Source organism: Spiribacter pallidus (assembly GCF_040838495.1).
Classification (GTDB): domain Bacteria; phylum Pseudomonadota; class Gammaproteobacteria; order Nitrococcales; family Nitrococcaceae; genus Spiribacter; species Spiribacter pallidus.
Map to the genome: position 1 here is coordinate 114988 of NZ_JBAKFM010000003.1, position 113508 is coordinate 228495.

Annotated in this window: 106 protein-coding genes (2 of these 106 cut by a window edge); 32 read left to right on the top strand and 74 right to left on the bottom strand. The window is 65.3% G+C overall.

The window, feature by feature from the left end; translation table 11 throughout:
* The 3 genes in view from recB to metC are tightly spaced (at most 10 nt apart) and all read right to left on the bottom strand, a layout consistent with a single transcriptional unit that may run on beyond the window.
* Positions 1-1669 carry the start of an exodeoxyribonuclease V subunit beta gene (gene recB, locus V6X73_RS06970; RefSeq protein ID WP_367959223.1) on the bottom strand. Its footprint begins 1952 nt before the window's first position, so only the first 1669 of its 3621 coding nucleotides appear in the window; it begins with the start codon at positions 1667-1669; its stop codon lies beyond the left edge, outside the window.
* On the bottom strand, positions 1666-5232 hold the full coding sequence (gene recC, locus V6X73_RS06975) for an exodeoxyribonuclease V subunit gamma (protein WP_367959222.1): 3567 nt from the start codon (positions 5230-5232) through the stop codon (positions 1666-1668). The genes recB and recC overlap by 4 nt, the downstream gene beginning before the upstream one ends.
* A 10-nt stretch (positions 5233-5242) precedes the next feature.
* Positions 5243-6439 (bottom strand): cystathionine beta-lyase, encoded by a 1197-nt coding sequence (gene metC / locus V6X73_RS06980; protein WP_367959221.1) that lies wholly within the window; start codon positions 6437-6439, stop codon positions 5243-5245.
* Positions 6440-6550: 111 nt separating this feature from the next.
* Between metC and V6X73_RS06985 the strand changes: the two genes are divergently transcribed.
* Complete coding sequence (locus tag V6X73_RS06985) at positions 6551-6973, top strand: organic hydroperoxide resistance protein (RefSeq protein ID WP_367959220.1); 423 nt, start codon at positions 6551-6553, stop codon at positions 6971-6973.
* A gap of 56 nt (positions 6974-7029) precedes the next feature.
* Here the strand turns inward: V6X73_RS06985 and V6X73_RS06990 are convergent, their stop codons facing one another.
* On the bottom strand, positions 7030-8220 hold the full coding sequence (locus V6X73_RS06990; RefSeq protein WP_367959219.1) for an MFS transporter: 1191 nt from the start codon (positions 8218-8220) through the stop codon (positions 7030-7032).
* An 11-nt stretch (positions 8221-8231) separates the two neighbouring features.
* Entirely contained in the window at positions 8232-8750 is a 519-nt protein-coding gene (locus V6X73_RS06995) for a DUF4864 domain-containing protein (RefSeq protein ID WP_367959218.1), read from the bottom strand.
* Positions 8751-8852: 102 nt separating this feature from the next.
* Between V6X73_RS06995 and V6X73_RS07000 the strand changes: the two genes are divergently transcribed.
* On the top strand, positions 8853-9311 hold the full coding sequence (locus V6X73_RS07000; RefSeq protein WP_367959217.1) for an SRPBCC family protein: 459 nt from the start codon (positions 8853-8855) through the stop codon (positions 9309-9311).
* Between the two features lie 15 nt (positions 9312-9326).
* Positions 9327-9782 carry a PAS domain-containing protein gene (locus V6X73_RS07005; protein ID WP_367959216.1) on the top strand — a complete coding sequence of 152 codons (456 nt, stop codon included), beginning with the start codon at positions 9327-9329 and terminating at the stop codon, positions 9780-9782.
* A 7-nt stretch (positions 9783-9789) separates the two neighbouring features.
* Here the strand turns inward: V6X73_RS07005 and V6X73_RS07010 are convergent, their stop codons facing one another.
* The 5 genes from V6X73_RS07010 to V6X73_RS07030 form a co-directional block, all read right to left on the bottom strand.
* Entirely contained in the window at positions 9790-11067 is a 1278-nt protein-coding gene (locus tag V6X73_RS07010) for a hypothetical protein (RefSeq protein ID WP_367959215.1), read from the bottom strand.
* A 12-nt stretch (positions 11068-11079) separates the two neighbouring features.
* Positions 11080-12264, bottom strand: a complete 1185-nt coding sequence (locus V6X73_RS07015) for a M16 family metallopeptidase (protein WP_367991083.1) — start codon at positions 12262-12264, stop codon at positions 11080-11082.
* A gap of 77 nt (positions 12265-12341) precedes the next feature.
* Positions 12342-13598 carry a M16 family metallopeptidase gene (locus V6X73_RS07020; protein WP_407826435.1) on the bottom strand — a complete coding sequence of 419 codons (1257 nt, stop codon included), beginning with the start codon at positions 13596-13598 and terminating at the stop codon, positions 12342-12344.
* 222 nt (positions 13599-13820) lie between these two features.
* Positions 13821-15110: a PQQ-dependent sugar dehydrogenase gene (locus tag V6X73_RS07025; RefSeq protein WP_367959211.1), complete on the bottom strand. Its 1290-nt coding sequence runs from the start codon at positions 15108-15110 to the stop codon at positions 13821-13823.
* 133 nt (positions 15111-15243) lie between these two features.
* On the bottom strand, positions 15244-15696 hold the full coding sequence (locus tag V6X73_RS07030) for a c-type cytochrome (protein ID WP_367959210.1): 453 nt from the start codon (positions 15694-15696) through the stop codon (positions 15244-15246).
* 282 nt (positions 15697-15978) lie between these two features.
* On the opposite strand from V6X73_RS07030, the gene pqqA reads away from it, so the two are divergent.
* From pqqA to pqqE, 5 genes are read left to right on the top strand one after another with little or no spacing between them, the layout of a single operon-like run.
* Positions 15979-16053, top strand: a complete 75-nt coding sequence (gene pqqA, locus V6X73_RS07035; protein ID WP_367959337.1) for a pyrroloquinoline quinone precursor peptide PqqA — start codon at positions 15979-15981, stop codon at positions 16051-16053.
* A gap of 39 nt (positions 16054-16092) precedes the next feature.
* A complete protein-coding gene (gene pqqB / locus V6X73_RS07040; protein WP_367959209.1) occupies positions 16093-17007 on the top strand; it encodes a pyrroloquinoline quinone biosynthesis protein PqqB in 915 nt (304 codons plus the stop codon).
* On the top strand, positions 16985-17734 hold the full coding sequence (pqqC, locus tag V6X73_RS07045) for a pyrroloquinoline-quinone synthase PqqC (RefSeq protein ID WP_367959207.1): 750 nt from the start codon (positions 16985-16987) through the stop codon (positions 17732-17734). The genes pqqB and pqqC overlap by 23 nt, the downstream gene beginning before the upstream one ends.
* Positions 17731-18012: a pyrroloquinoline quinone biosynthesis peptide chaperone PqqD gene (gene pqqD, locus V6X73_RS07050; protein WP_367959206.1), complete on the top strand. Its 282-nt coding sequence runs from the start codon at positions 17731-17733 to the stop codon at positions 18010-18012. Before pqqC ends, pqqD begins: the two co-directional genes overlap by 4 nt.
* On the top strand, positions 18005-19138 hold the full coding sequence (gene pqqE / locus V6X73_RS07055) for a pyrroloquinoline quinone biosynthesis protein PqqE (protein ID WP_367959205.1): 1134 nt from the start codon (positions 18005-18007) through the stop codon (positions 19136-19138). Before pqqD ends, pqqE begins: the two co-directional genes overlap by 8 nt.
* An 8-nt stretch (positions 19139-19146) precedes the next feature.
* Here pqqE and V6X73_RS07060 read toward each other — a convergent pair whose 3' ends face one another.
* From V6X73_RS07060 to V6X73_RS07070, 3 genes are all read right to left on the bottom strand, one after another.
* Entirely contained in the window at positions 19147-20952 is a 1806-nt protein-coding gene (locus V6X73_RS07060; protein ID WP_367959204.1) for a S9 family peptidase, read from the bottom strand.
* Between the two features lie 63 nt (positions 20953-21015).
* On the bottom strand, positions 21016-21531 hold the full coding sequence (locus V6X73_RS07065) for an OsmC family protein (protein WP_367959203.1): 516 nt from the start codon (positions 21529-21531) through the stop codon (positions 21016-21018).
* A gap of 31 nt (positions 21532-21562) precedes the next feature.
* The gene (locus V6X73_RS07070; protein WP_367991085.1) at positions 21563-23476 is read right to left on the bottom strand and encodes a sigma-54-dependent Fis family transcriptional regulator; all 1914 of its coding nucleotides are present in this window, start codon (positions 23474-23476) and stop codon (positions 21563-21565) included.
* Between the two features lie 382 nt (positions 23477-23858).
* Here V6X73_RS07070 and V6X73_RS07075 point away from each other — a divergent pair, with 382 nt between their 5' ends.
* Complete coding sequence (locus V6X73_RS07075) at positions 23859-24494, top strand: hypothetical protein (protein WP_367959201.1); 636 nt, start codon at positions 23859-23861, stop codon at positions 24492-24494.
* Here V6X73_RS07075 and V6X73_RS07080 read toward each other — a convergent pair.
* The 26 genes from V6X73_RS07080 to rpmH form a co-directional block, all read right to left on the bottom strand.
* Entirely contained in the window at positions 24457-25119 is a 663-nt protein-coding gene (locus tag V6X73_RS07080) for a hypothetical protein (protein ID WP_367981305.1), read from the bottom strand. The two genes, V6X73_RS07075 and V6X73_RS07080, sit on opposite strands and share 38 nt — an antisense overlap.
* 64 nt (positions 25120-25183) lie before the next feature.
* Positions 25184-26011 carry an ABC transporter permease gene (locus tag V6X73_RS07085; RefSeq protein WP_367959199.1) on the bottom strand — a complete coding sequence of 276 codons (828 nt, stop codon included), beginning with the start codon at positions 26009-26011 and terminating at the stop codon, positions 25184-25186.
* A gap of 13 nt (positions 26012-26024) precedes the next feature.
* Positions 26025-26975, bottom strand: a complete 951-nt coding sequence (locus tag V6X73_RS07090; RefSeq protein WP_367959198.1) for an ABC transporter ATP-binding protein — start codon at positions 26973-26975, stop codon at positions 26025-26027.
* A gap of 8 nt (positions 26976-26983) precedes the next feature.
* Entirely contained in the window at positions 26984-27871 is an 888-nt protein-coding gene (locus V6X73_RS07095; protein ID WP_367959197.1) for a substrate-binding periplasmic protein, read from the bottom strand.
* A 95-nt stretch (positions 27872-27966) separates the two neighbouring features.
* Positions 27967-29640, bottom strand: coding sequence for a PQQ-dependent dehydrogenase, methanol/ethanol family (locus tag V6X73_RS07100; RefSeq protein WP_367959196.1), 1674 nt, complete (start codon positions 29638-29640; stop codon positions 27967-27969).
* A gap of 83 nt (positions 29641-29723) precedes the next feature.
* The gene (locus tag V6X73_RS07105) at positions 29724-30290 is read right to left on the bottom strand and encodes a QcrA and Rieske domain-containing protein (protein WP_367959195.1); all 567 of its coding nucleotides are present in this window, start codon (positions 30288-30290) and stop codon (positions 29724-29726) included.
* Between the two features lie 352 nt (positions 30291-30642).
* Positions 30643-32475, bottom strand: coding sequence for a glutamine--fructose-6-phosphate transaminase (isomerizing) (gene glmS / locus V6X73_RS07110; RefSeq protein ID WP_367959193.1), 1833 nt, complete (start codon positions 32473-32475; stop codon positions 30643-30645).
* A 5-nt stretch (positions 32476-32480) separates the two neighbouring features.
* On the bottom strand, positions 32481-33866 hold the full coding sequence (glmU, locus tag V6X73_RS07115) for a bifunctional UDP-N-acetylglucosamine diphosphorylase/glucosamine-1-phosphate N-acetyltransferase GlmU (RefSeq protein WP_367959192.1): 1386 nt from the start codon (positions 33864-33866) through the stop codon (positions 32481-32483).
* Between the two features lie 38 nt (positions 33867-33904).
* Positions 33905-34333: a F0F1 ATP synthase subunit epsilon gene (locus tag V6X73_RS07120; RefSeq protein WP_367959190.1), complete on the bottom strand. Its 429-nt coding sequence runs from the start codon at positions 34331-34333 to the stop codon at positions 33905-33907.
* A 12-nt stretch (positions 34334-34345) separates the two neighbouring features.
* A complete protein-coding gene (gene atpD / locus V6X73_RS07125; RefSeq protein ID WP_367959188.1) occupies positions 34346-35722 on the bottom strand; it encodes a F0F1 ATP synthase subunit beta in 1377 nt (458 codons plus the stop codon).
* Positions 35723-35776: 54 nt separating this feature from the next.
* Positions 35777-36649: a F0F1 ATP synthase subunit gamma gene (gene atpG / locus V6X73_RS07130; protein WP_367959187.1), complete on the bottom strand. Its 873-nt coding sequence runs from the start codon at positions 36647-36649 to the stop codon at positions 35777-35779.
* An 18-nt stretch (positions 36650-36667) separates the two neighbouring features.
* Entirely contained in the window at positions 36668-38209 is a 1542-nt protein-coding gene (gene atpA, locus V6X73_RS07135; protein ID WP_367959186.1) for a F0F1 ATP synthase subunit alpha, read from the bottom strand.
* A gap of 13 nt (positions 38210-38222) precedes the next feature.
* Complete coding sequence (locus V6X73_RS07140) at positions 38223-38759, bottom strand: F0F1 ATP synthase subunit delta (protein ID WP_367959185.1); 537 nt, start codon at positions 38757-38759, stop codon at positions 38223-38225.
* Between the two features lie 7 nt (positions 38760-38766).
* Positions 38767-39237: a F0F1 ATP synthase subunit B gene (locus V6X73_RS07145; RefSeq protein WP_367959183.1), complete on the bottom strand. Its 471-nt coding sequence runs from the start codon at positions 39235-39237 to the stop codon at positions 38767-38769.
* 53 nt (positions 39238-39290) lie between these two features.
* Complete coding sequence (gene atpE / locus V6X73_RS07150) at positions 39291-39554, bottom strand: F0F1 ATP synthase subunit C (protein ID WP_367959182.1); 264 nt, start codon at positions 39552-39554, stop codon at positions 39291-39293.
* A 66-nt stretch (positions 39555-39620) separates the two neighbouring features.
* A complete protein-coding gene (gene atpB / locus V6X73_RS07155; protein ID WP_367959181.1) occupies positions 39621-40388 on the bottom strand; it encodes a F0F1 ATP synthase subunit A in 768 nt (255 codons plus the stop codon).
* A 31-nt stretch (positions 40389-40419) separates the two neighbouring features.
* Positions 40420-40785 carry an ATP synthase subunit I gene (locus V6X73_RS07160; protein ID WP_367959180.1) on the bottom strand — a complete coding sequence of 122 codons (366 nt, stop codon included), beginning with the start codon at positions 40783-40785 and terminating at the stop codon, positions 40420-40422.
* 58 nt (positions 40786-40843) lie between these two features.
* Entirely contained in the window at positions 40844-41704 is an 861-nt protein-coding gene (locus V6X73_RS07165; RefSeq protein WP_367959179.1) for a ParB/RepB/Spo0J family partition protein, read from the bottom strand.
* Positions 41701-42498 carry a ParA family protein gene (locus V6X73_RS07170; RefSeq protein ID WP_367959178.1) on the bottom strand — a complete coding sequence of 266 codons (798 nt, stop codon included), beginning with the start codon at positions 42496-42498 and terminating at the stop codon, positions 41701-41703. The genes V6X73_RS07165 and V6X73_RS07170 overlap by 4 nt, the downstream gene beginning before the upstream one ends.
* A 4-nt stretch (positions 42499-42502) precedes the next feature.
* On the bottom strand, positions 42503-43132 hold the full coding sequence (gene rsmG, locus V6X73_RS07175) for a 16S rRNA (guanine(527)-N(7))-methyltransferase RsmG (RefSeq protein WP_367973159.1): 630 nt from the start codon (positions 43130-43132) through the stop codon (positions 42503-42505).
* 14 nt (positions 43133-43146) lie between these two features.
* A complete protein-coding gene (gene mnmG / locus V6X73_RS07180; protein ID WP_367959176.1) occupies positions 43147-45033 on the bottom strand; it encodes a tRNA uridine-5-carboxymethylaminomethyl(34) synthesis enzyme MnmG in 1887 nt (628 codons plus the stop codon).
* Positions 45034-45042: 9 nt separating this feature from the next.
* Positions 45043-46374, bottom strand: coding sequence for a tRNA uridine-5-carboxymethylaminomethyl(34) synthesis GTPase MnmE (gene mnmE, locus V6X73_RS07185; RefSeq protein WP_367959175.1), 1332 nt, complete (start codon positions 46372-46374; stop codon positions 45043-45045).
* Entirely contained in the window at positions 46367-48043 is a 1677-nt protein-coding gene (yidC, locus tag V6X73_RS07190) for a membrane protein insertase YidC (RefSeq protein ID WP_407826434.1), read from the bottom strand. Before yidC ends, mnmE begins: the two co-directional genes overlap by 8 nt.
* Complete coding sequence (gene yidD, locus V6X73_RS07195; RefSeq protein ID WP_367959174.1) at positions 48040-48276, bottom strand: membrane protein insertion efficiency factor YidD; 237 nt, start codon at positions 48274-48276, stop codon at positions 48040-48042. Before yidD ends, yidC begins: the two co-directional genes overlap by 4 nt.
* On the bottom strand, positions 48261-48635 hold the full coding sequence (rnpA, locus tag V6X73_RS07200; protein ID WP_367981306.1) for a ribonuclease P protein component: 375 nt from the start codon (positions 48633-48635) through the stop codon (positions 48261-48263). Before rnpA ends, yidD begins: the two co-directional genes overlap by 16 nt.
* Before the next feature lie 8 nt (positions 48636-48643).
* On the bottom strand, positions 48644-48778 hold the full coding sequence (rpmH, locus tag V6X73_RS07205) for a 50S ribosomal protein L34 (protein WP_109678309.1): 135 nt from the start codon (positions 48776-48778) through the stop codon (positions 48644-48646).
* A 214-nt stretch (positions 48779-48992) separates the two neighbouring features.
* Between rpmH and dnaA the strand changes: the two genes are divergently transcribed.
* The 4 genes from dnaA to gyrB all read left to right on the top strand — a co-directional run bounded on the left by dnaA (position 48993) and on the right by gyrB (position 55227).
* A complete protein-coding gene (gene dnaA, locus V6X73_RS07210; protein WP_367959173.1) occupies positions 48993-50336 on the top strand; it encodes a chromosomal replication initiator protein DnaA in 1344 nt (447 codons plus the stop codon).
* 219 nt (positions 50337-50555) lie between these two features.
* Positions 50556-51656 carry a DNA polymerase III subunit beta gene (gene dnaN / locus V6X73_RS07215; RefSeq protein ID WP_367959171.1) on the top strand — a complete coding sequence of 367 codons (1101 nt, stop codon included), beginning with the start codon at positions 50556-50558 and terminating at the stop codon, positions 51654-51656.
* 3 nt (positions 51657-51659) lie between these two features.
* Positions 51660-52745: a DNA replication/repair protein RecF gene (gene recF / locus V6X73_RS07220; protein WP_367959169.1), complete on the top strand. Its 1086-nt coding sequence runs from the start codon at positions 51660-51662 to the stop codon at positions 52743-52745.
* 64 nt (positions 52746-52809) lie between these two features.
* A complete protein-coding gene (gene gyrB, locus V6X73_RS07225) occupies positions 52810-55227 on the top strand; it encodes a DNA topoisomerase (ATP-hydrolyzing) subunit B (protein ID WP_367991087.1) in 2418 nt (805 codons plus the stop codon).
* A gap of 5 nt (positions 55228-55232) precedes the next feature.
* Here gyrB and V6X73_RS07230 read toward each other — a convergent pair whose 3' ends face one another.
* The 4 genes from V6X73_RS07230 to glyQ are packed head-to-tail and all read right to left on the bottom strand — an operon-like array spanning position 55233 to position 59553.
* Positions 55233-55994 (bottom strand): lysophospholipid acyltransferase family protein, encoded by a 762-nt coding sequence (locus tag V6X73_RS07230; protein WP_367959166.1) that lies wholly within the window; start codon positions 55992-55994, stop codon positions 55233-55235.
* A complete protein-coding gene (gmhB, locus tag V6X73_RS07235) occupies positions 55991-56554 on the bottom strand; it encodes a D-glycero-beta-D-manno-heptose 1,7-bisphosphate 7-phosphatase (protein WP_367959164.1) in 564 nt (187 codons plus the stop codon). Before gmhB ends, V6X73_RS07230 begins: the two co-directional genes overlap by 4 nt.
* A gap of 3 nt (positions 56555-56557) precedes the next feature.
* Positions 56558-58648, bottom strand: a complete 2091-nt coding sequence (gene glyS, locus V6X73_RS07240; protein ID WP_367959163.1) for a glycine--tRNA ligase subunit beta — start codon at positions 58646-58648, stop codon at positions 56558-56560.
* A complete protein-coding gene (gene glyQ / locus V6X73_RS07245; protein ID WP_367959162.1) occupies positions 58645-59553 on the bottom strand; it encodes a glycine--tRNA ligase subunit alpha in 909 nt (302 codons plus the stop codon). The genes glyS and glyQ overlap by 4 nt, the downstream gene beginning before the upstream one ends.
* Positions 59554-59814: 261 nt before the next feature.
* On the opposite strand from glyQ, the gene glnA reads away from it, so the two are divergent.
* The 4 genes from glnA to V6X73_RS07265 all read left to right on the top strand — a co-directional run bounded on the left by glnA (position 59815) and on the right by V6X73_RS07265 (position 64382).
* Positions 59815-61230 (top strand): glutamate--ammonia ligase, encoded by a 1416-nt coding sequence (glnA, locus tag V6X73_RS07250; RefSeq protein ID WP_367959161.1) that lies wholly within the window; start codon positions 59815-59817, stop codon positions 61228-61230.
* 225 nt (positions 61231-61455) lie between these two features.
* A complete protein-coding gene (gene glnL, locus V6X73_RS07255; protein ID WP_407826433.1) occupies positions 61456-62517 on the top strand; it encodes a nitrogen regulation protein NR(II) in 1062 nt (353 codons plus the stop codon).
* On the top strand, positions 62510-63907 hold the full coding sequence (gene ntrC / locus V6X73_RS07260) for a nitrogen regulation protein NR(I) (RefSeq protein ID WP_367959159.1): 1398 nt from the start codon (positions 62510-62512) through the stop codon (positions 63905-63907). The genes glnL and ntrC overlap by 8 nt, the downstream gene beginning before the upstream one ends.
* 7 nt (positions 63908-63914) lie before the next feature.
* Positions 63915-64382 (top strand): tRNA (cytidine(34)-2'-O)-methyltransferase, encoded by a 468-nt coding sequence (locus V6X73_RS07265; RefSeq protein WP_367959158.1) that lies wholly within the window; start codon positions 63915-63917, stop codon positions 64380-64382.
* 5 nt (positions 64383-64387) lie between these two features.
* On the opposite strand, the gene V6X73_RS07270 is transcribed toward V6X73_RS07265, so the two are convergent.
* Genes V6X73_RS07270 through V6X73_RS07280 form a run of 3 tightly spaced genes read right to left on the bottom strand, consistent with a single transcriptional unit; the run spans position 64388 to position 66366 of the window.
* Positions 64388-65395 (bottom strand): NAD(P)H-dependent glycerol-3-phosphate dehydrogenase, encoded by a 1008-nt coding sequence (locus tag V6X73_RS07270; RefSeq protein ID WP_367959156.1) that lies wholly within the window; start codon positions 65393-65395, stop codon positions 64388-64390.
* Positions 65376-65906, bottom strand: coding sequence for a protein-export chaperone SecB (secB, locus tag V6X73_RS07275; RefSeq protein ID WP_367959155.1), 531 nt, complete (start codon positions 65904-65906; stop codon positions 65376-65378). The genes V6X73_RS07270 and secB overlap by 20 nt, the downstream gene beginning before the upstream one ends.
* Positions 65907-65937: 31 nt before the next feature.
* A complete protein-coding gene (locus V6X73_RS07280) occupies positions 65938-66366 on the bottom strand; it encodes a rhodanese-like domain-containing protein (RefSeq protein WP_367959154.1) in 429 nt (142 codons plus the stop codon).
* A 61-nt stretch (positions 66367-66427) separates the two neighbouring features.
* On the opposite strand from V6X73_RS07280, the gene V6X73_RS07285 reads away from it, so the two are divergent.
* Positions 66428-67579, top strand: coding sequence for a murein hydrolase activator EnvC family protein (locus tag V6X73_RS07285; RefSeq protein ID WP_367959153.1), 1152 nt, complete (start codon positions 66428-66430; stop codon positions 67577-67579).
* Between the two features lie 11 nt (positions 67580-67590).
* On the top strand, positions 67591-68883 hold the full coding sequence (locus V6X73_RS07290) for a S41 family peptidase (RefSeq protein WP_367959152.1): 1293 nt from the start codon (positions 67591-67593) through the stop codon (positions 68881-68883).
* Positions 68884-68897: 14 nt separating this feature from the next.
* Here the strand turns inward: V6X73_RS07290 and ubiB are convergent, their stop codons facing one another.
* The 11 genes from ubiB to lptM all read right to left on the bottom strand — a co-directional run bounded on the left by ubiB (position 68898) and on the right by lptM (position 78062).
* Positions 68898-70562, bottom strand: coding sequence for a ubiquinone biosynthesis regulatory protein kinase UbiB (ubiB, locus tag V6X73_RS07295; protein ID WP_367959151.1), 1665 nt, complete (start codon positions 70560-70562; stop codon positions 68898-68900).
* Positions 70559-71170 (bottom strand): ubiquinone biosynthesis accessory factor UbiJ, encoded by a 612-nt coding sequence (locus V6X73_RS07300; RefSeq protein ID WP_367959150.1) that lies wholly within the window; start codon positions 71168-71170, stop codon positions 70559-70561. Before V6X73_RS07300 ends, ubiB begins: the two co-directional genes overlap by 4 nt.
* A complete protein-coding gene (ubiE, locus tag V6X73_RS07305) occupies positions 71160-71918 on the bottom strand; it encodes a bifunctional demethylmenaquinone methyltransferase/2-methoxy-6-polyprenyl-1,4-benzoquinol methylase UbiE (protein ID WP_367959149.1) in 759 nt (252 codons plus the stop codon). The genes V6X73_RS07300 and ubiE overlap by 11 nt, the downstream gene beginning before the upstream one ends.
* Positions 71915-72307 (bottom strand): gamma-butyrobetaine hydroxylase-like domain-containing protein, encoded by a 393-nt coding sequence (locus tag V6X73_RS07310; protein WP_367959148.1) that lies wholly within the window; start codon positions 72305-72307, stop codon positions 71915-71917. The genes ubiE and V6X73_RS07310 overlap by 4 nt, the downstream gene beginning before the upstream one ends.
* Before the next feature lie 8 nt (positions 72308-72315).
* Positions 72316-73638, bottom strand: coding sequence for an ATP-dependent protease ATPase subunit HslU (hslU, locus tag V6X73_RS07315; protein ID WP_367959146.1), 1323 nt, complete (start codon positions 73636-73638; stop codon positions 72316-72318).
* Complete coding sequence (gene hslV, locus V6X73_RS07320) at positions 73635-74186, bottom strand: ATP-dependent protease subunit HslV (protein WP_367959145.1); 552 nt, start codon at positions 74184-74186, stop codon at positions 73635-73637. Before hslV ends, hslU begins: the two co-directional genes overlap by 4 nt.
* 70 nt (positions 74187-74256) lie before the next feature.
* Positions 74257-75168 carry a tyrosine recombinase XerC gene (xerC, locus tag V6X73_RS07325; RefSeq protein ID WP_367959144.1) on the bottom strand — a complete coding sequence of 304 codons (912 nt, stop codon included), beginning with the start codon at positions 75166-75168 and terminating at the stop codon, positions 74257-74259.
* Positions 75165-75875, bottom strand: coding sequence for a DUF484 family protein (locus V6X73_RS07330; RefSeq protein WP_367959143.1), 711 nt, complete (start codon positions 75873-75875; stop codon positions 75165-75167). The genes xerC and V6X73_RS07330 overlap by 4 nt, the downstream gene beginning before the upstream one ends.
* Positions 75872-76711 (bottom strand): diaminopimelate epimerase, encoded by an 840-nt coding sequence (gene dapF, locus V6X73_RS07335; RefSeq protein WP_367959142.1) that lies wholly within the window; start codon positions 76709-76711, stop codon positions 75872-75874. Before dapF ends, V6X73_RS07330 begins: the two co-directional genes overlap by 4 nt.
* Positions 76711-77952, bottom strand: a complete 1242-nt coding sequence (gene lysA / locus V6X73_RS07340; protein ID WP_367959141.1) for a diaminopimelate decarboxylase — start codon at positions 77950-77952, stop codon at positions 76711-76713. Before lysA ends, dapF begins: the two co-directional genes overlap by 1 nt.
* Positions 77949-78062, bottom strand: coding sequence for an LPS translocon maturation chaperone LptM (lptM, locus tag V6X73_RS07345; RefSeq protein ID WP_367959140.1), 114 nt, complete (start codon positions 78060-78062; stop codon positions 77949-77951). Before lptM ends, lysA begins: the two co-directional genes overlap by 4 nt.
* A 106-nt stretch (positions 78063-78168) precedes the next feature.
* Here lptM and V6X73_RS07350 point away from each other — a divergent pair, with 106 nt between their 5' ends.
* Positions 78169-78840, top strand: a complete 672-nt coding sequence (locus V6X73_RS07350) for an alpha/beta hydrolase (RefSeq protein ID WP_367959139.1) — start codon at positions 78169-78171, stop codon at positions 78838-78840.
* On the opposite strand, the gene argH is transcribed toward V6X73_RS07350, so the two are convergent.
* Positions 78837-80231 (bottom strand): argininosuccinate lyase, encoded by a 1395-nt coding sequence (gene argH / locus V6X73_RS07355; RefSeq protein WP_367959138.1) that lies wholly within the window; start codon positions 80229-80231, stop codon positions 78837-78839. The two genes, V6X73_RS07350 and argH, sit on opposite strands and share 4 nt — an antisense overlap.
* Before the next feature lie 167 nt (positions 80232-80398).
* Between argH and V6X73_RS07360 the strand changes: the two genes are divergently transcribed.
* From V6X73_RS07360 to V6X73_RS07380, 5 genes are all read left to right on the top strand, one after another.
* The gene (locus V6X73_RS07360) at positions 80399-81133 is read left to right on the top strand and encodes a LytR/AlgR family response regulator transcription factor (protein WP_367959137.1); all 735 of its coding nucleotides are present in this window, start codon (positions 80399-80401) and stop codon (positions 81131-81133) included.
* Between the two features lie 83 nt (positions 81134-81216).
* Positions 81217-82140: a hydroxymethylbilane synthase gene (gene hemC, locus V6X73_RS07365; RefSeq protein WP_367959136.1), complete on the top strand. Its 924-nt coding sequence runs from the start codon at positions 81217-81219 to the stop codon at positions 82138-82140.
* Entirely contained in the window at positions 82137-82892 is a 756-nt protein-coding gene (locus V6X73_RS07370) for a uroporphyrinogen-III synthase (RefSeq protein WP_367959135.1), read from the top strand. Before hemC ends, V6X73_RS07370 begins: the two co-directional genes overlap by 4 nt.
* Positions 82885-84066, top strand: coding sequence for a uroporphyrinogen-III C-methyltransferase (locus V6X73_RS07375; protein ID WP_367959134.1), 1182 nt, complete (start codon positions 82885-82887; stop codon positions 84064-84066). Before V6X73_RS07370 ends, V6X73_RS07375 begins: the two co-directional genes overlap by 8 nt.
* Entirely contained in the window at positions 84066-85286 is a 1221-nt protein-coding gene (locus V6X73_RS07380; RefSeq protein ID WP_367959133.1) for a heme biosynthesis HemY N-terminal domain-containing protein, read from the top strand. Before V6X73_RS07375 ends, V6X73_RS07380 begins: the two co-directional genes overlap by 1 nt.
* On the opposite strand, the gene V6X73_RS07385 is transcribed toward V6X73_RS07380, so the two are convergent.
* The 11 genes from V6X73_RS07385 to V6X73_RS07435 all read right to left on the bottom strand — a co-directional run bounded on the left by V6X73_RS07385 (position 85266) and on the right by V6X73_RS07435 (position 105299).
* On the bottom strand, positions 85266-86243 hold the full coding sequence (locus V6X73_RS07385) for a quinone oxidoreductase family protein (protein WP_367959132.1): 978 nt from the start codon (positions 86241-86243) through the stop codon (positions 85266-85268). The two genes, V6X73_RS07380 and V6X73_RS07385, sit on opposite strands and share 21 nt — an antisense overlap.
* Positions 86240-88531, bottom strand: coding sequence for an NADP-dependent malic enzyme (locus V6X73_RS07390; protein ID WP_367959131.1), 2292 nt, complete (start codon positions 88529-88531; stop codon positions 86240-86242). Before V6X73_RS07390 ends, V6X73_RS07385 begins: the two co-directional genes overlap by 4 nt.
* A gap of 17 nt (positions 88532-88548) precedes the next feature.
* Positions 88549-89340, bottom strand: coding sequence for an alpha/beta fold hydrolase (locus V6X73_RS07395; RefSeq protein ID WP_367959130.1), 792 nt, complete (start codon positions 89338-89340; stop codon positions 88549-88551).
* Positions 89337-94148, bottom strand: a complete 4812-nt coding sequence (locus V6X73_RS07400; protein ID WP_367959128.1) for an NAD-glutamate dehydrogenase — start codon at positions 94146-94148, stop codon at positions 89337-89339. Before V6X73_RS07400 ends, V6X73_RS07395 begins: the two co-directional genes overlap by 4 nt.
* Positions 94145-95170, bottom strand: a complete 1026-nt coding sequence (locus V6X73_RS07405; protein ID WP_367959127.1) for a 3-oxoacyl-ACP synthase III family protein — start codon at positions 95168-95170, stop codon at positions 94145-94147. The genes V6X73_RS07400 and V6X73_RS07405 overlap by 4 nt, the downstream gene beginning before the upstream one ends.
* Positions 95171-95176: 6 nt before the next feature.
* Positions 95177-96976: a dihydrolipoyl dehydrogenase gene (gene lpdA, locus V6X73_RS07410; protein WP_367959126.1), complete on the bottom strand. Its 1800-nt coding sequence runs from the start codon at positions 96974-96976 to the stop codon at positions 95177-95179.
* A 20-nt stretch (positions 96977-96996) separates the two neighbouring features.
* Positions 96997-98400: a dihydrolipoyllysine-residue acetyltransferase gene (locus V6X73_RS07415; protein WP_367959125.1), complete on the bottom strand. Its 1404-nt coding sequence runs from the start codon at positions 98398-98400 to the stop codon at positions 96997-96999.
* A gap of 27 nt (positions 98401-98427) precedes the next feature.
* Positions 98428-101097, bottom strand: a complete 2670-nt coding sequence (gene aceE / locus V6X73_RS07420; protein WP_367959334.1) for a pyruvate dehydrogenase (acetyl-transferring), homodimeric type — start codon at positions 101095-101097, stop codon at positions 98428-98430.
* Between the two features lie 254 nt (positions 101098-101351).
* Positions 101352-102257 carry an oxygen-dependent coproporphyrinogen oxidase gene (gene hemF, locus V6X73_RS07425; RefSeq protein WP_367959124.1) on the bottom strand — a complete coding sequence of 302 codons (906 nt, stop codon included), beginning with the start codon at positions 102255-102257 and terminating at the stop codon, positions 101352-101354.
* Positions 102244-102942 (bottom strand): biotin--[acetyl-CoA-carboxylase] ligase, encoded by a 699-nt coding sequence (locus V6X73_RS07430; protein WP_367959123.1) that lies wholly within the window; start codon positions 102940-102942, stop codon positions 102244-102246. The genes hemF and V6X73_RS07430 overlap by 14 nt, the downstream gene beginning before the upstream one ends.
* A complete protein-coding gene (locus V6X73_RS07435) occupies positions 102939-105299 on the bottom strand; it encodes a tetratricopeptide repeat protein (RefSeq protein ID WP_367981324.1) in 2361 nt (786 codons plus the stop codon). Before V6X73_RS07435 ends, V6X73_RS07430 begins: the two co-directional genes overlap by 4 nt.
* An 86-nt stretch (positions 105300-105385) precedes the next feature.
* Between V6X73_RS07435 and V6X73_RS07440 the strand changes: the two genes are divergently transcribed.
* Genes V6X73_RS07440 through V6X73_RS07450 form a run of 3 tightly spaced genes read left to right on the top strand, consistent with a single transcriptional unit; the run spans position 105386 to position 107062 of the window.
* The gene (locus tag V6X73_RS07440) at positions 105386-105820 is read left to right on the top strand and encodes a molybdenum cofactor biosynthesis protein MoaE (RefSeq protein ID WP_367959121.1); all 435 of its coding nucleotides are present in this window, start codon (positions 105386-105388) and stop codon (positions 105818-105820) included.
* Between the two features lie 4 nt (positions 105821-105824).
* Entirely contained in the window at positions 105825-106850 is a 1026-nt protein-coding gene (moaA, locus tag V6X73_RS07445; protein ID WP_367959120.1) for a GTP 3',8-cyclase MoaA, read from the top strand.
* A 5-nt stretch (positions 106851-106855) separates the two neighbouring features.
* Entirely contained in the window at positions 106856-107062 is a 207-nt protein-coding gene (locus V6X73_RS07450) for a DUF6494 family protein (protein WP_367959119.1), read from the top strand.
* A 17-nt stretch (positions 107063-107079) separates the two neighbouring features.
* On the opposite strand, the gene moeA is transcribed toward V6X73_RS07450, so the two are convergent.
* The 5 genes from moeA to V6X73_RS07475 are packed head-to-tail and all read right to left on the bottom strand — an operon-like array spanning position 107080 to position 111110.
* Positions 107080-108333 carry a molybdopterin molybdotransferase MoeA gene (gene moeA / locus V6X73_RS07455; protein ID WP_367959117.1) on the bottom strand — a complete coding sequence of 418 codons (1254 nt, stop codon included), beginning with the start codon at positions 108331-108333 and terminating at the stop codon, positions 107080-107082.
* A gap of 5 nt (positions 108334-108338) precedes the next feature.
* Positions 108339-108932 (bottom strand): molybdenum cofactor guanylyltransferase MobA, encoded by a 594-nt coding sequence (gene mobA / locus V6X73_RS07460; RefSeq protein ID WP_367959116.1) that lies wholly within the window; start codon positions 108930-108932, stop codon positions 108339-108341.
* Positions 108933-108935: 3 nt separating this feature from the next.
* The gene (locus V6X73_RS07465) at positions 108936-109214 is read right to left on the bottom strand and encodes a MoaD/ThiS family protein (protein WP_367959115.1); all 279 of its coding nucleotides are present in this window, start codon (positions 109212-109214) and stop codon (positions 108936-108938) included.
* 4 nt (positions 109215-109218) lie between these two features.
* The gene (yqeC, locus tag V6X73_RS07470; protein ID WP_367959114.1) at positions 109219-109992 is read right to left on the bottom strand and encodes a selenium cofactor biosynthesis protein YqeC; all 774 of its coding nucleotides are present in this window, start codon (positions 109990-109992) and stop codon (positions 109219-109221) included.
* Positions 109989-111110 (bottom strand): WD40/YVTN/BNR-like repeat-containing protein, encoded by a 1122-nt coding sequence (locus tag V6X73_RS07475; RefSeq protein ID WP_367959113.1) that lies wholly within the window; start codon positions 111108-111110, stop codon positions 109989-109991. The genes yqeC and V6X73_RS07475 overlap by 4 nt, the downstream gene beginning before the upstream one ends.
* An 85-nt stretch (positions 111111-111195) precedes the next feature.
* Between V6X73_RS07475 and V6X73_RS07480 the strand changes: the two genes are divergently transcribed.
* The 4 genes in view from V6X73_RS07480 to V6X73_RS07495 are tightly spaced (each overlapping or abutting the next) and all read left to right on the top strand, a layout consistent with a single transcriptional unit that may run on beyond the window.
* Positions 111196-111684: a DUF6505 family protein gene (locus V6X73_RS07480; RefSeq protein ID WP_367959112.1), complete on the top strand. Its 489-nt coding sequence runs from the start codon at positions 111196-111198 to the stop codon at positions 111682-111684.
* A complete protein-coding gene (locus tag V6X73_RS07485) occupies positions 111681-112175 on the top strand; it encodes a DUF3305 domain-containing protein (protein WP_367959111.1) in 495 nt (164 codons plus the stop codon). The genes V6X73_RS07480 and V6X73_RS07485 overlap by 4 nt, the downstream gene beginning before the upstream one ends.
* Positions 112165-112770 carry a DUF3306 domain-containing protein gene (locus V6X73_RS07490; RefSeq protein ID WP_367959110.1) on the top strand — a complete coding sequence of 202 codons (606 nt, stop codon included), beginning with the start codon at positions 112165-112167 and terminating at the stop codon, positions 112768-112770. The genes V6X73_RS07485 and V6X73_RS07490 overlap by 11 nt, the downstream gene beginning before the upstream one ends.
* A protein-coding gene (locus tag V6X73_RS07495) for a 4Fe-4S binding protein (protein ID WP_367959109.1) crosses the window boundary here: on the top strand, positions 112763-113508 show its beginning. Its footprint extends 922 nt past the window's final position; only the first 746 of its 1668 coding nucleotides appear in the window; it begins with the start codon at positions 112763-112765; the stop codon falls past the right edge of the window. Before V6X73_RS07490 ends, V6X73_RS07495 begins: the two co-directional genes overlap by 8 nt.

Sequence of the window (113508 nt, forward strand, 5' to 3'; positions counted from 1 at the left end):
GACTGGCACAGGCGGCGGCCATGGCATCGCGGTCGCGGCCCTTGGCGGGCGCTTTGTCGTCATCGGGCTCGGGCAGGGTCCAGAGGGTGAGCGCCGGGGCGCTGCCCGGCGGTTGCCCCGCATCGTGTCCCGGGGACGGAGCAATCAGCGCGTCGTCCCGACCGGCGGCGAGGGCCGGTTCGAAGGGCAGGGGATTGGCATCGCCGCGCCGAAAGCGAAAGGCGCCGGGCCCGTCCGGCCGCTCCTCGGCGATGGCGAACAGCGCGTTGACCGCCTCGACCATGCCGGTGACCGCCCGGTAGTTGGTGCGCAGGGTATGGCGCCGTTCGCCGCAGGCCGACCGGGCCTTGAGATAGGTGTGGATGTCGGCGCCCCGAAAGGCATAGATCGACTGCTTGGGATCGCCGATCATCACCACGGCGGTCTCGGGCCGGTTGGCGGCGATATCGTAGATCCGGTCGAAGAGCCGGTACTGCAGCGGGTCGGTATCCTGGAACTCGTCGATAAGCACCGTGGGATAGCGCTCGCGGATCATCGCGGCAAGCGCCTCGCCCCCCTCACCGGCGAGCCCGGCGTCGAGCTCGCCGAGCAGATCATCGAAGCCAAGCTCGTTGGCCCGCTGCCGGTCGGCTTCGAATCGCTGCCGTATCCAGTCGCCGGCATGGGCGAAAAACGCCAGGCGGCCATCGTCCGGTGGCCGGGCAAGGGCCGCCTTGAGCTCGGGCAGCGCCAGGATAAGCTGGGTCCGGGGCGGCTCGCCGGTCCGCCAGGCCCCGGCCAGGCCTTCGACGGTGAGGCGCTCCCAACCCTTGCCCAGATCCAGGGGATAGGGCTCGGGCGCGGTCGCCCAGGCCTCGAGCTTTTTCAGCCAGCCTTCGACGTTAGCCGGTTTCAGCGATTGGCGATCGATCTGGTTGGCCTCATCGGCGGCCCGAAAGGCCTCGCGGAATTCGGCGATCCACGCCACCCAGGGTTGCGCGGTGAGGCTTTCCAGCCACGCCGCCCGTCGGCGACGGCCGGCGGCCACCGCGGCGGCCGGCGGCAGGGGCGTATCCGGTCGCTCGCCGCCACCAAGCAGCGGCCGGATGGATTGGTAAAGCGCGTCGGGGTCGGCACACCAATCGATGACCACCGCCGCCTCCGCCGGCGCCAGCGAGGCCAGATGGCAACGCCAGTAATCCCGCACCGCTTGCATCTGACGGGGGCGCAGATCACTGACCAGGTGCTGCTCGAAGAGACTGTCGCTGGCAAAGGCATGCTCGCGCAGCATGCGATGGGCCCAGCCGTGGATGGTAAAAATGGCCGCCTCGTCCATCCACTCGGCCGCCCGGGTCAGGCGACGGGCACAATAGGGCCATTCCGCCGGGTCGAAGGCATCGCGCAGGCGCTGAAGAAAATCGCCGGCATCGGCATCCGCCGACGGGTCGTCGCCAAAAAAACCGGCGGCGGCGGTGAGCTGGGCGCGGATGCGATCCCGAAGCTCCTCGGTGGCGGCGTGGGTGAAGGTCACCACCAGGATCTGCGGCGGCAGCAATGGATGGCAGCCATGGCCAAGGACCTGTCGCAGGTAGAGCCGGGTGATGGCGGTGGTCTTGCCGGTCCCGGCGCTCGCCTCGATCAGCTGGCTGCCCGCGAGGGGGAATGTCAGCGGGTCGAGCGCCTGGCTCATGGCGACGCCTCGTCCGCCACCCGGGCGGCGTCGAGCAGGGGTCGATAGATGGCCTCGGCCAGCGCTGCAAAATCGCTGTCGGCCAAAAGCGCGGCGTAGTCGGGGTAGAGTCGCGCCACGTAGGGGCTTTTCTCGACCTCGCCGTGCATCTGCCGGTTACCCTCATAGGTGGTCTGCGCGGCGGTGGTGGTCGGGCTTTTGGCATGGGCGAGGGCCGTGCGAGGGGGCAACGCCACGGGCCGGCACCGGCCTTCCTGCCAGAGCGCCACCACCCGGGCCAGCCACCGGCGCGCGGTGTCACAGGCCACCGGGTCGATCACCGCATCCTGGTCGCGGCCGATCACCCGGGTGGTCACCTCGCCAACCACAGCGTTGGCCAGCAGATGCACCAGCCACGGCGCCACCAACCGATCGTAACGAAGCCCGTTTTTTTTCATCTCGCTGGGCTCAAAACCAACGATCAGCGCCGCGTGGTCGTCATCCGCCGGATGCCGCAGCGCCGGCAGGGTATCCATCAGCCGCAGGCCGAGATCAAGCTCGACCCGGCCGGGCGCACTCGCCCTTGGCCAACGCCGGCAGACCGCCGCATAGCGCTCGGCCATGGCGGCCACGTCGCCGACAAGCGCCTGGGCCTGCCAGGCGCCGGGCCCCTCCCCGGGGATATCCCCGGCCCGTGCCATCGCTTCCAGCGCGGGCTGCAGATCCACCGGCTGGGTGGCCGGGTCGGGGGTTGCGGTGAGGGCCTCGATCAATTGCCGGCCGACACGCCAGCGCATCAGCCCGTCCAGGGCCAGGGCTTCCTCGTCCTCGGCGGCATCCAGCCGCTGACTGAATGACACCCCCAGCCGGTCGCGAAAAAAATCCCGGGTGGGGTCGCGCAAAAAGGTCTGCAGCATGGCCAGGTCAACCACGGTCTCGAGGCCGTCCACCGGCGCCGGTTCGGGCAGCGGCTGTGGGGCAAAGGCCGAACCGGGGTCGGCCCCGCCGGCCTGCGCCGGGTCGCGCCACTCACCGGCAAAGGTATAAAGCCCATCCACCCCCGAGGTCGCGGTGCCGGGCTCGAAGTACTGCCGCGAGAAAGGCTGCAGGGGATGGGTCTGGGTGAGGGCATCGAGCAGTGACTGATCCGGCGGGCCGGCGCCCTCGGCCAGCCGCCAGCCGGCTTCGAGATGATCCCGCAGCTGGCCGACCAGCACCGAGGCCGGCCGGGGCGTGTTGTCATTGACGCTGCGCCCCACCCACGAGCAGTAGAAATAGCGCCGGGCCGAGAGCAGGGCCTCGAGAAACAGATAGCGGTCGTCCTCGCGGCGCGAGCGATCGCCGGGCCGGTAGTCGGCGGCCATCAAATCGAAATCCGCCGCCGGACGGGCCCGGGGATAGTCGCCATCGTTCATGCCCAGCAGGGCGACCAAGCGAAAGGGCACGGCGCGCATGGGCATCAGGGTGGCGAAGGCCACCGAGCCGGCCAGAAAACGCTGCGATACCCCTCCCTGCTCGAGTTGCCCGGTCCAGCAATCCGCCACCACACTCGCCGGCAAGGGCTCGTCAAAGCCCGCGGCGGCCATCTCGTCACGCCAGTCCCGCAGCGCCGATTCAAGATCCAGCAGCGCGGCCTGCTCGTCGCTGTCCGCGGGCTCGAACAAGGCCGCCAGCCAGTCCTGCCATAAGGCCACCCACGCATCGGCGTCGCGGGGGGTTTGTTGTTGTCCCCAGATCTCACCGAGCCACCGGACAAGCCCCTCGAGCTGGCCCACCAGCGCGGCCTCGAGCCCCCCGGTCTCGGCAAACGGGGCGATATCCTGCCACGGCGCCCGGGTCTCGCCGGTGGCATAGCCAAGCAGCATGCGCTCCAAGCCGTGGGCCCAGGTGTGGCGGGGGTGGTCGCCGGCGGGCAGGCCCAGGGCCTGGCGATGGGCGCTGTCCAGTCCCCAGCGGACATTGACCGCCTCGAGCCAGCGATGGAGCCGGGGCAGATCAGCGGCATCGATGCCGAAGCGCCGACGCAAAGCCGGGACCTCGAGCAAATCGAGCACCTGGCTGACGCCAAGACGGGATTCGCTCAACCGCAGCAGCTGCTCGACGGCCTGGACGATGGGGTCGGTCTGCCGCGGACCCTGATCGGCGATGTCAAAGGGGATGTGGCGCGGGTCATCCCGGCCATAGCGGCCAAAGACCGCCTGGATATGCGGTGCATAGGCCTCGATATCGGGGACCATGACCAGACAGTTGCCCGGGTGGAGGTCGTCATCCGACTCCATCAGCGCGAGCAGCCGGTCATGCAGCACCTCCACCTCGCGCTGGGGGCTGTGGGTTGAGTGAAAGCGTATCGAGGTGTCCCGCGCCGGATCCACGCCGGGCCATTGCGCGCGGGTCTCTGGCAGGGTGCGCAGCGAGAGGATGTCATCCTGGAGCTGCTCGAGCAGCGTCTCGCCGCCCGGGGCGCGGAAGATATCCGCCGGCTCGCCCATGGCTTCGAGCACCGCGGTATCCGCGTCCCGCGAGCGGATCCGGTCCTGGTTGGTGAGCAGGCCGATGAAATCCCGCCCCTGCCGACCCCAGGCCGCCAGCAGCGGATGGCCGTGGGGGTGGAGATCGGCCGGATCCGGGGGGCGGCTCGCCGCGGGCCGTCGCGGGTGGCGGCCGGCTGCCCCGGGGATTAACGCCCGATCCTCGATGATATCAGCCCAGTAATACTGGCAGGGGTTGTGGACACACAAAAGGACCTGGGTCCAGCGGGCGATGGCCCCCAGCACCTCGAGCGCCTGACGGGGCAGGGACGAGAGGCCGAAGACAAAGACCCGGGCTGGCAGTCCCGCCGGCCGGGACCCATCCGGCCAGTCCCGCACCGCCTCGAGAAAGGCCGCATGGGCGGCGGCCCGGCCGTGGCCGATCGGCGCCCGGGCCCAGTCGACATCCTGCTGCAGATCCTCGAGCACCGCCCGCCACAGCGCGGCCTGCCAGCGATCGGCGCCGAGGGGCCTTGGCTCGCCCAGCGCATCCATCCAGACATCCTCGCCGGCGGCCCAGGCGGCCAGCCAGTCGGCGCGATAGACCTGGTACTGGTCATAGAGATCGGCGAGACGCTGGCAGAGCTGCAGACGCCGACGCATGCCCTCGTCGGCGCGCAGAAACCGGGCGAGCGGGGCGAAGGCCGGGTCGTCGAGGGTTTGGGGCAGCACCCGCATCAACCGCCAGACAAGGCGTGGCTTGTCCACCGGCGAGGCCTCGGGCACGGCATCGGCGCCCAGCACCGCACGATAGGCCCACCAGGTAAACCGCGCCGGGAGCACCGTCTCCAACCCGGCACAGATGCCCAGGCCACCGCCAAAGAGCGCCGCCGGATCATCCGCCGATCCCGGCTGGCCGGCCAGCGAGAAGGTCAGCCACTGGGCCATGCCGTTGCTCTGGGTGATCACGGTGTCCCGGCCAAGGGGTGGCGGCGGGTAGCGCTGCATCCAGCGCACCACTAGGTCGCGCAGATCCTCGGCTCGGTTGCCGTGGATCACCAGAAAACCGGGGTGGAACCCGGGTTGATCGGTCAGCGCATTGGCGTGGTGGTCCATACGCCCAGGGTTAGCCGTCGCTGCGACGGATTTTGTCGTTGCAGGCCCGATCCAGCGCCTGATCGAGATCGGCGATCAGATCATCCGCCTCCTCCAGGCCGATACTCAGGCGCACCAGTGCACCGCGATCATCCCAGCCATCGACGCTGCGATTGGCCCGTACGTCACAGGGCAGGGCGAGGCTTTCGAACCCGCCCCAGGAAGCCCCCCGGCCAAAGAGCTTGAGGCCATCCACGAAGGCCGTCACCCGCGTCGAAGCGGCGGCCGTGAGCTCGAGGGTGAAAAGCCCGGCGGCCCCGTCAAACCGCTGTTGCCACAGGGCATGGTCGGGGCTGGAGGGCAGCGCCGGGTAATGCACCGCCGCCACCTCGGGCCGCTGCTCAAGCCACGCCGCCACCGCCCGTGCGCGTTGGGCGTGGGCCGGGTAGCGGATGTGCAGGGTGCGGGCGCCACGAAGGACCAGGGCACAGTCGTCGGCGGATACCGCCAGGCCCAGCAGGACACTGGTCTCGTGGAGGGTCTCGTAAGCCGCCGCCGTGGCGGTCACCGAGCCCATCAGCACATCCGAATGCCCCCCCAGATACTTGGTGCCGGCGACGATGGACAGATCGGCTCCGTCCTCGAGCGGGCGATAGCAATAGCCTGAGGCCCAGGTGTTGTCGCAGGCCACCCAGATATCGCCATGGGCACGGGCGGTGCGCACCACCGCGGCGATGTCCTGCAGCTCCATGGTCACCGAGCCGGGGGTTTCGGTGTAGATCATGCGGGTCTCGGGCCGGATCATCGCCGCCAGATCCGGCTCGCGGGGGCTGTAGAAGTCGTAGGCGATGCCGCGCTGGCCCAGAAAGCGGTTGAGCATCTGCCGAACCGGCGAGTAGACGGTATCCACCACCAGCACATGATCACCGGGGCGGAGCAACCCCAGGAACACCGCGGCAATGGCCTCGAGCCCGGAGCTGTAGAGCTTGGTGCCGTGGCCGGCCTCGAGCTCGGTGATCAGCCCCTCCAGGGCAAAGGCGGTGGGGGTGCCCCGGACCCCGTAGGTAAAGGACTGGGCGCTTTCGGTCCCCGGGCGAATGGCCGCCTGCATCTCGGCCATGGAGGCAAAATCCACCGTCGAGGCGCGCACTACCGGCGGATTCACCGGTCGGCGGCCGTCGCTGTAATCCGGCCTTGCGGCATGAACCAGGCGGGTCCCTCGCTTCACGGTCGCTCTCCGTTTTTTGTGACTGCCCTGCCGGCGTCATCATGGCAGCGCTGATGACAGCCGACCATACCTGTATGGTGAGATGCTCACTCATCAACACCGAGGTCTGTCATGGAAGTGATGTACACCACAACGGGGACCGCCACCGGCGGTCGCGATGGTCACGCGTCGATTGCCGACGGCAACCTGGATGTCAAGCTCACCGCGCCCAAAGAGCTGGGCGGGCCAGGGGGCGATGGCACCAACCCCGAACAGCTTTTCGCCTGTGGCTACTCGGCCTGCTTTCTGGGGGCCATGCAGTTTGCCGGCGGCCAGGCCGGCATCAGCGTCCCCGCCGAGACATCGGTCACCGCGACGGTATCACTGGGAAAGCGCGACGATGGCAACGGCTTTACCATCGCCGTTAAGCTGCAGGTCGCGCTGCCGGGCGTCGATCGCGCCGATGCCGAGGCGTTGGTGGAAAAGGCCCATGTGGTCTGCCCCTACTCCTATGCCACCCAGGGCAATATCGAGGTGACCACCGAGTTGGCCTAGCCCCGGGCGGGATGCGGCCGGGTCGGTGGCCCGGCCCGCGCCGCGGCCGCGACCCATCATCCGGGCGTCGACGCCTGCGTCGTCCGCTGCCGGGGCGCCCACCATCCGGCGTAGGCAAGCACTGCGAGGGCGGCCAGCAGCAGAAACGGCAGCACACTCAGGTTGAGCACCGCCCAGCCCACCGCCTCGAGCAGGGCGCTGGCGCTCAGCGCCGTCAACGAGACGATGCCAAACACCAGAAAATCATTGAGCGCCTGGGTGCGGCCCTTTTCTACCTCATCATGGACCCGCGTGAGCAGCGTCGTCCCGCCGATGAACATAAAATTCCACCCCACCCCCAGACAGACCAGCGCCGCCCAGTAGTGCCAGACCCCGTTGCCGGTGAGGTTGATGGCCACACAACCGAGCATCATTGCCACGCCGGCCTGGATCACGCTGACCACCCCCAATCGACGGATAAGCTCGCCGGTAAAAAACGAGGGCAGAAACATCGCCACCACGTGCCACTGAATGACGAAGGCGGTTTCGCTGAACGGGTGGGCATGGCCGGCCATCGCCAAGGGGGTGGCCACCATGATGATGTTCATCACCCCGTAGCCCACCGCCGCGGTGAGCACGGCCACGATAAAGCCCGGTTGCCGGGCAATCCGCGCCATGGACCGCCCCCCGTCGCCGGCCTGCGGCCGCGGTGGCCGGGGGATGCGCAACGCCGCCACCACCGCAATCGCCAGCAGATAGAACGCGCCGAGTACCAGATAGCTGCCGGCAAAGGCCGCCTCGAACCACCCCGAGGTCCAGCTGCCCAGGTTGGGTCCCATAAAGCCGGCGATAATGCCGCCGGCAAGCACCCACGAAATCGCCCGGCCCTTGTTGCCCTCGCCGGCCACATCGGCGGCGGCAAAGCGGAAGAACTGGCCGATGCCATTGAAGATGCCCAGCAGCACCGAGGCGAGGGCAAACAGCGCGAAAAGCCCCTGGAGGATGCTCGTCACCGCCAGGCCCACCCCCAAAAGCGCAAAGGCCAGCCCGGCCAGAAAGACAGGGCGTCGACCCAGCCGTTGCATCAGCAAAGAAGCCGGCACGGTGGTCGCGGTCATCGCGGCGAACTGCAACGCCAGCGGCAGCGTGCCCCAGGCCGGGTTGTCGGCAAGGGCCACCCCGACCAGCGCCGAGGTGGCAATCAAAAGCGAGCTGCCGGTCATCAAGATGGCCTGGCAGATCGCCAGCAAAGCGACATTGCGGGTCATGCCCGTCGCCGTCACGCCCGGTGCCCACCGAATCGTCGCGAGAGCTGCTCGCCGGTGCGTTGTGCCGGGCTGACCTGGGTGGTCATCCACACCGCGCCGGCATCGGTACTCACCCGCCGCAGCTGCCAGCGAAAGCGATAAAATCCACCATCCTGCGACACCACCTGGACCGCGAACACCGCGGCGGCATCGCCGATGCTCAGCCGCTGGATCTGGTGGCGGCGATGCTTGAGCAGCATGTTGTAACCCGGCCCCCGGATCATGCGGGTAAACCGCGCCAGCGGGCCGGTGATCGCCCGGTTACGGGGATGGGCAAAGGCCCAGACCTGGCGGATGCCACTGTTGATCGACGGTGTGTCGTTGGTCTGCAGGGCTTCGAGCTGGATGACGATGACCTCGCGGGCGGTGCGCTCGGGGTTGGGCTGCAGCAGTTCGGCCTTGGCGGCGACGCCGGCGGCGAAAAGCAGGCTCAGGCACAGGACAAGGGAACGGGGCCAGCGCCCCCGGGCGGAAAATCGGTTGGTCAACATAAGCGCGCTCCGGCGGGACGCGGCAGACGATTTCAGAACGCCCCGATCACAGGTAAGGTGATCCAAACGCGCCCTTTATGTCCAGTTTCGGGGGGAAAGCGGATGATCCAGACAACCTCGCGGGTGATCATCGACCGGCCACCGGAGGCGATCTTTGCGTTTGTCGTGGATGGCTTTCTCGACAACTATCCGCGTTGGTCGCCCGAGGTCAAAACCCTGCGCCCGCTGAGCGAGGGGCCGCTTGCCCCGGGCTGGAAGGCACGCCAGGTCCGCGTCGACCAGGGCCGACGCACCGCGACGGACTTTGTCGTCACCGAGCTGCAGCGCCCGCAGAAGGTGGCCTTTCGCGGGGTCACCGACCCCTACGGCATTGAATTCCGCCTCGATCCGCAGTCCGATACCCGCACCGAGCTGATCTTCAGCTTTGAGCTGGGTCAACTGGGCATGGCTTTTCGCCCCTTCGAAAAACTCATCAGGCATGCTGTCCAGGGCGGTGTCGAGCGGGTGACGCGCAATCTTAAAACCCTCGTCGAGCGCGAAACCCGCCCGGCCAACGACTAACAGGGGGAGACCGGCATGGATTTCAGTCCCGAAAAAGACCCTTGCATCATCCCGAGTGTGCTCACGCAGATCCTTGATACCTGCGTGAATGGCATCACGCTCTCGGATCCGGACCAGCCCGATAATCCCATCGTCTTTGCCAACCAGGTCTTCACCGAAATGACCGGCTTTCGACAGGAAGAGATCATCGGCCGCAACTGCCGATTCCTGCACCGGGACGATCGGGACCAGGAGGGTCTGGAGGCGATCCGCCAGGCGCTGGCCGACGAATCCGGCACCGAGGTGACCCTGCGCAACTACCGCAAAAACGGCGAGCTTTTCTACAATCAGCTCACCATCCAGCCGCTGCGCGATGAGCAGGGCAAGCTCATCTACTACCTGGGGGTGCAATACGATGTCACCTCGCTGATGCAGGCCCGGGACGAAGCCAAGCGCATGGCCCAACTCCTGGACCGCGGCGACGAGGACTAGGGCCGGACTAGCCCGCCGGATGCAGCCAGAAAAGCGCGCTGGCGAGCATCAGCATGGTCAACGCAAAGGGGGCGTTCCAGCGCAGGATCTCGCCGGCGCGCAGGCCATAGCTGCCCTGCATGGCGAGGTTGAGCCCGGACAGCGGGCTGGCCGCCACGCCGATCCCCCAGGCAGCGAGAAATACACTGGCAAGCAGATCCGGATCGGGCGCGAGGGGCTCGACAATGGCCGCGGCCGCCGCCACGCCGATCACCGGATGGATGCCCACCACCGCCGCGCCCACCAGCACCAGCAGCAGTAACGAGGCCTGCGGCGCGCCAAATCCGGCAAAAGGCAGTGCCGGCTCGTAGGCATTCACCAAGCTGGCAAGCCCCGCCGCAGTCACCCCGGCAGAGAGGAAGAGCACCAGCTCGGCGCGCATCGCGGGCAACCCCTCGCGGACATGGCGACTGAGGGCAAGCCCCGGCGAATGGCGCCTGACAAACAGGGTCAGCGCCGTCACCGTGGGCGCCAACAAAGCGATCAGCCCCAGAATCGAGACCGTCGGCCACACCGCATGGGCGGCGAGAATCATCACCGCCAGCAGCGCCGGCAGCCACAGGGCGGCCGGGTTCATCGGATAGCCCACGAAATCCGCCGTCCCCCCGCGCCGGGCCTGTAACAAGACAAGGACAAGCGCCATCACCGCGAGCGCGCCACCGTAGCCCACCAACACCGGCAACCGGGCGCCCGGGGCATAGGTGAGCGCGGCGGCCATGGCGGCAAAAAAGGGCGACCAGAATGCCGCCGCCGAAAACCCCTTGACCAGGACCTCGTACTGCCGGCGCGAGAGCCGCTCATCCCGGGCCATGCGCCTTGCCATGATAAAGACCGTCGAGAGGTTCACTACCGCGCCAAAAAGATGCACCCCGAGCAGTGTCCGCCACAGGCTCTGCCCGCCCCGGGGCGCGGTCTCGGCATCACCGGCCGGTGCGGTGATCAATCGCAGAAAGCTGACCGCCGCCAGCATGGCAAGCAGCGCGGCGTTGCCCGAAATGGCATGCCGCCAGTCCACGGCGATACCCTGGGCCGCCGGCACCGCCAGACCGGCCACGCCGATGGCCATCAACACCAGACTCTGAATGCGGGTGCGGCGAGGGACGGAGCGCCACAGCAAAAACCCCGCCAGCCAGGCGGCCAGCCCGGCATAGAGCAGGGGCACTGCCCCGGCCAGTGTCGAGAGAACGGTCAGCCCCATGGCCACGGCAAGGGCCAGGCCGGCGATCGAGCGGGATAGTTGAGACACAGCGGAGCGGGGTTATTCGACGCGACTGATCGCCAACTCGGGCCCGACCAGGACAGTTGCCATCAAATCCGGATCGAGGTGGCGTCGCATTGCTGCCCTGACTTCTTCGCCATCCAGTTGCTGTAGCTTTTCGCTAAAACGCTGGACATCGTCCAGAGCAAGCCCGTGGAAGCCGATCGTTGCGATTCGCTCAAGCAAGTCCCGATTACTCGCCAACTGCAGCGGCAGGCTGCCCAACAGGTTCTCTCGTGCCAGCTCGAGCGCATTCGTATCCGCACCTTGGTCGAGTAACTCGCGAAGGCTTGCCCGCAGGACCGACAGTGCCTCACTGAGCGCCTCATTGCGGACATGTGTTTTCATCTGGAAACGACCACCGGCGGCGCCAGCCGTGAGCTTGCAGGCGCTGCTGTAGGACAGCCCGCGCTCACGGCGCATGCGGCGGGCAAGGATCGAGGTCAGGCCGCCGCCACCGAGGATGTGGCAGCCGAGATGGAGCGCCGGGTGATCCTCATGGCCGTAGGGCAATGAAACCCCGCCGATCGAGACATGGGTTTGCTCGGCCTCAAAGGGAAGCCGCGAAACAAGCCGTCCGGACGGTGGGTTGACGGGCGTCAACGCCGACGCACGTTCTCCGACGGGTAGCCCGGCCACGAGCTGCTCGGCAGTACGCTCGGCCTGCGCTCTGGACAGGTCGCCCACAAGCGTCACGGTTGTGTTGGCGCCGACGTAGTAACGGCCATGAAACGACCGCAAGCGCTGCGGATCAATCGCCTGCAGGCTAGCCGATTCACCACCGGGCGAAGTGGCGTAGGGGTGATCCCCGAAGATCGCTTCTGTGAAGCCTTTCTCGATTTTCTCCATCGGCGCTGTGGATTCTTGAGCGAGTCCGGCGATCATGCGCTGCCGAATGCGATCGACCGAATCAGATGGAAAAACCGCACCACCAATGCACTCGCCGATGGTCTGAAAGACGGGGCCGAGGTGCGTCTGATGACTCAAGCACCGAATATTGACATCGGCGGTATCCCGGCCGCAGCGCATTTCAACGCGTGCGCCATGCTGCTCGAGCGCTTGTGAGATCTCACCGGCCGTCTGCTCAGCGGTTCCCTCGAGTAGGAGATTACTCGTCATGCGGGCAAGCCCTGGCAGGGTGTTGTCGCGAGCGCTGCCGGCGTTGAAAGCGATACGTGAATCCACAGTCGGCAAGCCACGACGGGCGACGAAAAAGACCCGGGCACCATTGTCGGTGCACCAATGCTGTATCGAGAGCTCCATCAAACAGCCTTAACGTCAGATTCGATCGGGCTGAGAATGCCGACCACCGAGTTCTCGGACTTTAGGTAACGCTCTGCGACGGCCTGTAGCCGCCCCTGAGTAATGGATTGGAGCTTGTGCTCGAACTCTGAGAACAGCGCCCAGCCGGCGCCAATCGCCTCGAGTTGGCCAATCTGCATCGCCTGATTGAAAACATCATCCGCGCTGAAAAAGTGATCGGCAACGAGCTGACTTCTGGCTCGCCGCAGTTCGTTCTCAGATACTGGCTCCGCGGACAGTCGCGCGATCTGTGACCGCAAGGATTGCTCAAGCGTCTCGGTTTGAGTGTTCGGGCAGACCGCGTGGCAAGTGAATTCCGCATCCAGTCGCGTCATACCGTTGTAGGATGCGTCGATGACCGTTGCCTGCCGGCTGCCACGGACCAGCGCATCGGTCAGGCGCCCTCCCTCGCCCCCGTCCAGAATGGCAGCGAGCATCATCAGTGCATACGCATCATCCTCGGTTTCGGCCGTGGCGAAAGAAGGCACCCGATAGCCAATCCGCAGGTGCGTCAGTCGGCTCTGGGCGTCCCGATAAACAAGACGCCGCTCCCCGGGTGGCACTAGCGCGCGTGGATCACAGGGTCGAGCCGCTTGCGGCCCCTGCAGGATCCCGAAGTGTGCTTCTGCCAATTCGAAAACCTCACTCGGATCGACCGCGCCGGCCACCACGAGATTGGCATTGGCGGGGGCGTACCATTGCTGGTACCAACATCTGAGGTCATCTTCGTCGATGGCCTTGATATCGTCCGCCCATCCGATGATGGGATGGGCGTAGGCGGTGCCTGCCTCGGCCACCGAAGCGTAGCGCTCCAGAAACCGGCCCTCGGGCCGGTCATCCGTGCGAAGCCGACGCTCTTCCAGGACCACCTCACGCTCGGTTTCCAAGGCTTCAGCGCGAATATCGAGGTTGGCCATCCGATCGGCCTCAAGCTCAAAAGCGACCGGCAGACGATCGGCAGCGAGGATCTCGAAATAGGCCGTGAAATCCCGCCCGGTGAAGGCGTTTTCGCGGCTGCCCTGTCGGGATACGATTTCCGAGAAAGCCCCCTCCGGATAGCGCGCTGTGCCTTTGAACATCATATGTTCAAGCAGGTGGGAGATGCCCGTGAGGCCGCGCTGCTCGTAGCTTGAACCGACCCGATACCAGATTTGGGACACCGCGATCGGCGCCCGGCGATCGGGCTTGACGAACACGCGCAGTCCGTTGTCCAACACCGCACTTTCAATGGTTTCGGTTGACGGCACAATGGTCGTTGACATGGCCTCTCCCGCGGCGAGGTAAGCTTCGATCTACTCACAGCCTAGCAGCCGTGAATGCCATGGCCAGCATGCAGCTGCCGTGGATGCCAGTCTCTATCCCGCGGGACATTTGAAAAAAGATAGTGGTCAGGGACCGAAAGGATGGGCCGCGCCCTGAGACGCGGCCCGGTTGCCACCCTAACTTCCAGGCGTCATCTTGTAGATGACACCCCCATCGATGGCCGTGTAGAGACTGCCATCCGGGCCCTGTTCGAGCGCGCGGAAACGTCCGGATTCCATCGGAAGGGTCATTTCGGTGACGTCGACGACCTCGGTGCCATCATCGTTGAACTCGATAATGTCGATCCGCTGGCCGATCGGCGTCCCACCGAAGCCGATCCCCATGATGCCAACCGCCATGGCGCCGTCCCAGTTGCCCCACTGATCGCCGCGCAGGAACACAGCAGGGCATGTGCCCTGTGACCAGCCGTTGTTGGACCAAGCCGGCTCCATGGCATCCGGATAGGTCTGCAGATCGGTCATCGGCATGAAGGCCGCGCGCTCGAACCGATTCATGCCCTCGTTCTGATTGGGCATGTAGCCGCAGTATCCATCGGGACAATCACCGCGCCCGGCCATATTATCCCGCGGATCCCAGCCTGCGTTACCGCCGTTTTCCAGAACGGTGATCTCGTCCGAATGCCACGGACCATGTTCGGCTGTCACAACCGAACCTGTCGCCGGATTGAACGCAATACCCTGGACATTGCGGTGACCGTAGGTAAACGTCCGCTTATCAAAACCCGCCGGTGGGGCGTTGTCTGGATGGGCGTTACCGTCGGTGTCGATGCGCAGGACCTTCGATCCCATCAACTCCGGGCTTTGCGGGATCTCGGGGTTGTGATTGTCACCCGTGGTCAGCCAGAGCGCTCCCTCGGGTCCGAATCGCACGCGGCCGCCGTTGTGGGCCCCTGGCCCACCAAACGGATGATCCGAGGCAGCCATTTTGTACGGGACGTCATCAACGATGTCGGTGCGATCGGAAACCTCCGAGAAGTCCTCGCTGAGTCTGAACCGCATCAGCCGGTTGGTATGCGGGTCCGACATGCTGGATGTCGAATACACATAGATCCGCCGGTTGTCATCGAAATCCGGATCAAAAGCCACGCCCATCATCCCGGCCTGCCCTTCGCAGAAAAGGTCGGTGCCGTTGGAGGCGTAGCCGTCAGTATCACCCACGCCATAGAGCTTGTTGATCTCGCCATCAGGCATCCGCACTGACAGCCCTTTGCATTTTTCGGTGAAAAGCATCGTGCCGTCACCGAGAAATGCCATATCCCAGGGATTCTCCAGTCCCTCAACGACAACCTCTGCCTGCAGATTCGTCGTGTTCATCCCGGTTTCTGCCATCGCCGGGGCTGTGAAAGCGACGGACACGGCCATGAACGAGAGGGCGTTCCTAAGCATGAGATTTTTAGTGGTTTTCATCAGTCTCTCCTCTTGAATTAAATGGCGAAACGGTTTTACTGCACACCTCCTTTATCGACCCTGCGTCGAAAATTTGCTCCATACGCCGCTCTCCCAACCGGGCTTAACCCGGAATACAAGGGCGCTTGTCCGATTACTCTTCAAACGTCGTTGATATGTAGGCAGCCAGGCTTGCGATGTCTTGATCAGACAAATCCTTGGCGTTTTGAATCATCAACACGGAATTCGGGCCAACCATCTCGCCGGCTCGATAGGTTTGGAGCTTGCTAGCCAGATAGGCAGCATCCTGGCCTGCCAACTTGGGGTAGCTGGCAACACCCTGTGCTTTTTTGCCATGGCAGGCGCTGCAGTTGTTCTTGAAAAGCTGTGCCGCTGAAGCGAGGTCAATGTCATCACTCCCGCCGCTCTGCGCTGCGGCCGAAAGTGGCACGCAAACGATGGCCAGCCCCAAAGCCAGGCCGAAAGACTTAATGGTCAACGTTGTCTCCTCCACGAGGCCTTCCGGCCATGTTGTTATGCCCGCCTTCAGACGGTCGGGAAGAGTCTTGCCCGAATCCGCTACGCCGCGCAAGGGGTTTTTACTCACACCGCTATACCGTCTCACGAGACAGGATGAGCGGCTCGATAATCAAACCGCTCGGCCGACGATCACCGCGCCCGGGGCATCGATTGCGCCGCCCGACATTGTGTGTCATAACCGTGACGGCGTTCGGCTGTCCGGGGGCATCACGGTGTCATTTCGGAACAAAGCCTGGCCGCATAAAGTGTGCATGCGCGTTGGTATGGGCCTTGCATACCCACAAGCGACCGACAAGGTCGACCGGTGCCGGGGAAACCCGGCGACATGTCATGACAGGAGGAAGAGATAATGGAGTGGAACAAGCCTGAGTATCAGGAAATGCGTCTGGGTTTTGAAATCAACCTCTACGTAACAGCTCGATAAGACCCTGCGGGGGCGGACGCCTGCCCCCGCTTTCCTACCATGCACATACGCGTTCTTGGTTCCGCCGCCGGTGGCGGATTCCCGCAGTGGAACTGTGACTCGCCCCGTTGCCGCGCTGCGCGCAACGGCCGGCTCATCAGAGAACGCCGGTCACAGTCATCGATTGCGGTCTCACAAAACGGCCAGGAATGGCTGTTGGTCAATGCATCACCCGATATCCGCCAACAGATCCTGGACAACGCGGTACTGCACCCGCGCGGCGCGGTGCGAAGCTCGAGCATTGCAGCGATCGCGCTCATGGACAGCCAGATTGACCATGTCACAGGTCTGCTGATGATGCGCGAGAGCGACCAACCTCTCGCCATCTATTGCACCGAGCGGACTGAAGAAGACCTGCGCAGCGGGTTTCCGATCTTCGAGATGCTCGAGCACTATTGCGGCGTCCGCATCTCGCACCTGCCTCTGGATGGCGCCGCGGTCGAGCCCCCGGAAACACCTGGCATTCGTATCCTGCCGGTCCCGCTCACCAGCAAGGCACCCCCCTACTCGAGCCACCGGCTGGATCCACGTCCTGGAGACAATCTGGGGTTTGTCATCGATAGCCCCGATACCGGAAAACGGGCCTTTTATGCCCCGGGGCTGGGTGAAGTCGACGATCGTCTGAAGGCGTGGATGGCGAGTGCGAACATCATCATGGTGGACGGAACGACCTGGACCGATGACGAGATGGCCCAGGTCGTCGGCGGGAAAAAGACCTCACGCGAGATGGGCCATCTACCGCTGACCGGCGAAGGCGGCATGCTGGATGTGCTCGCCGACTACCCGCTCGCTCGCCGAATCCTCGTCCACATCAACAACACCAACCCTGTGCTCGACCCCGAATCCGCCGAGCGGGCTCGGCTTGAAGCGCTGGGTATCGAGGTATCCCACGATGGCATGGACATCCGCTTCTGAACCGATAACGACTGCGCTGTCGGCCGATGAGTTCAAGCGTCGGTTACGGGCAATGGAGCGGTATTACCATCTCCATCATCCTTTCCAGCAGATGATGGCCCGTGGCGAGCTCAATCGCGAACAGCTGCAGGGTTGGGTTATCAATCGTTTCTACTACCAGGCCAGCATCCCGCGCAAGGACGCTGCCTTGCTCGCTAACTGCCCCGATCCGGCGGTTCGCCGCGAATGGGTGCAGAGAATCATCGATCACGATGGGCGCGGCGATGACCCCGGCGGTATCGAGGCATGGCTACGGCTGGGAGAGGCGGTCGGCGTGTCGCGTGAGCGACTGCTCTCGCTCGATGAGGTCCTTCCCGGTGTGCGTTTTGCCGTGGACGGGTATATCAACTTTGCCCGCCAGCGACCCTGGGAAGAGGCGGTGTGTTCCTCTCTGACAGAGCTCTTCGCTCCTGAGGCGCACCGATCCCGCCTTTCCACGTGGCCACAGCACTATCCATGGGTGGACAATGAGGGGCTCGCCTATTTTCGGAATCGTCTGGGTCAGGCTCGGCGAGACGTCGAGCACGGCTTGTCGCTGACCCTGGCACATTTCCGCAGTGCCGAGGCTCAGCAGCGGGCGCTGGAGACGCTTGGTTTCAAGCTGGATGTGCTCTGGTCAATGCTCGATGCCATGTATCTGGCGTTTATCGTGGAGATGCCGCCCTATCAGGCGGTTGAAGATCAATGAACGGCGATGCGCGAATCTGGCTCAGTGCCGGTATGCGCCTTCAATGGGAGGCTGCGCAATCGGCTTACGTCATGCTCTATCCTGAGGGGATGATCAAGCTGAACGGACCGGCCGGCGAGATCCTGTCGCGCTGCGACGGCCGCACTGTGGATGGGTTGATCGCTGATTTGCAGCAGGCCTTTCCGAGCGCCGATCTGACAGCGGATGTGATCACTTTTCTGGAAGAGGCGAACACCAAAGGGTGGCTGAGGACAAAAGAAGGGGACGACGATGGCTAGTGTAGAAAGCCAGGTGGGGCCCGCCGCCAACGCGACGCCCATCCCACTTTGGCTGCTGGCTGAAGTGACTTATCGCTGCCCGCTGCAGTGCGCCTACTGTTCGAATCCCATTGCGTTTGCACGCTATCGCAATGAGCTTGAAACCGATGAGTGGCTCTCTGTCCTGGACCAGGCACGCGCCATGGGGGCTGTACAGCTCGGTATCTCTGGCGGGGAGCCGCTGCTTCGCAAAGACCTCGAGACAATCGTCAAACACGCGCGGGAACTTGGCTTCTACAGCAACCTGCTCACATCAGGAGTAGGTCTGGATGAAACCCGCCTTGGTGAGCTGAAACGGGCCGGCCTTGATCACATCCAGATCAGCTTCCAGGCCGATAGCAGCGGACCATCGGATGAGATCGCCGGCGGTCACCACTTCTCGACAAAAGAACGGATGGCGCAGGCAATCAAGGCGCATGACTACCCCATGGTTTTCAACGTCGTCATGCACCGCCGCAACCTGGATCGTGTTGATAGCATTCTGCAGCTAGCCTGGGACCTTGGCGCCGATTACGTCGAATTGGCGAATACTCAGTATCACGGCTGGGCCTATCACAACCGTGCGGCACTCATGCCGACACGCGAGCAAATACGACGCGCCGAGGCGATCACACAACACTGGCGTGAGAAAGTCGGCAACCGCATGCAGATTTATTTTGTCGGTTCCGATTACTACGACGAGACCGCCAAACCCTGCATGAATGGCTGGGGCACGACGTTTCTCGGCATCGCCCCGGATGGTCGGGCCATGCCTTGCCATGGAGCAGCAGAGTTGCCGATTGAGCTTCCATCTGTCCGTGAAGAGCGCCTACAGGCGATCTGGGAGGACTCGCATGCGTTCAACGTCTTCCGCGGTCACGACTGGCAGCCAGAGCCGTGCCGTAGCTGCGAGTTACTGCATAGTTGCCATGGAGGATGCCGATGCCAGGCCTTGCTGCTCGCCGGGGACGCATGGGCGACCGACCCGGTCTGTCCAAAGTCGCCTCTTCATGAGCGGGTCGTCCGTGAAGTCGAAGCAGCCGATGAGCGCAAGAATGAGTTCCCTTTGGTGATGCGCACTGTCAAAAACAGCCGCTCACTGTCGTAACAGAACGTCTATCGCCTGAGCATCCCCAGGACGAATGCCAGTTCGCTGCTCGCCGCGGACCGGACGTTGGCCGCATTGCGCAGGCCGTGCCCCTCACCCGGATAGACGTGGAGCTCGGCATGGCCACCATTGGCGATCATCGCATCGGCCATCGCGGTTGCCTGACTAACGGGAACGATCCGGTCAGCGTCACCCTGGATCAGCAGGACCGGCGTTGTGATCTCATCGGCATTCAGCGCCGGCGAACGATGGGCATACAAAGACGCATGCGCCACTGGGTCGCCGACCAGAAAGTCAAGGTAACCCCGTTCAAACCGATGGGTGAGGGTGGCCAACCGGGCCAGATCCGTCACGGCCCACCGACACAATCCCCCTCGGAACCGGCCGGTCTGACGCAATGCATTCAACACGGTTAACCCGCCGGCGCTATTCCCGGCGATAAACATCTGCCCGGGATCGCACAAACCCTCGGCCGCAACCGCATCTGCCATGCAGATACAGTCATCACGATCGGTAATGCCCCAGTTGCCACGCAGACGTTCCCGGTAGTGACGACCATGCCCGCTGCTGCCGCCATAATTGACCTCCAACACCGCAACACCGTGCCCGGTCCAGAACTGAACCTCTGGATTCCACGCCGGACTGCGCATGGCCGTCGGTCCGCCGTGTGCCCGGAGCAAAAGCGGCGGCCGCCCAGCCTCCGGACCACTGACACCCGGACAGTGGGGGCGGTAGAGGTAGCCATGAACCGCACCCTGCGCACCTTGCGCGACCATCTTCTCCGGGCGCGAGACACTGTCCGGATCCGGGCTGGTCTCCAGGCAGACGATTCGTTCGACCTGACCGGACGCCATATCGAGTCGACAGATCGCAGGCGGTGTGTCTTCTCGGCTGCCGAGATACCAGACATCACCACCGCCCGTCTGAAGCTGCGTGATATCCACCTCGGCAACGCCCATGTCCCGAACGACACCGGATGGGTGGATGCTCACCGCAGCACAACGGCCCGAGTCCACTTGTACAGCGACGGTGATGTCATCGGCGATGCCGACGTGATGCCCATGCGCCAGCTGCCATGGCGGCCGGCCGATATCGGCGGCAATGTCTATCACTCGTCTGCCTGACCGACCGGCCAGACGATAAAGTTGCCACCAGCCGGCCCGATCATCGAGGTAATACAACGATCCGTCGGCGCCCCACCGTGGTTCGATGACCGAAGACTGACCATCGGTCAATGCCTCGCAGGTGCCGCTTTCAACATCGAGGCACCAAAGACGCGAGCGGGTCCAGGGCATCTCGTTGGCAGCCCACGAAATCCAGGCAACCCAACGACCATCCGGACTGAACCGGGGACTGGCAGAAAAGGGAACGGGCTCGATAAACGGCTGAACAACCTCACCGGATTGAAGATCCAACAAGACAAGCCGCGTCAGATCTTCACCCGGGGCCTCCTGCAAAAAGACCAGGCGGCCGGTCGGCGGGTGGACATCGCAATCTGCGTGGCGGCAGTCCGATACCGTGTGCAAAGGTACCGACTTACCCTGGGATGTCAGCGCCCACACGCCCTGGTCCTCATCCTGTATGAAAATCCAGGGATACGCGCCGGTGCCGGGCCAGATCGCCCGCCCCCCATACCCGTGCATCCGGCACCGCGGCGCGACGCCGTTGGGCGACCACGCGTCAGTCAGGTCACGATCAGCGACACGCAGACGCGTCGAGTCGTCACCCGGGTCATGTTCCGACCAGGCCAGGCGAGAGCCATCCGGCGTCACCGCGAAGCCGGTCAACCGCTTTTGACCCGCGAGCGCTTCCACGCTGACCGTGCCGGGCCAATCTCCCCATGGAAGGACGCGGCGGTTCACGACAAACTTGGCGGATCAGCCGATCGAGCGGACAAACTCAACCGATTGGTGGGGCGGCGACGCCAGTGTTTGATGGATCACACAATAGCGTTCGGTCAACTCGACCAGTTTACTGAGCTTGGCATCATCCGCGTCACTATCAAGTTCAAAGCGAAGATGAACGTCGCGTAACCCCACGGGCACTTCCGGATCCAGGGCGAGGGTGCCGCGCGCATCCCAATGGCCTTCGACGATGACGCGACTCTGCCGCAGCTCGATGCCCATCGCCGTTGCGACGCTCTTGAGGGTCACACCGGCGCAGGCGGCGAGCGCTTGGAGTAGCATGTCCGCGGAACAGGCATGGGACCCATCCCCGCCTGCCGCGGGATGGAGACCGGCCACCAAGTCCCCCGACCAGGTCTGAAGCGTGCACGCGATCTCCTCATCGGCCAATTGCGCCTCAGCTCTTGCAGCGATCAGCGCCGTGTCGGGCTTGTCCCGGTAGCGTTCTTTGAGGGGTTGCTGGCATGCACGCAGTGCTTGCGCGTCCATGATCGGCGTCCTTTTTGATGGGTTGGATGGATCAGTGCTCGGTATCGATTCCGTATTTCTTTAGTTTCCGGTACAGAGTGTTACGACTCACGCCCAGCCGCTCAGCGGTTTTTGTGATATTCCACCGGTGCTGTTCAAGCTCTCTGAGAAGCGTGTCCCGCTCAGCGGCTTCCAGTGGACTATCGGCGCGCCCCGGGTCACTTAGCGCTGGATCAGGAAGGTCGCCTTGAGAAACACTGCTTGATCTCGCGGCGGCGGCTGGCATCTCTCCCCCGACGATTACCCCCGGCAGATCTCCAACTCGAATGACGCCATCATCAGACAGCGCAATGGCTGTTCTCAGGCAGTTGCGAAGTTGCCTGACGTTACCGGGCCAGGGGTAGTCAAGCAGTCGCTGGTATGCAGCCTCATCGATTGCGACGTCCTCATCACCGCCGGTTTCCGCGGCGAGGGCAGCAGTAATGACGCGATCTTTGTCGCTGCGCTCACGCAGCGGCGGCAGTTCGAGTGTGATGGCATTGAGCCGGTAGTAAAGATCTTCTCGAAAGAGCCCTTCCTCGACCAATTGCAGCAGATTACGGTGAGTGGCGCTGATGACGTTTAGCTCGACCGGCACCGGTTCCTCACTACCGAGTGGCATGACCTCTTTTTGCTCCAGCACCCGGAGGAACCGGGTCTGTAGTTCTGGCGGCATATCACCGATCTCATCCAGAAACAACGTGCCGCCACTCGATTCAAGCACTTTGCCCCGCATACCTTCGCGCTTTGCGCCAGTAAAAGCACCATGGCGGTACCCGAAAAGCTCGCTTTCAATCAGCGACTCTGGGATGGCGGCACAATTGACGGCGACGAAAGGACGCTTATGACGTGCACTGGCATTGTGCATCGCCCTCGCGAGAACTTCCTTGCCGGTACCCGTTTCTCCGCACAAAACGATCGGGACATTTCGGTCCACTACCCGGCGGGCACACTGCACGATCTTTGCGACCTGCTCGTCGCCGTTGTTGGCCATCGCTTCCAGCGACAATTCTCCTGCATCGCCGCACTCGCCACCCACGGATTGGTCACCCGCCCGCTGCACTTTAGTTTTGGAAGCCGGTTTGAGCAGGGGCTTTTGCAATGCCCCAAAAAGCGTTTCACCCGAGCGCGCATCGCGAAGCCGCATCGGCGTATCGCCTTGCGTCGATGCGTGCGCATGGATGGAGGACGCTGTGATGCCCAGCAGTTTTTCGAGGGGTTCGTTGACCACTGAGTCGGCCGTCCGAATACCGAACAGCTCACGTGCCCGATTATTGAACGCGATTGTTTGACCATCTCGATCGATCGCCACCATTCCTGCGCCCGGCGAATCGATCAGAGACACCCGCTCGTGAAATCGAATCACAAACGCATTGGTGTGACGATCCAGAAAGTAGAGGTTTTCGATAACCCGAGCGGACTGTTGAACCAGCGCGATGGTATGGTGCTGGATTTCGCGGGTGTTGTTTGCCTGCGCAGAAGAAATATCCAGCACAGCCACCAAACGACCCTGCGGATCGCAGATGGGCGCGGCAGAGCAGGACAGCTCCGTATTACGACTGAGAAAATGCTCATCGCGATGGATAGTGACCGGCCGGCCTTCCACGATGCAGGTGCCGATACCATTCGTGCCAACGGTTGATTCGCTCCAGTCCGCACCAAGCCAGAGTCCAACTCGTTCGAACTGCTCGGCCAATCCGGGGTCACCCAGCCGATGCAGGATATAGCCATTGGCGTCAGTCAACAGGACCGAGTAACCCGATTGCGCAATCTGCCTGTAGAGGCCCCGCATCTCAGCCTCGGCGATGTGGTAGAGCTCGCCAAGCTGTTCGCGGCGATGGCGCAGTTTTGCCTGATCGAGGACAATTTCAATCCCGGGGATCCCGGGGTCGAGGGAGTAATTGACCAGAGAACGCTTCCACGACATCGCGACGCGGACCTCCTCTGGCCGGATAATCCGGGTCGGGGAGTAGGCACTCCACCGCCGGACAGACTCCTCCACCCGCTTGGAGTGAATATAATGGTCACTCTGCAACTCGCTCCCCTCCAAACGCAATCGACGATGGATTCCGACGACTACTTAACACTTATAATAGTCCCACCCTTCATGCACTCTTGGTAGATGTCAAGCTTCTGGAATTGGACCAGGCTCTTGCCTGAGACAGTGTGTCATTCTCTCAGAACGTCCATGGACGATAATCACTGGCATGGCACTTGCACCGGAGTGAGGCTGGTGTAACGGAATTCTACGAGCGAGCGGTAGGAAGATGCATGGTCGGTTAGAAGACAGACGCTTTTTGTATGGGGCCGTGACCGTTGCGGTTGGCCTGAGTATCGGGGTGTGGATCACCGCCGAGGTCGTTGGGAGTCCCTCCGAGCTCGCTTGGATTCTCGCCGAGTGGGAGGCCGCAGTGGGCCACTTTTCGATCAGCCTGTCCCGGCTTGTCGAGGCAGTGTTGATCATGCTGGGCTTTGGGATACCGCTGTCGATTACCTCTCGGCGGCTGCCAGGCTTAGAAGCCACGATCACACCCATAATGCTGACCCTGCTGGCAGTGCCCTGGGTGCTTCTGGCCGCTGCCGTGAACATGATGATTCACCTGCGACTTGAAGCCGACCAGATGGTATTGATGGCTGCGGTTGGAGGCGGGGCCTGGCTGGTCGGTTCACTGGCTCCGCGGCAGCAGAGCCGATCGGAACGACGCGCACGGGCAAGGTATGCGCTTCGGACCATCATTCTAATGTTGATCGTCGCTGAGATGGTTTCACTTAGCCAAGGCCTGGGCAGTCAACTTCGGTTCTACACCCTTTATTGGAGCCCCGCTCTTCTGGTGCTCTACGGTGGGCTTGCCGCTGCGCTTGTAGCGTTCACCATCGCGATCGGACGATTGGGTACGCCTTGGGTGATCAAGGGCTTGGAACGATTCGCCGGACCTCACGGTTAATCGTTGTCCGCCCCTTCCACGTCGCGAACGCCAGCGTCTCAGCAGATAGCCCTACCACTGTGCTGACCTGCCGGTCACCCGCAAGCCATCGTGCAACCGGCCTAAGCGAGAGAATCGCACCCACATCACCGCGCTGCAGGGCATCCCGCGCCTCTTTGGCATCGAACAAAAAACGCTGCTCATAACCCTGATCACGGATCCATCGCGCCGCCTGGCCGCGATCAATGCCCCAGAACGGGAGGTAAAGGCCCGTCGGCCCGGCGCGCGGATCACCGGCAATGGCCCAATCTGCCGTGCGATAGGGCACCAGCTCCATGAGTGTCCGCGTCTCCTCGGATGTGACAATGCCGCCAACGACCAGCTGACAAGCAGACGGACGCATGCCCCAGTCGCTCGGATCGATAGTGTCGCCCCAGCCGGGCTGAGGATTCCACTGCACCGAGACGTCTATCTCGGCGGCAATCGACCGAACGAGCTCGGCTTCGCTGCCCTGATACTGATCGGTCCCGGATTCGGGCTTCAAAAGCGGGGGCAGCGACGGTGGCACACAGACGCTCAAAGCACCACCCTCGCGAACCTGGGCCAGGGAAGACTCGGGTGGCAGTTCGCGGACCACAAGCAGCATGATAACTCCGGCCATGATGAGCAGGCCGGACCGGCCGATGCGGCGGAATAGCCGTTGAACCGGTTCAGCGGCGGAACGCATGGTAGGCCAGGGCAATCGGGATGAGCACAAAAGCCGACAAGACCGCTCGGGCCGTGACTGGATCGAATTGGCGATAACCCAGCATCGCCCACCGGAGCTCGTCAATGGCGTAGGTCACCGGGTTGGCATGAACCAGGAAGACCAACCAGGCCGGGAAACTTTGCAGCGCTTGTTCCATCGACAAAGAGGGATCCAACGGAAAGATCGAACTCGCCAGGAAAAACGCAGGCAAGATCAGCGTATTGGCGAACACTCCAAACCCTTGAAAACTGCTCATCCGTGAGGCGAGCAGCAGACCAATGGCGGTAAAGGCCAACGCGACGGCCACCATGGGAAGTAGCGCCGCAAACATACTTGTATACGAAACCGGCACATTCGCCGCCGGGAGCAGGATCATCACCAGAAGGCCCTGCGCCATGGCAATTGTCGTACCACCGGCGAGCTTGCCAAAGAAAATCGCGCTCCGCGGTGTGGGCGAAGCAAACACCTCCCGCGAAAAACCGAATTCCCGATCCCATATGAGCGAAACCGCCGACTGGATGGCCGGGTACATCAAGTTCAATACCACAACGGCCGGCAGGATGAACTGAATGTAGGTAAAGGGAACCATAAAGGTGGTTTCGCGCAGGCCCGTCCGAAAATAAGGGGTCAAACCAATGCCGAAGATCATCACCCATAGAACCGGCCGACTGAACGCACCCACGATTTGCCCGCTGTCCCGGAGCATGCGCACGACTTCCCGCAGCCATACTGCGTGGGTTGTCGCTGCGAAATCATGTGTGTAGCGCAGAAGAGGTTTCAGTGCTGTCATTTCGCTGATGCCTTCAGCGCGACAGGTTGGCCGTGCGGTCGCGCAGTTCGCGACCCGTGAGATTAATAAAGACATCCTCGAGGCTGGGGTCAACGACCTCGAGACCATCCACCATACGCCATTGATGTTCGTCGGCGACCAACTCCCGAAGCAATGAATCCGGATCTTCCGCTTCAATCTGTATTACGGAATCCCGTTGCTTGCATTTTCCCGGAAAGCGATCGCTCAAGGCCTGCCGGAAGGCATCGTCGCCGATCTGCAGATTAATCAGTTTGCCACCGATACCCTGACGCAGCCTTGCGGGATGATCCAGGGCCTGAAGCCTGCCCTGATCGATGATAGCAACCCAGTCCGCCCCCTCCGCTTCGCTGATCTGGTGCGTGGTGAGCAAAAGCGTCACACCATGATCCTTTTGCAGACGCTCGAGATATTCCCAGATACGCCGGCGACTCTGGACATCGAGACCTGTGGTCGGCTCGTCCAGGACAACCAACGTGGGTTCATGGAGCATGGCACGGCCAATTTCCAATCGGCGTTTCATACCGCGGGACAGATCGCTGACCGGGGCGTTCGCCCATTGCTCCAGCTCGACAAGCGCCAAAACCTTCCAGGCGCGCCTCCGCCGCTCCTGGCGTGGGACCTGATAAATCCTGGCGTGGAAGATCAAGTTTTCGAATACGGTCAGCCGATCATCGAGGCTGGCCTCCTGAAAGACCAGGCCGAGAGATCGACGCACCGCCCGGGGCGCGCGCCGCACATCGAGGCCGGCCACCGACACATTGCCACCGCTCGGCCGCAACAAGGTGCACAAGGCGTGCACAAGCGTGGTCTTGCCAGCGCCGTTTGGACCGAGCAGTGCGAAGAAGCTTCCTTTTGGCACAGAAAAGCTGACGCCGCGCAGTGCCTCAACGCTGCTGTAGCTGTGTCGCAGGTCCGAGACCTCGATGACGGCGGCACTATCCATACAATTTTTCAGTCATCGTCGCCGAAATCATCATCCGGAAGGACCGCATCGGCAGCCGCTGGCTGAAAAGCGGCGGTGGAAAGACCGCTCTCGGTAATGATCTCCGCCATCCGACCGGTCTCGATCATGCGGGATATCGCCTGATCGAACTTTTGCCGGAGGGTTGGGCGATCGCTGCGCAGACCAGCGAACACGTACCACTCCATGTTTGGCAGGCTCGTGACCGGATGAGCCGACAGCCCCTCGGATTCCGGGTCGGGGATCTGCGCGTATAGCGGCGGCGCGTACACGACCGCGTGGTCCACCTCACCGTCCTTCAGGGCCGACACAATCGCATCGGATGATTGATACCTTTTCACGGTGACGCTGTCCGGACGGGTGGTCATGAGGAGCAGGTAGGGAACACCCCGGCCTTGCAGGGCGAGCACATCGTCCGGGGAAAGATCAGTGAGGCTCTCGACGGACGGGTCACGTGACACCAGCTGAAAGCCGGTCCGGAAGAATGGCTGACTGGCGAGCATCTCTTCGTCAGCCGGATAGTCGAAAGCCGCTGTCGTGCTCCCCGGCAGACCCATGAACGCATCGCACTGCGTGGCCAGTCTGACAAGGAACTCTTTGCGAGTGGCGACCATCTGGTAACCGCTTCGGTCCTCTTCTTCGCGGGTAATGACAAAACTCGCGGGTCTGCCGACATTCAAAGCGATTTCCTCGGCAATGGCCTGCTGTGCCCGCCAGGTGGGATCACGCTTGTCGATGCAGAATCGCAAATCAGGGCCCGTCTGGAGCCGGCTGTTGGGGAAGGGATACTGATCAGGGTAGTCTTTGGCGCCAGCAGGCACCGAAACGGCGAAGAAAAAGACGGCAACCAGGACCGCCCTCATGGTGGTGCTGTTCATCGCGACACCTCGTCTCAGATCACCAGCAACCAGGCTGGAAAAATAGCGGCGCCCCGGAGGACGCCGCGCCAATCGGGTAACCTTTGGCCCCCGACTTAGCTTTCGCTGAGCTTGAACACCCAGAGCGTACCGCCCATTGGGATGTTGTTGGTGAGCTCGGCCACCGGGCCGGCCCAAAGCGGGATGGCACCGCCAAAGCCGGACCAGACCGCGACGTACTGTTCCCCGTCGACGGAGTAGGACACCGGCGTGCCGACAACACCCGAGTTGGTGGTCATGCTCCAGAGCTCCTCGCCATTCTCGGCGTCAAAGGCCATGAATTTGCGCTCATCGAGGTTACCCGAGAAAACAACGCCACCGCCTGTGGTGAGCACACCACTCCAGACCGGCGCCGTGAACTCCTGCGACCAGGCGGTTTCTCCGGTTGCCGGGTCAATTGCCTGAAGCATGCCGACATGATCGTTGCCGGGCACCTGATACATCTCGAACTCAGCTCCGACGTAGGGAGCGCCCGCACTATACTCGACCTGAGCACCGCGGATTTTCATGCACCACTCGTTAGTAGGCACATACATCAAGCCGGTGTTGGGATCGTAAGCAGACGGATTCCAGTTTTTCGCACCGAGGAATGCCGGGCAAGCATCAACGGTCTTGCCGATGGCTGGACGATTAGCAGCCTCAACGATCGGCCGTCCGTCAGAACCCACTTCTTTGAAGATGTTGGTCTCGGCATACGGCCAGGCATTGACAAAGCTCACCTCACCCTCATTACGAGCCAGACGATACAGCCAGCCATTACGCTGGGGCGAGGCGATCGAGGGCTGACCGTCGATGTCGATGAGCATGGGCTCATTCGTGCCATCGTAATCCCAAGCATCGCTTGGGCTGTACTGATAAGCGTCTGTAATCTCGCCGTTGTCCGGGTCGATGGCAATGACCGAGACCGAGTGGTGGAGGTCATGCTCTTCGCCACGGGCGGGATCGATCCAGGGCGACGGGTTACCCGTTCCCCAGTACAGGGTGTGTGTGTCCTGGTCATAGGTGCCGGTCAGCCAGGGTGCCGCACCACCTGTCTCGTGGGTATCACCCGGCCAGCTGCCGTCGTCTACCGCGGTATGGGCCTTCCAGACCTCGGCGCCTGTCTCAGCCTCGTAGGCACCGACATAGCCACGCACGCCGTACTCACCGCCGTGGACGCCTACGATGATCTTGTCATCAACAACCAGCGGCGCGGACGAGATGGCATAGCGTTTTTTATAGTTATCAACCGTAATATCCCACTTGATCTTGCCCGACTCGGCGTCGAACGCGATCAGGTGCGCGTCCAGCGTGCCCATGTAAACCGTATCACCATGCACGGCCACGCCCCGGTTGACCACGTCACAGCACACCGCAACGTCATCGGGAAGCTGCCGTTCGTAATCCCAGATCAGTTCACCCGTCGCCGCGTCCATCGCGTAGAGCTTGTTGTAAGCAGCGGTGACGAACATCATGCCGTCGTTGACGATGGGCGCTGCTTCATGGCCCTGGTTAACTCCGGAAGAAATCGTCCAGGCAACTTCCAGATCCGCAACGTTCTCCGTGTTGATCTGATCGAGCGGGCTATAACCCCATCCCTCGTAGTTGCCCCGCCAATGGAGCCAATTACTGGCTTCTGGGGATTTGAGCCGGTCTGACGTAACCGTCGAGTAACTGTCAGTGGCATGAGCGCTGCTCAAACCCACAGCAAAAGCCGTCGCTGTCAACAGCATTACGCTTTTCTTCATCATCACTGCTATCTCCTCCTAGGTACCAACACCCCGCTCATCGGGGTCGGTTATTTCCGGTGTATCGATCACCGATTTTCGAATGATCAGGGCCCGACCTTCCCAGTGAAACCGCCGGTTGCAACCAACTGGCCTCCATCGATGGTGACAGGCAGCGTGGGCAGCCCGCGTTCAGCAGGCCCGGCAACCCGCTCTCCCCCCGCTCGGGGCTCGAAAATGCTGCCATGACAGGTGCACGCCAGCTTGCCTTCAGCGGTTCCGAAGGTGCCCACATCCGAGACAAAACACCCCTGATGCGAGCAGATCGCGGATACGGCGACAATGTCTCCGGCGGCCATGTCTTCGATGTCCGCCTCCATTTCGTCCATGGGTACCCGAACTACCGTCACGACATTCTCGCGGGCCTCTCGAACCTGACCGTCAGGGGACTGAGGCTTTGCCAGGACTGGCTCGAGAAGCTGTAGGCCACTCGGATCGATGGGAAGCCCCGCGTTATCGCCCTTGAAGTAAACCAGGACGTCCCCGGCGGACGCTGTGGCGGCTGCCTTGACCTGTTCGATTCTTGCGCCGAACGCCGCGCCGACGCATCCGCCAATACCCGCGCCGAGTAACATCCGGCGCTGTTTGTCAACATTTCCATCGTGTTTTGCCATGCCGGATAGAACCTCCAAAGCATTAATCGACGAAGCAATGTTACTTCGCACTTGGTGATCACGTAGCGCTTTCCAGCACCGTCACAAGTGTTTTAGCAAATCGCATGCCAACTATTGCAAAGCGTTGTTTTAAAAACTTTTAGGGCGGGTTATCCGGATCGGCAAGGTGGTCGCGGCTCAAACCCTGCGACGAGCCAAGCCGTTGGTGTGACACATTTTGTTCCGTAATGACGCACCCGCCGTTGGCGCAATGGCAGCGTTTGGACTGAACCGCGCAGTGGTCGGACAAACACCCCTGCATGGTCGGGTCGACATCAACTCGCGGTCTTTATGCGGGGGCGAGTTGAGGCTGCTATTCCACAGTCACCGACTTGGCCAGATTCCGCGGCTGGTCCACATCGGTGCCCTTGAGCACCGCCACATGATAGGCGAGCAGCTGTAACGGGATGGTGTAGAGAAGCGGTGCGGTGACCTCGTGGACCGCCGGGAGGGTCATCACCTGGCAATCGGCGGTGGCGGCCGGGGCCGAGGCCTCGTCGGCGAAGACCAGCAGCCGCCCGCCGCGGGCCTGTACCTCCTGGAGGTTGGATTTGAGCTTTTCTACCAAATCATCGTTGGGCGCGACGGTGATGACCGGCATGTCGGCATCCACCAGGGCCAGCGGGCCGTGTTTGAGTTCGCCGGCGGGGTAGGCCTCGGCGTGGATATAGGAGATCTCCTTTAGCTTGAGCGCCCCCTCCATAGCGATGGGGTACTGGGACCCACGCCCCAGAAAGAGGCTGTGGTGCTTGTCCACGAACTGCTCGGCCAGGCCCTCGATCCGGGGTTCGAGCCCCACCACGGCGTCGATCTGCCGGGGCAGCTGGCGCAACGCCCCCACCAGGGTGGCTTCTTCGCTGCCGGCGAGCCCCTTGCTGCGGGCGGCGGCCAGCACGGTGAGCAGCAGGGCGGTCAACTGGGTAGTGAACGCCTTGGTGGAGGCCACCCCGATCTCGGGCCCGGCCCGAGTCATCATCACCAGGTCGGATTCGCGGACCAGTGAGCTTTCCGGGACGTTGCAGATGGCCAGGGTCGCCTTGTACCCCAGGCCCTTGGCCTCCCGCAGGGCGGCCAGGGTATCGGCGGTCTCGCCGGACTGCGAGAGTGTGAGGAAAAGCGTATCCGGTGGCACCACATGGGGACGGTAGCGGTACTCGCTGGCCACCTCGACCTCGCAGGGCAGCCCGGCGATGGACTCGAACCAGTAACGGGCCACAAGCCCGGCGTGATAGCTGGTGCCACAGGCGACGATCTGCACCCGCCGGGCGGCGCCGAGCAGCTCGGCGGCCTGTGGTCCCAGCGCCTGCGGCAGCACGTGGCCATCGCTGATGCGGCCCTCGAGTGTTTCGGCCACGGCACGGGATTGTTCGTGGATTTCCTTGGCCATGAAGTGCCGATAGCCACCACGCTCGGCGGCATCTGCAGTAAGCGACGAGGTCTTGACCGGCCGCTCGACCGCCCCGCCCTGGGCATCGAGGATTTGCAGGCGGTCGCGGCGAATATCGGCGATATCCCCTTCCTCGAGGTAGACGAAATCGCGGGTCACCGGCAACAGGGCCGCCACATCCGAGGCGATGAAATGCTCACCGATGCCGATACCCACCACCAGCGGGCTGCCTCGACGGGCGGCGATCAGGCGGCCCGGCTCGTGGCGGCTGATCACGCCCAGCGCGAACGCCCCCTCGAGTCGGGCGGTGACCGCCTTCACGGCGGATAGAAGATCATCACCAGCGGCAAGGCGGTCGTGGATGGCCACCACCACCACTTCGGTGTCCGTTTCGGAGGCGAAGGGATAACCGGCGGCGGTCAGCTCACCCCTCAGGGCTTCGTGGTTTTCGATGATGCCGTTGTGGACAATCGCCACATCGTCACTTGCCATATGCGGGTGGGCATTGGCCTCGGTGGGCGCGCCATGGGTGGCCCAGCGGGTGTGGGCGATGCCAAGCGAGCCGTAAATGGGCTGGCGGGACTGGGCGGTGGCCAGCGCCTCGACCTTGCCCACGGCACGATGACGCTGCAGCCGGGCATCGGCATCCAGCACGGCCAGGCCGGCGGAGTCATAGCCGCGGTATTCCAGACGGCGCAGGCCCTCGAGCAGGATGGGGGAGACCTCGCGCTCGGCCACCGCTGCGACAATTCCGCACATAACGCTCAGTCTCCGCTTTGCTGGCCGGCGTCGTCCGGCCGCCAGCCCTTGATCTGTCGGGGTCGGGTGGCATCAACGGCCAGGCTGTCGGCGGCCACATCATCGCGCAGGGTGGTGCCCGCGCCGATGGTGACATCGTCGCCGACCTCGATGGGTGCCACCAGGGCGGTGTTCGAGCCGATGAAGACCCGATCACCGATTCGGGTGAGATGCTTGTCGCGGCCGTCATAGTTGCAGGTGATGGTGCCGGCGCCGACGTTCACCCCCTCGCCGATATCGGCATCACCCAGATACGAGAGATGGTTGAGCTTGCTGCCGGTGGCCACCGCCACGTTTTTGGTCTCGACGAAATTCCCCACCCGCACAGCGTCTCCGAGAACGCTGCGGGGACGCAACCGGGCAAACGGACCAATGCGCGCTCCGGTACCGATGTCGCTGGCCTCGATCTCGCAGTGGCCCAGGATCCGGGTACCGGCGCCGATTCGGGTATCCCGCAACCGGGTGAAGGGGCCGATCTCCACGCCGTCTCCCAGCACCACCTCGCCTTCGATGATGACATCGACATCGATGCGGCAGTCCCGACCCGCCGTCAGGCGGCCGCGTAGGTCGAACCGCGCCGGGTCGGCCAGGGCCACGCCGTCGTCGCGCATCAATCGCTGGGCCGAGCGCCGCTGGCAGGCCCGCTCGACGGCGGCGAGCTGAACCTGGTCGTTGACGCCCTGGACCTCCCAGGGATCGGCGGCCCGCACCCCGTGGACGGCGACGCCATCGGCCCGGGCCATGGCAATGCAGTCGGTCAGATAAAGCTCGCCCTGGGCATTACCGGCATCCAGACGGGCCAGCCAGCCGCGCAGTCGGCCGGCGGGCAGGCAGAGGATGCCGGTGTTGATTTCGGTCACCTGGCGCTGCTCGGCGGTGGCATCCTTGTCCTCGACAATGCCGGCGACGGCGCCGTCGGTGTCGCGCAGGATGCGGCCATAACCGCTGGGGTCGTCGAGCACCACGCTCAAAAGGGCGGCCTCGCGGCCGGCGGCGTCCACCAGGTCGCGCAGCGTGTCGGGTTGGATCAGCGGCACATCGCCGCAGAGCACCAGCACCTGATGGTCATCGGCAATCGCCGGCATGGCCTGGGCGACCGCGTGACCGGTGCCAAGCTGCTCGGCCTGATGGGCCCAGTGCAGGTCGTTCTCGTCAAATTGGGCCTGGACCTGATCGCCACCATGACCGTGGACGACATGAATGGCCGCCGGTTCGAGGGCCCGGGCCGCGGCCAGGACATGGCCGATCATGGGCTCGCCGGCCACGGGGTGCAGGACCTTGGGTGTTGCGGAGCGCATGCGCTTGCCCTCGCCGGCGGCAAGGACAACGACCGATAGCAGTGGTTTGGGCATGTCGGCTCCTCAAGCAGCTCCGGGCTGCCCGGCCGGGGTCAGCCCTTGTTGGCGGTCTTGCGCAGTTTCTGGATGGTGCGCAGCTGGGCGGCGGCCTCCACCAGCTCGGCCTGGGCCCGGGCGTAGTCGATTTCGCTGGTCTGGTTGGCCAGCGCCTGCTCGGCCCGACGCTGGGCCTCCTTGGCGGCGGCCTCGTCAATGTCCCGGGCCCGGGTGGCGGCATCCGCCAGGATGGTCACCACATGGGGCTGAACCTCCATGGTGCCGCCCGAGACATAATAATGCTGTTCCTCGTCAAACTCATCGCGCACCGTCACCTCGCCGGGCTGGAGCTGGACCAGCATGGGCAGGTGGCGCGGGTAGATGCCCACCTCGCCCTCGGTGGCCCGGGCGAGGATGTAGGAGGCCGTACCCGAGTAGATGGACTCCTCCGCGCTGACGATGTCGATATGCATGGTCATGGCCATAGGGGCGCTACCTTAGAGGTTACGGGCCTTTTCGACGGCTTCGTCGATCGAGCCCACCATGTAGAAGGCCTGCTCGGGCAGGTCGTCATGCTCACCATCCACAATGGCCCGGAAGCCACGGATGGTCTCCTTGAGCGAGACGTACTTGCCCGGCGATCCGGTGAAGACCTCGGCGACGAAGAACGGCTGCGAGAGGAATCGCTGGATCTTGCGCGCCCGGGTCACCGTCTGCTTGTCCTCTTCGGAGAGCTCGTCCATGCCCAGAATGGCGATAATATCCTGCAGCTCCTTGTAACGCTGCAATACCTGCTGGACGTCCTGGGCGGTGTCGTAATGCTCCTGGCCCACCACCTGCGGGTCGAGCTGACGGGAGGTGGAGTCAAGCGGGTCCACCGCGGGGTAGATGCCCAGCTCGGCGATGGAGCGGGCCAGCACCACAGTGGCGTCCAGATGGGCGAAGGTGGTGGCCGGCGACGGGTCGGTAAGGTCGTCGGCGGGCACGTAGACCGCCTGGATGGAGGTGATCGAACCCTTGCTGGTGGAGGTGATGCGCTCCTGCAGGACGCCCATCTCCTCGGCGAGGGTCGGCTGATAGCCCACTGCCGACGGCATGCGGCCGAGCAGCGCCGAGACCTCGACACCGGCAAGGGTGTAACGGTAGATGTTGTCGATGAACATCAGCACGTCACGGCCCTCGTCGCGAAAGTACTCGGCCATGGTCAGCCCGGTGAGGGCGACGCGCAGGCGGTTGCCCGGTGGCTCGTTCATCTGGCCGTAGACCAGCGCCACCTTATCGAGGACGTCCGACTCCTTCATCTCGTGGTAGAAGTCGTTCCCCTCACGGGTCCGCTCACCGACACCGGCGAACACCGAGTAGCCGGAATGCTCGATGGCGATGTTGCGGATGAGCTCCATCATGTTGACGGTCTTGCCCACGCCGGCGCCGCCGAACAGGCCGACCTTGCCGCCCTTGGCGAAGGGGCAAAGCAGGTCGATGACCTTGATGCCGGTCTCGAGCAACTCGGTGGAACCGGCCTGCTCTTCGTAGGACGGTGCCTTGCGGTGGATGGGCCAGCTGGTCTCGGCGCCCACATCACCGGCATCATCCACCGGTTCGCCGAGCACGTTCATAATGCGCCCCAAGGTTTTCTCGCCCACCGGCACCGAGATGGGCGCACCGGTGTTGGTCACCTCGACACCGCGCTGCAGGCCGTCGGTGCTGCCCATGGCGATGGCGCGGACGACCCCGTCGCCAATCTGCTGCTGGACCTCGAGCACCAGCTCACGACTGGCGACCTCCAGCGCGTCATAGACCTTGGGCACGGCATCGCGGGGGAATTCGATATCCACCACGGCACCGATGATCTGGACGACCTTTCCTGAACTCATAGCGCGGATCCTCTTCGCGAAAGCGTTGTATTCGTTTGTTAAGTGCCGTTGACGCTAGACGGCTTCGGCGCCGGCCACGATCTCGGAGAGCTCCGTGGTGATCGCTGCCTGGCGCGCTTTGTTGTAGGCAAGGTTCAAATCATCAATGAGCTTGCCTGCGTTATCCGAGGCCGACTTCATGGCCACCATGCGGGCCGCCTGCTCGCAGGCGATGTTCTCGACCACCGCCTGATAGACGAGCGACTCGATGTAGCGCTCGAGCAGCAGATCCAGCGCCTGCGGCGCCGACGGCTCGTAGATGTAATCCCAGCTGTGCGTGCGCTTGGCCGTCTCGTCGTCGGCGTGCTCCGGCAACGGCAACAGCTGCTCCACCGTCGGGCTCTGGGTCATGGTGTTCACGAACCGGTTGTAGCAGATGTAGACCTGATCCAGCTCGCCCTCGGCGTACTGATCCATGACCACCTTCACCGTGCCGATGAGATCCTGCAGCGAGGGCGTGTCACCGAGCTGCGAGACCTCACCGATGACTGGGGCCGACAGCCGGCTGAAGAACTGAATGGCCTTCGAGCCTACCGTGCACAGGCGCGTCTCCTGTCCGGCCTGGTCATGGTCACGCAGCGCTTTGATGATGGTGCGGAACAGGTTGTTGTTGAGACCACCGCAAAGCCCCCGATCGCTGGAGACGATGATGTAGCCGATCCGCTTGACCTCGTCGCGGCGGACCAGAAACGGGTGCTGATACTCGGGGTTGGCATTGGCCAGATGGCCGATCACCTGCCGCATCTTCTCGGCATAGGGCAGCGCCGCCTGCATGCGCTGCTGGGCGCCACGCATCTTCGAGGCCGCGACCATCTCCATGGCCGTGGTGATTTTCTGCGTGTTGCTCACACTCTTGATCTGAGTGCGGATTTCCTTTGCGCCGGACATGGCCTTATTCCCGTCCCGTTACCAGGTGCCGTTGGCTTTGAAGTCATCCAGGGCCTTTTTCAGCTGGCTCTGGATCTCGTCGCTGTAGTCGCCGGTCTCGTTGATCTGCTTGACCAGATCAGCGTAGTTGTTGGCGACATACTGATGCAGCGCCCCTTCGAAGTTACCCACCTGCTTGAGCTCGAGCTCGTCGAGGTAGCCTTCGTTGAGTGCGTAGAGCGAGATGCCCATGAACGCCACCGAAAGCGGTGCGTACTGCCCCTGTTTGAGGATTTCCATCGCCCGCTGGCCGCGCTCGAGCTGCTTGCGGGTGGACTCGTCCAGGTCCGAAGCAAACTGCGCGAAGGCCGCCAGCTCGCGGTACTGCGCCAGGGCCAGGCGGATGCCACCGCCCAGTTTCTTGATGACCTTGGTCTGGGCCGAGCCGCCAACACGCGAGACCGAAAGACCGGCGTTGATGGCCGGACGCACGCCGGCGTTGAAAAGGTCGGTCTCGAGGTAGATCTGCCCGTCGGTGATGGAGATGACGTTGGTGGGCACGAATGCCGAGACGTCACCGGCCTGCGTTTCGATGATCGGCAGCGCCGTCAGCGACCCGGTCTTGCCTTTGACCTCGCCGTTGGTCAGGCGCTCCACCTCATCGGCGTTAATGCGCGCGGCGCGCTCGAGCAGCCGTGAATGGAGGTAGAACACATCACCCGGGAAGGCCTCACGACCCGGCGGGCGACGCAGCAGCAGCGAGACCTGACGGTAGGCTACAGCCTGCTTGGAGAGGTCATCGTAGATGATCAGGGCGTCTTCGCCGCGGTCGCGGAAGAACTCGCCCATGGTGCAGCCGGCATAGGGGGCGATGAACTGCAGCGCCGCCGACTCGGCCGCCGAGGCCGCCACCACAATAGTGTGCTCCAGCGCGCCGTGCTCTTCGAGCTTGCGCACCACGTTGGCGATGGAGGAAGCCTTCTGGCCCACCGCCACGTAGATGCACTTAATGCCGGTGCCCTTCTGGTTGATGATGGCATCCACCGCCACCGCGGTCTTACCGGTCTGACGGTCACCGATGATCAGCTCGCGCTGCCCACGTCCCACCGGCACCATCGAGTCGACGGCCTTCAGACCGGTCTGTACCGGCTGATCCACGGACTGCCGTGCGATCACGCCGGGGGCGACCTTCTCCACCGGTGCGGTGACATCGGCCTTGATCGCGCCCTTGCCGTCAATCGGCTCACCCAGGGCGTTGACCACCCGACCCAGCAGAGCCTCGCCAATCGGCACTTCGAGGATGCGGCCGGTGGTCCGCACCGCATCGCCCTCGCTCAAATGCGAGTAGTCGCCCAGGACCACGGCGCCAACCGAGTCGCGCTCGAGGTTGAGCGCCATGCCGTAGGTCTCGCCGGGGAACTCCAGCATCTCGCCCTGCATGGCGTCGCTGAGCCCGTGGATGCGGACGATGCCATCGGTAACGCTGACCACCGTCCCCTCGTTACGGGCTTCGGCCACCGCATCGAAGTTCTCGATGCGCTGTTTGATCAGATCGCTGATTTCGGTGGGATTAAGTTGCATCAAATCTGTCCTCTTAACGGCTGATGGCGCCGGTCAGGCTGGCGAGACGGCCCCGCACCGATCCATCGATGACCATGTCGCCGGCGCGAACGATCGCACCGCCAATGAGTGTTTCGTCGACCCGCGCATCCAGGCTGACCGTCCGGTCCAGGCGCTTCGACAGCGCGGCGGCGACCCGGTCGCGGACCGCATCATCCACCGGCTGGGCGGTCACCAGCTCGGCATCGAGGGTGCGCTCGTGCCGGGCCCGCAGCTCGTCATACTGACGGCGGATTTCCGGCAACACCCCGATGCGGTCGCGTTCGACGAGCAGACGGATAAAGTTACGCTGCTGGAGGTCCAGCGACTCGCCGCACACCTCAAGGATGAAACCGGCCTTCTGCTCGGCCTCGACCCTGGGGTTGCGCAGCAGGGCATCCACCCGTTCGTCGGCGACCACCGCCGCGGCATTGGCCAGCCCATCGGCCCAGCCCGCCAGGGCATCGGCCCCGCGCGCCAGATCGAATGCGGCCTCGGCATAGGGGCGGGCAACCGTGGTTTCCTGCGCCATGACTGCCTCAGACCTGCTCGGCCAGTTCGTCGAGCATCTTCTGATGGGCCTTCGCGTCCACCTCGCGCTCGAGGATGCGGCTGGCACCCAGGATCGCCAGATCGGAGACCTGGCGCCGGAGCTCGGCCCGGGCCTGGCTCACCTCCTGCTCGATGCGGGCGTCCGCTGCGGCCTTTTCACGCTCGGCAACGGCTCGGGCCTCTTCGCGCGCCTCATCAACGATCGCCGCTCCCTGTCGGTTGGCTTTCTCGATGATCTCGGCCGCCTGTGCCTTGGCCTCACGGATGTGCTCGGCACCCTTTTCCTTGGCGAGCTCCAGCTCGTGCTGGCTGCGCTCGGCCGAGGCCAGGCCATCCGCGATCCGCTTCTCGCGCTCGCTCATGGCCTGCTTGATGGGTGGCCAGACGAACTTCATGGTGAACAGGATGAACACCGTGAAGGTGATCATCTGTCCGATCAGCGTTGCGTTAATGCCCACGGTCTACTCTCCGATATCTGCCCGGTGGCAGGGATACGCGTTAACCCAGCCGTTCAGCTGAGCGCGCCCAGCAGCGGGTTGGCGAACATCAAAAGCGCAGCGAAGGCCACACCGATGATCGACAGCGCGTCGAGCAGGCCGGCGACGATGAACATGCGGACCTGCAGCACACCGGCAACCTCGGGCTGGCGGGCGATGCCCTCCAGGAACTTGCCGCCCAGCATGCCGAAGCCGATGCTGGTGCCGACCGCCGCAAAGGCAAAAATCAGTCCGATGGTGATGGCGGTGAACGCCTGGACCTGAGCGATAGCTTCCATGATTCCTCCAGTAAGGGTCGTCTAAGTTAAAACCGTCAAACCACGGGCCGGTGATCCACCGACGCGTTAGTGTTCCTCGTAGGCAAGGCTCAGATACACGATCGTGAGCACCATAAAGATAAACGCCTGTAGCGGGATGACCAGAATATGGAAAATCGCCCAGGCGACACCCGGAATCCACTGCGCCCAGATGGGCAGCAGTGCGATCAGGATAAAGATGATCTCGGCGGCGTAGAGGTTGCCGAAAAGCCGCATCCCCAGGGACACCGGCTTGGCAATCATCTCGACGATGTTGAGCATCAGGTTGGCCGGCCACAGCAACGGGTGGCTGCCGAATGGATGGCAGAAGAGCTCTTTGCCGAAGCCCTTACCGCCCTTGCCCTTGATGCTATAGATGATGATCAGCGCGAGCACCGTCAGCGACAGGCCGAAGGTGGCGTTCATGTCGGCCGAGGGCAGGATACGCACGTACTCGATGCCCACCAGCTTGAGCAGTTCAGGGAATAGATCCACGGGGATCAAATCCATCAGATTCCAGAACAGCACCCAGACAAAAATGGTCAGCCCGAGCGGGGCGACAAAGTCTTTGGGGCCGTGGAAACTCTCGCTGACCTGCTTGTCGACGAATTCGACACAGGCCTCGACCACTGTCTGAATGCCGCTAGGCGCCTCGACACTGGCCTTGCGGGCGACGGCATAGAAGATGCCCAAAAAGATAAGCCCCAGGATCCAGGATACGGCCAGGGTATCGATATGCACGGTCCAGAACCCCTCACCGACGGTCAGGTGCTCCAGATGATGGGTGACGTATTCGGTCGCCGATCCGCTCGCCATAACGTTGCCGAACCCCTTGTTCGCAAAAGCTCTAGTCGATGTCGCCCAGTAACACCAGGCCGTAGGCAGCCAGGGTAAGGGCCAGCGTGATCACCAATGCGGCCGCGTGATCGTCAAACGCGCGCACAGCAACAAAAATGAGCGCCGTGCCCAGGAGGAGCTTCATGGTCTGCGTGCGATAGAACGCCCCCAGTATCGCCCGGGGCTCGCGCTCTCCTGCACTGCGCAGCGACCAACGCACGGCGACAAAAAACGTCATGAAAACGCTGATGCCGGCGCCGGCAATCGCGGCGAGACCTGCCTGAACCCCGCCAACAACCACCCAAAGGGCCGCTGAAGCCACTCCGATCGCCGCCTGCAGCCGGATCACCCGGCTTGCAGCTTTTTTCAGAGACATATTGCTCTGACAGACGACCGCAAAATTGCGCGGAGTATAAAGAACTCAACGATGGGCTTCAACGGATATGCTCCAGAATGCCGTCGAGCTCGTCGAGGCTGTTGTAGCGGATGACCAGACGGCCCTTGCCCTTTTGCCCGTGCTCGATCCTGACCGCCGCCCCCAGCCTGTCTGCCAGATCCTCCTGCAGCCGCCGTACATTAGGGTCCTCCACCGGGGCTTCGCGGCGGGTGTCACCGGCCTGCATGCGCCGCACCAGTGCCTCGGTCTGGCGCACGGTCAGCCCCTGGGCCACCACCCGCGCGGCGGCCTCGCCCTGGGCAGCCTCATCAAGGGCCAGAAGGGCCCGGGCATGCCCCATCTCGAGCTCGCCCCGGACGATATGCGCTTTGACCGCCGGGCCCAGATCCAGCAGCCGCATCAGGTTACTGACCCCCACCCGCGAGCGGCCGACCGCCTCGGCCACCGCCTGATGGGTCATGCCGAACTCCTCGGTCAGCCGCTTGAAGGCACTGGCCTCTTCCAGCGGATTGAGATCCTCGCGCTGGATGTTCTCGATCAACGCCACCGCCACCGCCATCTCATCCGGGATGTCCCGGACGATCGCCGGTATCTCGTCGAGCTCGGCCAGCTGCGCCGCCCGCCAGCGGCGTTCACCGGCGATAATCTCGTACTGCTCGCCATCCGGCAGGGGCCGGACCACGATGGGCTGGACCACCCCCTGGGCCCGAATGGAATGCGCGAGCTCCTGGAGGGCGGCCGGATCAAACTCGCGACGCGGCTGATAGCGGCCGCTGGTCAACGCATCCAGCGGCAGATCGCGCAGATCGGCGGCCTCTGCCCCGCTGCCTGCTTCGCCGGCCGACTCGCCCAGCAGGGCATCCAGGCCGCGGCCCAGTCCTCGTCGACGCTGACTCATCGCACGCCTCCTTTTGCTTGACCCGACGCACCCTGGCGACGCAGAAGCTCCGAGGCGAGGGCCATGTAGGCCACCGCGCCGCGCGAGCTGCGATCATACTGAAGCACCGGCAGACCGTGGCTGGGCGCTTCGGCCAGCCGGACATTGCGGGGGATCTGGGTGCGATAGACCTGGTCGGGGAAATGGGCCAACAGCTGAGCCCCCACCTGGGTGGCCAGGTTGTTGCGCCCATCGAACATGGTCCGGACCAGTCCCTCGATGGCCAGATCGGGATTGACCGTCTGACGGACCCGCTCGATGGTATCCAGCAGGGCACTCAGCCCCTCCAGCGCGTAGTACTCGCACTGAATCGGGATGAGCACGCCGTGGGCCGCCACAAAGGCGTTGACGGTGAGAATGCTGAGCGCTGGCGGGCAATCGATGAGGATGTAGTCATAGGCATCGATGATGGGCGCCAGGGCCTGCTGCAGCCGGCGCTCCCGGCCCTCACCGGCTTCCATCAGGCTGACCTCGGCGGCGGTCAGATCGCCATTGGCGGGCAATACATCAAAACCGGGCTCGAGTCCGCGGCAGCAGACCATCTGCGCCGTCGCCTCGCCGGTCAGCAGCTCGTAGTTGCTCACCGCCACCGCGTCCTTGTCGAGCCCGGCCCCCACGGTGGCGTTGCCCTGGGCGTCGAGATCCACCAGCAACACGCGCCGGCCGTTACTGACCAGCGAAGCGGCCAGATTGACGCAGGTGGTGGTCTTGCCGACACCGCCCTTTTGATTGGCAATGGCCAGTATCCGTGCCATGGAACTATCCTGTGACGGGCGTTGTGCCCTTCATGATCAGCAAATGCCGCTCGGCCTCAAGCCCCGGGACCCGAAGCGGCTGCCATGTGGATGATACGCCGGCGGCATCCAATCCCGCCAACTCTTCGCCCTGACGCTGGCCTTTCATCGCCAGCGCCACCCCCTCGGGATGCAGCAGCCGCGCCACGCCGTGCCAGAACCCGGCGGCATCGGTAAATGCCCGACAGATCACCGCCTCATACCGCCGCGTGGGCTCGTAGGCCTCGAGACGCCGATGGACGATCTCGACATTGGCAAGCCGTTGCTCCAGCACCACCTGTCGGAGAAAGCGGACCTTCTTGCCGTTCGACTCCAGCAGGACCACCGCACGATCGGGCTGGGCGATGGCAAGGGGAATACCCGGCAGACCCGGTCCCGTGCCCACATCAAGCAGCCGGCCGGCGGGCAGCCAGGGCAGCACGGCCAGGCTGTCGAGCAGATGCCGGGCCACCATGGCCTCGGGGTGGCGCACCGCCGAGAGGTTGTAGACGCGGTTCCATCTTGCCAGCAGATCACGGTACGCCAGAAGCGGCGCCGCCAGCGCCGGGTCCAGGTCGAGCCGGCGCAATCCCTCGACAAGTCCATCATCCATCATCGGCTGGGCCGCTGCTAGGCGCTCTGGCGCTGCTCGCCGCGCTGCAGATGCACCAGCAGCAACGACACCGCCGCCGGGGTCACACCGGGGATGCGGGCCGCCTGGCCCAGGGTAGCGGGCCGGTGGTGGGTGAGCTTTTCTTGCACCTCGCGGGACAGGCCGGCGACCCGGGTATAGTCCAGATCGGCAGGCAGGGCCCGGTCCTCGTAGCGGCTCTGCTTTTCGACCTGGGCGGCCTGGCGCTGGAGATAACCCTCGTAGCGGGCCGCGATGGTGACCTGCTCGCGCACCCGCGGATCCGCCGCCGCTTCGCCCACCGCAGACAGGGCGGCAAGATCGTCGTAGCTGATTTCGGGGCGACGCAACAACGCCATCAGGCTCTGCTCGCGCCGCAGCGGTTTGCCCAGGCGCGTGGCGCCATGGTCATCACCCAGATCCGCCGGGCGGATGATGGTCTGCTCGAGGCGTCGGCGCTCGCGATCGATGGCGTCACGGTAGGCACAGAAGGCCTGCCAGTCGCCCTCGTCGATCAATCCGTAGTCGCGGGCGACGGGCATCAAGCGCAGATCGGCGTTGTCCTCGCGCAGCTGCAACCGGTATTCGGCCCGCGATGTGAACATGCGATAGGGCTCGCTGGTGCCGCGGGTGGTGAGATCATCCACCAACACCCCCAGATAGGCCTCGTGCCGTGCCGGCACCCAGGGCGCCATCTCGCGGCCGTGGGCGACGGCATTGATGCCGGCGAGCAGCCCCTGGGCCCCCGCTTCCTCGTAGCCGGTGGTGCCGTTGATCTGTCCGGCCAGAAAAAGACCGGGCAGATGCAGGCTCTGCAGACTGGGGTGGAGATCGCGGGGGTCGAGGTAGTCGTACTCGATGGCATAACCCGGCCGGGTGATCCGCGCCCCGGCAAGCCCGTCGATGGAGCGCACCATGGCGATCTGCGTATCGAAAGGCAGGCTGGTCGAGATGCCGTTGGGATAGACCTCGCGGCTGTCGAGCCCCTCGGGTTCGAGAAAGATCTGATGCCCGTCCCGGTCGGCAAACCGGACCACCTTGTCCTCGATGGACGGACAGTAGCGTGGGCCCACCCCCTCGATCTCGCCGCTGTACATGGGCGAGCGATGCAGCGCCTTGCGGATATGCTCGTGGGTGACGGGGTTGGTGTGGGTGATATGGCAGCTCACCGACCGGGGATGCTCGTCACCCCGGCTCCAGCGCGAGAAGTAGGGCGCCGGCGAATCGCCGGGCTGCTCGGTCAAGGCCCGATAATCGATGCTCGCGGTATCGATGCGCGGTGGCGTTCCGGTCTTCAGCCGATCAATACGCAGGGGCAGCGCCCGCAGCCGCTCGGCGAGGGCGATGGACGGCGCATCCCCGGCACGGCCGCCGCGGCGATTATGATCGCCGATATGAATCCGCCCCCCCAGAAAGGTACCGACGGTGAGCACCACCGCGGTGGCCCGCAGGGCGAGGCCCATGCCGGTGACCACCCCGCGGACGGTGCCGCGCTCGACGATCAGATCATCGACGGTGTCCTGAAAAAGGCTCAGATGCGGCTGTTCGTCGAGGATGGCGCGCACCGCCTGACGATAGAGATTGCGATCGGCCTGGGCCCGTGTGGCGCGCACCGCCGGGCCCTTGCGCTGATTGAGCACCCGAAACTGTATGCCGGCGCGGTCGATGGCCCGGCCCATGACACCGCCCATGGCGTCGATTTCGCGCACCAGATGGCCTTTGCCAATGCCCCCGATGGCCGGGTTGCAGCTCATCTGCCCGATGGTATCCAGGCTCTGGGTCAGTAGCAGGGTATGGGCGCCCATACGGGCCGCGGCATGGGCCGCCTCGGTACCGGCATGTCCGCCGCCCACCACGATGACATCGTATTGGCTTTGGCTGTCCATCGAAATCAATCACTTGCCTATGCAAAACGTAGAGAATATCCGACCGAGCAGATCCTCGGTAGTGACCGCCCCGGTAATCTGCCCCAGGCGGTCCTGCGCACAGCGCAGCGACTCGGCCACCAGCTCTTCGCCATACCCCGCACGGGCCGCCGAGACCGCCTCGTCAATGGCGGCCGCCGCCTCATCCAGCGCCTGCAGGTGGCGGCGGCGGGCGGTGAAGACCGCCTCATCACCGGCCCGCACCCCCAGCACCCCGCGCAGATGCGATTTAAGCCCGTCCAGCCCGGCGCCGGTGAGCGCCGATACCGCCACCCCGTCGTCCCCCACCCCCGGCGGGCGATGGGTGAGATCGATCTTGTTGTACACCCGGGTCAGCGCGGCGGCGGAGGCCGGCCACGCCGCGCCCAGGCCATCGTCATCCCCCGGGTTTCGATCATCCACCACCAGCAGGATATGGTCGGCCTCGGCCATGGCCTGATGGGCCCGGCGGATCCCTTCGGCCTCCACCACACCGGCGCCGGTTCTCAGCCCGGCGGTATCCATGACCTGCACCGGCAATCCGTCCAGGTGTAGATGGGCGTCGAGCACATCACGGGTGGTCCCGGCCAGCTCGGTGACAATGGCCGCATCCCGCCCCAGCAAGGCGTTCATCAGGCTGGATTTGCCCGCATTGGGCGCACCAGCGATGACCACCCGGGCGCCCTCCTGGAGCTGCTGACCGCTGCGGGCCGCCTCGCGGGCCGCACGAACCGCCTCGCCCACCGCCTCGATGCGGTCGGCCAGACGGTCGATGGCAAGCCCATCCAGGGGCTCGTCGATAAAATCGATGCTCGACTCCAGATGCACCCGCAATTCGGTGAGCTGCTCGACCAGATCCTGGATCCGGTGGGCAAACGCCCCCTCGAGCGAGCGCATGGCCGCGCTGGCGGCCGCCTCGCTGCCGGCGGCGATGAGATCGGCGATGGCCTCGGCCCGGGTGAGGTCCATTCGGCCGTTGAGAAAGGCCCGCTGGCTGAATTCCCCGGGCTCGGCAAGCGATGCCCCCAGCTCGATGAGTCGCCGCAAAAGGCGATCCATGACCACCGGCCCGCCGTGGCCGTGGAACTCGGCCACATCCTCGCCGGTAAAGGAATCCGGCCCCGGGAACCACAACACCAGCCCCTGATCCAGCGGGTTGCCATCGGCATCGCGAAGGGTACGAAGGCTTGCGGTGCGCGGTTCGGGCAGGCGGCCGGCGAGCCCGCTGAGGCAATCCCCGGCGGCCTCGCCAGAGACCCGAATCACCCCGATGCCGCCACGGCCCGGAGGCGTTGCGATCGCACAGATCGTCCCGTCAGGCATTCGCCTTCTTGCCGTCCGCCTCGATGCGGCGGGTGATCACCCACTGCTGCAAAATCGAGAGCGTGTTGTTGGTCACCCAGTAGAGGACCAGCCCGGCCGGGAAGAACATAAAGAACACGGTGAAAACCACCGGCAGACCCATCATGATCTTCTGCTGGATGGGGTCCATGGGGGCGGGGTTGAGCTTTTGCTGCAGGAACATGGTCAGCCCCATGAGCAATGGCAGCACGTAGAACGGATCCCGCACCGACAGATCCTGGATCCAGAGCACCCACGGCGCCTGGCGCAGCTCGACGCTTTCGAGCAGCACCCAGTACAGCGCGATGAACACCGGGATCTGGATGAGGATGGGCAGACAGCCACCCAGCGGATTGACCTTTTCCTTTTTGTAGAGCTGCATGAGCTCCTGGTTCATCTGCTGCTTGTCATCGCTATAGCGCTCGCGCAGCTTCTGCATCTCGGGCTGGAGCTTGCGCATCCGTGCCATCGAGCGATAGCTGGTCTCGGAGAGCTTGTAGAAAACCAGCTTGATCCCGAAGGTCAGCAGGATGATCGACCAGCCCCAGTTGCCGACCACGCCGTGGATCCAGTCCAGGGCGATGAATAGCGGCTTGGAGATGATGGTCAGCCAGCCGTAGTCGACGGTGAGCTCCAGACCCTCGGCGATGGCATCCAGCCGATCCTGCTCTTTGGGGCCGACGAAAAGGCGGTTCTCGAAAACCACCTGCTCGCCACTGGCGGCGGTCTGCCAGGGTGAACTCTGGCCGAGGATGTATTCGCCGTTGCTCACCCGCGAGTAGTAACGCAAGTTCTCGTCGCGAGGCGGAACCCAGGCAGCGAGAAAATAATGCTGGATCATGGCCAGCCAGCCGTTGTCGATATCCCGCGAGAGGTCCTCGTCTTCCATATCGCCAAAGCTGATCTTGTTGTACTTCTCTTCGGGGCTGTAGATCACACCGCCGGTGTAACTGGCCGCGCCCAGAAAGCCCGGGCCCTCAGTCTGCGCGCTGCGCCGCAGCTGGTTGTACTGATAGCCCCGCCAGGGGGTATCGGTGGGGTTGTTGACTTCATGCACCACCCGAACCACGTAGCTGTCCCGCTCGAAGATGTACCGCCGGGTGATGACCACCCCGGTGGGCGACTGCCAGCGAAGCGGCACCGTCAGACGATCGGCATCCCCTTCGAGGACGTACGCCCCGGCCTCGGCCTGCCAGCGGGCCTGATGATCGGGGGCGTCAACGCCATCGCCCACCAGCCCGGTCTGGGCCATGAAAAGCGGATCGGCCGGGGCCATCAACTGGAAAGGCGTCGGATCGGACTCGGAGACCGTGTGGTCGAGCAACCGGGCCGATGTGACATTGCCCCCGGCCAGTGGAATCCGCACATCAAGCAGATCCGTCTGCACACGGATAACGTCGGTCTGTGCCGTGGCGGCCGCCTGGGCCGATTCACCCACCGGTGTGCGGTCGTCGCCACCGGCCTCGGGCACCGGCGATTCGGCCCCGGGCGCTGCCGGGCTCTGCGCGGTCGCCGGGGCCTCGCTCTCGGCCTGGGGGGCGGGCTCGACCGCGGCGTTCTGCGGGCCGTAGTCCTGTTGCCAGGCGCTCCAGATCAGCAGCATGACCAGCGCCAGGGCGACGAACAGAAACATTCGCTGGGTTTCCATCATGAGTGGCGACTCGCAGTATCGGTGCCCGGCACAGGATCAATGCCGCCGGGGCTCAATGGGTTGCAGCGCAATAGGCGCCATACAGCGTAGAGACTGCCCCGCAGCGCGCCGTGCCGTTCCACCGCCTCGATGGCATAGCACGAGCAACTCGGGTGAAAGCGGCAGCAGGGGCCGAACAGCGGGCTGACACAGTAGCGGTAGGCGCGAAGCAGTGTGATCAGGATTCGGCGCATGGGTCGGATATCCGTTGCCAGAGGTCGTCCAAAGCGGCCATCAGTATCGCATTGTCCGTGTGACAGGCGATGGACCGGATCATCACAACCGCATCCAAACCGCCCAGCCGCCATCTTGAATGACGGAAACGTTCGCGGATCAACCGCTTTATCCGATTGCGGTCCGTCGCCCTGGGCGCCAGCTTTTTGGGGATCGCCATCCCCAGTCGGGCACCAGCCAGCGCCGGGTCGGGCCGTACTAGGATCGTGAAGTAGCGGTTACGATAGCGTCGCGCACCGGCGAAAACCGCCCGGAACTGAGCGGGTCGGGTCAGCCGGGCCTGGCGAGGAAACCCCGCGTCCACGGCGCCACAAGCCACATCGGCGCTCAGGGCGTGAGCCGAGCCCGACCCTTGGCACGCCGGCGGGCGAGCACCTTGCGACCGTTGCGAGTCGCCATCCGGGCCCGAAAGCCGTGTGTGCGCTTACGTTTGATGACGCTGGGTTGGAATGTCCGCTTCATGGCCGTCGTGCCTGTGTTCGTCGATCGTTAAGGAAAACAGCCCGCTAAAATAAGGCGGCGACTTGGCTAGTGTCAATGCTCGCGGGGATAGCCCTCACCCTCACCCTCGACGCTGGACTGGTATGCGTCCGGGTCAGGTACTAGACTCAGCGATCTGTCATCATTCCCACGGTGTGCTGGAAGGATCCATGCCCCGGCGCCTGGAGGTTCAAGCTTGGCCGACCAACTCTGGAAAGGCTGCCTGACGCATCTGGAAAGGGAAATCCCGGACCAGCAGCTCAATACCTGGATCCGGCCGTTGCAAGCCGAAGAGTCGGAAGACGCCCTGCGCTTGCTGGCGCCCAACCGCTACGTCATGGACTGGGTACAGGCCCACTTTGCCCCGCGCATCGCCGAGCTGCTCGAGACCCTGCGCCCGGCTTCGCCGCCACGGCTTGTGCTGGACGTCGGCGGTGGCGCAGCCCACACGGGTTCGGGCAGCACCGAGTCGGCCGAAACCGTCGCCGGGCGGCGCAGTGCGCCGGCGAGCACGCCCCACAATGCCAATCTGAATGCCGATTTCACCTTCGACAGTTTTGTCGAGGGCAAGTCCAACCAGCTGGCCCGGGCGGCGAGCCTGCAGGTGGTGGACAACCCGGGGAGTGCCTACAACCCGCTTTTCATCTATGGCGGCGTCGGGCTGGGCAAGACCCATCTCATGCATGCCATTGGCAACGCGCTGCTCGCCCATAAACCCGACGCCCGGGTGCTCTATCTGCATTCCGAGCGGTTTGTCGCCGATATGATCAAGGCGCTGCAGCACAACGCCATCAACGAATTCAAACGCCACTATCGCGGCGTAGACGCGCTTTTAATCGATGATATTCAGTTCTTTGCTGGTAAAGAGCGGTCGCAGGAGGAGTTCTTCCATACCTTCAATGCGCTGCTCGAAGGCCATCAGCAAGTGGTGATGAGCTGCGATCGTTACCCCAAAGAGGTCAACGGGCTCGAGGAACGGCTCAAATCCCGGTTTGGCTGGGGGCTGACCATTGCCATCGAGCCCCCGGAGCTGGAAACCCGGGTGGCCATCCTCATGAGCAAGGCGACGCAGGCGGGGATGGACATCCCGCCGGAGGTGGCGTTTTTCATTGCCAAGCGCATTCGCTCGAATATCCGTGAACTCGAGGGCGCGCTGCGCCGGGTCATTGCCAACGCCCACTTCACCGGGGCGCCGATCACCGTCGAGTTCACCAAAGCAGCCCTTCGGGATTTGCTCGCGCTGCAGGACAAGCTGGTGACCACCGAGAACATCCAGAAAACCGTCGCCGAGTATTACAAGATTCGCGTTGCCGATCTGTTATCCAAACGTCGCAGCCGCTCCATTGCCCGACCGCGGCAAATGGCCATGGCCCTGGCCAAGGAATTGACCAACCACAGCCTGCCCGAGATCGGGGATGCCTTTGGCGGGCGCGACCACACGACCGTCCTGCATGCCTGTCGAAAGGTCCAGAGCCTGCGCGAGTCGGACAGCCGGTTTGACGAGGATTACCACAACCTGTCGAGAACCCTGTCATCATGATGTGGATAAGCTGTGGGCATTCAGCCACCGGCAATCCGTCCACAGGTTGTCCAGTGGATACCACCAAGAAAAGCGGGCGTCATGCACAGGTTTTAAAGCGGGTTTTAACCAATAAAAACAAGTAGTTAATGATGCTTTCCCCGACTTTTGGCCGGCCTTGCTACTACAACTGGCTTTAATACAAACTCTCTAGTCATTAAGAGAACAACAGGACCGATCATGCAGTTTGAAATCACCCGGGATGACCTGCTCAAGCCGCTACAATCCATCATCGGGGTGGTCGAGCGTCGGCAGACCCTGCCGGTACTGGCCAATGTCCTGTTGGAGAAGACCGATGAGCGCCTGGCACTCACCGCCACGGATCTTGAGGTCGAGCTGCGCGCCGAGATCGATCTTGCCGGTGGACAACCCGGCCGGCTGACTGTCCCGGCGCGCAAATTGATGGACATCGTCCGCAACCTTCCCGAAGACGCGCGCGTCAATCTCGCCATGGAGCAGGAGCGGGTGCTGGTGACCGCGGGGCGGAGCCGGTTCACGCTGGCGCCCCTGCCGGCAGAAGATTTCCCGGTGACCGATGCGATCGAAGCGGCTCAGACCGTGGCGCTGCCCCAGTCGGATCTGCGTTGGATTGTCGAGAAGACCCATTTTGCAATGGCACTGCAGGATGTGCGCTATTACCTCAACGGTCTGTTGTTCGAGATGGCGCCTCAGAAGCTGCGGGCCGTAGCCACCGACGGGCACCGGCTGGCATTGGCGGCTCTCTCGCCGGATCTTCAGATCGACACACCAACCCAGGTCATCATCCCCCGCAAAGGGGTGCAGGAGATGCTGCGGCTTCTGGCGGAGAGTGATGACACCGTCTCGGTGACCCTGGGCAGTAGCCATGTCCAGGTGGTTTTGCCGGATATCCGATTTACCTCCAAGCTCATCGACGGACGGTTTCCGGATTACCAGCGGGTCATCCCGGACGAGGACGGCCCGCATGCGGTGGTGGATCGCGAGACTTTGCGCAAGGCGCTGGTGCGTGCCTCGATCCTGTCCAACGAAAAGTATCGGGGCGTGCGCTTTGGTTTTGAAGCCGAGCAGATGCGCATACAAAGCAACAATCCCGAACAGGAAGAGGCGGTGGAAGAGATACCCGCCACGTTCAGCGGCGAGGCCATGGAGGTTGGCTTCAATGCCAGTTATGTCCTCGACGCACTGGCGGCGATCGACGATGCGACCGTCCATATCCATGTCCGGGATGCCAACAGCAGTGCATTGATCATCGGCGAATCCCAGCGTGACGCCCGCTACGTTGTGATGCCCATGCGGCTTTAGTGCATGACGCAACCGGCGGACGCCGATGGCCTGGAGCGGTTGGGCTGGACAGGTTTTCGGGGCCTGGCCCCGGGATCGATTGACCCCGACCCCGGCCTGAATCTCATCCATGGCGACAATGCGGCGGGCAAGACCAGCCTGGTCGAGGCGATCTATTTTCTTGCCCGGGCGCGGAGTTTCATCACCCACCGGACGGCCCGAGTGATCGCCAACGGTCAGGATGCCGCGGTCGTCAACGGCCGGATCCGGGCGCAGGGACAGGCGTATCGCCTGGGCGTTGGGCATCAACAAGGCGAGACCCGGGTCCGACTGAATGGTGCCGATACCCGGGCGTTGTCGGAGTCCGCCTGGTTGCTGCCCATTCAAGTGGTGAATACCGAGGTCCAGCGGCTTCTGACCGACAGCCCGGACGGGCGTCGGGCCTTTCTGAACTGGGGTGTGTTCCACGTGAAACCGGGGTATCGTGCGGACTGGCGCCGATACCGGCGCGCCCTGCAGCAACGCAACGCGGCGTTAAAAACCGGTCACCGCCAGCTCTCGGCAACCTGGGAACCGGAGATGGCCGAGGCCGGCAAGCGGGTGGACGATCAGCGCCGGGCGTTTCTCGCCAAGCTTGAGCCGGTTTGCCAGAAACTCTGGCAGCAGTGGCTACCCGACCGATCCATCGAATGGCGGCTGCGATCCGGATGGCCCGACGGCAGCGGCCTGGATGAAATACTCGATACCCATCGCGATCGGGAGCTGGCCCAGGGCCACGGGCTTTACGGGCCCCACCGGGCGGATCTACGGGTGCTGGCGGACGGGGTCGACGCCACCGCCCAGCTCAGTCGGGGACAGCAAAAGCTGTTGGTGACGGCCATGCGCCTGGCGTTGACGGAATTATGGGGCGAGCAGCGCGCAGGGCGTCCCGTGCTTTTGCTCGACGATCTGCCGGCCGAGCTGGATGCGGGACACCGTCGGGCGTTGCTGGATTATCTTTTGTGCACCCCGGCCCAGTGCTTTGTCACAGCGATTGATGCCACCCAGCTGCCCCTTGAGGCGCACGGGCAATGGTTCCACGTGGAACACGGTCGTGTGACAGCGGTTTAAAGCCTTTCGACGTACCCCCCTACAGATCGGGTATAATCAGGGGGTTGTGTAAAAAGGGCCTTCGATGAGTACGCAGACCGAATACGATTCCTCGCAGATTAAGGTGCTCCGCGGTTTGGACGCGGTGCGAAAACGCCCGGGCATGTACATCGGCGATACCGACGATGGCACAGGGCTCCATCACATGGTCTTTGAGGTCGTGGATAACGCCGTGGACGAGGCCCTTGGTGGGTACTGTTCGCAGATTGACGTGGTCCTCCACGGCGATGCGTCGGTGACGGTTTCGGATAACGGCCGGGGTATCCCGGTGGATCTCCACCCCGAGGAGGGTCGGTCCGCCGCCGAAGTCATCATGACCGTGCTGCATGCCGGGGGTAAGTTTGACAACAGTTCATACAAGGTCTCCGGCGGGTTGCACGGCGTGGGCGTGTCGGTGGTCAACGCCCTGTCCGATCGTCTGCGGCTTGTCATCAACAAAAACGGCAAAGTCCACACCCAGGAATATGCCGCCGGAGAGGCGGTGGAACCGCTGAAAGTCGCCGGTGAGACCGACAGTTCGGGCACCCGAATCACTTTTCATCCAAGCCCGGCGATCTTCACCAACATCGAATTCAACTACGATATCCTGGCCAAACGTTTTCGTGAGCTGTCGTTCCTCAACCCGGGGGTGCGCATTGCCCTGAAAGACGAGCGCAGCGACAAGGAAGACGTCTTTGAGTACGCGGGCGGCATCCGGGCCTTTGTCGAGCATCTCAACAAGAATAAAACCCCGCTGCATCCGGCGGTTTTCTACCTGAGCACCCAGCGCGAGGACATTGTCGTCGAGGTGGCGCTGCAGTGGAGCGACTCCTACCAGGAAGCCATCTTCTGCTTTACCAACAACATCCCGCAGAAAGACGGGGGTAGCCATCTCTCGGGTTTCCGGGCGGCCCTTACCCGGACGCTCAACCAGTACATGGAAGCCGAGGGCTACGCCAAAAAGCTCAAGGTCACCCCCAGCGGCGAGGATATCCGCGAGGGCTTGACCGCGGTGGTGTCAGTGAAGGTGCCGGATCCGAAGTTCTCTTCGCAGACCAAGGAAAAACTGGTCTCCTCCGAGGTGAAAGGCGTGGTCGAGTCCACGCTGGCCGAGGGGCTGCATGGGTTTTTGTATGAAAACCCCAACGATGCCAAGGCCATCGTCGAGAAGGTCGTGGATGCCTCCCGGGCCCGCGAGGCCGCCCGCAAAGCGCGGGAGATGACCCGCCGCAAGGGGGCGCTGGATGTGGCGGGCTTGCCCGGCAAGCTGGCCGATTGTCAGGAAAAGGACCCCAGCCAGTCCGAGCTTTATCTTGTTGAGGGCGACTCCGCCGGTGGCTCTGCCAAACAGGGCCGCGATCGACGCACTCAGGCGATCCTGCCCCTTAAAGGCAAGATCCTGAATGTCGAGAAGGCGCGGTTCGACAAAATGCTCTCCTCGGCCGAGGTGGGGACATTGATCACCGCACTGGGCTGCGGGATCGGGCGCGAAGAATTTGACGCGGACAAGCTGCGCTACCACCGCATCATCATTATGACCGACGCGGATGTGGATGGATCACATATCCGCACGCTGCTGCTGACCTTTTTCTACCGTCAGATGGCCGAGCTGGTCGAGCGTGGCCACGTCTATATCGCCCAACCGCCGCTCTACAAGGTCCGGCGGGGCAAACAGGAGCACTACGTCAAGGACGAGCGCGAGCTCACCAACTACCTGCTGCAGCTCTCGCTCTCCGGCGCGAGCCTGCTGCCGGCCGCGGACACTCCGGTCGTCGGGCCCGAAGCCCTGGAAGCGCTCATCCGTCAGTATCTCGATACCATGGAGTTGATCGACCATCTGGGCCGTCGCACCGACCCGGTCATCCTTCGGGCCATGGTGGATCTGCGGCCTATCAGCGAGGATCAGTTAAGCGATGGCGAGGCCGTGCGCGGCTGGTTCGAGTCGCTGGGCGAGATGATCAACGTGGGCCTGCCCACCGGCACCGAGTATCGGGTCAAGGTGCAGACCGGCCCGGATGGCGGCTTCCAGGAGGCGGTCATTACCAAGCGCATGCATGGCATCCTCTATCCGTTTACCTTCCCGACCGGATTCTTCCTGGCCAAGGAATACGAGACCATCCGGGGTCTTGCCGCCGCCCTTCAGGGGCTGATCGGTGAAGGCGGCGAGATACGCCGCGGCGAGCGCTCTCAGCCGGTGGCGAGCTTCCGGGATGCGGTGGACTGGCTCATGGAAGAAGGCAAGCGGGGCCTTTCGGTGCAACGCTACAAGGGCCTGGGCGAGATGAACCCGGATCAGCTCTGGGAGACCACCATGGATCCGGAAACCCGGCGCCTGTTGCAGGTGCGCATCGAGGATATCGTCGGTGCCGATGACATCTTCACCACCCTGATGGGCGATCAGGTCGAGCCGCGGCGCGACTTCATCGAGAAAAACGCGTTACAAGTCAGTAACCTGGACGTTTAATGGGGTCATCCGCCGGCGGCCTGGCCGCCGCTGATTGTCGCCATCCGTGACTCGATCCACGCCTCTGCCAGGCCATTAACCTCGGCCGGGGTGCGTCCGGTGGTATCGATGGGCGCGCCGATTTCGACCCGAATGACGCCAGGGATCATGCGCAGGCCGCGTCGGGGCCAGTGCTCGCCGGCATTATGGGCCACTGGCACCACCTGAGCACCGGCACGGCAGGCCAGCAGCGCGCCACCTTGCTGGTACCGGCCCCGCTCACCGGGTGGCACTCGGGTGCCCTCGGGAAAGACCACCACCCAACGCCCCCGGGCAAGCTTCTGCCGGCCCTGGTCGATGACCTGGCGCAGCGCTTCGCGGCCAGCGGCCCGATCGATCGCGATGGGATCGAGCCGCGCCAGGCCCCAGCCGAAGAGCGGGATGCGCAAAAGCTCGCGCTTTAGCACCCAGCTCTGCGGATAAAACCATGGCAACAGATTGAGGGTTTCCCAGGCGCTTTGATGCTTGGCAAGGACAACGGCCGGCTTGGCGGGCCGGTTTTCAAGGCCATTGACCTCGATGCGAATGCCGCCGATCACCCGCACCATCCAGGCCACAATGCTGCACCAACGGGTGATCCACCAATAGCGCCAACGCAGTGGCAGACCAAAGCTGGGCAGACTGACCATCGTCCAGATCAAAACGGTCACCACAAGGCCCAGATGAAAGAGCAGGCCTCGGATGAGGCTGCCCGGGTGGCCACCGGTGGGTGGCGCCGGGCGGCTCACGGCGCCACTCCGTGGGTGGTGGGCAGTCGGCGGAGGATGGCCGGGACCGCCGCGGCAAGATCGGGATAGACCGGCGTGGCCGGGCCCAGTTCATCCGCCAGAGCGGCGCCGTTGCCGGTTTTCACCAGCCATCCCTCCACCCCCGATCGCTCGGCGGCGATCAGATCGCGCCGGCTGTCACCGATCATCAACGCCCGCTCGGGCGCGCAGTCGAACTGCTCGAGCGCCTGCTGCAAAAGCCCCGGGCGGGGTTTTCGGCAGCGGCAATCGGCCGCCGGTGCGTGGGGGCAGACGAAAACACCATCCAGATGACCGCCTACCGCGGCCAGCGCCTGATGCATTAGTTCATGGATGGCCTGCAGGGTTGCCGGGGCCAGCATGCCCCGGCCCACCGCCGACTGGTTGCTGCAAACCGCCACCGTCAACCCCGCGGCATTCAATGCGGCAATGGCCTCGAGGCTCCCGTCGATGGGTCGCCACTGCGCCGCGGACAGGATGTAGTCGGGCGAGTCATGATTGATGACCCCATCGCGGTCCAGCAGGACACATCCTCTCGCCACGCGCTAGCCCGGCTCCGGCAGGGCGGAGACATCGGCGATGGCAAGGAAAAGCGACTGCAGGGCCCCCAACAGCGCGAGCCGGTTATGGCGCACCGAATCGTCATCGGCCATCACCATGACATCGTCAAAAAACCGGTCCACCGGCGCTCGCAATTCGGCCAGGCGGGCGAGGGCCTCGGTGTAGGCGCTGCGCTCGATAAGATCCTGCACCGGCGCGGTGTGGCTTTGCACCGCCTCGTGCAGATCGCGCTCGGCGGGTTCGCGCAGCAACGCCGGATCCACCGGGGCATCGCCGGTGTCCCCGGCCTTGCGCAGGATGTTGCGGATGCGTTTGTTGGCCGCCGCCAGGCTGCCGGCGGCGGACAGGCCGGTAAAGGCCCTGCACGCTTCGAGCCGGCGCTGGAAGTCAAGCGGCTCGATGTCCGTCGGCGCCAGGGCACTGCGCACCGCCTCGAAGAGCTCGGGGGCGTAGTCCGCCTCGAGCGCCATGGCCCGCATGCGGTCCAGACAAAAGCCCACCACTTCGTCGACATGGTCCTCGGCATCGAGCGTTTCGGGTTGCCAGGCCGCGGCCTCGCGCAGAAGCCCGGCCAGATTGATGGCGTGCTGGCCCTCAATGAGGGTGCGGATCAATCCCACCGCGGCCCGTCGCAGGGCGAACGGGTCTTTGGCCCCGGTGGGGGCTTTGCCGATGGCAAAAATGCCCATCAGCGTATCCGCCCGCTCGGCGACGGCAAGCAGCTGGCCCAGTGGTGAGCCGGCGATGGCGTCGCCGGAAAACCGGGGCCGGTAGATCTCGTCCAGGGCGTCCGCCACCCGAGGGGATTCGTTTTGCTCGCGGGCATAATAGCGGCCCATCACCCCCTGGAGCTCGGGAAACTCGCCGACCATTTCGGTGAGCAGATCGGCCCGGGATAATGTGGCGGCATGGGCGGCCGTGTCGGGATCGGTGTCGAAGCGCTCGGCGTAGGCCCGGGCGATGCCCGCGACACGGCGGGATTTGTCCGCGAGGCTGCCCAGCGACTTTTGAAAGATCACCTGCTCCAGGCCATCGAGCCGGTCCGAGAGGGGTTTTTTTCGATCCAGATCCCAGAAAAACGCCGCATCGGCGAGCCGCGGGCGGATCACCCGCTCGTTACCGGCAATGACCCGCGCCGGGTCGCGGCTTTCGATATTGGCAATCGTGATGAACCGGGCGAGCAGCTGTCCGTCGACATCGCGGACCGGAAAATACCGCTGGTGGCCCTGCATGCTCGAGATCAGCGCCTCGGGCGGCACCCGCAGGAAGGTCTCATCAAAGCTCCCGGAAAGCACCACGGGCCATTCCACCAGTGCGGTGACCTCGTCGAGCAGGTCATCGTCTAACACCGCCCGGCCGCCAAGCCGCTCGCCTTCGCCCCGCACCGCCTCACGGATCTGTTCGCGTCGCTCGTGGCGATCGACCACCACATGGGCGCGGTAGAGGGCCTGCTCGTAGTCATCGGCCCGGGCGATGGTCACCGGATCCGGGTGGTGGAAGCGATGCCCCCGGCTCTGTCGGTCGCTGGCAACCCCGAAGATCTCCATGGGCACCACGGCGTCATCCATCAGCGCCACCACCCAGTGGACCGGCCGGACAAATTCGGTGGACTGATCCCCCCAGCGCATGCGTTTGGGGATGGGCAGGGCATCGAGGGCGCGCTGGATGATCGCCGGCAGCAGATCCGCCGTTGCCTGGCCGGTGTCCACCCCGCGATAGACCAGCCATGCACCCTCGTTGGTTTCGAGCCGCTCAAGCGCCTCGACGCTCACCTGGTTGGACCGGGCAAAACCCTCGGCCGCCCTGGTTGGGTTGTTGTGCTCGTCAAAGGCGACGGCCACGGCCGGGCCGCGTCGCTCGAACGCCCGGTCCGGCTGGGTGACGGCGACCTCTTCGATGTGCACGGCAAGCCGCCGGGGGGCCCCCAACGCGCGTACCCGGCCGTGGCGGATGCCGGCCTGATCAAGTCCTTCGACAATGCCACTGGCCAGGGCATCACTGAGGCGGTCCAGCGCCCCGGGGGGAAGCTCTTCGGTGCCCAGTTCAAAAAGCAGCGATGCAGCGGTTTGGCTCATGCCACACTCCGGTCGGCGGCGGCATCACCACTGCATAGCGGAAAGCCCAGCGCCTCGCGGGCCGCGTAGTAGGCCTGCGCCGTTGCCCGGGCCATGGCGCGGACGCGCAGGATATAGCCCTGGCGCTCGGTCACCGAGATGGCATGGCGGGCATCGAGCAGGTTGAAGGTGTGCGAGGCCTTCATCGTCATCTCATAGGCCGGCAGCGGCAGCCCGGCCTCGACGAGCCGCAGGGCCTCGCGCTCGCAGGTGTCGAAACCCTCGAACAGACTGGCCACATCCGCCTCTTCAAAGTTGTACCGGGACTGCTCTTGTTCGTTTTGCAAAAAGACATCGCCATAGGTCACCCGACCCTGGGGCCCGTCGGTCCAGACCAGGTCATAGACGCTCTCTACTTCCTGGAGGTACATGGCAATGCGCTCGAGCCCGTAGGTGATCTCGCCCATCACCGGATGGCAGTCGAGCCCCCCGGCCTGCTGGAAGTAGGTGAACTGGGTGATCTCCATGCCATTCAGCCAGACCTCCCAGCCCAGACCCCAGGCGCCCAGCGTGGGGGACTCCCAGTTGTCCTCGACAAAGCGGATGTCGTGGGTGAGCGGGTCGATCCCCAGCGCCTCCAGCGACCCCAGGTACTGCTCCTGGATATCCTTGGGCGAGGGTTTGAGCACCACCTGGAACTGGTAGTAATGCTGCAACCGGTTGGGGTTTTCGCCATAGCGGCCGTCGGTGGGCCGCCTTGAGGGCTGCACATAGGCCGCATGCCAGGGCTCGGGCCCGATCGAGCGGAGGAAGGTCGCCGGGTGGAATGTGCCGGCACCCACCTCCATGTCGAGCGGCTGCATGACAACACAGCCGCGCTGCGCCCAGTATTGCTGCAGGGCAAGGATTAGATCCTGAAAGGTCATTGATTCTCCGGCCGATTAGCGGTGATGGCGCGAGTATAGCCCGCGTCCTCCGGCCCTGTCAGGCGGTCGAGGGGTGGTGGCTTGCACCAAAATGGTTCGGCCGGGGTCCAAAAAGCACCAGCATGGTGCGATCGCCCGATGGTAGCGTGGATGCGCTGATGCGAATGGCCCGTTTTGGTGCGCCGGCTGCCATCTGGCACGGATTCTGCTTACCCTGCGGGGGCATTACGCATTCGATACGACATGACTGGAGGCCGAACAATGGCAAAGACCGCCGATGACGTTCTCAATATGATCAAAGAAAACGAGGTCCGGTTCGTGGATCTTCGTTTCACCGATCCCAAGGGCAAGCAGCAGCACGTCACGCTGCCCGCCCATGCCGTCGACGCCGATTTCTTCAGCGAAGGCAAGATGTTCGATGGCTCTTCGATCGAGGGGTGGAAGGGCATCAACGAGTCCGACATGATCCTGATGCCCGATGCGGATACCGCCGTGCTGGATCCGTTCTTTGATGATGCAACGCTGATCCTCCTTTGCAACATCATCGAGCCCAACACCATGCAGGGCTACGGCCGCGATCCGCGCTCCATCGCCGAGCGTGCCGAGGCCTATCTGCAGTCCACCGGTATTGGCGACGTGGCCTACTTTGGCCCCGAGAACGAGTTCTTCGTCTTTGACGATGTCCGTTGGGGCACCGACATGAGCGGTTCGTTCTACAAGATCGACTCCGAAGAGGCGGACTGGAACACCGAAAAGGTCTACCCGGACGGCAACATGGGCCACCGCCCCGGTGTCAAGGGCGGCTACTTTCCGGTACCGCCGGTGGATAGCCTCCATGACATGCGGTCGGCCATGCTCGAGGTGCTCACCGACATGGGCATGGACACCGAGGTGCACCACCACGAGGTGGCCACCGCGGGCCAGTGCGAGATCGGTGTGGGCTTCAACACCCTGGTGAAAAAGGCCGACGAGGTGCAGACCCTGAAGTACGTCGTCCACAACGTCGCCTCGGCCTATGGCAAGACCGCAACGTTCATGCCAAAGCCCGTGGTGGGCGATAACGGCAGCGGCATGCATGTCCATCAGTCCATCGGCAAGACTGGCGAGATGCTGTTTGCCGGCGATCAGTACGGTGGCCTCTCCGAGACGGCGCTCTACTACATTGGCGGCATCATCAAGCACGCCCGGGCGATCAACGCCTTTGCCAACGCCTCGACCAACTCGTACAAGCGGCTGGTCCCGGGCTTTGAGGCGCCGGTGCTGTTGGCTTACTCGGCCCGTAACCGCTCGGCGTCGGTGCGTATCCCCTGGGTCGCCAATCCCAAGGCGCGGCGTGTCGAGATCCGCTTCCCGGACAGCACCGCCAATCCGTACCTGTGCTTTGCCGCGATGTTGATGGCCGGCCTGGATGGCATCCAGAACAAGATCCACCCGGGTGATGCCATGGACAAGGATCTCTACGACCTGCCGCCCGAGGAAGAGGCCGAGATCGACAAGGTCGCCTTCTCGCTCGAAGAGGCGCTGGACGCCCTGGATAGCGATCGCGAGTTCCTCAAGGTCGGCGGTGTGTTCACCGACGATGCCATCGATGGTTACATCGAGCTCAAGCGTGAGGAAGTCCAGCAGCTGCGGATGACCACCCACCCGGTGGAGTTCGACCTCTACTACAGCGTTTGATGGCCGGCATCCCCCGGATGCCTTCCCGGACCCCCGCCTCGGCGGGGGTTTTTATTGGGTGTCGAACGGCCCGAAACCCCTGGCAGGCCGCGGTCGGCGGGTGCCGGTGATGCCATGCACCAAAAAAGTGCATAACACCCATCCGTGGCCTACACTGAATGCCGCCAACCCGCCCCCGGCGTCGCCGGCGCGGGGATGGCCTGTTTCTTGCTATCTCTCGGTGCCATGGTGAAACACACTGCAGATCAATATGCCGGCGAGATCCTCGAGCACCTGACCCGGGCAGTGGTCCGGGTGGATGCGCAGCAACGGATCATGGGCATGAACCCGGCGGCCGAGACGCTTTTTCACTCAAGCCGTCGCCAGGCGGATGGTGAGCCATTGTTGCGCATGGTGCCGGGGCTGGCGGTGATCGAGTCGGCCATCGAGCAGGGGCTTGCCGATGGATCGAGCTTTACCGAGCGGGAGATCCGCGTGGATCTGGCCAACGGCCGCAGCGCCACGGTGGACTGCGCCATTACACCCATGCCCGATGGCACCCTGTTGCTTGAGTTCGAGCAGATCGACCGGCACCTGCGCATCTCGCGCGAAAACCGCCTGATTGCCCAGAACCAGGCCATCCGCGAGCTGATCCGGGGGCTCGCCCACGAGATCAAAAACCCACTGGGCGGCCTGCGCGGCGCTGCCCAGTTGCTGGAATCCGAGCTCGATGACGACGAGAAAAAGGAATACACGGGCATCATCATCAGCGAAGCGGACCGTCTGCGAACCCTGGTCAACGGCCTGCTGGGGCCGGATTCGCGGATCGAAAAACAGACCACCAACCTCCATGAGATCGTCGAGCGGGTGCGGCATCTGGCCAGCGCCGAAGCCCCCGCCGGCGTGGCGATCGTGCGCGACTACGACCCCAGTATCCCCATGCTGCCGGCGGCGGCGGATCAGCTCATCCAGGCGTTGCTCAATCTGGTGCGCAACGCCCTGCAGGCGGTGGGTGATGCCGGTCGTATCACCTTGCAGACCCGCACCCAGCGGCGCTTCACCATCGGCGATCAACAGCACCGGCTGGTCGCCCGCATCGACATCATAGACAACGGACCCGGCATCGAGCCGGCGCTCCAGGATCAGATTTTCTACCCCATGGTGACTGGCCGGGCCGAAGGCAGTGGCATCGGCCTGCCCATCGCCCAGAACCTGGTGAATCAGCACGGCGGCCTGATCGAATGCAGCAGCGAACCCGGCTGCACGGTGTTCACGGTCTGGCTGCCCCTGGAGGAAAGTGATGAGTGAAATGACCACCGTGTGGATTGTCGACGACGACCGCTCGATCCGCTGGGTGTTGAAAAAGGCCCTCGAGCGGGACGGGCTGGCGGCGGTGGATTTCGAGACCGGCGAGGAGGCCCTGGCCGCCCTCGAGCGCGGGACACCGGATGTTCTGATCACCGATATACGCATGCCACGGCTGGATGGACTCAGCCTCATGCAACGCTTTCATGCCGCTGCCAACGAGTTGCCGGTGATCGTCATGACCGCCCACTCCGACCTGGATGCCGCGGTGTCCGCCTATGAGGGCGGGGCCTTTGAGTATCTGCCCAAACCCTTTGATGTCGAAGAGGCGGTGGAGCTGGTCCAGCGGGCGGCGGCGGCGGCGCGCAGCAGTGCCGCCCCCGATGCGGCGCGGGAAGAGCTGCCCGAGATCATCGGCGAGGCACCGGCGATGCAGGAGGTATTCCGGGCCATCGGCCGACTGTCGCGGTCCAACATTACGGTGCTCATCAATGGCGAATCCGGCACCGGCAAGGAGCTGGTGGCCGGAGCCCTTCATCGCCACAGCCCGCGGGCTGGCAAGCCGTTCATTGCACTGAACATGGCTGCCATTCCCCGGGATTTGATGGAATCCGAGCTCTTCGGTCACGAGAAGGGGGCGTTCACCGGCGCCCACCAAGTCCGCCGCGGACGGTTCGAGCAGGCCGACGGGGGGACGCTTTTTCTCGATGAGATCGGCGATATGCCGGCCGAACTGCAGACCCGGTTGTTGCGGGTCCTTGCCGATGGCGAGTTTTATCGTGTCGGCGCCCATACTCCGATGCGGGTGGATGTTCGCATCATCGCCGCCACCCATCAGAACCTCGAAGCGCTGGTCGAAGAGGGGCGCTTTCGGGAAGACCTTTTCCACCGGCTCAATGTCATCCGCATCCATTGCCCGGCGCTGCGCGAACGGCAGGCCGATATCCCGGCACTGGCCGAACATTTCCTGCGCAAGGCGGCGGCCGAGCTCAACGTCGAGCCCAAGCAGCTCACGCCGGCGGTGGAGAGCCGCTTCCAGGCGCTGGCCTGGCCCGGCAATGTTCGCGAGCTCGAAAACACCTGCCGGTGGCTGACCGTAATGGCGAGCGGCCGTGAGGTCCATCCCGAGGACCTGCCGCCTGAGCTGATCAACACCGAATCCCAGACCACCAGCGAGGTGGATTGGGAAACGGCACTGGCACGCTGGGCCGATCGACAGGCGGCCACCGCCGGCGAGGGGTCGCTGGCCGAGGCGCAGTCGCGGCTCGAGCGGGTCTTGATTGAAACGGCACTCAAACGGACCGGCGGTCGCCGCCAGGACGCCGCACGGCTTCTCGGCTGGGGGCGGAATACCCTGACGCGCAAGATCCGGGATCTGCAGATGCAGGTATGATGGCGGCATGCCATTGCATGTCGTTTTGCACCGCCCCGAGATTCCGCCCAACACCGGCAACGTCATCCGGCTGTGTGCCAATACCGGGGCGCGACTGCACTTGATCCGGCCGTTGGGGTTTGTGCCGGACGACCGTCGCATGCGGCGGGCCGGACTCGACTACCATGAACTCGCCCGGATGCAGATCCACGACGATCTGCAGGCCTTTGAACAGGCGATCCGACCGGCCCGGTTGTGGGCCATGACAACCCGCGGTACCACGCGCTTTGACGCCCCCACCTTTGCCGGTGACGATGCGCTGGTATTTGGCAGCGAAACCCGCGGGCTCCCCGATGCGGTGCTCGCCACGATACCGCCGGCGCGTCGCCTGCGGCTGCCCATGCGCCCGGGCAACCGCAGCCTCAATCTATCCAACAGTGTCGCCGTGGCGGTCTACGAGGCCTGGCGACAGGCCGGTTTCAGCGGCGCGGTCTGAGGGGATTATTCCCGGCGCGGGGGGCGCTGGAGCAGGGCCCGGGTGGCTTCGGCCGGGTCAAGATCGCCCGCCACCACCGCCTTGACCGCCGCGCAGATGGGCATCTCGACATCATGGGCGGCGGCGAGCTGCATGACCCGGGTGGCGGTATCGGTGCCTTCGACCACCTGCCCGATGGTCCCGGTGGCACGGGCCATTGGCTCGCCCCGGCCCAGCGCCAGTCCCAGGCGGCGGTTGCGTGACTGATCATCGGTGCAGGTGAGGATCAGATCCCCCATCCCCGCCAGGCCGGTGAGCGTCTCGTCCCGCGCCCCGATCCGGGCACCCAGGCGCCGTGTCTCGGCCAGTCCCCGGGTGATGAGCCCGGCCCGGGCATTGGCGCCAAACCCCATGCCATCGGCGATCCCGGTGGCGATGGCAAGCACATTCTTGACCGCCCCGCCCAGTTCGACACCAATGACATCATCGCTGGTGTAGACCCGGAAGCGTTCGTCACGGAAGGCCTCGGCCAGGTGCTCGCCGGTGGCGGCATCGTGACTGGCCAGCGCCACGGCGGTGGGCAGCCCGGCGGCCACTTCGCCGGCAAAGCTCGGCCCCGAGAGCACCCCGAGCGGATGGCCCGGCAGCAATCGCTCGGCGGTGACATGCAGCAGCTGCCCGGTTTCATCCAGTCCTTTGGTCGCCCAGATCACCGGGCAGTGCGGCGGCAGCTCATCGGCCAGGCGCTGGAGGGTACCGGCGAAGGCCGCGCTGGGGACCACCACCAGCACGGCATCGGTGTCGGCCAGTGATGCGCCCAGCGACGCGTGGGGGTGGATGTTCGGCGGCAGCGGGATGTCGCTTAGATAATCGGGATTGTGGCGTTGCCTGGCCATGGCCTGCATCGCCGCCGGACGGTGACCCCACAAGGCGACCTCGTGGTGGTTGCGGGCCAGCACCAGCGCAAGCGCCGTCCCCCACGAGCCGGCGCCCAGAACCGAGAGCCGCCGGGCGTCAGGCCTGGCTTGCGTCACCGTCCGATGACTCCTCGCCACCTTCGGTGGCGGCCTGTGCGGCGCGCTGGCGACGGCGGGCATAGAGGGCATCGAAGTTGACCGGTGCCAGGGTCATGGGCGGGAAACCGGCCTTGGCCGTCAAATCGGTGATCGCCTCGCGGGCGTAGGGGAAAAGCACGCCGGGGCAGTAGGCGCCGAGGAGCTGCTCAGTGGCCGCCTGTTCAAAGCCGGCAATACTGAAAACCCCCGCCTGGTGGGCCTCGCAGAGATAGGCTGTTTTATCCTCGACGTTGGCGGTGACCGTCACGGTGACCACGACCTCGTAGAGGTTATCGCCCACCGATTCGTTCCGGGTGTTGAGCTCGACCTTGGCTTCGGGCTTCCAGGCCTGGGTGAATACATCCGGTGTGCCCGGCGTCTCGAGCGAGCAGTCTTTGAGATAGAGTTTCTGGATGGCGAATTGCTGGGCATTGTCTGCCTGGCTGCCGGCGGCGGTGCTACTGCCATTGGTCTCGGGGTTTTCGGCCATTGTGACTCCTCGATGGGCTTGGGGTGGCGACTTAGCGCTTGCCCTCGGTGGGGAAGCTCTCTTCGCGCCAGGCGGTCAGCCCGCCGCGAAGCTGGAAGACATCGGGCCAGCCCTGCGATTTGAGTGTCTGGACCGCCCGCAGGGTGCGCTGGCCGTTGTCGCAGTAGACAATCAGCGTTTTGTCCTTAAACCGCGCCAGGCGGTCGCCGCGCTTGTCCAGGTGTTCCATCGGGATGTTGACCGCCCCGGGCAGGTGGCTGGCCTGAAAGGCGTTTTCATTGCGCACGTCAATGAAAACCGCCTTATCCTGATTGTACAGGCGGGTGGCATCGCCGGGGGTCAGGGCGTCGCGCCGGCGCCGGTAGCTGAGCACCTCGTTGGCGATGATCGCTACCAGGACGGCCGCCAGCGCGGCGACCAGCAACGGATGGTTTGTGCTGAATTCGATGACTCTGTCCATGACCCGGCGCTGTTAGCATTGGTTGAAAACGCCGGAGTATACCAGTCGAGATGACCCGCTGATGACGCGAATACTGATCCTTTTGCTGCTGGCATTCGCCACGCCGGTGCTGGCCCAGGATGATGCCCGCGAGCTGGCGGCCCGCGAGGCGCGGCTCGAGGCGTTGCAGTCGCGGATCGGCGAGCTGGGTGAGGCCCTGGCCAGCAAGCGCGAGCGCGCCGGCGGCCTGGAGGCCGAGCTGGCGCGGTTTGAGCAGCGCATCGGCGAGCAGCGGCGGGCGCTCAGCCGGCTCGATGCCAGTCTTGCCCGTCAGGCCGAGCGGATCGCGGATCTGCGCCAGCGGCTTGAGCAGACCGAGCAACAGGCGGCGGGCCATCGTCAGATCCTCATCGAGAGCATTCGTGCCATGCACCGCCAGGGCGGCGCGACCCCGCTGCGGTTGCTGCTCGGCGAAAGCGACCCGGCCCGGCTGCAACGATTGATGGCGTATCAGCGCCGGCTGGGCGAGGTCCGGGGTGAGCGCCTCGAGGCCGCCCGCGCGGTGATCAGTCGTTTGTCCGAGCGGCGCAAGGCATTGCAAGTGGCGCTCGAGGCTCAGCGTGCCGACCGCGACCGGCGTGCCGCCGCGCTGGCCGAGCTCCAGCGCACCCTGGGCGAGCGCGAGGCGCTGCTGGCGTCGCTGCGCGGCGAGATCGAATCGGATGATGCGGCCCTCGCCGCCGCCCGGGACGAGGCGGCGTCACTGCGATCGCTGATCGAGTCGTTGCGTGACGAACTCCCGGCCGCGGGCCCCATAACCGGCGAGAAGCGCGGGCTCGATCGCGGCCGATTGGACTGGCCGGTGGAGGGGCCGCTGCTGGCCCGCTTTGGCAGCGAACGGGTCGAGGGGCTTAACTGGACCGGGCTTCTCATCGGCGGCGAGGCCGGCGCTGCCGTGCATCCGGTGGCGCCGGGGCAGGTGGTATTCGCCGACTGGTTGCGTGGTGTGGGGCTGCTGCTCATCATTGATCATGGCGAGGGCTATCTAAGTCTCTACGGACGCAACCAGGCCCTTTATTTTGATGTCGGAGACTGGGTGGATACCAACGATGTCATTGCCACGGTGGGACGCAGCGGCGGTCGGCCCGAGACCGCGCTCTATTTTGAACTGCGGGCCGGCGGAGAACCGGTGGACCCGCTCGCCTGGTTGCCCGCCACCGGCAATCGCGGATAGGAAGACCAACAATGGCTGAACGCGCCGCTCTCTGCCGTCTGACCCGTGGGCTCTGTCTTGCCCTGATGCTGGGCCTGGCCCCGTCGGTGCCGGCCCAGACCGACTCGGCGTCGGATGAGACCTTGCCGCTGGAGCGGTTGCGCACCTTTACCGAGGTCTACGAGCGCATCCAGCGGGATTATGTCGAGGATGTGGACCCCGAGACCCTGATCGACAATGCCATTCAGGGCATGCTGCAGGGGCTGGATCCGCATTCCACCTACCTGGATCGCAGCGACTACCAGCAGCTGCAGGAGGGCACCCGGGGCGAGTTTGGTGGCCTGGGCATCGAGGTGGGCATGGAGGATGGCTTTGTCGAGGTCATCGCCCCCATCGACGGCACACCAGCCGATGCGGCGGGGATCCGGCCGGGCGATCTGATCATTCGCATCGATGGCCAATCGGTCAAGGGGCTCGATCTGCAGGAAGCGGTGGAGCGCATGCGTGGCGAGCCGGGCACCGAAATCGTCCTCGGTATCCTGCGTGACGGCGCCGAGGCCCCCATCGAGGTCACCATCGAACGGGCGATCATCCGGGTGGAGAGCGTCCGAGCCCGGCTGCTCGAGCCCGGCTTCGGCTATCTGCGCATCAGTCAGTTCCAGTCGCGTACCGGCGATGATGTGCTCGACGCCGTCGAAGGGCTGGTGGCCGATGCCGGCCCGGATGGATTGAGCGGGTTGGTGCTGGATCTGCGCAACAACCCGGGTGGCGTGCTGGATGCCGCCGTCGAGGTGGCGGACGCCTTTCTGGCGAGCGGGGTCATCGTGACCACCGATGGCCGGGCCGAGCGGGCCGCGAGCCGGTTTGTCGCCACCCCCAATGATGCGCTCGGCGGTGTGCCGCTGGTGGTGCTCGTCAACGCCGGTTCGGCCTCGGCGGCCGAAATCGTGGCCGGCGCGCTGCAGGATCACCGACGCGGCGTGGTCATGGGTGAGCCGACCTTTGGCAAAGGGTCGGTCCAGACCATTCTGCCGCTTCGGGATGGCAATGCGGTCAAGCTCACCACGGCGCGTTACTTCACCCCCGAGGGTCGCTCCATCCAGGCCGAGGGCATTACCCCGGATGTGCGCATCGCCAACCTCGAAGTCACCGCCGGGGCGGTGTCCGACCGGCTACGCGAGTCGGATCTGCCCCGCCATTTGCGGGGTGATGCGGCGCCCGCCGCAGAACAGACCGGCGACCGGCCGGCGCTGGCCGAGCGGGACTACGCCCTGGCCGAGGCGCTCAATCTGCTAAAGGGTCTGACCATTCTGGGTGCGGACTAGTCGCCGCTCGCCGCTCAGTCCCGCGGCCAGGCGATGTACCACATCAACGCCCCGAGGCCGCCCAGCACCCAGCTGACCGCCGGGGCATCCCCCAGCATGGCGGGGCTGCGACCATCCAGGGCGGCCACCACGAACGCCGAGAGCACCAGGGTGGCGCCGACGCCGGTGGCGAAGCCGCGCCGGCCATTGCGCTGCAGCTCGGCGCGCAGTGACGCCAGCGCTTTTTGCTGCTCGCGCCGTTCGGTGTTGGCCTGTTCGAGCTCTGACAGGGCGCCGTCCAGGCGCCGGGGCAGCGTCGGCAGGGTCTCTGCCATATGGGGCAGTTCCCGACGCAGGTTCTCCGCCAGCGCCCGGGCCCCCAGGCGGTCTTTCATCCAGTGTTCGAGATAGGGCTTCCCGGTACTCCAAAGATCCAGCTCGGGGTAGAGCTGGCGGCCCAGCCCCTCGATGGCCAGCAGGGTTTTTTGCAGCAACACCAGCTGGGGCTGGATTTCCATGTTGAAGCGCCGCCCGGTCTGGAACAGCCGCATTAAAAGCGCCCCCAGCGAGATCTCGCCCAGCGGCCGCTCGAAAATGGGTTCGCAAACGGTGCGCATGGCCGCCTCGAACTCATCGACCCGGGTCTCGGGCGGCACCCAGCCGGATTCGACATGCAGCTCGGCGACACGGCGATAGTCGCGGTTGAAAAAGGCAATGAAGTTATCCGCCAGATAGCGGTGATCGACGGGGCTCAGCGACCCCATGATGCCAAAGTCCACCGCCACATACCGGGGGTCGGCCGGGTTGCTAACGTCCACGAAGATATTGCCCGGATGCATGTCGGCGTGAAAGAAGCTGTCCCGGAAGACCTGGGTGAAGAAAATCTCGGTGCCCCGCTCTGCCAGGGCTTTCATGTCCACACCGGCATCCTTCAGGCCCTGGATATCGCTGATCTGCAGGCCATGGATGCGCTCCATGACCATCACCCGCTGCCGGGTTCCAGGCCAGTAGACCTCGGGGACATAGAGCAGGTTGGAGTCGGCGAAGTTGCGCTTGAGCTGCGAGGCGTTGGCCGCCTCGCGCATGAGATCGAGCTCGTCGTTGAGGGTGTTGTCGAACTCGCGGACTACCTCCACCGGGCGCAGCCGATAGCCCTCGCGCCAGTAGCGCTGGGCGAGCCGGGCGAAGAGATACATCACCTGCAGGTCCCGGCCGATGGCCTGTTCGATGTTGGGACGCAGCACCTTGACGATGACATCGCGGCCGTCGTGCAGGCGGGCAGCGTGCACCTGGGCGATCGAGGCCGAGGCCAGGGCTTGTTCATCCAGATGGGCGAACCAGCCGTCGACGGGCTGTTGATACTCGGCCTCGACGATCGCCCGTGCCTGCTCGCCCGGAAACGGCGGGACCTGATCCTGGAGCCGCGCCAGCTCGGCGGCGATATCCGCCGGCAGTAGATCGCGCCGGGTCGAGAGGATCTGGCCAAACTTCACGAATATGGGCCCGAGATCCTCCAGCGCCAGCCGGATGCGCTCGGCCCGGGGTCGCTGTTGGCGACGGAACCAGGCCCAGGGCATAAAGATGCGGAGAAAGCGAAATGGCCGAAACCACCGGGTGGCGAAGAGGATTTCATCCAGGCCATGCCGGAGCAGGACCAGATTGATCTGCATCAGCCGAAGCCACAGCCGGGGTCGCGTCATTGGGCGGTCCTTTGTTTTTCGAGACGCCGCAGACGGGCCTCCAGGCGGTCGACATCTTCGCGGATGTTGTCGACATCGTCGCAGAAGTTGCGGGCTTCGACGGCGGTCGGCAGCAGTTGTCGCTCTTCGGTGGCCAGTTCGGCGGCATTCTGCAGCAAGGTGGTGGCACTGCGCCGGCTCCATCGGGCGCCGGCCCGGGCGTTGTCGAGCAGGCTGGCGGCGGTGGCGGTCCCCACCCACCGGGCCAGTTGGGCCTCCAGGTCCACATCCAGCTCGGCAAACAGGGTGCGCACCTCCTGGATGGTGCCGATGTCACCGCGAAAGGCCACATCCCGGCTGCGCTGGCCCCGCGAGAGGACCAGGCCGGTGAGCCCCGCCAGGCTGGTCTCGAGCCGGGCCTGGCAATCGCTCATGTCGGTTTCGTCACGGATCAGGGCGAGCCCCTCCTCGGCAAAGCTCACCCGCAGGCTGACCGCCGGGTCGGTGAGTCGCAGCCCCAGGTCCTTGCCGGCGAGGCGTTGCAGTCGACCGGCACTGGCCGGGTCCAGATGCAGGGTCCGGTTGATGGCCTGTTCGATGAATGCCAGCGGCAGCAATTCAGTAGACATGGCCATGGTGCAGGGCGACAAGCCCACCGCTTAGATTGATGTAATCGCAGTCTTCGAAACCCGCCTCGATCATCATCTCGTAGAGCGTGTCCTGGTCGGGGTGCATGCGGATGGATTCGGCCAGGTAGCGATAGCTCTCGGCATCATTGGCCACCAGTCGGCCCATCCGGGGCAGGACCTGGAAGGAGTAGAGATCGTAGATCGGCTTCAGGGCTTTGAGATAGAGCGTGGAGAACTCCAGTATCACCACCTGTCCACCCGGCCGCAGGGTGCGCTGCATCGCCGCCAGGGCCCGGGGGATGTGGGTGACATTGCGCAGGCCAAAGGCGATGGTGATGCGATCGAAACTGCGATCCGGAAACGGCAGTGCCTCGGCGTTGGCGATGACATAATCGAGATTGCCCACCAGCCCCTGGTCGAGCAGCCGGTCCCGCCCCTCGTTGAGCATGTCGGCGTTGATATCCGAGACGATCACCCGGCCGGTTTCACCCACCTGTCGCGCCAGTCCGGCGCTGAGATCGCCGGTGCCGGCGGCGAGATCGAGCACCTGCTGGCCCGGGCGGGCCGCCACCTGATTGAGGGCCTGGTGCTTCCACAGCCGGTGCAGGCCGGCGGACATCAGGTCGTTCATCACGTCGTAGCGTCCGGCCACCGAGCTGAACACCTCGCCCACCCGCCGGGATTTTTCGGCGGCGGGGATGCGCTCGAAGCCAAAATGCGCCTCATCGGCCGACGATTGCGTGTTCATTGCGGTGGCTCCTCATCTCGCTGGTAGCCGGCATCGGCAAGGGCATCCAGATAATCCTGCCAATACTGCGCCTGGTTGGCGCCCAGGTCATAGAGCAGCTCCCACGAGTACAGCCCCGTGTTATGGCCATCATCAAAGTTGATGCGCAGCGCATACTGGCCCACGGGTTCGATGCCGGTGATGCCAACCCCTTCTTTGCCCACCTGCAGCACCGCCTGGCCCGGGCCATGGCCCCGGACCTCGGCAGACGGCGAGTAGACCCGCAGGTACTCGGCGCCCAGTTCGAAGCGCTCTTCGCCATCGAAGGCAATCTCCAGGGTCCGCGAGCGCCGATGCAGGCGAATATCGGTGGGGACCTGACCTTTGTACTGGCGCGCCGGGCGTTTCATGACAGCTCCTAGAGGATGTAACGGCTCAGATCGTCGTTCTCGGTGAGATCCGACAGCCGGCTTGTCACGTAGTCGGCGTCGATGCGGATCTCGCCACCGGCATGATCCGGTGCGGTATGGGAGATCTCTTCGAGTAGCCGCTCGAGGATGGTATGCAGCCGGCGGGCACCGATGTTCTCGGTCCGCTCATTGACCTCCCAGGCCATACCGGCGATGCGCTCGATGCCATCGGCGGTGAACGACAGGGTCACCCCCTCAGTCTGCAGCAGCGCCTGGTACTGACGCACCAGCGAGGCATCGGGCTCGGTGAGGATGCGCACGAAGTCCTCGACGGCCAGTGCGTTGAGTTCGACGCGGATGGGCAGCCGGCCCTGGAGCTCGGGGATGAGATCCGAGGGCTTGGATAGATGAAACGCCCCCGAGGCAATGAAAAGGATATGGTCGGTGTTGACCATCCCGTGCCGGGTCGAGACGGTGGTCCCCTCAACCAGCGGCAGCAGATCCCGCTGGACCCCCTCGCGGGAGATATCCCCGCCGCTGCCCTGCTCGGCCCGCTTGGCCACCTTGTCGATTTCATCGACGAAAACGATGCCACTCTGCTCGACCGCTTCGATGGCCTGTTGCTTGATTTCTTCTTCGTTGACGAGCTTGGCGGCCTCTTCGTCGCGCAGCACCCGCCAGGCCTCACTGATGCGCATGCGCTGACGCTCGCTGCGCTGTCCGCCCAGGTTCTGGAACATGCCCTGCAGCTGGCTGGCGAGCTGCTCCATGCCCGGCGGTGTCATGAACTCCATGCCCGGCTGCTGGCCGCGGACCTCGATTTCGATTTCTTTGTCGTCGAGCTCGCCCTCGCGAAGCTTTTTGCGCATCTTCTGCCGGGTGCTCTCGACGCTGCTGTCGACCTCGCCGTCCCGAGCCTGGGGCAGCAGGACGTCGAGGATCCGGTCTTCGGCGGCGTCTTCGGCACGGCTCGCCTGGCGGGCCATGGCCTGCTCACGGATCATTTTCAGGGCGTTGTCGGTCAGGTCGCGGATCACCGATTCCACGTCCCGGCCGACATAGCCGACTTCGGTAAACTTGGTGGCCTCGATCTTGATGAACGGCGCATTGGCAAGCCGCGCCAGCCGGCGGGCGATTTCGGTTTTGCCCACCCCGGTGGGGCCGATCATGAGGATGTTCTTGGGCGTGATCTCGCCACGCAGCGGCGGCTCGACCTGCTGGCGTCGCCAGCGGTTGCGCAGGGCATTGGCGACGGCGCGCTTGGCTTCGGCCTGGCCAACAATGTGCTTGTCCAGCTCCTGGACGATTTCGCGCGGCGTCATTTCGCTCATTCCGCTCCCCCTTCGCCAAGGGTCTCGATGGTGAGGTGATGGTTGGTGTAGATGCAGATATCGGCGGCGATCCCCAGCGACTTCTCGACAATCGCCTCGGCGCTCAGTTCGGTTTCGGCGCACAGGGCCTGGGCGGCGGCCTGGGCATAGCCCGAGCCCGAGCCGATGGCCATGAGCTCGCGTTCGGGTTCGACCACATCGCCGTTGCCCGAGAGCATCAGCAGGGTTTCGGCATTGGCCACCATCAACAGGGCTTCAAGGCGACGCAACGCGCGGTCCGAGCGCCAGTCCTTGGCCATTTCGACGGCCGCCCGGGTGAGCTGGCCGTTGTGGCGCTCGAGCTGGCCTTCGAAGCGCTCGAACAGGGTGAAGGCATCGGCGGTCCCGCCGGCAAAGCCGGCCAGCACCCGATCATGGAACAGGCGGCGGACCTTGCGGGCATTGCCCTTCATGACCGTATCGCCCAGGGTCACCTGTCCGTCACCCCCCAGCGCCACCTGACCGCCGCGGCGGACGGCGAGAATCGTTGTGCCATCAAACTGCTGCAATGGTTGTCTCCGCGCGTTGTGCGATGAAATTGCGCCGGCGTCATTCTAACGCAGGCAAAGGGGGAGCGAGTTATTTCCGGCGGGCCCGGGGATGGGCACGATCGTAGACGTCGGCCAGGTGCTGGAAGTCGAGATGGGTGTAGATCTGTGTGGTGCTGATATCGGCATGGCCAAGCAGCTCCTGGACGGCCCGCAGATCACCGCTGGATTCGAGGATATGCGTGGCAAAGGCGTGGCGCAGCATATGCGGGTGAACGGGTTGATCGAGCCCCTGGCGACGGGCCAGTTCGCCGAGCCGTCGCTGGATGCTGCGATGGGACAGCCGCTTGCCCCGGCGGCTGACAAAAAGGGCCGGTTCCCGGGGATCGGCCAGCGCCCCCCGAGCCGCCAACCACGCGGCCAAGGCCCGGCGGGCGCCTTTGCCCACCGGCACCACCCGGGTGCGGGCGCCTTTGCCGACGACCCGCAGCGCGTCCGGGTCACGGGCAACCTCGGTTGCATCCAGTGCGGCCACCTCGGCCAGCCGCAGCCCGGCGCCGTAGACCAGTTCGAAGATCGCCCGATCCCGCACGGCCAGGGGGTCATCGCCGCCGCTGGCGGGCGGGTCCAGAAGCCGGGCGGTGGCATCCACATCCAGGCTCCTGGGCAGCCGCCGGTGTTGCCGGGGGGCGCGGATATCGGCTGCGGGGTCATGGGCGACCCGCCCTTCACGCTGAAGGTAGCGATAGAGCCCGCGGACCGATGAAAGCCGGCGCTGCAGCGAGCGCGGGCCCAGGCCCTGGCGATGGGCGCTGGCGATCCATTGCCGGATATCATCGGCCCCGACCCGGCCCCAGTCGCTGATGGACCGGGTTGCCAGATAGCCCGCCAGCGCCTGAAGATCGCGGCGATAATGATCGCAGGTGAGATCCGAGAGGCGACGCTCGTCGCGCAAGTGGGCCATATAGGCGTCGATGGCGTCGGCCAGCGGGCCTTCGCTCAAGCTCGTGTCCCCGCCAGCGAGCGTCGCAGGATGCGCGCTGCCAGTGCCCCGAGTTGACCCAGAAAGACCGTGCCCTGGTCCTCCTGGTAGCGGTCGGCGTCGCGACTGCCAATGGCCAGAAAGCCGCGCAGCGGTGCCTCCTCCATGGGGATGATCGCCGCCGAGGCAAGGTCGTCGGCCTGGTCGTCAAAGACCAACGTCATCAGGGTATCGTCGAGGTTGCCCAGCACCGGTGCATCGCCGGGGAAATGCGCTTCGAGCTGTTCGCTGCGCGGGTCGTCCAGGGCCAGTGTGGGAACCCCGGCGGCGAGGGACTCATCGGTGATGAGGATCACCTGCACCACGTCGGCGCGGAACTCCTGGCGCAACCCGTCTCGCAGTGCGACCAGGACATGTTCCAGGTCTTCGGCGGCCAGCAGCTCGAGGGTAAAGCGGTGCAGCTGATCGGCCAGCCGGTCATTGTCGCGGGCCACCGTCAGCAACGCCTCGAGTCGCTGCGACAGATCGCGGGTTTCTTCGCGCAGCACCGCCACCTGGTATTCGATCAGCGAGGTGGTGCCTTCGCCGGCGTCATGGGGGATGTCGAGCTCGGCCAGGAGGTCGCGGTGCTGGCGCAGTAGCGCCGGATTCGCCCGCAGATAGTCCAGGACCTGTTGCTCGTCGGTCGCCGGGGTGTCGGGGGCGGATTCCGGGGTTTGTCTGCTCATGCCTTGTCCGTTAGGTAGCTGCCTTCGAAAACCCGTTCGGCGGGCCCGGTCATCATGACCGATTGACCCTCGCCTTCCCAGTCTATCACCAGCTCACCGCCGGGCAGGTCAACCCGCACCCGGTGGTCCAGCCAGTCGTTCACCACCCCGACCACCACCGCCGCGCAGGCGCCGGTTCCGCAGGCGGGCGTCTCTCCCACGCCCCGCTCGTAGACCCGCAGACGGATATGGCCGCGGTCGATGATCTGCATGAAGCCGGCGTTGCAACGGGCCGGAAAACGGGGATGGGCCTCGATGGCCGGTCCCAGACGGGCCACCGGTGCGTTGTCCAGATCCGTCACCGGCAGGACGGCGTGGGGGTTGCCCATGGAGGCGGCGCCGATGGCGTAATCGCTGCCGGCAACCTCGAGCGGATAGAGCGGCGCCCTGGCCGGTGCATCGAAGGGGATCCGCGCGGGTTCGAGCACTGCCGGGCCCATGTCCACGGCAACCCGCGGGGGGGCCAGCAGCTCGACCCGGGCCAGCCCCCCGGCGGTTTCAAAGCAGACCACCGCGCCGTCGATCAGCCCTTTGTGGTGCAGCAGCCGGGCGGCACAGCGAACGCCATTGCCGCAGTGCTCGACTTCGCCGCCATCGGCATTCCAAATGCGATACCGGTAGTCGGCCCCGGGCCGGGTGCTCGGCTCGACGAGCAAGACCTGGTCGCAGCCAACGCCGTGGCGCCGGTCCGCCAGCGCCCGGACCAGCGACGCGTCCACGTCCAGGGGCCGGGTGATGCCATCGAGCACCACAAAGTCGTTGCCAAGCCCCTGCATCTTGGTAAACGGCAGTCCCATCAGCGCTCCAGCAGCGTCTCGCCCCGCCACAGATCCTCGAAGGACTCCCGCTGGCGGATGACATGGGCGGTGTCGCCGTCCACCAGGATTTCTGCCGGCCGGGGCCGAGCGTTGTACTGCGAGGCCATGGCGAAGCCGTAGGCGCCGGCGCCGTGGATGGCCAGCACGCTGCCGGGCCGGAGCGCGAGCGAGCGCTCGGCACCCAGCGTGTCAGCGGTCTCGCAAACCGGCCCGACGATGTCGTAGGCCCGGGCGGGGACCGCTTCCGGCGCCACGGTCTCGATCCGCTGCCAGGCCTGGTAGAGGGCAGGACGCATGAGGTCGTTCATGGCCGCATCCACCACGGCAAACTCGCGGTGGCCGCTTTTGAGGTATTCCACCCGGGTCAGCAGCACGCCGGCCTCGCCCACCAGGGCCCGGCCGGGCTCCATGAGCAGTGTCTGGGGGCGTCCCTCGAGCAACGGGCCAAGCCGCTCGGCCAGTGCCGCCGGTGTCGGCGGGGCCTCGTCGCGGTAGCGGATGCCCAGCCCGCCGCCGATATCCAGATGCTCGAGCGTGATCCCGGCGGCCTCGAGCCGATCCACCAGGGCCAGACTGCGGGACAGGGCGTCGGCCAGGGGGTCCAGCTCGGTGAGCTGCGAGCCGATGTGGAAATCCAGCCCGGTTACCTCGATGCCGGCCATAGCCGCGGCCCGGTGGTAGAGCGCCTCGGCGGCGTGGATATCGATGCCGAACTTGTTTTCTTTCATCCCGGTCGAGATATACGGGTGAGTCCGGGCGTCGACATCCGGGTTGACCCGCAGCGATATCCGCGCCCGCTCGCCCCGGGCGCTGGCAATACGGGCGATGCGCTCGAGTTCCGGCTCGGATTCCACATTGAATGCAAGGATGCCGGCCTCGAGCGCCTGTTCGATTTCTTCGTCGCGTTTGCCCACGCCCGAGAACACCACCCGCGCCGGGTCGCCTCCGGCTTTCATCACCCGGGCGAGCTCGCCCCCCGAGACAATGTCGAAACCGCTGCCAAGGCGGGCGAGCAGCTGCAGGATGGCCAGGCTGCCGTTGGCCTTGACCGCGTAGCAGATCAAGTGCGGATGGGCGGCGAAGGCCTGGTCGTAGGCCCGCCACGCCGACTCGATGGCGGCCCGGGAGTAGACATAAAGCGGTGTGCCATGGCCATCGGCCAGCGCCCTGGCATTGCAGCCCTCGATCCACAGCTCGTCGTTGCGGCGGCTCAGGCTCATGGCGTCGCTTCCGCGGCCGGCTCGTCCGCCGGCGGCGGGTAGAGATCACCTTTGACGCCGCAGCCGGCGAGGCAGATGACGAGGGCCATCAGGGCAAGGGTTTTCAGCATAGGGCAGGCCGATGATTGGTTTGGTGCCAAGTATAACGGGTCAGGCCGGCATTTTCGGCCCTTCCACCCTGCGCTAGGCTAGTGCGTCCTGCAAGCCATCCGGGGAATGATCGTGGAGACGCTCGAGACCGTCGAGATTGGACCGGCCTCGGCCCAGGCCAGCGTGATCTGGCTGCACGGGCTGGGTGCCAGTGGTCATGACTTCGAACCCATTGTCCCCGAGCTCGGGTTGCCGGCGGAGGCGGCGGTGCGGTTTGTCTTTCCCCACGCACCCACCCAGCCGGTGACCTTGAACGGCGGTATGCCCATGCCGGCCTGGTATGACATCTACGGCCTCGGTCCCGGGACGCCGGCGGACGAGCAGGGACTGGACCGGGCTGCCGGATGGATCGAGGCTTTGATCGCCCGCGAGCGCGAGCGGGGCGTGCCTGCCCAGCGGCTGGTGCTTGCCGGATTCTCGCAGGGCGGGGCCCTGGCGCTGCATGCGGGGTTGCGCTATGCCGATGGGCTGGCCGGGATCATGGGGTTATCCACCTACCTGCCGTTGCAGGACCATCTTTCTCAGGCGCGGGCCGCCGCCAATCGGGGGACGCCGGTTTTTCTCGCCCATGGCGACCAGGACCCGGTGCTGGATATCAGCCTGGGTGAGGCCGCGCGGGATGCGCTGGTGGGGCTCGGCCACCAGGTCCAGTGGCAGACCTATCCCATGGCCCATCAGGTCTGTGCCGAGGAGATCGGCGATATCAGTGCCTGGCTCTACCAGGTGCTGGCGCTCTAGTCCTCGGCAAGGCGTGCCCGGGCCTCGGCGATGCGGGCCCGGACCTGTGCCGGGGCGGTGCCCCCGAAATGATCCCGGGCGGCCACCGAGCCCTCGAGGGTGAGCACCTCGTAGACGTCGGCCTCGATCAAGGCCGAAAAGCCCTGGAGCTCGGCAAGCGGCATGTCGGCCAGATCGCGCCCGCTGGCCACACCCGCGGCCACGGCCTGGCCGACGATGGCATGGGCATCCCGAAAGGCCACACCCTTGCGCACCAGGTAGTCGGCCAGATCCGTGGCGGTGGCGAACCCTTCGCGGGCGGCGGCCCTTGTGCGGTCGCGGTTGACCGTCATGGCCGGCACCATGTCGGCAAACGCCCGCAGGCTGTCGCGCAGGGCATCGGCGGCGTCGAACAGCGGTTCCTTGTCTTCCTGGTTGTCCCGGTTGTAGGCCAGGGCCTGGCCCTTCATGAGGGTGAGCAGGGTATGCAGCGCCCCGTGGACCCGCGCGCTTTTGCCGCGCACCAGCTCGGCCACGTCGGGGTTTTTCTTCTGCGGCATGATCGAGCTGCCGGTACAAAACCGGTCGGGGAGTTCGATGAAGCCGGTCAGCGGCGAGGCCCAGAGCACCAGTTCTTCGGCCATTCGCGAGAGGTGGGTCATCACCAGCGCCGCTGTCGAGGCGAACTCGATAGCGAAGTCCCGGTCCGAGACGGCGTCCAGCGAGTTGCGGGTCGGGGCGTCGAACGCCAGCGCTTCGCAGGTCATCCCCCGGTCGATGTTAAAGGTAGTCCCGGCAAGGGCCGCCGAGCCCAGCGGCATCTGGTTGAGCCGGACACGGGCATCGGCCAGACGCGCCTCGTCGCGGGTCAGCATTTCGTACCAGGCCATCATGTGGTGGCCAAAACTCACCGGCTGGGCGACCTGCAGATGGGTAAAGCCCGGGATGATGGTATCCACCTCGCGCTCGGCCAGATCCACCAGCCCCGCCTGGAAGCGTCGCAACAGCCCGATGCTCTCGTCGGTCGCCGTGCGCAACCAGAGCCGGATGTCGGTGGCGATCTGGTCGTTGCGCGAGCGGCCGGTGTGCAGCCGCTTGCCCGCTTCGCCGATGCGCTCGGTCAGGCGCGCCTCGATGTTCATGTGGACATCTTCCAGTGCCGGATCCCAGGGGAATTCGCCGGCCTCGATCTCGGCGGCAATGGCATCCAGGCCCTCGAGGATGGCGTCGGCGTCGTCCTGGCTGATCACCCCCTGGTGGGCCAGCATCCGGGCGTGAGCCTTAGAGCCGCGAATGTCTTCGCGATACAGCCGTCGGTCGAAATGCTCCGAGGCGCTGAACTGCGCCACGAAGGCGTCGGTGGCCTCGCTGAAGCGGCCGCTCCAGAGGGTGTTTTTGTCTGCCTTGGCCATGCTGGATCCGTGCTCGATATCGGTAGCGTGAGTATACCAGCCCCCCGCCGTCGTTCGTCGGTTGTGAACCGGTTGGCGGATTTCCGACGCCGGTCGGCGCATCCTTTCGCCTGCGCCGAACGGACTCGGCCGCCGGCGCTTTTCCACGACATCAAGGAGGCAGACCGATGAAGATCGTTATTGCATGTGAGAACCGGTCACTGCGTCAGCGACTCGCCCGTCTTGCCGCCAAGGGGCGTGATTGCTCGATCAACGGCGTGCTCGAGTCGACCGCCGATGCGGTGGATCGCCATCGCGTGGATCACGCCGATGCCGTGGTCATCGGCATTCGTGACGAGCGGGACCTGCAGGCCGTTCTGGCGCTTGGCCAGTGCCAGCCCGGGCCCGCCATCGTGCTTGCGAGCGGTTTTGACGATCCCGTACGCCCCACGCTCGAGACCATCGGCATGGAATACGTGCTCGATAACGTCTCGCCCCAGCGGCTGGTTACGGCGTTGCACCGGGCGCGGCCATTGACCACCGGTCAGGCCCATGCCATCCAGTCAATGCTCGAGCGCGGTGGCCGCCGACATCTGCTGGCGCGTCGGCCTGGCGGACTCAACCTCATCCCGGTCGATGGGGTCCGCTACCTCAAGGCCGAACACAAATACGTCACGGTCCAGCACGACGACGGCGAAGACCTGATCGAGGAATCGCTCTGCCAGCTCGAAGAAGAGTTCGAGCCACGTTTTCTGCGTGTCCACCGCAGCGCCCTGGTGGCGCGGGACGCCCTGCGGGGGCTGGAAAAGGACTGGGATGGTCGCACCCATGCGCTCATCGATGGCTGCGACGACCGCGTCCCGGTGAGTCGGCGCCGGCTGCCGCAGGTCCGGCGCTGGCTCAAGCAGGCCGGAAGCGCCTGATATTTTCTCTCCAACGCCGCAGGCGGTATGGTTGCGGCCATCATTACCCGGTCCGTGACCGCCATCGAAGAACACGCCCGACCATGCCGCCTGAACCACTACGTATTGCCACCCGTCGAAGCCCGCTTGCTGTCTGGCAGGCCGAACATGTGGCCCGACGTTTGCAGGACCGGCACCCGGGCCTCGATATCCAGCTGGTGCGCATGTCCACCCGGGGAGACGAGATCACCGATCGGCCACTGATGGCCGTCGGGGGTAAGGCGTTGTTCGTCAAGGCGCTCGAGGAGGGCATGCTCGAAGGCCGGGCGGATATCGCCGTGCACTCCATGAAGGATGTGCCCGCCCGGGTGCCCGAGGCCTTCCGCCTGCCGGTCATCCTCGACCGCGAAGACCCCTGTGATGCCTTTGTCTCGGCCCGCTACGGCGATGTCCGCGAGCTCCCCGAAGGCGCCCGGGTGGGCACGGCAAGCCTGCGTCGCGAATGTCAGCTGCGCGCCCGTCGCCCGGATCTGATCGTCGAGTCGCTCCGCGGCAATGTGCAGACACGGCTGGCAAAGCTCGATCGTGGTGAGTTTGACGCCATTGTGCTGGCGGCTTCGGGGCTGCGACGTCTGGGGATGGGCGATCGCATCACCCGGGTGATGCCGCCCGAAGACAGCCTGCCGGCGGTGGGCCAGGGCGCGCTGGGCATCGAGTGCCGGGCGGGGGATGCGGAGGTACAGCGGCTCATTGCCACGCTGGATGACGCCGACACCCATGATCGGGTGGCGGCCGAGCGCGCGGTGAATGCCCGGCTCGAGGGCAGTTGTCATGTGCCGCTGGCCGCCTATGCGGTGCTGGAGGGGGATGCCCTGTGGTTGCGGGCCCTGGTCGCCAGTCGCGACGGCCGCCGCGTGTTGCGGGCCGAGGGGCGGGCGCCCCGCGATGAGGGACCGGCGCTGGGTGATCGCCTTGCCGCCGACCTACTGGCCCAGGGGGCCGGCGACATCCTGGCCGAGGTCCATTGAGTCGGGGTCTGGTGGATGCCCGTATCCTGCTGACCCGCCCCGCCGGTCAGGCGGCGGCACTCGGCCGGATGCTGGCCTCGCGCGGGGCTTTGGTGTTGCAGCGACCGACACTGGCTATTGAACCGCTGCCGGTCCAGGCGCCGCCAACGCGAAAGCCTGACTGGGTGGTGTTCATCAGTCCCAATGCCGTTCGCTACGGGTTGCCCGCACTGGCCGGCTCGGGGCTGGTAGCAGGGGCAGTGGCGGCGGTTGGTCCGGGCACGGCGTCGGCGTTGAACCAGGCCGGGGTCACCGTGACGGTGGCGCCAACCCGCGGCGGGGGCGCCGAGGCACTGCTCGCCGAGCCGGCGTTTGATCCTGCCCCGGGGCAGCGGGTGTTGATCATCCGCGGCGAGGGGGGGCGACGTCGGCTGCAGGCGCCATTGCAGGCCCGGGGTGTCATACTGGAAGAGCTGGCGGTTTACCGGCGCATGCCGGCGGCTTGTCGTCTGGATGTCCCGGACGATTGGCTGGCCGTGCAACTGGATGCAGCCGTTGTGACCAGTGTCGCGGGTCTGCAGGGGCTGCTCGCGATGGCCACACCTGCCGCGCTAGAGTGGGTAATGGATGCCGCACTCGTTGTTGTCAGCGAACGGGTGGCCGCGGCTGCCCGCCAGGCCGGGTGGGTCGCGGTAACGGTCGCCGACGGTGCCGACGACACAGCCCTTTTGGCGGCGCTGGAGCAGGCCCTGGAGAGGCAAAAAGATGACTGAAGAGAAGGACCAGCCGGAGGCAAAACCGGCCGATCAGCCACCGGTGGAGGCCACCGCGGAGACCGGATCCACCGATGAGGCCACCGACACGGGCGACGCTGGCCAGGGATCGCGAACCGGCGACGGGGACGAGACCGCCAGCGCCCCGGCCCGCCGCCGCGGATGGGGGCTGGCCGTGCTGTGGGTGGCCCTGGTTGCGACGGCTGCCGGTGTCGGGTACCTGTACTGGCAGGTGCAGTCGTTGCAGGCGCAAACCGCAGCGATGGTCAGCCAGTCGGCACTGGAGCGCCTTGCCGATCGTCACGACACCGCGCTGGGCGAACTCTCTGGGCGGGTCAGCAACCTCAACGAACAACTCGAATCGCGACTCCAGTCCCTGGCGCGTATCGAAAACCGGCTGGCCGATGGCCAGTCCGAGCGCGAGACCCTCATCGACCGGGTGGATCAGCTCTACCGTCGGGCCCAGTCCGATGCCGATGACTGGCGCCTGGCCGAGGCCGCCTACCTGGCCCAGCTCGCCATTCAGCGTCTGGAGCTGATGGACGATGTCGGCGGGGCCCTGGAGGCGCTGGAACGGGCCGACCAACGGCTGGCCGGCCTGGGCGGTGCCGGGGTGGACCGTCGCGAATCCATCGCCGCGGCGGTGGACCGACTTCTGGATGTCGAGCGTCCGCAGCGCCGACGGATCAATACAGCCCTGGACGAGTTGGCCGGCCAGCTCGAGCGCCTGCCGCTGGCCGCCTCTGCTCTGACCCGCGTCGAGGCCAAGGACACTGGGCCGAGCGAGGATGGCGGCGTCAGCGAGGGTTGGCAGGGCCGGCTGGAGCGGGCCTGGCAGCGTTTGCGACAGGGCCTCGGCGAGCTGGTGGTGGTCAGCCGCGACCGCGATGTGCAGCCGCTCCCCGACGCCAATGCCCGGTTCCTGCTCGAGCAGAACCTGCTGCTGCAGATCGAATCGGCCCGGGTGTCGGCGTTACGTGGCGAGACGGCCGCGTATCAAAGCGCCATTGAACGGCTGGATGCCTGGGTGGCCACCTATTTTGATCCTGGTGCCGAAGCGGTGATCGCCGCCCGTGAGACCCTCGCCACCCTTGCCGAGCGTCGGGTGGCCATCGATCCGCCGGCCATCCGGCCGCTGCTGGCGCCGGTACTGGATGACGGGGTGAGTCAGTAATGCGACGCGTGATCCTGCTGGTCCTGCTGCTGCTCGTGAGCGTGGCCGGTGCGTTGTGGCTGGAGGCCCGGCAGGGGTTTGTCCTGCTGCGACTCGGAGAGCTTACCGTCCAGGCCAGTCTGTTTGTCGCCGCCCTGGCGGTGATCGTGGCCGGTGTGCTCATCTGGCTTGTGGTGGGGCTTTTGCAAAAGCTCTTCCGCGCCCCGGGGAGGGTTCGCGGCCGCTGGCAGCGCCATCGCCGGGTACGGGCCAACCGCGAGCTGGTCGATGGGCTCATCGAGCTGGCCGAGGGCCGCTACGCGGCGGCCGAGCGGCATCTGCAGACCACCGCGGAGGCCGCGTCGCAGCCGGTGGTCCATCATCTACTCGCGGCCCTGGCCGCCCATCGTCAGGGTGACTGGACGCGTCGCGACCAGCGGCTGGCGGATGCCGACCTTTGGGACGACCGCGCCCGGGTAGCCGTCAACGTGGTCAAGGCCCAGCTTCAGGTCGACGCCGGTCAGTGGGAAGAGGCCCTCGCCACCCTGGGTTGGTTGCGCGAGCGTGCCCCGGGCAATCCACGGGTGCTGATGCTGCTCACCGATGCACTGCAGGCGGTGGGTGACGAACAACGGCTCATCGAGCTTTTGCCCGACCTGCGCCGCAGCGAGGCGATCGACGAAAACCGCCTGGCCAGCATCGAGCGTCGAGCCTTCGACCGGCAGCTGACCCAACTGGGTGTCGAGACCTCGGCCGATGCGCTCGAGCGGGTCTGGAAGGGCCTGCCCCGGTCGCGGCGTCGCGATCCGCATCTGCAGGCGCGGTTTGCCCGGGCATTGATCGCCGCAGACTGTCCGGCGACAGCGGAAAAGCGGCTTCGACGGTGGTTGAAGCGTCGGTGGGAGCCGGCGTTGGTGGAGGTGTTCGGTGAGCTTCGCACCGACCCGCCGGAGAAGGCGCTGCAACCGATCGCCGAGTGGTTGCAGCAGCGCCCGGACGATCCGGTGTTGTTGCTGGCCGCCGGCCGACAGGCCCTGGCCGCCGAGCACTGGGGCCAGGCGCGCAACTATCTCGAGGCGGCCGTTGCCCGAGGGCGCGAACCAGCGGCACTGCGCCTTCTAGCGGATCTCTACGAGCGCCTTGGCGAACAGGAACACGCCCGGCGAACCTATCGCCAGGCGCTGGGCATGGATGGCGGCGAGCCGCTGGCGGCCCCCGCCTCAGACGGTCAGAACGGTTGACCCGGTGGTCTGCCGTGCCTCGAGGGCACGGTGGGCCTCCGCGGCCTGGGCCAGGCCGAACCGGCGGCCGATCTCGATGGACACCACTCCCTTGGCCACGACATCAAACAACGCCTCGGCGGCCGCCCGCATCGGCTCACGTTCGCCGACGTAATCGAACATGGTCGGCCGGGTCATGAACAGCGAGCCACCGGCGGCCAGCTCGCCGACCTCGATGGCCGGGGGCTTGCCCGAGGACTGGCCAAAGCTCACCAGCATGCCACGGCGCCGCAGACAGCCCAGGGACTGGCGCAGCGTATCGGCGCCCACCGAGTCATAGGCAACGGCAACCCCCTCGCCGCCGGTGATCTGGCGGACACGCTCGCCGATATCCTCATCACGGTAGAGAACGGGATGGTGGCAGCCGTGGGCGCGGGCCAGTTCGGCCTTGGCCTCACTGCCCACGGTGCCAATCACGGTGGCGCCGAGATGACGGGCCCACTGGCAGAGGATCAGGCCCACGCCACCAGCGGCGGCATGGACCAGAACCGCATCCCCCGGCTGCACGGCATTAACCCGTTTGAGCAGCATGTGTGCGGTCATGCCCTTGAGCATCATCCCGGCGGCCTGCTCATTGCCAATGACGGCGGGCAGCTTGACCAGACTATCGGCGCTGATCACCCGCTCTTCGGCATAGGCCCCGGGGGGACGAGCGGCGTAGGCCACCCGATCGCCGACGTCCACATCCGACACGCCCTCGCCCACGGCGATGACCTCGCCGGCGGCCTCGAAACCGGGGGTAAAGGGCATGGCCGCCGGCTGATAGACACCGGTACGAAAGTAGACATCGATGTAGTTGAGCCCGATGTGACTGTGATGCAGCCGAACCTCGCCGGGGCCGGGGTCGGCCACCGTCACCGACTCGAGACCGAGCACCTCCGGGCCGCCGAACTGATGGATGCGAATGGCGTCGGTCATGGGTTACCTCCCTGGTCACCGGCCGCCATGGCTGCCTCGACACCCGCCAACGCGGTCAGGTTGACCACGCCGCGCACGGTCACCGATGGGGTGAGGATATGGGCCGGTTTGGACATCCCCAGGATAATGGGTCCGATAGAGACCGCATCGGTCACGGTCTTGAGCAGGTTAAAGGCGATATTGGCCGCATCCAGCGTGGGCATGATCAGCAGGTTGGCTTCGCCCTCGAGCTGCGAGTTGGGGAAGATGCGGTTGCGGATTGCCTCGTTGAGGGCGGCGTCGCCGTGCATCTCGCCTTCGACCGCCAGCGACGGATCGCGGTCTTCGATGAGCTGCAGCGCCTCGCGCATCTTGGCCGCCTCGGGCGCATCCGAGGTGCCGAAATTGCTGTGCGACAGCAGCGCCACCTTGGGGGTCATGCCAAAACGCCGAATCTCGTCGGCGGCCAGCACCGTCATCTCTGCCAGCTGGTGGGCGTTGGGGTTCTGGTTGACGTAGGTGTCGCACAAAAAGAGCGTGCCCTTGGGGGTGATGATGGCGTTCATGGCCGTTAGGTTGCGCACCCCGGTTCGCCGTCCCAGCACCTCGTTGACGTAGTCGAGCTGGCGGTGATACTTGCCCACCGCGCCCGAGAGCATGGCATCGGCCTCGCCCCGCCGGACCATGAGCGCGGCGATGACGGTGTTGCGCGTGCGCACGATCTGTCGGGCACGGTCCGGTGTGACGCCGCGCCGCTCCATGATGGAGTGGTAGAGCTGCCAATATTCCTTGAATCGCGGATCGTCCTCGGGGTCGACCAGCTCGACATCCTGGTCCAGCTCGAGCCGCAGCCCCAGGCGCTCGATGCGCATCTTCACCACCCGACGGCGGCCGATGATGATCGGCTTTGCCAGGCGATCGTCCACCACCAACTGAACCGCCTGGAGGATGCGCTCGTCCTCGCCATCGCCATAGACCACCCGTTTGGGGTCCTGGCTGGCCCGCTCGAAGATAGGCTTCATGAGCAGGCCCGACTGGAAGACATAGTCGGACAGGCGCCGCTTGTAGGCGGTGAAATCTTCGATGGGGCGGGTGGCCACGCCGCTTGCCATGGCCGCACGCGCCACCTCGGGCGCGATGCGGGTGATCAGCCGTGGGTCGAAGGGCTTGGGGATGAGGTATTCCGGGCCAAAGGAAAGCGGCTTGCCGCCGTAGGCGGCGATCACCACATCCGATGATTCCATGGTGGCCAGATCGGCAATGGCGCGGACACAGGCCTTTTTCATCTCGTCGTTGATGGTGGTCGCCCCGACATCCAGTGCGCCGCGAAAGATGAAGGGAAAGCACAGGACGTTGTTGACCTGGTTGGGGTAGTCGGAGCGGCCGGTGGAGATGATGGCGTCCGGGCGGGCCGCCAGGGCCTCTTCGGGCCAGATCTCGGGTGTCGGGTTGGCCAGCGCCATGATCATGGGCTTGTCGGCCATGCGCTTGACCATATCGGCGGTCAATACCCCCGGCGCCGACAGGCCAAGAAAGATATCCGCATCGGCGATCGCCTCATCCAGGCCGCGGGCGTCGGTGTCGGCGGCATAGACCGCCTTGCGGTCGTCCATGTATTCCTTGCGGCCGCGGTAGATGACGCCCTGACGGTCGGTGGCGATGACGTTCTCGGGGCGCAGCCCCATCGACACCAGCAGATCCAGGCAGGCGATGGCCGAGGCCCCGGCGCCCGAGGTCACCAGCTTGACGTCCTCAAAGCGCTTGTCCACCAGTCGCAGACCGTTGTAGATGGCCGCCGCCGCGGTAATGGCGGTACCGTGCTGGTCGTCGTGGAAGACCGGGATGTTCATGCGCTCGCGGAGTTTTGCCTCCACCTCGAAGCACTCCGGCGCCTTGATGTCCTCGAGGTTGATCCCGCCAAAGGTCGGCTCGAGGCGGGCAATGGTCTCGACCAGGGCATCGGCATCGGTCTCGTTGACTTCGATGTCAAAGACGTCGATGCCCGCGAACTTCTTGAAAAGGACCCCCTTGCCCTCCATGACCGGCTTGGAGGCCAGCGGGCCGATGGCCCCCAGGCCCAGGACCGCGGTGCCGTTGGTGATCACGCCCACCAGATTGCCCCGGGCGGTGACCCGGGCGGCTTCGCGCTCGTCCTCAACGATCGCCTCGCAGGCGGCGGCCACGCCCGGGCTGTAGGCCAGGGCCAGATCCCGCTGGTTGGCCAGGGGTTTGGTCGGAGCGACCTCGATCTTGCCGGGGGTGGGTTGGCGGTGGTACTCGAGCGCGCTTTGTTTGAAGTCCTCTGCCATGGTCGTTCCCTTGGGTGCTAGTGATTGTTATGGGATAGCAATGATTGAAGCTGATCCTTGAACGCATCCGGTGCCTCGGCGTGCACCCAGTGGCCCACACCGGGCAGACCGACTCGGGTGGCGTCGGGAAACAGCCGTTCGATGGCCTGCTGGCCCTCCTCCTGCACATAGCCTGATGCCTCGCCATGCAAAAAGCAGGCGGGCCCGGTCCATGGTTGATCCAGATCGGCCGGCCAGGACTGGATGACCGGCAGTTGTTCGCCCAGTATCGCCAGCGGGATCCGCCATGACCAGCCGTTTTTGTCGCGCTGCAGATTGGTGAGCAGAAACTGCCGGATCGCCGGCTGCGGGATGGCCGACGCCAATGCCCGGTCCGCGGCCGGTCGGCTGTCGATGGCACTCAAATCCAGCGCCTGGAGGGTTTTGATCAGGCGGCCATGCTCCTGGCTGTGGTCATAGCTGACCGGCGCGATATCCACCACCATCAACCTGGCGAGGCGCGCCGGGGCGATCTGTGCCATCGCCATGGCCACCTTGCCGCCCATGCTGTGGCCGACCAGGGTGACGCGCTCGAGCGCCAGCCGATCGATGAGCCGCACAACATCTTTGGCCATGCTCGGATAGTCCATCGCCGGGTGGTGGGGCGAGCTGCCGTGGTTGCGCAAATCCGGCCGGATGATGTGGTAGTGCCGGGTAAGCTCGCCGGTCACACCACGCCAGTTGTTGCCCGAGCCGTACAGCCCGTGGAGCATGATCACCGGGGGGCCGTCGCCCTCGTGTTGAAACGCAAGGTCGAGGGTCTCGCTCATGCCGGATGCGCCTCGGTTGGGGTGAGTTGCTGCAGCGACTGCAGGGCCACCGCCAGCATGGCCGGTTCGGGTTGCAGGGCGCCGGTGACCTGTTCGGCGGTACTCCGGAACGCCTCGGCGGCGGTCTGGTGCTCGGCAAGCCAGCGCTCGACCCGCTCGGCGGGGTCGGCCTCGGGGGTCCGCCTGAGGATGGCTTCGGTGACCTGCCGCCGGCTGTCATGGATGCTATCGAGCAGCCCGCTGCGGAATCGCGATTGCCAGTCGTCCATCGGCTCGAACGCCGTCACCGTATCGATCAACGCCCCGGTGCCCAGGGACCGGGCGGCGGCAAAATGCACCCGGGCGGCCTCATCGAGGTTTGCCCGGGTTTCGGCGGCGGCGTCGTGGATGTCCAGCACCGGATAGAGCATGACCAGCCGGGCCATGGTCGCGGCCAACGACGCCGGCACCCCGGCTTCGCATTGCCGGGCATACCGTTCATCGATCAGGGCCTGATCGGCCGGACTGATCAGCCCGTCCAGCCCTTGGCGGTACCGCGCCACCGCCGACGCCAGCGCTGTGGTGTCATTGGCCTCGCGGGTAGCCGGCCGGCGATGGCGCAGCAGCCAGAGGGTGGTGCGTTCGTGCAGATCGCAGAGCTCGTGGAGCATGACCCGCTGGTGGGCGGCGCTGACCTGGCCGGTCAGGGCATCGATGTCGTCCCACAGGGCAGGCAGTTCGAAGATCGCCTCGGCCTGCAGAAATGCGGTGACGGCTGCCGGGACGGTGCGGCCGGTGGCCTCGGTGACCCGTTGCAGAAAGGTCGCTCCCATGCGGTTGAGCACATGGTTGGCCAGTCGGGTGGCAAGGATTTCCCGGCGCAGGGGATGCTGGTCGATTCGTTTGCCAAAGCGCTCGCGGAGGGCCTGTGGAAAGTACTGCCGCAGGATCCGCTGGTGGTCGCCGGCATCAAGCGTTTCGTCGTCCAGCAGCGCACCATAGGTGTCGATCTTGACGTAGGCCAGCAAAATGGAGAGTTCCGGGCGGGCCAGGCCCAGGCCGCGCTGCTGTCGCTCGGTGATGCCCTCATCGTCGGGGAGCTGTTCGACTGCGCGCTCTAGCTGGCCGGCGCGCTCGAGCACGCGCATGCAGCGGGCCTGCTCGTTGAGCCGGGGGGCGGCATGATCCTCCATGAGGCTGAGCGCCCGGGTCTGGTCGTCGTTGTTGGCGAGCACATGGGCGGCCACATCCTCGGTCATGGCGGCAAGCAGTTCCCGGCGATCTGCCTCGTCCAGTTCGCCATCGTCCATGACGCCGTTGAGCAGGATCTTGATATTGACCTCGTGGTCGGAGCAGTCGACCCCGCCGGAGTTGTCGATGGCATCGCTGTTGACCCGGCCACCGGCCAGGGCAAAAGCGACCCGACCCAGGGCCGTGACCCCCAGGTTGCCGCCCTCGCCGATGACCCGGCAGCGCAGTGATTCGGCATCCACCCGGACCGCGTCATTGCCCTTGTCGCCCACCTCGGCATGGGTCTCGTCGGCGGCCTTGATATAGGTGCCCACACCGCCGTTCCAGAGCAGATCCACCGGCGCGCAGAGGATGGCCCGGATCAGGGCATCCGGGGTCAGCTCGTGGGCATCGACGGCGAGCGCCCGGCGCGCCGGCGCGGACAGGGGGATGGATTTGTCCTGGCGCGACCACACCCCGCCACCGTCGCTGATCCGGTCCGGGTCGTAGTCGGCCCATGTCGAGCCGGGCTGATTGAACAGGCGCTGCCGTTCGGCATAGCTGACCTCGGCATCCGGGTCGGGGTCGATGAAGACATGGCGGTGGTCGAAGGCGGCAACAAGCCGGGTGGCCCGGGACTGGAGCATGCCGTTGCCAAAGACATCGCCGGACATGTCGCCGATGCCGACGGCGTTGAAGGGCTCGTGCTGGATGTCGTGGCCCAGTTCGCGGAAGTGCCGCTGGACCGCCACCCAGGCACCCCGGGCGGTGATGCCCATGGCTTTGTGGTCATAGCCGGTCGATCCACCGGAGGCGAAGGCGTCATGAAGCCAGAAGCCGTATGCCTCGGCAATCTCGTTGGCAATGTCCGAGAAACTGGCAGTGCCCTTGTCGGCGGCAACCACCAGATAGGGGTCGTCGTCGTCCTGGCGGACCACCGCCGGCGGCGGCTGGACCTGATCGTCGACGATGTTGTCGGTGATATCCAGCAGGCTGCTGACGAAAAGCCGATAGCACTCGGCCACCGCCTGCTGACGGGCCTCGCGTGGCCCGGGCAGCTGCTTGCCGATGAATCCGCCCTTAGCGCCCACCGGGACGATCAGGGCGTTTTTGACCATTTGGGCTTTCATCAGGCCCAGGACTTCGGTGCGGTAATCTTCGCGGCGTTCCGAAAACCGCAGTCCGCCACGGGCCACCCGACCGCCCCGCAGATGCACGCCCTCGACCCGCGGCCCGGTGACAAAGATTTCGTAGGCCGGCACCGGTTTGGGCATCTCGCCAATGGCGGCGGGCTGCAGCTTCAGGGCCAGACAGGGCCTGGGCCGATCGTCGGCATCCCGCTGGTAGAAATTGGTGCGCAGGGTGGCGGACACCGCCTCGAAGAGCCGGCGCAGGATGCGATCCTCGTCCAGGCTTTTGACGGCATCGAGTTGGGTGGCCAGGGTTTCGCGGGTGGCCGCCGCCGCCGAATCGTCGGCCGAAGCGGGATCAAAGCGCTGGTGGAACAGCCGGATGAGCCCGGTGGCAATCGGCGGGTGGGCGGCCAGGGTTGCCTCGATGTAGGCCTGGCTGTACGGCGTGCCCGTCTGCCGCAGGTACTGGACATAGCCGCGCAGGACCGTGACTTCGCGCCAGTCGAGCCCGGTGAGGAGCAGCGCGTTGAGGCCATCGTCCTCGGCCTGGCCCTGCCAGACCGCCCGGAAGGCCGCCGCGAAACGCCCGGCCAGATCGGCTGTGTCCGTGGCCAGATCGGTGTCGGCGCTCAGCCCGAAGTCGTGGATCCAGCATTGCCCGCCATCGGCGGGTTGAGCGAGATAGGGGCGTTCGTCGATCACCCGCACACCCATGTGCTCGAGCACCGGGAGGACCTCGGACAGGGCGATGGCGGTGCCGGCCTGATAGAGCTTGAGCCGAAGCTCGCCGGGGCCGGCCTGGGGGGGACGGTAGAGGCGGACCACCAGGCCGTCCATTGCCTCGAGGGCCTGCATCTGTTCGATGTCCTCGACCGCCTCGTCCACCTCGGTGTCCTCGCGGTAGGCGGCGGAGAAGGCCTCGGCATAGCGGCTCTGCAGCCGCGCGCCGCTTGCTTCACCAAAGTGGCTGCGCAACGCCTCGGCGAGATCATCCCGCCAGATGCGGGTGGTCGCGGCCAGGGCCGACTCGAGCCAGTCGGTATCGACCGTTGCACGATGGTGATCGCTGAAGTGGACGATAAAGTGGATGCGCGCGAGCACCGCCTCGGTCAGCTGGACACCGAACTCTGAATGGGCGCCGCCGAATGCCTCCATCAGGATTGCCTGCATGCGCTGGCGCACACCGGTGTCGTAACGATCCCGGGGGGTGTAGACCAGGCAGGAGACAAAGCGGCCAAAGGGGTCGTGGCGTAGAAAAAGCCGGGTGCGTTGCCGCTCCTGCAGTTGCAGGATGCCCATTGCGGTGTCGCGGAGTGTCTCGCTGTCGATCTGGAAGAGCTCATCCCGCGGGTAGGTATCGAGGATATGCAAAAGCGCCTTGCCGGCATGGCTTCGTGGCCGCAGGTTGGCGTCATCCAGCACCCGCCCCACCTTTTTGCGCAAAAGCGGGATGTGCCGGGGGTTACGACTGTAGGCCGCCGAGGTGTAGAGCCCCAGAAAGCGGTGTTCGCCGATGACCTCGCCGTCGGCGTTAAAGCGCTTCACGCCGATGCTGTCCATGTAGCCGGCCCGATGGACGGTGGCCCGGCGGCTGGATTTGGTGAGGATGAGCGGATCCGGGGCGAGGGCCTGCTCGCGCTCGCTGGGGGGCAGGGCGGTGAAGCTCTGCGACGGCCGCGGGGTTGTTTCGTCGTCCCGCAGGATGCCCAGGCCGGTGTCGGGCACGAGCTCAAGCTCGAGCGCGTCGTCTTGCCGGGTCAGCGTATAGCAACGATAGCCGAGGAAGGTGAAATGATCATCGACGAGCCACTGCAGAAAGGCATCCACCTCGGCAAGGTCAGCTGTCATTGCCTCGGGGGGCTGGTTTTGCAGGTCTTGCCGGGCCTTGTCGGCGGCCGCGGCCATAGCCGGCCAGTCATCCACCGCCGCTTTGACATCCGATAGCGCGGCGCGAAGGGCCTGCTCCAGGGCCGCCAGCTGCCCGGGCTCGGCCTGCCGGTCGACCTCGAGATGGATCCAGGCCTCGGCACGGCCGGCGGCGTAGGCATCGTCACAGACATCGATGATGGCCCCGTCGGGGCGCCGGTCCACCTCGAGCACCGGGTGGACCAGTCGGTGGACCATCAGGCCCTGCTCGTTCACCGCCATCGACAGCGAGTCGACCAGAAACGGCCTGTCATCGGTGACCAGCTGGATGGCCGTATGACCGCTGGCCCAGCCATCGCGGCTTGCCTCCGGGTTGTATACCCGCAGATGTGTATCGCCGCGGCGTCGCTCGCCTAGCCGGTAGTGGGCAGCGGCGGCGCCGAACAGATCGGCGGCCGAGCGCTCGGCAAAGTCTTCGCCGCTGGCCATGCCGTAGTAGTGATCGACAAAGGCCCCGATCAGTGTCTGTTGATCCGCCGGCCACTGACCGACGGCCTGTTGGTGGATGGCATCCATGGCGTCGCGGCGCCCGACGGTCATCCTCTGCTCCCCCGCTGGTCGATGATTTCTGGATACAAGGCCACGCCGGCCATGTTGTAGCCAACGCCCGAGCCTATCAGCGTCACCAGTTCGCCGCTTTTCGTCAAACCCGATGCCAGCGCATGATCCAGCGCGATCGGCACACAGGCCGATCCGGTATAGCCATAGCGGTCCATCAGTCGTGGGGCACGCTCGGCGGGGATGCCGGTCTGTTCGCAGACTGTGGTGATGCTCTCGGCATTGATCTGGGTGAATACCGCCAGGCGGATGGCAGCGGGTGCAACGCCGGCCTGTCGGGCCAGTGCGTCGATCATCGCCGGCCACTGCTGCTCGTTGAGCGTTGGCGGATAGCGTTTGTAGAGCTGCACCGTGGTTCGGCCGGCGGCGAGGGCCGCCGGGTTGGCCGGCTCTTCGGTGCCGCCGGCAGCGATGCCCCAATGATCGGCGTAGCGGCCATCGGCGAGGAAGTGACTGGCGACCAGGCCCGGGCCGTCGGCCGGGGCCAGCAAGGCTGCGCCGGCGCCGTCACCGTAGAAAAACACCATGGGGTCGTTGGCATCGGCGAGCCGCTGCATCAGATAGGCGCCGATGACCAGTACGCGCCGGATGGATGGGTTGGTGGCGATCAACCCCGCCGCGGTGGCCAATGCCGTGGGAAAGGAGGCACAGGCGCAGCCGATATCAAAGGTGCCGGCGCGGTGGGCCCCGAGTTTGCCCTGAACGATGGTGCTGGTGGCGGGTGTGATCCGATCCGGTGTGTCGGTGCCCACCAGGATGAGATCCAGATCGGCGGCGGCCCATCCGGCCCGCTCGAGTGCCTGCTGCGCCGCCGCCACGGCCAGGTCCGAGGTGTTCTCGGCCGGGTCGGCCCAGTAGCGTTGCCGGATGCCCGAGGCGGCCTCGAACCGGTCGATGACATCGGCCTGGTCACCGCCGGCAAATCTTGCCCGCAGCTCGTCGTTGTCCACCCGGCGCGCCGGGAGGTAGCGACCGGTGGCGACGACGGTGGCGGGCCGGACCATGGGGCGTCAGGGTTTTTTCTTGGGCATATAGAGGTCGGTCAGCGTGCCGGCGGCCGCCTCTGCGGCCATCCCGACCGTCTCGGAGAGTGTCGGATGCGGATGGACGGTCAGCCCGATGTCATGCATGTCGGCGCCCATCTCGATAGCCAGCCCCACCTCGGCGATCAGGTCACCGGCATTGGGGCCGACAATGCCCGCACCCACCACGCGTTCGCTGCTGCGCTCGAAGATCAGCTTGGTGATGCCCTCATCCCGGCCCAGCGAGAGCGATCGGCCGTTTGCCGCCCAGGGAAAGCTGGCCACCTCGACGTCCATGCCCTCGGCCTTGGCCTGCTCCTGGGTGACACCCACCCAGGCCACCTCGGGGTCGGTGTAGGCCACCGAGGGGATGACCCGGGCGTCGAAGGCGCTTTTCTCGCCGGCCGCTACTTCGGCGGCCACCTTGCCCTCGTGGACCGCCTTGTGGGCCAGCATGGGCTGGCCGATCAGATCACCAATGGCAAAGAGATGGGGCACGCGGGTGCGCATCTGCTCGTCGGCCTCGATGCAGCCGTTGTCCAGCAGTTTGACGCCGGTGGCCTCGAGGTTGAGCTGGTCGGTGTTGGGCCGGCGGCCCACCGAGACCAGCACCCGGTCGAATCGGTCGCTCGACGGCGCCTTGTCCCCTTCGAATTGCACCTCGACGCCCGTGTCATCGGCCTCGAGCCCGGCCACCCGGGTGTTGAGGTAGATATTGGCGTAGCGCTTGTCGATGATCTTGCGAAAGGGTTTGACGATGTCCGGGTCGGCACCGGCCATGAGCCGGTCGGCGAGCTCGACCACCGTGATCTCGCTGCCCAGGGCGTGGTAGACCGAGGCCATCTCGAGGCCAATGATGCCGCCACCGACCACGAGCATACGCTTGGGGATTTCCTCCAGCTCGAGGGCATTGGTGGAATCCATGATGCGCGGATGGTCGAGGTCGAACCCCGGTGGCGCGATCGGCCGCGAACCCGCGGCGATGATGCCGTTGCGAAAGCTGATGCGGCGTTCGCCGTCGGCGGTATCCACGCTGACGTGATGGTCGTCGATGAACTGCGCCGGACCGGTCACCACCTCGACCTTGCGTTGCTTGGCCAGCCCCTGCAGCCCGCCGGTGAGCTTGCCCACCACGTCCGATTTCCAGGCCTCGAGTTTTTTCAGATCGATTTTCGGCTTGCCGAACTCGATGCCGTGATCGGCGAAAAACTCGGCGTCGTCGATGACCTTGGCTGCATGGAGCAGCGCCTTGGAGGGGATGCAGCCCACATTCAGGCAAACACCGCCCAGACTCGGATAACGCTCGACGAGCATGGTTTTGAGTCCCAGGTCGGCCGCGCGGAATGCCGCACTGTAGCCACCGGGGCCGGCGCCGATGACCAGCACATCGCAGTCGGCTTCGGCGGGTGCGGCGGCGTTGGCGTTGGCGCCGGCGGCGGCAGCTGCATCGGGGGCATCGGCGGGTGTTGCCGCCGGCTCGGCGGGGGCGGACTCGGCCGCCTGCGGCTCAACGTCTTCTGTCTCGGCCGCGGCGGTTGATTCGGCCTCGGCCGGGACGGCGGTGCCGATGACATCCCCCTCGGAGACCTTGTCGCCGACATTGATGCTGACCGACTCGATGGTGCCGTCGAACGGGGCCGGCACCTCCATGGTGGCTTTATCGCTTTCCAGCGTGATCAGCGAGGCCTCGGCCTCGATGCTGTCGCCGGGGCCGACCAGCACCTCGATGACTTCGACGGCATCGAAGTCGCCAATGTCGGGGACGCGAATTTCCTTGGCTTGTGTCATCGACCGCGTGCCTCCGGGCGTCAGAGAATGAGCCGGCGCAGGTCACCCAGCACGCCGGCGAGGTAAGTGGTGAACCGGGCGGCGGCGGCGCCGTCGATTACCCGGTGATCGTAGGACAGGCTGAGCGGGAGCATGAGCCGGGGGGCGAAAGCCTCGCCATCCCAGACCGGCTTGGTGGAGGATTTGGATACCCCCAGGATCGCCACTTCCGGTGCATTGACGATGGGCGTGAATGCCGTCCCGCCAATCCCGCCAAGGCTCGAGATGCTAAAAGTCCCGCCCTGCATGTCGGCGGGGCCGAGCTTGCCATCCCGTGCCTTGGCAGAGAGTTCGGCCAGGTCGGCGGCGATGTCGTAGACGCCCTTGTGATCGGCGTCCTTGATTACCGGCACCACCAAACCGTTGGGTGTATCCACCGCCACGCCGATGTTGATGTAGTGCTTGCGGATCAACGCCGCGCCATCGCTGCGCAGCGAGCTGTTGAAATCGGGAAATTCCACCAGCGCCCGGGCGGCTGCCTTGACCAGAAAGGCGAGCGGCGTGAGTTTGATGCCGGCCTTCTCGGCGGCGGCCTTCTCGGCCTTGCGGAACGCGTCAAGCTCGGTGATGTCCGCCTCGTCAAACTGGGTGACATGGGGGATGTTGAGCCAGCTGCGATGGAGATGGGGCCCGGAGAGTTTCTTGATCCGAGGCAGTTCCACCTCTTCGATCTCGCCGAATTTGCCGAAGTCCACCTCGGGAATGGGCGGAATCCCCATGCCACCGGCCGGGGCGACCGCTCCGGCATCGGTACCCGCGCCCGCGCCCGTGCTAAGGGCCGATTTAACGAATGCCTGGACATCTTCTTTGGTGATCCGCCCTTTGGGCCCGCTGCCCTTGACCTCGTTCAGTGGCACACCCAGTTCCCGGGCAAACCGTCGCACCGACGGGCCGGCATGCGCCAGGCGCTGCTGTTCGGCGCTGATGGTCGCACCGTCATTGGTGGATGTACCGGCACCCGGCGCTGCGGCGGCCGAGGACGCTCCGGCGGGGGCCGGCTCGGCGGGCGCCGGTGCAGCCGGAGCGGCCGGGGCGGTCGCCTCGGCGGCGGGCGTCTCGTCGGACGCCGTGGCCGGCGGGGCAGCCGTTTCATCGGCGGGCGCATCGGTCGATGCCCCGGTCGATGCGTCACTCCCGTCGTCCCCGGCCACCTCGGCCTTGGCCACCACACTGCCTTCGGAGACCTTGTCGCCCACCTGGATGAGGACCTCGGTAATCGTGCCGGAGAAAGGAGCCGGCACCTCCATGGTGGCCTTGTCGCTTTCCAGCGTGATCAGTGAGGACTCGGCCTCGATGGTGTCGCCCGGCTGGACCAGCACCTCGATGACGTCGACGGCGTCGAAGTCACCGATGTCCGGGACGGTGATTTCCTTGATGTCTGCCACGCGAATTCCTCCTGCGACGCCGGCGCGTTAGACCGTGCTCGGGTTGGGGGCGTCAGTGTCGATTCTGTACTGCGCAATGGCCTTTTCGACCTGGCCGGGCTCGATGGTGCCTTCATCGGCCAGTGCCTTGAGGGCGGCCACCGCGATGTAGTAGCGATCGACTTCGAAGAAGCGACGCAGGTTCTCGCGGGTGTCCGAGCGGCCATAGCCGTCGGTGCCCAGGACCACGTAGTGACGGTCCAGATAGGGCCGGATCTGGTCGGCGAATGCGCGCATGTAGTCGGTGGACGCCACCGCCGGTCCATCATGGCCCTGCAGGCACTGCTGGACGTATGGCACCCGGGGCTCGGCCTGCGGGTGCAGCAGGTTGTGGCGCTCGCAGTCGATACCGTCACGACGCAGTTCGGTAAACGACGGGCAACTCCAGATATCGCTATCCACGCCGTAGTCGTTTTTCAACAACTCGGCGGCGGCGATGACCTCCATGAGGATGGTGCCCGAGCCCATGAGCTGGACCCGTTTTTTGCCGCGGCCGCCTTTCTGCAGCCGGTACATGCCGCGGCGGATGCCATCCTCGGCGCCTTCGGGCATGGCCGGCTGGTGGTAGTTCTCGTTCATCATGGTGATGTAGTAGAAGACCGATTCCTGGTCCTCGTACATCCGCTTCATGCCGTCCTGGATGATGACGGCCATCTCGTAGGCGAAAGTCGGGTCGTAGGAGCAGCAGTTGGGAATCGCGGCACTCATCAGGTGGCTGTGGCCATCCTCATGCTGCAGCCCCTCGCCGTTGAGGGTGGTGCGACCGGCGGTTCCGCCCATCAAGAATCCCTTGGCTTGCATATCGCCGGCCGCCCAGGCCAGATCGCCGACCCGCTGGAAACCGAACATCGAGTAGTAGGCGTAGAAGGGGATCATCTCGACGCCGTGGTTGGCATAGGCGGTGGCCGCGGCGATCCAGCTGGACATGGCGCCGGCCTCGTTGATGCCCTCCTGGAGGATCTGACCTTTTTGATCCTCGCGGTAGTACATCAGCTGATCGGCATCCTGGGGCTCGTAGAGCTGGCCCTGGGGGGCATAGATGCCTAGCTGCCGGAACAGCCCTTCCATGCCAAAGGTCCGCGCCTCGTCCGGGACGATGGGCACCAGCCGCGAGGACAGCGCCTTGTCGCGGGCGATGATCGAAAGGGCCCGGACAAAGGCCATGGTGGTGGACATCTCCCGCTCGCCGCTGTCTTTGAGCAGCACATCGAACGCCGAGAGCTCCGGCACCTTCAGCGGGGCCGCAGTGACCTTGCGCTCGGGCAGATAGCCACCGAGGGCCTGGCGGCGCTCGTGCAGATACTGGATCTCGGGCGAGTCATCCGCCGGCTTGTAGAAGGGTGCATCGGCGACCTTCTCGTCCGGCACCGGGATGTGGAAGCGATCGCGGAACTCCTTGAGGGCGTTTTCCGCCATTTTCTTTTGCTGATGGGTGATGTTCTGACCCTCACCGGCCTCACCCATGCCGTAGCCCTTGACGGTCTTGGCCAGGATGACCGTGGGCTGGCCTTCGTGTTCGACGGCCGATCGATAGGCGTTGTAGACCTTGGCGGCATCGTGGCCGCCGCGCTTGAGCCGCCAGATGTCCTCGTCGGACATGTTGGCCACCATGGCCTTGAGCTCGGGGTATTTGCCGAAGAAATGTTCCCGGGTATAGGCGCCGCCCTTGGCCTTGAAGTTCTGGTACTCGCCGTCGACGGCTTCTTCCATGCGTCGCTGGAGCAGCCCGTTATGATCCTTGGCCAGCAGGCTGTCCCAGGCGGCGCCCCAGATCACTTTGAGCACGTTCCAGCCGGCGCCCCGGAACTCGCCCTCGAGCTCCTGGATGATTTTGCCGTTGCCGCGAACCGGGCCATCCAGCCGCTGCAGGTTGCAGTTGACCACGAAGATCAGATTATCGAGGCCTTCGCGGGCGGCAACCCCGATGGCGCCCAGGCTTTCGGGCTCGTCCATCTCGCCGTCGCCGCAGAACACCCAGACCTTGCGGTTGGCGGTATCGGCGATACCACGGTTGTGCAGATACTTCAGAAAGCGTGCCTGATAGACACCCATGATCGGCCCCAGGCCCATGGACACCGTGGGCAGCTGCCAGAAATCGGGCATCAGCCAGGGGTGGGGGTAGGAGGACAGCGGTTTGCCCTCGGTTGCCAGGTCGGCGCGGAAGTTGTGCAGATCGGCCTCGCTGAGGCGGCCTTCGAGAAAGGCGCGGGCGTAGATGCCCGGTGCGGAGTGCCCCTGCATGAACACCAGATCGCCGCCGTGCTCGTCGCTGGGGGCGTGCCAGAAGTGGTTGAAGCCGATCTCGTAGAGGGTGGCCGAAGAGGCGAACGAGGCGATGTGACCGCCGATGCCGTCCCGGTCGCGGTTGGCCTGCACCACCATGGCCATGGCGTTCCAGCGGATGATCGAACGGATCCGCGACTCCAGCGCCCGGTCACCCGGAAAGGGCCGCTCGTGGGCCACGGGGATGGTGTTCTGGTAGGCCGTGGTGGCCTTGAACGGCAGCTGCCCGCCCCGTCGCCGGGCGGTGTCCACCATGCGCTCGAGCAGGAACTGGGCGCGCTCCGGGCCTTCGTAGTGGAGGACCGATTCGATGGCCTCGAGCCATTCCTGGGTTTCCTGCGGATCCGGATCGCCGGGGGTCGGCATGGGCGTCATTCGTGCTGCCATTGCTCACCTCTCCGTTGTCGTTGGCTATCCAGCCTAGCCTCCCCTTGTTGTGATGACCAGACCGTCAAGTCGCGTAGGTTGTTGTTGCGCTGCGGAAAATCCGTTTTCGCAGGAGGGGCCACGCTACCCGGTTTGTCAGGGCATGTCGCCCCGTTATTCGTTCCTTTGAGGCATAAATAATTTGCCCAACGAGATGGGCCGGTCACCGTCGGGCGATGGCTGGATGCTGCGGCCGGCGCCGATTAGAGCCATTCCTGCGGATGCAGGTAGTCCTTTGTCAGCGCGGCCTCGGGGCTGTCCGGATCGGGCTCGTAGCCATACTCCCAGCGGGCCAGTGGCGGCATGGACATGAGGATGGATTCGGTGCGCCCGCCGGACTGGATACCGAATTTCGTGCCGCGGTCGAACAGCAGGTTGAACTCGACATAGCGTCCCCGGCGATAGAGCTGGAACTGTCGTTCCCGCTCGCCGTAAGGGGTGTCCATCCGGCGCTTTACGAGGGGGATGTAGGCATCCAGGTAGGCATCACCCACCGCGCGCATCAGGGCAAAGGCCTGCTCGAAGCCGCCCTCGGCATAATCGTCGAAGAAAAGCCCGCCGACGCCGCGGGTCTCGCCGCGGTGGGGGAGGTAGAAATACTCGTCACACCAGCGCTTGAACCGCGGATAGAGGGTCTCGCCGAAGGGCGCGACCGCATCCCGGGCCACGGCATGCCAGTGACGGCAGTCCTCGATAAACGGATAGAACGGGGTCAAATCGAAGCCACCACCAAACCACCAGACCGGTTCGCCCACCCCGCCCCGCGAGCGAAAGAACCGCACATTGGCATGGGAGGTGGGGACATAGGGATTGCGCGGATGGATGACCAGCGACACCCCCATGGCCTCGAAGCCCTGACCGGCCAGCTCGGGCCGCCGCTCGGTGGCGCTTGCCGGCAAGCCATCGCCGAAGACATGCGAGAAGTTGACCCCGGCCTGTTCAAGGACCCGGCCGTCGGCCAGCACCCGGCTGCGCCCGCCGCCGCCTTGTTCACGATCCCAGCTGTCCTCGTGAAAGGCCCCGCCGTCTACATCCGCCAGGGCATCACAGATTTTCAGCTGCAGATCCAGCAGGTAGGTACGGACCCCATCGGCATCAATGCTGTTCATTGCAGACCTCGGCAAAAAAACCGGCAAGGGTTTGCTCTGGGTCGATCAGCCCCCCGCTCTGCGGGTCGATGTTGCGCAGCCCGCGTGCCCGCAGGGACCGGGCGATGGCGGCCAGCCCCTCATCGTGCCAGCGCTGCAGGCCATCGAGCAGATACGCCGCGTAGCGGCCCAGGGCTTCGCCGGGGGTGGTGTCGGCGGCGCCATCCGCGACCAGGCTGGCGTATTCCCAGCCCTCTACCGGCGGGGCGACATTAAGATGGGCAAGGATCACCAGCCCATCCTCGCCGGCGCCATGCAGGGCGATGCCGCCGACCTTGTGGCCGTTGACCAGCACATCGTTGGGCCAGCCGTAATCCAGCCCGGTGAGCGGTGGCAGGAGCTCGGCGGTGACCGTGCCAAGCGCCAGCACGGCGACAAGACCCAGCTCGGGCCAGCGCTCACGCGGAAAATCCGGCTCCAGCAGGATGCCGCAATAAAGCCCGCCCGGCGGCGACGCCCACGGGCCGTGTTGCCCATGGCCCTGCGCCTGGGTCTCGGTCCACACCAAAAGCCCCTCCTCGGCGCCATCGGCCTTGCGCCGCCGGATTTCTTCCAGAACGCTATCGACGGCCGGCAGAAAGACCGCCTCGAACACCGCCGGCAGGTCAGCGGCAAGGCGCGGATCGGTGGGTCGGTGCTCGCTCATGGGTTGCCTCCTGCGGCTTTTTCGAGGCCATCCAGGTGCCGGCGGATTTTCTGCAGCCGTGGCGACAGCACCTTGGTGGTGCCGGCGGCCCGCTCATAGGTGTTGCGCAAAAGGGCGATGGCCTCGTCGCGTCGGCCCTGCTGCCGCAGCATCGCCGCCAGCCGGCAGAGGCTGTCGACATGCAGCCCGTTGTCGATGCCCATCATCCGCTCGAGCCGCACCACGGCATCACGCAACAGCGGCTCGGCGGCATCCGCGCGGCCGGCGTCGGCGTATAGTCCCCCCAGCTCGGCGGCGGTCATGGCCGTGTTGGGATGATCCTCGCCGTAGAGGGACCGCCACAGCAGCAGATTTTCCTGATAAAGGGGTTCGGCTTCGTTCAGCCGGCCTTGTTCACGCAGCAGATCGGCCAGGTTGTTGATGCTGGTGGCGGTGGCCGGATGATCGCTACCAACCACCGCCCGCCAGATCTCGATGGCCTCGCGGTAGAGGGTTTCGGCCTCGTCCCGCTGGCCGATCACATCCAGCACGCCTGCCAGGTTGTGCAGGCTGGTGGCGGTCTCAGCATGTTCGCGTCCCAGTGCCGCGGTGCGGATTTCAACCGCACGGCGAAAGCAGCGCTGGGCCTGTTGGAACTGCTCGAGGGCGTCCAGCGCGGTGCCCAGGTTGTGGAGCGCCGCCGCGGTGGCGGCATGGCCTGGCCCGAACAACGTTTGCGTGAGCTCGAAGGCTTCGCGGTAGCGGGCCTCGGCGCCGGCATAGTCGTGGCCGGCATAGAGCAGGCTGCCCAGGTTATCCAGCGCCGCCGCCAGTGCCGGGGTTTTGTTGCGCCCGCCCTGGCCGGCGATCTTCACGCAACGCTCGAACGGGCCACGGGCCTGTTCGAGCTGATTGGCTGCCCGCTGGGCCGCGCCCAGGTTGCTTAAAAGGGGCAGCAGCGCGGGATGGTCGCGCCCGGTCCGCGACTCGCATTCCGCCACCAGGGCGGCGTATTCGCCGATGGCGGCATCCAGCTGCCCGTTGGCCTCGAGCGCCGCGGCCAGGGCGTGCCGGCTGGCCCGGGCTTCGGCACTGGATGGTCCCAGCGTGCCCTCGCGGATCGCCAGCGCCTGTCGGAGTTGTCGGGTGGCCTCATCGGGGCGGTCATCGGCCAGATCCGTGGTGGCGTGGTGATGAGCCAGCATCGCCCAGCCAGGGCTGTCCGGCGCCTGTCGGGCCAGCGCCTTGAGGCCGGCCGATCGGACCGCCCGGGCGGCGTCCGCCGAGTCCAGCGCATCGAGAATGCGACCGGCGATCACATGACACTCGGCGAGCTGCTCTGTGGCCATCTCGCCGGCCTCGCGCCAGCGTTTGGCCTGGTTGAACAAATGGCTGACTGCGGTGTCCCGGGCGGGGATTTCGAGCCACAGCCTTTGCCAGTCAAAGGGGGCATCGCGCCAGGCCAGCAGCGCCGTGGGTTCGCTGAGTCGCTCGAGCAGTGCCGGCCAGTCGGCGGCACGGGCCAGCCACAGGCAGTGCTCGGCGGGCGGCGCCACGGCATCGGCGATCCGACCGGCCACCGCCCGGGCATCGGCGCTGCCCTGGATCAGTTGATTGTAGGCGTGCTGCCGAAGCACGGGATGCTGGAATTCGAGCAACCCATCGGCCTCGTGGACCACCGACCCGGGCAGTGCGGATGGATCGAGCCCCACGGCATCGAGCACCGCATGCCCCAGCCCCGCGGGCGCGACCGCCAGGTGACGAAGCGTGGCAACCGCGGCCTCGTCGTTGGCGATGCACCGGGCCAGCGCCTCGCTGGGCTGATCAAGCGCCGGGGCGCGGTTCATGTCCACCACTTCCCAGCCGGCTTCGCGCAGCCGCTCTGGCAGCAGGCCGCGCTCGGCAGACGCCACCAGCGTCAGCCCGGGGGGCAGATAGGCCGGCAGCCAGTCCGGTTCACCGGTCAGGTCGGTGCCGGTGATGCGATCGAGTTGATGGATGACGATCAACGCGCGTTGATGGGCAATGCGGGCCAGCCAGCCGGGCAGAGCCTCGCGCAGCCCGGCTTCGTCGATGGGCAGGGCATCCGGGGCGTCCAGATGGGCCCGGATGGCGGCGAGCAGATGGTGGATCACCGCGGCGGGGGTGTCTTCTTCGGGGGCGCGGCCGGCGCAGTGCAGATGGCGGAAATCAAACGCCGGACCGGCCTGGGTGAACGCCTCGAGTGTTGTCGCCCGACCACTGCCGGCCGGGCCGGTGAGCAGCAGCCGACGTCCCTCGGTTGCCGAGCGGCACAGATGCTCGACAACGTTGGCGGCCGGCTCGATCGATGCAGGCGGCCACGACAATGCTGGACAGAAACGGTCGCTCAACGGCATCTTGTTCGCTATCACTCAAAAACGCAGAGACGCGATAGTGTGCGACCAATCATCGCGGTCGCCAAGCGCAAGCGGGGAGAGAGGGCATGACCGAGCGCGTGAACAGCGAGGCGATCGATATCGAGGCGCTGCTCGCCGGGACCGAGTCGCCGGACGCCGGTGCGCTGGTGGTCTTTGGCGGCACGGTGCGACGCCATCATGACGACAAGGCGGTCACCGCCATCGAGTATTCCGCCTACGAGCCGCTGGCCGAAAAGGCGCTGGCCGAGGTAGAGGCCGAGGCCATGGCCCGTTTTGACATCCTCTCGTGCGTCATCCGTCATCGCACGGGCAAGCTCGAAGTCGGTGAGCTCAGTGTCGTTGTGGTCGTGCGGGCCGCCCATCGCGCCGAGGCCTTCGAGGCGGGACGCTTTGCCATTGATACGCTCAAGAAAACGGCCCCGGTATGGAAGCGCGAGGCCTACAGTGACGGCACGGAGGTCTATCTGCAGGGCGAGACCCTGCCGGGTGCGGGGGCCTGAAGCCATGAGTACGGTCACGGTTACCGACACGATGGACCGGCCACTGCGGGATCTGCGCATCTCGCTGACCGACCGGTGCAACTTCCGCTGCAGCTACTGCATGCCCAAGGCGCTGTTCGGGGCCAACCATGCATTCATGCCCAGGGATCAACTGTTGAGCTTCGAGGAGATCACCCGCCTGGCGGGGGTCTTTACCGGCCTGGGGGTGCGCAAGCTGCGCCTGACCGGCGGCGAGCCGCTGATCCGGCGGGATATCGACAAGCTCATCGGGATGCTCTCGGCGGTGGACGGGGTCGAGGACATCAGCCTGACCACCAACGCCTCGCTGCTGACCCTGGATCGGGCCCGGGCGCTCAAGGCGGCGGGCTTGAACCGGATCACCGTCAGTCTCGATGGCATCGATGACAACACCTTCCGGGCGATGAACGATGTTGGCTTTCCGGTGGCGAAAGTGCTCGAGGGCATCGATAACGCCGAGCATGCCGGCCTTGCGCCCATCAAGATCAACATGGTGGTGCAAAAAGGGGTGAACGACCACGATATTGTGCCCATGGCCCGGCATTTTCGTGGGAGCGGGCATATCGTGCGCTTTATCGAGTTCATGGATGTGGGCAACACCAACGGCTGGCAGCTCGATCAGGTGCTGCCATCGCGGGAGGTGGTTGAGCGCATTGACGCCGAGTGGCCGGTGGAACCGCTCGAGCCCAACTATCGCGGCGAGGTGGCCGAGCGCTACCGCTACCGCGACGGCGCCGGCGAGATCGGCATGATCAGCTCGGTTTCGCAGCCTTTCTGTGGCGATTGCAGTCGTGCCCGGCTATCTGCCGAGGGCAAGCTCTATACCTGTCTTTTTGCCAGCGCCGGCCACGACCTGCGTGATCGCCTGCGGGCCGGTGCCAGTGATGCCGACCTCGCCGAGTTTCTGGCCGCGCTGTGGCGGCGGCGGGCCGACCGCTACTCCGAGCTGCGCACCGGCGAGACCAAGCCCATCGACACCCGCAAGATCGAAATGTCCTACATCGGAGGCTAGAAGCCATGGACGAAGAGACGCTCAATTTAAGTGTTCGCAAGTTTCTGAAAAAGGTCGGTATCACCGCCCAGCGCGAGATCGAGACATCCGTGCGCGAGGCCATCGAGTCGGGCAGGCTCACCGGCGACGAGACCTTGAATGCCCGGGTGACGCTGACCGTGGATGGGGTCGACCTGAGCCACGAGATCGACGGCGAGCTCGCGCTCAAATAGCCCGCCCCGGGCGCTTTTCAGCCCAGTGGGCCCTGGAATGGCTCGACCGCGACCCAGTCGCCGGCGGCCACGTCGTCGGCTTCGGCGGGCAGGACGATAAAGCAGTCCGCCTGACTCATCGACCGCAGCATGCCCGAGCCCTGGCGGCCCACGCTCTCCACCGCCAGCGCCCCGTCATCCCCGGTGGTCAAACGGCCACGCTGGAACTCCTGCCGGCCCGGTTTCTTTCGTAGCGGGCTCAGGCATGGCACGCGAAAGCGTCGGGGGGCCGGGGGACGGGCTTCGCCGGCCAGATAGCGCAGCGCCGGTGCCACCACCTGGGTAAAGGTGGCCATGACCGAGACGGGATTGCCCGGCAGGCCAAAGTACCAGCTGTTTTGAAAACGCCCGAAGGTCAGTGGGCGTCCCGGTTTCATGGCAATGCTCCAGAAGTGGGCCTCGCCATTGGCCCGCAGGATCTCGCCCATGAAATCCGCCTCGCCCACCGAGACGCCGCCGGAGGTGATGATCACATCGGCGGCCTGAGCGGCCTCGCCCAGGCGCTGCGACAATGACGCCCGGTCATCGGGGGCCACGCCCAGGTCCACCCGCTCGACCCCCATGCGGCTCAACATGCCAAAAAGGCTGTAGCGGTTGCTGTCAAAAATCTCGCCAGGGCCCAGGGGCTCGCCCAGACTGCGCAGCTCATCACCCGTGGAGAAAAAGGCCACCCGCAAGGGCCGGTGCACCCAGATTTCGGCCCGGCCCATCGAGGCGATGATGCCCAGATCCGCCGGTGTGATGCGCCGTCCCGGGGCCAGAATGACATCGCCGGCGGCAAGGTCCTCGCCGGCGCGGCGGATGTTCTCGCCGTACTCGGGCCAGTGCTGGACACGCACCTGGCCGTCGGCTTCGGTGACCCGCTCTTGCATGACCACCGCGTCGCTGCCCCGGGGCACCACGCCGCCGGTCATGATGCGCACGCACTCGCCGGGCCCGAGTTTGCCGTCGTAGGGGTGGCCGGCAAAGGCATTGCCCACCAGGCGCAGGCTGTCGAGCCCGGCATCGGCGTGTCGCAGGGCGTAGCCATCCATGGCCGAGTTGTCATGGGCGGGCACCGGGTCGGCGGCAACGATCGTCTCGGCCAGCACCTCGCCCAGGGCATCACGCAGCGGAACGCGGCGGCGTTCGGTCACGGGCTCGAGTGCCGCACGGATGCGGGCGTTGGCCTCGTCCAGCGGAAGCGATGGCGCGTCGTGTCCACAGTCGGGGGCGGCAGTCGGATCGGTCATGGCGCTCACTCGGGTTGGCCTTGCAGGCGGGTGCTCATGGCCGCCTGCTGTTCAGGGGTGTTGATGTTCTCAAAGCACGCCCGGGCATCAGAAAAATCGGCGCGGCGCATATCGCAGCTCGCATACCAGCGGTCGATCTTGCGTCCGCCCCCGGCGAGAAAATCCCGCAGGGACGGCAGACATTCTCGACGCAGCAGGACATGCACCGGCTGCAGACGATCACCGTCATGGGCAACCGCCATATCGCCATCGCCCAGGCTGTCCGCCAGCCGCGCAATGTAATCGGCCGGAATCAGGGGGCCGTCACAGGGCAACGTGGCCAGCAGCGGGGTCGGGCACCAGTCGAGGCCGGCGGCCATGCCGGCAAGCGGCCCCTGGAAGTCGGCGAGCGGGTCGGCGAGCACGGTGTGGCCCAACCGGCGGTAGGCCGCCGCGTTCCGGTTGGCATTAATGGCCACGGCGTGCACCTGCGGCGTGATTGCGGCGAGGACATGGGCGATCATGGGCTGCCCCGCCAGGGCGACGAGCCCCTTGTCCTCACCCCCCATGCGCCGGGCCCTGCCGCCGGCCAGAACCACTGCGCTGACACGAGAGTCCATGGCCTAGCCGCCGGCGACCGACGGCACGATGGTCAGGGACTGCCGGCCGGCCAGGGGGGTGGCGGTGCCTGCCAGCGCCCGGATGTCCTCGTCGTCGGCAAAGATGTTGACATGCCGGCGCAGCTGGCCGTCGCGGGTGAGGATACGGCGGCCGACCTGGGGGTGATGCGCGCCCAGCTGCTCGAGGACATCGGCCACCGATTCGCCGGCAAGGGCCAGTTGATGCACGCCATTGGCAAGCGGCTGCAGCGCCGCCGGCAGGAATACGGTCACTTCGGTCATAGGATCAGTCTGCCCCGGGTTCGGCAGTGTCGACAACATCCACCACCGGCTCGGCTTCGCGCATGCTGGCCAGCACCACCCGGCGGGGTGGGCATGGACCCGCCATGGCCACCGCCGCCGCCTGTCGGGCCAGTCGATGTTGCTCGTCGCCATCCACCTGATTAATCAGCGAGACGAACCGTTGCCCCTGACAGCCCTGGCCACCGCCCCGGGGATGGGCGATGAGCCGTCCGATGTGGGCCGGCTCGATGATCTGGCCCGGCACCAGATCGAGCAGCGCCCCGAGTTCGGGGGCGCGGTGGGCGATGCCCTCGTCCAGTGGTTGCCCGATGACCCGGGCGGAGACGACATGGATCACCGTGCCGCAGCCGGGGACCAGCGCCGGTTCGTCGTCCCGCGGCGCTTTAATGCCGCGCATCCGGGCGCCATCGGCTTTGACCAGCGTCAGATCAAAGCCCGCCAGGCGGTGCAGCTCGGCGATGGTGGCCGGCGCCGGACCGGTCACGCGGCCGGACCGGCGTCCAGGCAGCGCATAGGCCACCCGCTGATGCGTCGCCGCCACCCGGGGTACCTGCTCGAGCAGGGCCGGCTCGTTGTCAAAGATGCGGATGTCGACCTCCCGGGCCGGTGGCGGCGTTGTTCGGACCGAGGCGGTGGTGGCCACCCGTCCCGTGGCCTGCTCGAGCAGCCGACGGATGGTGGTTTTCTTGCCGCCGGCGCCCACCACGCAGACGACCCCCGATCGGGCTTCCAGCCAATCCGCCGCGGCCAGGGTCATGATGCCCCGTCGTCCACGGCCACTGCGCGGATGCTCAGGATCCCGGGCAGGTAGCCGGCGATGCGCTGCCAGCTGTCGCCGGCATCGCGACTGGCGAAAAGATGACCGCTTGAGGTGCCCAGGTAGAGACCCAGCGGGTCCAGTCCATCCGCGGCCAGCCCATCCCGCAGGACGGTGACAAAGACATTCTCCTGCGGCAGCCCCCGGGTCAGCGCCGTCCAGTGCCGGCCGGCGTCGTCGCTGCGATACACGCGCAACCGCCCATCGACCGTGGCCCGGAACTGACTGCTTTCCTCGGGCACGCAGTAGATGACATCGGCGTGGCGCGGGTCGGTGGCAAGCGCATAGCCAAAATCACTGGGCAGGCCGTCGGTGACCTCTTGCCAGTGCCGACCCCCGTCATCGGTGACATAAAGGCCGTGGTGGCTTTGCTGATAGGCCCGGCCCGGTTGTGCCGGATGGACCAGCAGGCGATGGACGCAATGGCCGCACTCGGGCGCCTGCTCGGCCAGATAGGGCGCCCGGATCCCGGCGTTCGCGGCCTGCCAGTGGTCGCCACCGTCGTCGCTGCGATAGATCCCCCCGGCGGACATGGCCACGAAAAGCCGCTGGCTGTCGAACGGGTCGGGCTGCAGCGAATGGACCGCCAAGCCCCCCTTCGCCGGGCTCCAGGCCGGTCGGTCGGGATGATCGTTAAAGCCGGTCAGAGGCCGCCAGGTCTGACCGCCGTCGCGGCTTCGAAAAACACCGGGGGGCTCGACCCCGGCCATGACATGATCCGGGTCGCTGCCCGGACCCGGGGCCAGGCTCCAGATCATCTTCAGGCTCGATTCGTCCTCATCGGGCCCGTGCCGCGGTACCTCGGCCAGCCCGGTCCAGCTGCGGCCGCCGTCTTCGGTGCGGTAGACATGGATGCCCCAGACCGGGTGATGGGCGGCGGCATAGCCGATGGCGGGATCATCCGGGTGCAGATAGGCGGCCTGGATTTCGTAGCCGGCGATATGCGGGCCTTCGAGCTGCCAGTGCCGGCGCCGGTCGTCGCTGCGGGCGATGAAAAGCCCCTTGCGGGTGCCCACAAGGACGGCGATATCCGGCTGGGTGTCGGCCAGTGATGGCATCGAACGGTCTCCCGGCTTCTGTTCGCAAGCCGCGTAATATACCGTATCCCAAGGTCAGACCAATCAAGCGGAGGAGAGAGGCACCATGCGCTTTCTACGGGCGCTGCGGCTCGATGACAGCGACGACGCGGTCTATCCCCGCGCAGCGGCCGCCGGTGAGTGGGTGGTACCGGGGACGTTTGTCTTTACCTTTGGCGAGCGTGACCCCGAGCAGCTCGACAGCGGCGAACAGCAGGCCTTTCGTCAGGGTTTCCTGGGGGTGGAGTCGTTCGGCTGGGCGACACTGGCGGTGGTGGTCGAGATGCCGGCGCCGGATCGCCGACGGGTACTGGAGCGGCTGGCCTGGCATTTTGTCGAGCACTACGGCGCCCCGGATGTGGACGCGGCCATGGTCGAGGCGCGTCGAGAGGTCGAGTTCTGCGAGTCGCTCTGCACACCGGATATCAATACCGTTTTGTCTCTACAGCGCGATCTGGCGGACGGCGAGGTCCGCGAGGCCTACCGGGTTCATCGGCCCAAAAGCGACTGGGAGTCGGCGCCGGTGTTCCGAATCGAGCCGGAGGATGAATCATGACAGGCACGGGCGTCACACCGCCGGAGCAGACTGACTGGCCACTGACCGTCGTGATCCGGCGGACGATGCGCGAGAGCAAGGGCTGGCGGGTGCCGGCCTGGTCGCTGGCAGCCATCGAGCCGGCCCAAGGGCGTTCGGGCATGGAAGCCTCGCGCCACGAGGACGGCGCCCGCGACTTTGCCTGGCATGGCCTGACCCTGCGGCTGCGCCGCTCTGATGCCGAGACCTACTGGTTCAATCTCACAAGTCAGCAGCCATCGCTTTTTGTGATCTGTCGCGAGGATCCCCAGTACGGGCTCATGCCTGCCATGGTGACCCTGGATCAGGATGAGACCGCCCGGCAGCAGGAAAGCGAGGCCGAGATTTTCTCCACGTCGTTGCCCGAGTGGCTGGCCGTTGAAGTGGAGCGATTCGTTCTGGCGCACTACCGGCCTTCGCCGCGCAAGGGCAAGCGGCGTCGCAAGCCCCAGGAGCAATCCCATGACCAATGACCCGACCGGCCGCGAGCCTTTTCTGGGACGCTGGGCACGACGCAAAGAGGCCCAGCGTCGCGAGGCCGAAGCGAGCGCATCACCCGAGCCGTCGTCGGCCGAGCACGAGCCCACTGAGCCCGTGCCCCACGCCACCGAGACGGCGGCCCCGGCGGAGGGCGAAGCGGCGCCGCTGACCGATGCGGACATGCCCGATATCGACAGCCTGGCGCCGGACAGCGATGTCAGCGGGTTCTTCTCGCCGGGGGTGAGCGAGGCGCTGCGGCGCAAGGCGTTGCGCAAGCTCTTCCACACGGCGCGCTTTAACGTCAAGGACGGCCTGGACGATTACGATGAGGACTACACTCAGTTGCAGTCACTGGGCAATGTCGAGACCTGGGATATGAAGCGTCAGCAGCAACGGCTTGCCGAGCGCCGCGAGCGCCGCGAGCGCCTCGAGGCAGAGGCCGGAGCCGAGGACGAGGGGCTGGAGCCGGTCTCTGAGCAGCCCGACGCCCTGGATGACGCCACCGAGTCATCACCGATGGACGATTCACACAACCCCGACATCGCGGCGGACCAACCGGCCGACGAGGAGGACGACGAGCGTGCTTGAAATCCAACACCAGCCTCTGGAATCGCTCAAGGCCAAAGCCGCCGATCCACGGGGGGCGGCCCTGGGCGCGCTGGCCAGCGCCAACATGGGCACCGCCGGCTTTGTCGAGTATCGATCGGCGGGGACGGTGCTGATCCACGGGCCGGTGGCACGCGCCCTGCCCGCGGCGCGGGCATTGGGCGAGGAGATGCGTTGCCTGCTGGTGGCCGAGGACGACGGCGACCAGCCGGCGGATCTGCGTCAGTACCTGCTCGCCCGCGGCCGGCCGCGTCTGAACGGGTATCTGGGCGCCTACGAGGCCTGGCTGGACACCGACGAAGGGCCTCGATCCCTGGCCGAGCTGGTCGGCGGTGGGCTCAAGGCCTTCGACCTGGTGCTTGACCTCGCGGATGCCCCGTTGATGACCATGCAAAAGCCGCCTCTGGGCTATTTTGCGGTGGGTGGCGACGAGGCGTCGCTGGCCGAGGCGCTGGCGCAGCTGCCGGCGATGGTCGGCGAGTTCCAGAAGCCACGCTTTTTCGCCTATGACGAGAACATCTGTGCCCATGGCGCCCGGGGGATGACCGGCTGCACCCGGTGTATGGATGCCTGCGCCACCGACGCCATCCGCTCGCTGGGCGAGAAGGTCGAGGTCGACCCTTACCTCTGCCAGGGGTGTGGCAGTTGCGCTGCGGCCTGTCCGAGCGGCGCCATGGGTTATGCCTTCCCGCATGCCCGGGATCTGCTCGGGGGCTTGCG

Coding starts and splice junctions, on each gene's coding strand:
- recC (WP_367959222.1), bottom strand. CDS start 5,232: ATGGACCACCACGCCAATGCGCTGACCGATCAACCCGGGTTCCACCCC.
- V6X73_RS06985 (WP_367959220.1), top strand. CDS start 6,551: ATGGAAGTGATGTACACCACAACGGGGACCGCCACCGGCGGTCGCGAT.
- V6X73_RS06990 (WP_367959219.1), bottom strand. CDS start 8,220: ATGACCCGCAATGTCGCTTTGCTGGCGATCTGCCAGGCCATCTTGATG.
- V6X73_RS06995 (WP_367959218.1), bottom strand. CDS start 8,750: ATGTTGACCAACCGATTTTCCGCCCGGGGGCGCTGGCCCCGTTCCCTT.
- V6X73_RS07000 (WP_367959217.1), top strand. CDS start 8,853: ATGATCCAGACAACCTCGCGGGTGATCATCGACCGGCCACCGGAGGCG.
- V6X73_RS07005 (WP_367959216.1), top strand. CDS start 9,327: ATGGATTTCAGTCCCGAAAAAGACCCTTGCATCATCCCGAGTGTGCTC.
- V6X73_RS07025 (WP_367959211.1), bottom strand. CDS start 15,110: ATGAAAACCACTAAAAATCTCATGCTTAGGAACGCCCTCTCGTTCATG.
- pqqB (WP_367959209.1), top strand. CDS start 16,093: ATGCACATACGCGTTCTTGGTTCCGCCGCCGGTGGCGGATTCCCGCAG.
- pqqC (WP_367959207.1), top strand. CDS start 16,985: ATGGCATGGACATCCGCTTCTGAACCGATAACGACTGCGCTGTCGGCC.
- pqqD (WP_367959206.1), top strand. CDS start 17,731: ATGAACGGCGATGCGCGAATCTGGCTCAGTGCCGGTATGCGCCTTCAA.
- pqqE (WP_367959205.1), top strand. CDS start 18,005: ATGGCTAGTGTAGAAAGCCAGGTGGGGCCCGCCGCCAACGCGACGCCC.
- V6X73_RS07065 (WP_367959203.1), bottom strand. CDS start 21,531: ATGGACGCGCAAGCACTGCGTGCATGCCAGCAACCCCTCAAAGAACGC.
- V6X73_RS07070 (WP_367991085.1), bottom strand. CDS start 23,476: ATGTCGTGGAAGCGTTCTCTGGTCAATTACTCCCTCGACCCCGGGATC.
- V6X73_RS07080 (WP_367981305.1), bottom strand. CDS start 25,119: ATGCTGCTTGTGGTCCGCGAACTGCCACCCGAGTCTTCCCTGGCCCAG.
- V6X73_RS07085 (WP_367959199.1), bottom strand. CDS start 26,011: ATGACAGCACTGAAACCTCTTCTGCGCTACACACATGATTTCGCAGCG.
- V6X73_RS07090 (WP_367959198.1), bottom strand. CDS start 26,975: ATGGATAGTGCCGCCGTCATCGAGGTCTCGGACCTGCGACACAGCTAC.
- V6X73_RS07095 (WP_367959197.1), bottom strand. CDS start 27,871: ATGAACAGCACCACCATGAGGGCGGTCCTGGTTGCCGTCTTTTTCTTC.
- V6X73_RS07100 (WP_367959196.1), bottom strand. CDS start 29,640: ATGATGAAGAAAAGCGTAATGCTGTTGACAGCGACGGCTTTTGCTGTG.
- V6X73_RS07105 (WP_367959195.1), bottom strand. CDS start 30,290: ATGGCAAAACACGATGGAAATGTTGACAAACAGCGCCGGATGTTACTC.
- glmS (WP_367959193.1), bottom strand. CDS start 32,475: ATGTGCGGAATTGTCGCAGCGGTGGCCGAGCGCGAGGTCTCCCCCATC.
- glmU (WP_367959192.1), bottom strand. CDS start 33,866: ATGCCCAAACCACTGCTATCGGTCGTTGTCCTTGCCGCCGGCGAGGGC.
- V6X73_RS07120 (WP_367959190.1), bottom strand. CDS start 34,333: ATGGCCATGACCATGCATATCGACATCGTCAGCGCGGAGGAGTCCATC.
- atpD (WP_367959188.1), bottom strand. CDS start 35,722: ATGAGTTCAGGAAAGGTCGTCCAGATCATCGGTGCCGTGGTGGATATC.
- atpG (WP_367959187.1), bottom strand. CDS start 36,649: ATGTCCGGCGCAAAGGAAATCCGCACTCAGATCAAGAGTGTGAGCAAC.
- atpA (WP_367959186.1), bottom strand. CDS start 38,209: ATGCAACTTAATCCCACCGAAATCAGCGATCTGATCAAACAGCGCATC.
- V6X73_RS07140 (WP_367959185.1), bottom strand. CDS start 38,759: ATGGCGCAGGAAACCACGGTTGCCCGCCCCTATGCCGAGGCCGCATTC.
- atpE (WP_367959182.1), bottom strand. CDS start 39,554: ATGGAAGCTATCGCTCAGGTCCAGGCGTTCACCGCCATCACCATCGGA.
- atpB (WP_367959181.1), bottom strand. CDS start 40,388: ATGGCGAGCGGATCGGCGACCGAATACGTCACCCATCATCTGGAGCAC.
- V6X73_RS07160 (WP_367959180.1), bottom strand. CDS start 40,785: ATGTCTCTGAAAAAAGCTGCAAGCCGGGTGATCCGGCTGCAGGCGGCG.
- V6X73_RS07165 (WP_367959179.1), bottom strand. CDS start 41,704: ATGAGTCAGCGTCGACGAGGACTGGGCCGCGGCCTGGATGCCCTGCTG.
- V6X73_RS07170 (WP_367959178.1), bottom strand. CDS start 42,498: ATGGCACGGATACTGGCCATTGCCAATCAAAAGGGCGGTGTCGGCAAG.
- rsmG (WP_367973159.1), bottom strand. CDS start 43,132: ATGATGGATGATGGACTTGTCGAGGGATTGCGCCGGCTCGACCTGGAC.
- mnmG (WP_367959176.1), bottom strand. CDS start 45,033: ATGGACAGCCAAAGCCAATACGATGTCATCGTGGTGGGCGGCGGACAT.
- mnmE (WP_367959175.1), bottom strand. CDS start 46,374: ATGCCTGACGGGACGATCTGTGCGATCGCAACGCCTCCGGGCCGTGGC.
- yidC (WP_407826434.1), bottom strand. CDS start 48,043: ATGATGGAAACCCAGCGAATGTTTCTGTTCGTCGCCCTGGCGCTGGTC.
- yidD (WP_367959174.1), bottom strand. CDS start 48,276: ATGCGCCGAATCCTGATCACACTGCTTCGCGCCTACCGCTACTGTGTC.
- rpmH (WP_109678309.1), bottom strand. CDS start 48,778: ATGAAGCGGACATTCCAACCCAGCGTCATCAAACGTAAGCGCACACAC.
- dnaN (WP_367959171.1), top strand. CDS start 50,556: ATGCAGTTTGAAATCACCCGGGATGACCTGCTCAAGCCGCTACAATCC.
- recF (WP_367959169.1), top strand. CDS start 51,660: ATGACGCAACCGGCGGACGCCGATGGCCTGGAGCGGTTGGGCTGGACA.
- gyrB (WP_367991087.1), top strand. CDS start 52,810: ATGAGTACGCAGACCGAATACGATTCCTCGCAGATTAAGGTGCTCCGC.
- glyS (WP_367959163.1), bottom strand. CDS start 58,648: ATGAGCCAAACCGCTGCATCGCTGCTTTTTGAACTGGGCACCGAAGAG.
- glyQ (WP_367959162.1), bottom strand. CDS start 59,553: ATGACCTTTCAGGATCTAATCCTTGCCCTGCAGCAATACTGGGCGCAG.
- glnA (WP_367959161.1), top strand. CDS start 59,815: ATGGCAAAGACCGCCGATGACGTTCTCAATATGATCAAAGAAAACGAG.
- glnL (WP_407826433.1), top strand. CDS start 61,456: ATGGTGAAACACACTGCAGATCAATATGCCGGCGAGATCCTCGAGCAC.
- ntrC (WP_367959159.1), top strand. CDS start 62,510: ATGAGTGAAATGACCACCGTGTGGATTGTCGACGACGACCGCTCGATC.
- V6X73_RS07265 (WP_367959158.1), top strand. CDS start 63,915: ATGCCATTGCATGTCGTTTTGCACCGCCCCGAGATTCCGCCCAACACC.
- secB (WP_367959155.1), bottom strand. CDS start 65,906: ATGGCCGAAAACCCCGAGACCAATGGCAGTAGCACCGCCGCCGGCAGC.
- V6X73_RS07280 (WP_367959154.1), bottom strand. CDS start 66,366: ATGGACAGAGTCATCGAATTCAGCACAAACCATCCGTTGCTGGTCGCC.
- V6X73_RS07285 (WP_367959153.1), top strand. CDS start 66,428: ATGACGCGAATACTGATCCTTTTGCTGCTGGCATTCGCCACGCCGGTG.
- V6X73_RS07290 (WP_367959152.1), top strand. CDS start 67,591: ATGGCTGAACGCGCCGCTCTCTGCCGTCTGACCCGTGGGCTCTGTCTT.
- ubiB (WP_367959151.1), bottom strand. CDS start 70,562: ATGACGCGACCCCGGCTGTGGCTTCGGCTGATGCAGATCAATCTGGTC.
- V6X73_RS07300 (WP_367959150.1), bottom strand. CDS start 71,170: ATGTCTACTGAATTGCTGCCGCTGGCATTCATCGAACAGGCCATCAAC.
- ubiE (WP_367959149.1), bottom strand. CDS start 71,918: ATGAACACGCAATCGTCGGCCGATGAGGCGCATTTTGGCTTCGAGCGC.
- V6X73_RS07310 (WP_367959148.1), bottom strand. CDS start 72,307: ATGAAACGCCCGGCGCGCCAGTACAAAGGTCAGGTCCCCACCGATATT.
- hslU (WP_367959146.1), bottom strand. CDS start 73,638: ATGAGCGAAATGACGCCGCGCGAAATCGTCCAGGAGCTGGACAAGCAC.
- V6X73_RS07330 (WP_367959143.1), bottom strand. CDS start 75,875: ATGAGCAGACAAACCCCGGAATCCGCCCCCGACACCCCGGCGACCGAC.
- dapF (WP_367959142.1), bottom strand. CDS start 76,711: ATGGGACTGCCGTTTACCAAGATGCAGGGGCTTGGCAACGACTTTGTG.
- lysA (WP_367959141.1), bottom strand. CDS start 77,952: ATGAGCCTGAGCCGCCGCAACGACGAGCTGTGGATCGAGGGCTGCAAT.
- lptM (WP_367959140.1), bottom strand. CDS start 78,062: ATGCTGAAAACCCTTGCCCTGATGGCCCTCGTCATCTGCCTCGCCGGC.
- V6X73_RS07350 (WP_367959139.1), top strand. CDS start 78,169: ATGATCGTGGAGACGCTCGAGACCGTCGAGATTGGACCGGCCTCGGCC.
- argH (WP_367959138.1), bottom strand. CDS start 80,231: ATGGCCAAGGCAGACAAAAACACCCTCTGGAGCGGCCGCTTCAGCGAG.
- V6X73_RS07360 (WP_367959137.1), top strand. CDS start 80,399: ATGAAGATCGTTATTGCATGTGAGAACCGGTCACTGCGTCAGCGACTC.
- hemC (WP_367959136.1), top strand. CDS start 81,217: ATGCCGCCTGAACCACTACGTATTGCCACCCGTCGAAGCCCGCTTGCT.
- V6X73_RS07375 (WP_367959134.1), top strand. CDS start 82,885: ATGACTGAAGAGAAGGACCAGCCGGAGGCAAAACCGGCCGATCAGCCA.
- V6X73_RS07380 (WP_367959133.1), top strand. CDS start 84,066: ATGCGACGCGTGATCCTGCTGGTCCTGCTGCTGCTCGTGAGCGTGGCC.
- V6X73_RS07385 (WP_367959132.1), bottom strand. CDS start 86,243: ATGACCGACGCCATTCGCATCCATCAGTTCGGCGGCCCGGAGGTGCTC.
- V6X73_RS07390 (WP_367959131.1), bottom strand. CDS start 88,531: ATGGCAGAGGACTTCAAACAAAGCGCGCTCGAGTACCACCGCCAACCC.
- V6X73_RS07395 (WP_367959130.1), bottom strand. CDS start 89,340: ATGAGCGAGACCCTCGACCTTGCGTTTCAACACGAGGGCGACGGCCCC.
- V6X73_RS07400 (WP_367959128.1), bottom strand. CDS start 94,148: ATGACCGTCGGGCGCCGCGACGCCATGGATGCCATCCACCAACAGGCC.
- V6X73_RS07405 (WP_367959127.1), bottom strand. CDS start 95,170: ATGGTCCGGCCCGCCACCGTCGTCGCCACCGGTCGCTACCTCCCGGCG.
- lpdA (WP_367959126.1), bottom strand. CDS start 96,976: ATGACACAAGCCAAGGAAATTCGCGTCCCCGACATTGGCGACTTCGAT.
- aceE (WP_367959334.1), bottom strand. CDS start 101,097: ATGACGCCCATGCCGACCCCCGGCGATCCGGATCCGCAGGAAACCCAG.
- hemF (WP_367959124.1), bottom strand. CDS start 102,257: ATGAACAGCATTGATGCCGATGGGGTCCGTACCTACCTGCTGGATCTG.
- V6X73_RS07430 (WP_367959123.1), bottom strand. CDS start 102,942: ATGAGCGAGCACCGACCCACCGATCCGCGCCTTGCCGCTGACCTGCCG.
- V6X73_RS07435 (WP_367981324.1), bottom strand. CDS start 105,299: ATGCCGTTGAGCGACCGTTTCTGTCCAGCATTGTCGTGGCCGCCTGCA.
- V6X73_RS07440 (WP_367959121.1), top strand. CDS start 105,386: ATGACCGAGCGCGTGAACAGCGAGGCGATCGATATCGAGGCGCTGCTC.
- moaA (WP_367959120.1), top strand. CDS start 105,825: ATGAGTACGGTCACGGTTACCGACACGATGGACCGGCCACTGCGGGAT.
- V6X73_RS07450 (WP_367959119.1), top strand. CDS start 106,856: ATGGACGAAGAGACGCTCAATTTAAGTGTTCGCAAGTTTCTGAAAAAG.
- moeA (WP_367959117.1), bottom strand. CDS start 108,333: ATGACCGATCCGACTGCCGCCCCCGACTGTGGACACGACGCGCCATCG.
- mobA (WP_367959116.1), bottom strand. CDS start 108,932: ATGGACTCTCGTGTCAGCGCAGTGGTTCTGGCCGGCGGCAGGGCCCGG.
- V6X73_RS07465 (WP_367959115.1), bottom strand. CDS start 109,214: ATGACCGAAGTGACCGTATTCCTGCCGGCGGCGCTGCAGCCGCTTGCC.
- yqeC (WP_367959114.1), bottom strand. CDS start 109,992: ATGACCCTGGCCGCGGCGGATTGGCTGGAAGCCCGATCGGGGGTCGTC.
- V6X73_RS07475 (WP_367959113.1), bottom strand. CDS start 111,110: ATGCCATCACTGGCCGACACCCAGCCGGATATCGCCGTCCTTGTGGGC.
- V6X73_RS07480 (WP_367959112.1), top strand. CDS start 111,196: ATGCGCTTTCTACGGGCGCTGCGGCTCGATGACAGCGACGACGCGGTC.
- V6X73_RS07485 (WP_367959111.1), top strand. CDS start 111,681: ATGACAGGCACGGGCGTCACACCGCCGGAGCAGACTGACTGGCCACTG.
- V6X73_RS07490 (WP_367959110.1), top strand. CDS start 112,165: ATGACCAATGACCCGACCGGCCGCGAGCCTTTTCTGGGACGCTGGGCA.